Origin of the sequence: Pseudomonas sp. 6D_7.1_Bac1, assembly GCF_025465945.1 — a bacterium.
In the GTDB taxonomy this organism is placed as follows: Bacteria; Pseudomonadota; Gammaproteobacteria; order Pseudomonadales; family Pseudomonadaceae; genus Aquipseudomonas.
In genome coordinates this window covers 1-115,343 of sequence record NZ_JANLNW010000080.1, presented here as the reverse complement: position 1 = coordinate 115,343, position 115,343 = coordinate 1, and the positions used below count along the sequence as shown (strand labels likewise).

Annotated in this window: 104 protein-coding genes, 1 tRNA gene and 1 pseudogene (1 of these 106 running past the window's edge); 44 read left to right on the top strand and 62 right to left on the bottom strand. The window is 58.6% G+C overall.

Annotated elements, in window-relative coordinates; genetic code table 11:
• From NTD87_RS25220 to NTD87_RS25210, 3 genes are all read right to left on the bottom strand, one after another.
• Positions 1-331, bottom strand: the beginning of a protein-coding gene (locus NTD87_RS25220; RefSeq protein WP_262116901.1) for a 3-keto-5-aminohexanoate cleavage protein. The gene continues 722 nt to the left of window position 1, outside the view; the window shows 331 of its 1,053 coding nt (coding positions 1-331); it begins with the start codon at positions 329-331; the stop codon falls past the left edge of the window.
• Positions 332-409: 78 nt separating this feature from the next.
• Positions 410-1,258: a TauD/TfdA dioxygenase family protein gene (locus NTD87_RS25215; protein ID WP_262116900.1), complete on the bottom strand. Its 849-nt coding sequence runs from the start codon at positions 1,256-1,258 to the stop codon at positions 410-412.
• Between the two features lie 14 nt (positions 1,259-1,272).
• The gene (locus tag NTD87_RS25210) at positions 1,273-2,253 is read right to left on the bottom strand and encodes a quinone oxidoreductase family protein (protein ID WP_262116899.1); all 981 of its coding nucleotides are present in this window, start codon (positions 2,251-2,253) and stop codon (positions 1,273-1,275) included.
• A gap of 74 nt (positions 2,254-2,327) precedes the next feature.
• On the opposite strand from NTD87_RS25210, the gene NTD87_RS25205 reads away from it, so the two are divergent.
• Positions 2,328-2,597, top strand: a complete 270-nt coding sequence (locus tag NTD87_RS25205) for a hypothetical protein (RefSeq protein ID WP_262116898.1) — start codon at positions 2,328-2,330, stop codon at positions 2,595-2,597.
• 191 nt (positions 2,598-2,788) lie between these two features.
• Here the strand turns inward: NTD87_RS25205 and NTD87_RS25200 are convergent, their stop codons facing one another.
• Positions 2,789-3,097, bottom strand: a complete 309-nt coding sequence (locus tag NTD87_RS25200) for a hypothetical protein (protein WP_410017521.1) — start codon at positions 3,095-3,097, stop codon at positions 2,789-2,791.
• 144 nt (positions 3,098-3,241) lie between these two features.
• Positions 3,242-3,634, bottom strand: coding sequence for a DUF1801 domain-containing protein (locus NTD87_RS25195; protein ID WP_262116897.1), 393 nt, complete (start codon positions 3,632-3,634; stop codon positions 3,242-3,244).
• A gap of 321 nt (positions 3,635-3,955) precedes the next feature.
• Here NTD87_RS25195 and NTD87_RS25190 point away from each other — a divergent pair, with 321 nt between their 5' ends.
• Complete coding sequence (locus NTD87_RS25190; protein ID WP_262116896.1) at positions 3,956-4,993, top strand: AraC family transcriptional regulator; 1,038 nt, start codon at positions 3,956-3,958, stop codon at positions 4,991-4,993.
• 427 nt (positions 4,994-5,420) lie between these two features.
• Here NTD87_RS25190 and NTD87_RS25185 read toward each other — a convergent pair whose 3' ends face one another.
• Positions 5,421-6,902 carry an MFS transporter gene (locus NTD87_RS25185; RefSeq protein ID WP_262116895.1) on the bottom strand — a complete coding sequence of 494 codons (1,482 nt, stop codon included), beginning with the start codon at positions 6,900-6,902 and terminating at the stop codon, positions 5,421-5,423.
• Positions 6,903-7,042: 140 nt separating this feature from the next.
• On the opposite strand from NTD87_RS25185, the gene NTD87_RS25180 reads away from it, so the two are divergent.
• Entirely contained in the window at positions 7,043-7,966 is a 924-nt protein-coding gene (locus NTD87_RS25180) for a LysR family transcriptional regulator (RefSeq protein WP_262116894.1), read from the top strand.
• Positions 7,967-8,028: 62 nt separating this feature from the next.
• Here the strand turns inward: NTD87_RS25180 and NTD87_RS25175 are convergent.
• The 5 genes from NTD87_RS25175 to NTD87_RS25155 form a co-directional block, all read right to left on the bottom strand.
• Positions 8,029-8,103, bottom strand: a tRNA-Gln gene (locus NTD87_RS25175).
• A 311-nt stretch (positions 8,104-8,414) separates the two neighbouring features.
• Positions 8,415-9,518 (bottom strand): alpha/beta hydrolase, encoded by a 1,104-nt coding sequence (locus NTD87_RS25170; protein WP_262116893.1) that lies wholly within the window; start codon positions 9,516-9,518, stop codon positions 8,415-8,417.
• Between the two features lie 64 nt (positions 9,519-9,582).
• Positions 9,583-10,038: a cupin domain-containing protein gene (locus tag NTD87_RS25165; RefSeq protein WP_410017520.1), complete on the bottom strand. Its 456-nt coding sequence runs from the start codon at positions 10,036-10,038 to the stop codon at positions 9,583-9,585.
• A gap of 22 nt (positions 10,039-10,060) precedes the next feature.
• Positions 10,061-10,810 carry a carboxymuconolactone decarboxylase family protein gene (locus NTD87_RS25160; protein WP_410017519.1) on the bottom strand — a complete coding sequence of 250 codons (750 nt, stop codon included), beginning with the start codon at positions 10,808-10,810 and terminating at the stop codon, positions 10,061-10,063.
• A 45-nt stretch (positions 10,811-10,855) separates the two neighbouring features.
• A complete protein-coding gene (locus NTD87_RS25155) occupies positions 10,856-11,602 on the bottom strand; it encodes an SDR family oxidoreductase (RefSeq protein WP_262116891.1) in 747 nt (248 codons plus the stop codon).
• A gap of 117 nt (positions 11,603-11,719) precedes the next feature.
• Between NTD87_RS25155 and NTD87_RS25150 the strand changes: the two genes are divergently transcribed.
• Positions 11,720-12,664, top strand: a complete 945-nt coding sequence (locus tag NTD87_RS25150; protein ID WP_262116890.1) for a LysR family transcriptional regulator — start codon at positions 11,720-11,722, stop codon at positions 12,662-12,664.
• Here NTD87_RS25150 and NTD87_RS25145 read toward each other — a convergent pair.
• The 4 genes from NTD87_RS25145 to NTD87_RS25130 all read right to left on the bottom strand — a co-directional run bounded on the left by NTD87_RS25145 (position 12,661) and on the right by NTD87_RS25130 (position 17,160).
• Positions 12,661-13,785, bottom strand: a complete 1,125-nt coding sequence (locus NTD87_RS25145) for an agmatine/peptidylarginine deiminase (RefSeq protein WP_262116889.1) — start codon at positions 13,783-13,785, stop codon at positions 12,661-12,663. The two genes, NTD87_RS25150 and NTD87_RS25145, sit on opposite strands and share 4 nt — an antisense overlap.
• A gap of 304 nt (positions 13,786-14,089) precedes the next feature.
• Positions 14,090-15,193 carry an extracellular solute-binding protein gene (locus tag NTD87_RS25140; protein ID WP_262116888.1) on the bottom strand — a complete coding sequence of 368 codons (1,104 nt, stop codon included), beginning with the start codon at positions 15,191-15,193 and terminating at the stop codon, positions 14,090-14,092.
• Between the two features lies 1 nt (position 15,194).
• Complete coding sequence (aguB, locus tag NTD87_RS25135; protein WP_262116887.1) at positions 15,195-16,103, bottom strand: N-carbamoylputrescine amidase; 909 nt, start codon at positions 16,101-16,103, stop codon at positions 15,195-15,197.
• A 4-nt stretch (positions 16,104-16,107) separates the two neighbouring features.
• Entirely contained in the window at positions 16,108-17,160 is a 1,053-nt protein-coding gene (locus NTD87_RS25130; protein WP_262116886.1) for an agmatine/peptidylarginine deiminase, read from the bottom strand.
• A gap of 134 nt (positions 17,161-17,294) precedes the next feature.
• On the opposite strand from NTD87_RS25130, the gene NTD87_RS25125 reads away from it, so the two are divergent.
• Positions 17,295-18,167 (top strand): LysR substrate-binding domain-containing protein, encoded by an 873-nt coding sequence (locus NTD87_RS25125; protein WP_262116885.1) that lies wholly within the window; start codon positions 17,295-17,297, stop codon positions 18,165-18,167.
• 159 nt (positions 18,168-18,326) lie between these two features.
• Positions 18,327-19,358, top strand: a complete 1,032-nt coding sequence (locus tag NTD87_RS25120; protein WP_262116884.1) for an NAD(P)-dependent alcohol dehydrogenase — start codon at positions 18,327-18,329, stop codon at positions 19,356-19,358.
• Positions 19,359-19,602: 244 nt separating this feature from the next.
• On the opposite strand, the gene NTD87_RS25115 is transcribed toward NTD87_RS25120, so the two are convergent.
• The 7 genes from NTD87_RS25115 to NTD87_RS25085 form a co-directional block, all read right to left on the bottom strand.
• Positions 19,603-21,015: a purine-cytosine permease family protein gene (locus tag NTD87_RS25115; protein ID WP_262116883.1), complete on the bottom strand. Its 1,413-nt coding sequence runs from the start codon at positions 21,013-21,015 to the stop codon at positions 19,603-19,605.
• 60 nt (positions 21,016-21,075) lie between these two features.
• The gene (locus tag NTD87_RS25110) at positions 21,076-21,816 is read right to left on the bottom strand and encodes a TorF family putative porin (RefSeq protein WP_262116882.1); all 741 of its coding nucleotides are present in this window, start codon (positions 21,814-21,816) and stop codon (positions 21,076-21,078) included.
• Positions 21,817-21,924: 108 nt separating this feature from the next.
• Complete coding sequence (locus NTD87_RS25105) at positions 21,925-23,667, bottom strand: amidohydrolase (RefSeq protein WP_262116881.1); 1,743 nt, start codon at positions 23,665-23,667, stop codon at positions 21,925-21,927.
• 18 nt (positions 23,668-23,685) lie between these two features.
• Entirely contained in the window at positions 23,686-25,554 is a 1,869-nt protein-coding gene (locus NTD87_RS25100) for an amidohydrolase (RefSeq protein WP_262116880.1), read from the bottom strand.
• 158 nt (positions 25,555-25,712) lie between these two features.
• Entirely contained in the window at positions 25,713-26,735 is a 1,023-nt protein-coding gene (locus NTD87_RS25095) for a helix-turn-helix transcriptional regulator (protein ID WP_262116879.1), read from the bottom strand.
• 128 nt (positions 26,736-26,863) lie between these two features.
• Positions 26,864-28,822 (bottom strand): methyl-accepting chemotaxis protein, encoded by a 1,959-nt coding sequence (locus tag NTD87_RS25090; RefSeq protein WP_262116878.1) that lies wholly within the window; start codon positions 28,820-28,822, stop codon positions 26,864-26,866.
• A 323-nt stretch (positions 28,823-29,145) separates the two neighbouring features.
• Positions 29,146-30,072, bottom strand: a complete 927-nt coding sequence (locus tag NTD87_RS25085; RefSeq protein WP_262116877.1) for a LysR family transcriptional regulator — start codon at positions 30,070-30,072, stop codon at positions 29,146-29,148.
• A gap of 143 nt (positions 30,073-30,215) precedes the next feature.
• Here NTD87_RS25085 and NTD87_RS25080 point away from each other — a divergent pair, with 143 nt between their 5' ends.
• From NTD87_RS25080 to NTD87_RS25070, 3 genes are all read left to right on the top strand, one after another.
• Positions 30,216-30,824, top strand: coding sequence for an NADPH-dependent FMN reductase (locus tag NTD87_RS25080; protein WP_262116876.1), 609 nt, complete (start codon positions 30,216-30,218; stop codon positions 30,822-30,824).
• Positions 30,825-30,843: 19 nt separating this feature from the next.
• Positions 30,844-31,227, top strand: coding sequence for a VOC family protein (locus tag NTD87_RS25075; RefSeq protein ID WP_262116875.1), 384 nt, complete (start codon positions 30,844-30,846; stop codon positions 31,225-31,227).
• 378 nt (positions 31,228-31,605) lie between these two features.
• Positions 31,606-32,274, top strand: coding sequence for a dihydrofolate reductase family protein (locus NTD87_RS25070; RefSeq protein WP_262116874.1), 669 nt, complete (start codon positions 31,606-31,608; stop codon positions 32,272-32,274).
• Positions 32,275-32,436: 162 nt separating this feature from the next.
• On the opposite strand, the gene katG is transcribed toward NTD87_RS25070, so the two are convergent.
• Positions 32,437-34,671: a catalase/peroxidase HPI gene (gene katG / locus NTD87_RS25065; protein WP_262116873.1), complete on the bottom strand. Its 2,235-nt coding sequence runs from the start codon at positions 34,669-34,671 to the stop codon at positions 32,437-32,439.
• Positions 34,672-35,012: 341 nt separating this feature from the next.
• Here katG and NTD87_RS25060 point away from each other — a divergent pair, with 341 nt between their 5' ends.
• Both NTD87_RS25060 and NTD87_RS25055 read left to right on the top strand, forming a co-directional pair.
• Positions 35,013-35,705 carry a hypothetical protein gene (locus NTD87_RS25060; protein ID WP_262116872.1) on the top strand — a complete coding sequence of 231 codons (693 nt, stop codon included), beginning with the start codon at positions 35,013-35,015 and terminating at the stop codon, positions 35,703-35,705.
• Between the two features lie 140 nt (positions 35,706-35,845).
• Positions 35,846-36,226 carry a RidA family protein gene (locus tag NTD87_RS25055; RefSeq protein ID WP_262116871.1) on the top strand — a complete coding sequence of 127 codons (381 nt, stop codon included), beginning with the start codon at positions 35,846-35,848 and terminating at the stop codon, positions 36,224-36,226.
• 61 nt (positions 36,227-36,287) lie between these two features.
• Here NTD87_RS25055 and NTD87_RS25050 read toward each other — a convergent pair whose 3' ends face one another.
• Genes NTD87_RS25050 through NTD87_RS25035 form a run of 4 tightly spaced genes read right to left on the bottom strand, consistent with a single transcriptional unit; the run spans position 36,288 to position 40,869 of the window.
• A complete protein-coding gene (locus NTD87_RS25050; protein WP_262116870.1) occupies positions 36,288-38,945 on the bottom strand; it encodes an ABC transporter permease in 2,658 nt (885 codons plus the stop codon).
• Positions 38,942-39,619, bottom strand: a complete 678-nt coding sequence (locus tag NTD87_RS25045) for an ABC transporter ATP-binding protein (protein ID WP_262116869.1) — start codon at positions 39,617-39,619, stop codon at positions 38,942-38,944. Before NTD87_RS25045 ends, NTD87_RS25050 begins: the two co-directional genes overlap by 4 nt.
• A complete protein-coding gene (locus NTD87_RS25040; protein ID WP_262116868.1) occupies positions 39,600-40,289 on the bottom strand; it encodes an ABC transporter ATP-binding protein in 690 nt (229 codons plus the stop codon). Before NTD87_RS25040 ends, NTD87_RS25045 begins: the two co-directional genes overlap by 20 nt.
• Before the next feature lies 1 nt (position 40,290).
• Positions 40,291-40,869 (bottom strand): hypothetical protein, encoded by a 579-nt coding sequence (locus NTD87_RS25035; RefSeq protein WP_262116867.1) that lies wholly within the window; start codon positions 40,867-40,869, stop codon positions 40,291-40,293.
• 272 nt (positions 40,870-41,141) lie between these two features.
• Between NTD87_RS25035 and ppnN the strand changes: the two genes are divergently transcribed.
• Positions 41,142-42,515, top strand: a complete 1,374-nt coding sequence (ppnN, locus tag NTD87_RS25030; protein WP_262116866.1) for a nucleotide 5'-monophosphate nucleosidase PpnN — start codon at positions 41,142-41,144, stop codon at positions 42,513-42,515.
• Positions 42,516-42,569: 54 nt separating this feature from the next.
• Here the strand turns inward: ppnN and NTD87_RS25025 are convergent, their stop codons facing one another.
• Complete coding sequence (locus NTD87_RS25025) at positions 42,570-43,481, bottom strand: pyridoxal-phosphate dependent enzyme (RefSeq protein WP_262116865.1); 912 nt, start codon at positions 43,479-43,481, stop codon at positions 42,570-42,572.
• Between the two features lie 142 nt (positions 43,482-43,623).
• A complete protein-coding gene (locus tag NTD87_RS25020) occupies positions 43,624-43,965 on the bottom strand; it encodes a DUF190 domain-containing protein (protein WP_262116864.1) in 342 nt (113 codons plus the stop codon).
• A gap of 238 nt (positions 43,966-44,203) precedes the next feature.
• On the opposite strand from NTD87_RS25020, the gene NTD87_RS25015 reads away from it, so the two are divergent.
• Positions 44,204-44,482: a DUF3303 domain-containing protein gene (locus NTD87_RS25015; protein ID WP_123425555.1), complete on the top strand. Its 279-nt coding sequence runs from the start codon at positions 44,204-44,206 to the stop codon at positions 44,480-44,482.
• Positions 44,483-45,120: 638 nt separating this feature from the next.
• Here NTD87_RS25015 and NTD87_RS25010 read toward each other — a convergent pair.
• Both NTD87_RS25010 and NTD87_RS25005 read right to left on the bottom strand, forming a co-directional pair.
• Positions 45,121-45,909, bottom strand: a complete 789-nt coding sequence (locus NTD87_RS25010; protein ID WP_262116863.1) for an ABC transporter substrate-binding protein — start codon at positions 45,907-45,909, stop codon at positions 45,121-45,123.
• Between the two features lie 94 nt (positions 45,910-46,003).
• Positions 46,004-47,173 (bottom strand): M20 aminoacylase family protein, encoded by a 1,170-nt coding sequence (locus tag NTD87_RS25005; RefSeq protein ID WP_262116862.1) that lies wholly within the window; start codon positions 47,171-47,173, stop codon positions 46,004-46,006.
• 115 nt (positions 47,174-47,288) lie between these two features.
• On the opposite strand from NTD87_RS25005, the gene NTD87_RS25000 reads away from it, so the two are divergent.
• Positions 47,289-48,278: a LysR substrate-binding domain-containing protein gene (locus NTD87_RS25000; RefSeq protein ID WP_262116861.1), complete on the top strand. Its 990-nt coding sequence runs from the start codon at positions 47,289-47,291 to the stop codon at positions 48,276-48,278.
• Between the two features lie 36 nt (positions 48,279-48,314).
• On the opposite strand, the gene NTD87_RS24995 is transcribed toward NTD87_RS25000, so the two are convergent.
• Positions 48,315-49,025, bottom strand: coding sequence for a FadR/GntR family transcriptional regulator (locus NTD87_RS24995; RefSeq protein ID WP_262116860.1), 711 nt, complete (start codon positions 49,023-49,025; stop codon positions 48,315-48,317).
• Between the two features lie 542 nt (positions 49,026-49,567).
• Here NTD87_RS24995 and NTD87_RS24990 point away from each other — a divergent pair.
• The 3 genes from NTD87_RS24990 to NTD87_RS24980 all read left to right on the top strand — a co-directional run bounded on the left by NTD87_RS24990 (position 49,568) and on the right by NTD87_RS24980 (position 53,395).
• Positions 49,568-50,926, top strand: a complete 1,359-nt coding sequence (locus NTD87_RS24990; protein WP_315975343.1) for an MFS transporter — start codon at positions 49,568-49,570, stop codon at positions 50,924-50,926.
• 38 nt (positions 50,927-50,964) lie between these two features.
• Positions 50,965-52,314, top strand: coding sequence for a glucarate dehydratase (gene gudD, locus NTD87_RS24985; RefSeq protein WP_262116859.1), 1,350 nt, complete (start codon positions 50,965-50,967; stop codon positions 52,312-52,314).
• A gap of 226 nt (positions 52,315-52,540) precedes the next feature.
• Entirely contained in the window at positions 52,541-53,395 is an 855-nt protein-coding gene (locus NTD87_RS24980) for a glycosyltransferase (protein ID WP_262116858.1), read from the top strand.
• 456 nt (positions 53,396-53,851) lie between these two features.
• Here the strand turns inward: NTD87_RS24980 and NTD87_RS24975 are convergent, their stop codons facing one another.
• From NTD87_RS24975 to NTD87_RS24965, 3 genes are all read right to left on the bottom strand, one after another.
• Positions 53,852-54,175 carry a DUF2388 domain-containing protein gene (locus NTD87_RS24975; protein ID WP_262116857.1) on the bottom strand — a complete coding sequence of 108 codons (324 nt, stop codon included), beginning with the start codon at positions 54,173-54,175 and terminating at the stop codon, positions 53,852-53,854.
• A gap of 461 nt (positions 54,176-54,636) precedes the next feature.
• Positions 54,637-55,182 carry an RNA 2',3'-cyclic phosphodiesterase gene (gene thpR, locus NTD87_RS24970; protein WP_262116856.1) on the bottom strand — a complete coding sequence of 182 codons (546 nt, stop codon included), beginning with the start codon at positions 55,180-55,182 and terminating at the stop codon, positions 54,637-54,639.
• A 34-nt stretch (positions 55,183-55,216) separates the two neighbouring features.
• Complete coding sequence (locus NTD87_RS24965; RefSeq protein WP_262116855.1) at positions 55,217-56,788, bottom strand: murein L,D-transpeptidase; 1,572 nt, start codon at positions 56,786-56,788, stop codon at positions 55,217-55,219.
• A 145-nt stretch (positions 56,789-56,933) separates the two neighbouring features.
• Here NTD87_RS24965 and NTD87_RS24960 point away from each other — a divergent pair, with 145 nt between their 5' ends.
• The gene (locus NTD87_RS24960) at positions 56,934-57,647 is read left to right on the top strand and encodes a murein L,D-transpeptidase catalytic domain family protein (protein ID WP_262116854.1); all 714 of its coding nucleotides are present in this window, start codon (positions 56,934-56,936) and stop codon (positions 57,645-57,647) included.
• Positions 57,648-57,660: 13 nt separating this feature from the next.
• Here NTD87_RS24960 and NTD87_RS24955 read toward each other — a convergent pair whose 3' ends face one another.
• Entirely contained in the window at positions 57,661-58,578 is a 918-nt protein-coding gene (locus tag NTD87_RS24955) for a LysR substrate-binding domain-containing protein (RefSeq protein ID WP_262116853.1), read from the bottom strand.
• A 176-nt stretch (positions 58,579-58,754) separates the two neighbouring features.
• On the opposite strand from NTD87_RS24955, the gene NTD87_RS24950 reads away from it, so the two are divergent.
• From NTD87_RS24950 to NTD87_RS24935, 4 genes are all read left to right on the top strand, one after another.
• On the top strand, positions 58,755-60,083 hold the full coding sequence (locus NTD87_RS24950) for an MFS transporter (RefSeq protein WP_262116852.1): 1,329 nt from the start codon (positions 58,755-58,757) through the stop codon (positions 60,081-60,083).
• A gap of 31 nt (positions 60,084-60,114) precedes the next feature.
• The gene (locus NTD87_RS24945) at positions 60,115-61,371 is read left to right on the top strand and encodes a CaiB/BaiF CoA transferase family protein (RefSeq protein ID WP_262116851.1); all 1,257 of its coding nucleotides are present in this window, start codon (positions 60,115-60,117) and stop codon (positions 61,369-61,371) included.
• Positions 61,368-62,168 (top strand): methylmalonyl-CoA decarboxylase, encoded by an 801-nt coding sequence (gene scpB, locus NTD87_RS24940; protein WP_262116850.1) that lies wholly within the window; start codon positions 61,368-61,370, stop codon positions 62,166-62,168. The genes NTD87_RS24945 and scpB overlap by 4 nt, the downstream gene beginning before the upstream one ends.
• 372 nt (positions 62,169-62,540) lie before the next feature.
• Entirely contained in the window at positions 62,541-63,623 is a 1,083-nt protein-coding gene (locus NTD87_RS24935; protein ID WP_262116849.1) for a YncE family protein, read from the top strand.
• 89 nt (positions 63,624-63,712) lie between these two features.
• Here NTD87_RS24935 and NTD87_RS24930 read toward each other — a convergent pair whose 3' ends face one another.
• Positions 63,713-64,285 (bottom strand): YceI family protein, encoded by a 573-nt coding sequence (locus NTD87_RS24930; protein WP_262116848.1) that lies wholly within the window; start codon positions 64,283-64,285, stop codon positions 63,713-63,715.
• Positions 64,286-64,310: 25 nt separating this feature from the next.
• Positions 64,311-64,871 (bottom strand): cytochrome b, encoded by a 561-nt coding sequence (locus NTD87_RS24925; protein ID WP_262116847.1) that lies wholly within the window; start codon positions 64,869-64,871, stop codon positions 64,311-64,313.
• 366 nt (positions 64,872-65,237) lie between these two features.
• Between NTD87_RS24925 and NTD87_RS24920 the strand changes: the two genes are divergently transcribed.
• Positions 65,238-66,191 (top strand): class I SAM-dependent methyltransferase, encoded by a 954-nt coding sequence (locus tag NTD87_RS24920; protein ID WP_262116846.1) that lies wholly within the window; start codon positions 65,238-65,240, stop codon positions 66,189-66,191.
• Between the two features lie 9 nt (positions 66,192-66,200).
• Here the strand turns inward: NTD87_RS24920 and NTD87_RS24915 are convergent, their stop codons facing one another.
• Together NTD87_RS24915 and NTD87_RS24910 are read right to left on the bottom strand one after the other, a co-directional pair.
• Positions 66,201-67,289: a polyamine ABC transporter substrate-binding protein gene (locus tag NTD87_RS24915; protein WP_262116845.1), complete on the bottom strand. Its 1,089-nt coding sequence runs from the start codon at positions 67,287-67,289 to the stop codon at positions 66,201-66,203.
• Between the two features lie 46 nt (positions 67,290-67,335).
• On the bottom strand, positions 67,336-68,640 hold the full coding sequence (locus tag NTD87_RS24910; RefSeq protein ID WP_262116844.1) for an NAD(P)/FAD-dependent oxidoreductase: 1,305 nt from the start codon (positions 68,638-68,640) through the stop codon (positions 67,336-67,338).
• A 154-nt stretch (positions 68,641-68,794) separates the two neighbouring features.
• Here NTD87_RS24910 and NTD87_RS24905 point away from each other — a divergent pair, with 154 nt between their 5' ends.
• Positions 68,795-69,682, top strand: coding sequence for a LysR substrate-binding domain-containing protein (locus tag NTD87_RS24905; protein WP_262116843.1), 888 nt, complete (start codon positions 68,795-68,797; stop codon positions 69,680-69,682).
• A gap of 164 nt (positions 69,683-69,846) precedes the next feature.
• Here NTD87_RS24905 and NTD87_RS24900 read toward each other — a convergent pair whose 3' ends face one another.
• Both NTD87_RS24900 and NTD87_RS24895 read right to left on the bottom strand, forming a co-directional pair.
• Positions 69,847-70,527, bottom strand: a complete 681-nt coding sequence (locus NTD87_RS24900) for a GNAT family N-acetyltransferase (RefSeq protein ID WP_262116842.1) — start codon at positions 70,525-70,527, stop codon at positions 69,847-69,849.
• A 5-nt stretch (positions 70,528-70,532) separates the two neighbouring features.
• Positions 70,533-71,060 carry a DUF3087 domain-containing protein gene (locus NTD87_RS24895; RefSeq protein ID WP_262116841.1) on the bottom strand — a complete coding sequence of 176 codons (528 nt, stop codon included), beginning with the start codon at positions 71,058-71,060 and terminating at the stop codon, positions 70,533-70,535.
• A 97-nt stretch (positions 71,061-71,157) separates the two neighbouring features.
• On the opposite strand from NTD87_RS24895, the gene NTD87_RS24890 reads away from it, so the two are divergent.
• The 3 genes from NTD87_RS24890 (at position 71,158) to NTD87_RS24880 (ending at position 74,100) form a co-directional block, all read left to right on the top strand.
• Positions 71,158-71,502 carry a hypothetical protein gene (locus NTD87_RS24890; protein WP_262116840.1) on the top strand — a complete coding sequence of 115 codons (345 nt, stop codon included), beginning with the start codon at positions 71,158-71,160 and terminating at the stop codon, positions 71,500-71,502.
• 114 nt (positions 71,503-71,616) lie between these two features.
• Positions 71,617-73,323 (top strand): amidase, encoded by a 1,707-nt coding sequence (locus NTD87_RS24885; RefSeq protein ID WP_262116839.1) that lies wholly within the window; start codon positions 71,617-71,619, stop codon positions 73,321-73,323.
• A gap of 483 nt (positions 73,324-73,806) precedes the next feature.
• The gene (locus NTD87_RS24880; RefSeq protein ID WP_262116838.1) at positions 73,807-74,100 is read left to right on the top strand and encodes a fructose-bisphosphate aldolase; all 294 of its coding nucleotides are present in this window, start codon (positions 73,807-73,809) and stop codon (positions 74,098-74,100) included.
• Between the two features lie 170 nt (positions 74,101-74,270).
• On the opposite strand, the gene NTD87_RS24875 is transcribed toward NTD87_RS24880, so the two are convergent.
• From NTD87_RS24875 to NTD87_RS24850, 7 genes and pseudogenes are all read right to left on the bottom strand, one after another.
• Complete coding sequence (locus NTD87_RS24875) at positions 74,271-74,507, bottom strand: hypothetical protein (RefSeq protein ID WP_262116837.1); 237 nt, start codon at positions 74,505-74,507, stop codon at positions 74,271-74,273.
• Between the two features lie 177 nt (positions 74,508-74,684).
• Positions 74,685-75,071: a DUF4279 domain-containing protein gene (locus NTD87_RS24870; protein ID WP_262116836.1), complete on the bottom strand. Its 387-nt coding sequence runs from the start codon at positions 75,069-75,071 to the stop codon at positions 74,685-74,687.
• Positions 75,072-75,079: 8 nt separating this feature from the next.
• Positions 75,080-75,259 (bottom strand): polymorphic toxin type 33 domain-containing protein, encoded by a 180-nt coding sequence (locus NTD87_RS28185; protein WP_410017525.1) that lies wholly within the window; start codon positions 75,257-75,259, stop codon positions 75,080-75,082.
• Between the two features lie 310 nt (positions 75,260-75,569).
• Positions 75,570-75,836, bottom strand: a complete 267-nt coding sequence (locus NTD87_RS24865) for a hypothetical protein (RefSeq protein WP_262116835.1) — start codon at positions 75,834-75,836, stop codon at positions 75,570-75,572.
• 8 nt (positions 75,837-75,844) lie between these two features.
• Positions 75,845-78,595 carry an RHS repeat-associated core domain-containing protein gene (locus NTD87_RS24860; RefSeq protein ID WP_262116834.1) on the bottom strand — a complete coding sequence of 917 codons (2,751 nt, stop codon included), beginning with the start codon at positions 78,593-78,595 and terminating at the stop codon, positions 75,845-75,847.
• Positions 78,596-78,612: 17 nt separating this feature from the next.
• A complete protein-coding gene (locus NTD87_RS24855; RefSeq protein ID WP_262116833.1) occupies positions 78,613-80,100 on the bottom strand; it encodes a DUF6531 domain-containing protein in 1,488 nt (495 codons plus the stop codon).
• Between the two features lie 149 nt (positions 80,101-80,249).
• Positions 80,250-80,456, bottom strand: a pseudogene (locus tag NTD87_RS24850) (XRE family transcriptional regulator); the annotation flags it as partial.
• Positions 80,457-80,654: 198 nt separating this feature from the next.
• Between NTD87_RS24850 and NTD87_RS24845 the strand changes: the two are divergent.
• Positions 80,655-81,563, top strand: a complete 909-nt coding sequence (locus NTD87_RS24845) for an alpha/beta fold hydrolase (RefSeq protein WP_262116832.1) — start codon at positions 80,655-80,657, stop codon at positions 81,561-81,563.
• Positions 81,564-81,724: 161 nt separating this feature from the next.
• Here the strand turns inward: NTD87_RS24845 and NTD87_RS28180 are convergent, their stop codons facing one another.
• A complete protein-coding gene (locus NTD87_RS28180; protein ID WP_410017524.1) occupies positions 81,725-82,375 on the bottom strand; it encodes a methyl-accepting chemotaxis protein in 651 nt (216 codons plus the stop codon).
• A gap of 2,042 nt (positions 82,376-84,417) precedes the next feature.
• Between NTD87_RS28180 and NTD87_RS24835 the strand changes: the two genes are divergently transcribed.
• A complete protein-coding gene (locus NTD87_RS24835; RefSeq protein WP_262116830.1) occupies positions 84,418-85,326 on the top strand; it encodes an alpha/beta fold hydrolase in 909 nt (302 codons plus the stop codon).
• A gap of 333 nt (positions 85,327-85,659) precedes the next feature.
• Here NTD87_RS24835 and NTD87_RS24830 read toward each other — a convergent pair whose 3' ends face one another.
• Complete coding sequence (locus tag NTD87_RS24830; protein ID WP_262116829.1) at positions 85,660-86,553, bottom strand: tetratricopeptide repeat protein; 894 nt, start codon at positions 86,551-86,553, stop codon at positions 85,660-85,662.
• Between the two features lie 227 nt (positions 86,554-86,780).
• Between NTD87_RS24830 and dapF the strand changes: the two genes are divergently transcribed.
• Together dapF and NTD87_RS24820 are read left to right on the top strand one after the other, a co-directional pair.
• Positions 86,781-87,599, top strand: coding sequence for a diaminopimelate epimerase (dapF, locus tag NTD87_RS24825; protein ID WP_262116828.1), 819 nt, complete (start codon positions 86,781-86,783; stop codon positions 87,597-87,599).
• 163 nt (positions 87,600-87,762) lie between these two features.
• Positions 87,763-88,389: a hypothetical protein gene (locus NTD87_RS24820; RefSeq protein ID WP_262116827.1), complete on the top strand. Its 627-nt coding sequence runs from the start codon at positions 87,763-87,765 to the stop codon at positions 88,387-88,389.
• A 568-nt stretch (positions 88,390-88,957) separates the two neighbouring features.
• Here NTD87_RS24820 and NTD87_RS24815 read toward each other — a convergent pair.
• From NTD87_RS24815 to NTD87_RS24780, 8 genes are all read right to left on the bottom strand, one after another.
• A complete protein-coding gene (locus NTD87_RS24815) occupies positions 88,958-90,718 on the bottom strand; it encodes an isocyanide synthase family protein (protein WP_262116826.1) in 1,761 nt (586 codons plus the stop codon).
• A gap of 27 nt (positions 90,719-90,745) precedes the next feature.
• Positions 90,746-91,462: an HAD family hydrolase gene (locus tag NTD87_RS24810; protein ID WP_262117026.1), complete on the bottom strand. Its 717-nt coding sequence runs from the start codon at positions 91,460-91,462 to the stop codon at positions 90,746-90,748.
• Positions 91,462-92,457, bottom strand: a complete 996-nt coding sequence (locus NTD87_RS24805; protein WP_262116825.1) for an isocyanide synthase family protein — start codon at positions 92,455-92,457, stop codon at positions 91,462-91,464. Before NTD87_RS24805 ends, NTD87_RS24810 begins: the two co-directional genes overlap by 1 nt.
• Before the next feature lie 187 nt (positions 92,458-92,644).
• Positions 92,645-93,112, bottom strand: a complete 468-nt coding sequence (locus tag NTD87_RS24800) for a GNAT family N-acetyltransferase (RefSeq protein WP_262116824.1) — start codon at positions 93,110-93,112, stop codon at positions 92,645-92,647.
• A gap of 201 nt (positions 93,113-93,313) precedes the next feature.
• Complete coding sequence (locus NTD87_RS24795) at positions 93,314-93,862, bottom strand: cupin domain-containing protein (protein WP_262116823.1); 549 nt, start codon at positions 93,860-93,862, stop codon at positions 93,314-93,316.
• Positions 93,863-94,405: 543 nt separating this feature from the next.
• Complete coding sequence (locus tag NTD87_RS24790; protein ID WP_315975345.1) at positions 94,406-95,689, bottom strand: FAD-binding oxidoreductase; 1,284 nt, start codon at positions 95,687-95,689, stop codon at positions 94,406-94,408.
• Positions 95,690-95,741: 52 nt separating this feature from the next.
• Positions 95,742-97,232, bottom strand: coding sequence for an aldehyde dehydrogenase (locus tag NTD87_RS24785; RefSeq protein WP_262116821.1), 1,491 nt, complete (start codon positions 97,230-97,232; stop codon positions 95,742-95,744).
• A 248-nt stretch (positions 97,233-97,480) separates the two neighbouring features.
• Entirely contained in the window at positions 97,481-98,857 is a 1,377-nt protein-coding gene (locus NTD87_RS24780; RefSeq protein ID WP_262116820.1) for a glutamine synthetase family protein, read from the bottom strand.
• Between the two features lie 280 nt (positions 98,858-99,137).
• Here NTD87_RS24780 and NTD87_RS24775 point away from each other — a divergent pair, with 280 nt between their 5' ends.
• From NTD87_RS24775 to NTD87_RS24755, 5 genes are all read left to right on the top strand, one after another.
• On the top strand, positions 99,138-99,899 hold the full coding sequence (locus NTD87_RS24775; protein ID WP_262116819.1) for a gamma-glutamyl-gamma-aminobutyrate hydrolase family protein: 762 nt from the start codon (positions 99,138-99,140) through the stop codon (positions 99,897-99,899).
• 223 nt (positions 99,900-100,122) lie between these two features.
• Positions 100,123-101,265, top strand: coding sequence for a polyamine ABC transporter ATP-binding protein (gene potA / locus NTD87_RS24770; RefSeq protein WP_262116818.1), 1,143 nt, complete (start codon positions 100,123-100,125; stop codon positions 101,263-101,265).
• A gap of 29 nt (positions 101,266-101,294) precedes the next feature.
• Positions 101,295-102,176 carry an ABC transporter permease subunit gene (locus NTD87_RS24765; RefSeq protein ID WP_262117025.1) on the top strand — a complete coding sequence of 294 codons (882 nt, stop codon included), beginning with the start codon at positions 101,295-101,297 and terminating at the stop codon, positions 102,174-102,176.
• Positions 102,173-103,072, top strand: coding sequence for an ABC transporter permease subunit (locus NTD87_RS24760; RefSeq protein ID WP_262116817.1), 900 nt, complete (start codon positions 102,173-102,175; stop codon positions 103,070-103,072). Before NTD87_RS24765 ends, NTD87_RS24760 begins: the two co-directional genes overlap by 4 nt.
• 248 nt (positions 103,073-103,320) lie before the next feature.
• On the top strand, positions 103,321-104,442 hold the full coding sequence (locus tag NTD87_RS24755) for an AI-2E family transporter (RefSeq protein ID WP_262116816.1): 1,122 nt from the start codon (positions 103,321-103,323) through the stop codon (positions 104,440-104,442).
• A gap of 312 nt (positions 104,443-104,754) precedes the next feature.
• On the opposite strand, the gene NTD87_RS24750 is transcribed toward NTD87_RS24755, so the two are convergent.
• Positions 104,755-104,970, bottom strand: a complete 216-nt coding sequence (locus NTD87_RS24750) for a molybdopterin-binding protein (RefSeq protein WP_054598130.1) — start codon at positions 104,968-104,970, stop codon at positions 104,755-104,757.
• A 206-nt stretch (positions 104,971-105,176) separates the two neighbouring features.
• Here NTD87_RS24750 and NTD87_RS24745 point away from each other — a divergent pair, with 206 nt between their 5' ends.
• Positions 105,177-105,998 (top strand): aldo/keto reductase, encoded by an 822-nt coding sequence (locus tag NTD87_RS24745; RefSeq protein ID WP_262116815.1) that lies wholly within the window; start codon positions 105,177-105,179, stop codon positions 105,996-105,998.
• 3 nt (positions 105,999-106,001) lie between these two features.
• On the opposite strand, the gene NTD87_RS24740 is transcribed toward NTD87_RS24745, so the two are convergent.
• A complete protein-coding gene (locus NTD87_RS24740) occupies positions 106,002-108,365 on the bottom strand; it encodes a DNA polymerase II (protein WP_262116814.1) in 2,364 nt (787 codons plus the stop codon).
• Between the two features lie 603 nt (positions 108,366-108,968).
• Here NTD87_RS24740 and NTD87_RS24735 point away from each other — a divergent pair.
• From NTD87_RS24735 to NTD87_RS24710, 6 genes are all read left to right on the top strand, one after another.
• Positions 108,969-109,298, top strand: a complete 330-nt coding sequence (locus NTD87_RS24735) for a hypothetical protein (protein WP_262116813.1) — start codon at positions 108,969-108,971, stop codon at positions 109,296-109,298.
• A 234-nt stretch (positions 109,299-109,532) separates the two neighbouring features.
• Complete coding sequence (locus tag NTD87_RS24730; RefSeq protein ID WP_262116812.1) at positions 109,533-109,973, top strand: CBS domain-containing protein; 441 nt, start codon at positions 109,533-109,535, stop codon at positions 109,971-109,973.
• A gap of 205 nt (positions 109,974-110,178) precedes the next feature.
• Positions 110,179-110,775, top strand: coding sequence for a paraquat-inducible protein A (locus NTD87_RS24725; protein WP_262116811.1), 597 nt, complete (start codon positions 110,179-110,181; stop codon positions 110,773-110,775).
• Positions 110,772-111,416: a paraquat-inducible protein A gene (locus NTD87_RS24720; RefSeq protein WP_262116810.1), complete on the top strand. Its 645-nt coding sequence runs from the start codon at positions 110,772-110,774 to the stop codon at positions 111,414-111,416. Before NTD87_RS24725 ends, NTD87_RS24720 begins: the two co-directional genes overlap by 4 nt.
• The gene (locus NTD87_RS24715) at positions 111,397-113,052 is read left to right on the top strand and encodes an intermembrane transport protein PqiB (RefSeq protein ID WP_262116809.1); all 1,656 of its coding nucleotides are present in this window, start codon (positions 111,397-111,399) and stop codon (positions 113,050-113,052) included. Before NTD87_RS24720 ends, NTD87_RS24715 begins: the two co-directional genes overlap by 20 nt.
• 15 nt (positions 113,053-113,067) lie before the next feature.
• The gene (locus NTD87_RS24710; protein ID WP_262116808.1) at positions 113,068-113,628 is read left to right on the top strand and encodes a PqiC family protein; all 561 of its coding nucleotides are present in this window, start codon (positions 113,068-113,070) and stop codon (positions 113,626-113,628) included.
• Between the two features lie 22 nt (positions 113,629-113,650).
• Here the strand turns inward: NTD87_RS24710 and NTD87_RS24705 are convergent, their stop codons facing one another.
• Positions 113,651-114,700, bottom strand: coding sequence for a hypothetical protein (locus NTD87_RS24705; RefSeq protein WP_262116807.1), 1,050 nt, complete (start codon positions 114,698-114,700; stop codon positions 113,651-113,653).
• A gap of 217 nt (positions 114,701-114,917) precedes the next feature.
• Here NTD87_RS24705 and NTD87_RS24700 point away from each other — a divergent pair, with 217 nt between their 5' ends.
• A complete protein-coding gene (locus NTD87_RS24700) occupies positions 114,918-115,292 on the top strand; it encodes a DUF2784 domain-containing protein (RefSeq protein ID WP_262116806.1) in 375 nt (124 codons plus the stop codon).
• Positions 115,293-115,343: the final 51 nt, after the last annotated feature.

Below are 115,343 nucleotides of genomic sequence, written 5' to 3'. Positions count from 1 at the left end.
ACTTGGCCGCTTCGCCATCGCTTTCAGGGGCGAAGGAAATCGAGCCGCCCACCTGGATGATCATGTCCGGCACGGCTTCACGCACACCGGCGATCAGCTCGTTGAACTTGGACAGGCGCTTGGAGCCTTTGCCGTCCAGTTCACGCACGTGCAGGTGCAATACGGTCGCACCGGCTTCGTAGCAGTCGACAGCCTTCTGTACCTGTTCGTCCATGGTCAGTGGAATGTCTTCGGGGAAGTCTTCCGGCATCCATTCAGGGCCGTACGGGGCGACGGTGATCACCACCTTTTCCATGTTTTCCGGGTGCAGGGAATCGTCGAAGAATTGCATGAGTGGCTCCTGTTATTTTTGTTACCCACTCGGCGGGCTATGCCGGGCGGACACATGTGAGAGTTCACAAGCGGTGGATCAGTAAGTCTTGTCGCCCATGATGCCGGCGCGTTCCATCTTGCGATGGCAGGGCGGGTAATCCATGACGGCGTAGTGCTGGGTACTGCGGTTGTCCCAGATGGCGATGCTGTTGGGCTTCCAACGCCAGCGCACTTGATACTCGGGGATGTACGCCTGGCTGATCAGGTAGCGCAGCAGCTCCGATGCACCAGGGTTTGCGTCCTGGCCGAAACGCACCCGTTCGGGGGTATGGAAATTACTGAAATGTGTGGTGAAGGCATTGACGAACAGCACCTTTTCAGCGGTTTCCGGGTGGGTGCGCACCACCGGATGCTCGGCATCCGGAAACTGCGCCTTGAGCGCCAGGCGTTTTTCTATCGGCATGGCCGCGCCGAAGCTCGCCTCGATGCTATGACGAGCGCGCAGGTCGGCGATCTTCACCTTCACGTCAGCGGGCAGCTGCGCGTAGGCCTCCACCATGTTCGCCCACATGGTATCGCCGCCCACCGGCGGGCACTCCACGCAGCGCAGTACACAGCCCATCGGCGGGGCCTCGCGCCAGGTGGCGTCGGTGTGCCAGGCGTTCTCGTAACGGTCCGCCGGCTGGTCCGGACGCTTGTAGATCTGCACCAGCCCCGGATGATCCGGATCACTGCCGGCCACCGGATGACCCTCCAGCTCGCCGAATCGGCGGGCGAAGGCCACGTGCTCGGCGCGAGTGATGTTCTGGTCACGCAGGAACACCACCCGATGCTTGAGCAGCTGGACACGAATCTCGGCAAACAGACCATCGTCATGGATGGCGTCGGCGAGATTGACGCCGATCAGTTCCGCGCCGATGTTGCAGGTCAGTTGTTCGACTTTCACGGCAGGTGGCTCCCTTAAATGACGAAAATCGACGAGCCGGTGGTCTTGCGTGACTCCAGGTCACGATGAGCCTGTACGGCATCCTGCAATGCATAGTGCTGGTTGATCTCGATCTTGATTCGACCGCTGCCGACGTGATCGAACAACTCGCCGGCCAGGGCCGCTTTCTCCGTAGGTTCGGCGATGTAGTCGGCCAGCGCCGGACGGGTCAGGAACAACGAGCCTTTCATCGCCAACATGACCGGGTCGAAAGCCGGGATCGGGCCGGATGCGGTCCCCACGCAAACCATCAGGCCGCGGCGCTTGAGCGAATCCAGAGAGCCCGTGAAAGTATTCTTCCCGACACTGTCGAACACCACATTGACACCGACTCCGTCCGTCAGGTCGCGAACGCGCTTGGCGACGTCTTCGTGGCTGTAGTTGATAACGTGGTCGCAGCCATGGTCCCGGGCGATTTCACCCTTAGCCTCGGTGGACACAGTGCCGATGACCGTCAGGCCCAGCAGCTTGGCCCACTGCGAAACGATCAGGCCGACACCACCGGCGGCGGCATGCAGCAGAATGCTGTCGCCAGCCTTGAAATTGTAGATACGGCGCATCAGGTACGATGAAGTCAAGCCGCGCATGGTCATGGCCGCGGCGGTCTCGAAACTGATGGTTTCCGGCAGTTTGATCAGAGGCTCGGCCGAGATCAGTCGCTCGGTGCTGTAGGCACCCAGGGTATTGAGAAAGCCGGTGTAGGTGACGCGATCACCGACCACAACGTTAGTCACGCCCTCGCCGACCGCCTGCACCATACCGGAGGCTTCGACCCCCATGCCGTTAGCCAGCGGGATCGGATAGGTACCATTGCGAAAGTAGGTGTCGGCATAGTTCAGGCCGACCGCCACATGACGAAGGCGAACCTGACCCGGGCCGGGCTCACCGACCTCGACGTCTTCATAGCGAAGGACTTCGGGACCACCGGGTTCATAGAAGCGTACGGCTTTGGCCATGCCTGTTTTACTCCAATCTGTAATGTTGGCGTGCTGCGTCAAATTGCGCTGATTGGACTGTAGGACGCAGGTCGATGAGACGCTTCTCATCAGACGACAATGGCTTTTCATTTCGTGACAGCCGATACGCCTGCGTGCGGTGCAGCGAGAACGAGAGATTGTTACTCAGCATCCAGTGTTTGAAATCACGGGTGCGTGTGAACGAGCGCGACGCAAACGAGGGAGGGTTGTGGTCGTCGTTGCACGCCATTGAAATGGCCAAAGGGCTGGTGGATGCGGTGCTGGACGGAGTTGAAAACGATGGGTTGGATCTTTGGCAAAAGCTGCAGCCGATTCGCCTTTGAAGTCGATTTGGCACGGCTGTTGGTAGCTGCCGCAGCCATGATCTGAAAAATGGAGGTGCGGCAAGCACCTCTATTTTTCAACGACCTGGCCGAACCGAGAATGAACTCACTGATGCAGTACGAAAGTCGCCAGGGTCAGGGTAGAACTGATTGGTTCGGTCATCCCGTGCCAACGCATCCATGGCGTAGCATCATTTACGCGCCAACTTATACCTGACGCACTCCTCGTAGAAGCTCTGCCGGACGGCAGCGGGCTTGAACCGCGATTTACTGTCGTAGGTTTGCTCGGTAATGCCCAGGGCCATCATGCGCATCCACCCCTTGCTAAACTTGTAAGCCTGTATCTTCTGGCGAGCGGCATACAGTGAGACCCCCGACAGCTTGAGCTCCTGGGCTTTCGCTGCGGTTCCCGCCCCCCAGCTGCACATAAACCGATCATTCGACATCAGCTCTTTGGCCTGGACAGAGACTGCAACGCTCGCCAGGGCAAACGAGATCATCGTGACACATACAGTGCGCAATTGTATTTCACCTAACCACCTGAAAATAAAGTGATTCTGGCGATATTTTTCAGGCTTCGGGGCCAGCAAAATGCCTTATCTGCGGCTTAGCGAATTTGCTTGGCGATACTCGACTGCGATCAGTCACGTGTTGAGCGCCACGGCGGCGCGAATGAGCGCCTTCAACGCTTCTTCATCAATCCTCTCGCCCTCATGGAGATCAATGGCACGCCTGGTGTTGCCTTCGAGGCTTGAGTTGAAGAGACCTGAAGGGTCCTCCAACGAGGCGCCCTTGGCGAAAGTCATCTTCACGACATTCTTGTAGGTCTCGCCAGTGCAGATGATTCCGGCGTGCGACCACACCGGAACCCCCCTCCACTTCCACTCCTCGACCACTTCGGGGTCGGTCTGCCTGATGAGCGTTCGGAGCCAAGCAAGCGTCTCGCCCCGCCAGTCACTCAGCTCCTTGATTCTCGCATCGATCAGTTGAGAGGCAGAGCCTCCCTCCTCTCCTTCCTTTGAGCCGATCTTCTTCATGATGGTTGTCGCCTTCGTCATGGTGGTTATCGCTTGCCCGCCACTTGAGTATTGCTGACTGTCGGCTGCGAGCAAATGCTGCCGCCGAACGCAGGGCTTGCCTGGCTGACCGAAGGCAGTGAGTGGCGGCGTCGATTTCAGATCAAACCCGGGTTCGGGCATAGCGCACCTCTTTTTTATTTTGGGTATGGGCAGGCGTGGCGGTCGAGACAGCAAACCGTGTGCGGCCCATCATGATGCCAACCCCTCAATAGCCCCATGACGTAAAAGGACAATTACTTTAGTATTTGGGCCAATTCCTTTCTCTGATGAGTAGAAAGCATGAGCCTGCGGGAATTGATACGGGGGCCGGCAAGTGCGCTGTTGCTGGTGGAGTTTGGTCGCGAGAAAGGACTGTCGCCTGCGCAACTGCTGGCCGGCTCAGGACTGTCGCTGACAAAGCTGTCAGATCCCAATTTCGAGCTGTCGTGTGCCCAGGAATTGCGCCTGATCAATAACCTGCTCAACCTGCTGGGACACCCGCGTGGGCTGGGTTATGAAGTGGGCGCCCGCTATCATTTCTCGATCTACGGACTGTTTGGCTATGGCTTGATCAGCAGCGCGACCGCGGGTGATGCACTGAAGCTGGCCCTGCGCTTTTTACCGCTGACCTATGCGTTTACCCGCATCGCCTACCATGAGGAACACACGCTCGGCGTCTTGACGTTCGCCGAGCCGGAGTTGGCAGATGAGTCGATCAGACACTTTGTGATTGAGCGCGACATGAGTGCCGCAGCGGTGCTGCTCAAAGAAATCGCTGGCAGTGAGTTCTCGGTGGCGCGCTTTACCCTCAAGAAAAAACACCCCGTCGATCAATCGGCTTCAAGTGCTGGCAACATTCTTGGCGTCAGGCCCGACTACCTGGCCAGCAGCAACAGCCTGGCCTTTGATCGTTCGCTTCTGAGCCGCCCATTACCTCAGGCAAACACCGTCACCGTATCGATGTGCGAGCAAATGTGCGCGCAATTGATGGAGCGCCGAATCCCCCATACAGGAACCGCCACCCTGGTCCGGCAGTACCTGAACATTACCCCGCTGGGCACACCGCCAGACCTGCCCGCGATGGCCAACCTGATCAATATCAGTGAGCGGACGTTGAAACGTCGCTTGCACGATGAGGGGACGTCTTACCGACACTTGCTGGCGCAGTCTCGCAGCTCTGCGGCTTTGGCGTTACTCAACGACCCGGGGATCAAACTGACGGACATTGCCGAAAAACTGGGCTACAGCGATCTGTCCAGTTTTTCACAGACCTTCAAACGCTGGTACGGCGTATCCCCCAGAACGTATCGCAACGACTCCAGGGCCAAGATCCCGTAGAGACGAAAAAGCCCGCACAAGGCGGGCTTTGAAAATCAAGTAGGTGGCCGGCGCTGGTCTCCGGCTTACAAGGTTTATCAGGACTCTCACAGAACAGTTTTGTGCTCTTCTGCTTCACACGGCATAAGGGCTGGATCCCAGCGCGGAGATCTTTCTAACCGTGTACCCTTCGGAACGCGCCCCACGTTTCCTTGCTATCCTCTTGCGCATCAGTCTGCGTCTTCACCTACACCTTCAGAGTAGCAAAAAGTCCGGAGCACAGGCCGGACTTTTTAGAACGATTTTGTTCCGAAGGGAGAGCGGCAGTATGGAAATATACTATCGCCAGACAGACACTCCTGGTGCCGTTCGAGTGTCGTACCGCGATCACCATTGCGCAGTGAGTCGTGCCTTCGTACTCCGACCTTTTCGCTGATGCGCGCAGATCTTATTCAAGGCCACACCCCTCCCCCTGCTCATGATTTGAAGAAACGGCACGCCGCGAACGAGCATGGCTTGCAAACGCGAGGGCAAGGGCTGCGACGATTAGAATGCCGGCGACAGCAAACGTAATCCGCATACCGGTGGCGATGGCTTCGGGGGGCACCGTCGTGAAGTCGGTCGCCGCCGAGGCGAGCGCAAACACAGCGCCTATCACGGATGCACCGGTGATGAGTCCAAGATTGCGCGACAGGCTGAGCATGCCGGAAATGGCGCCCCGCTGATCCGAGTGGACATCCATCATGACAGCAGTGTTGTTAGCGGCCTGGAACAGCTGATAACCGGGGGTCAAGACGACGATGGCAGCAATGTAGCCCGCAATGCCGAACATCGCCGGAAGCACGGATAGGGCAAATGAGCCCGCCACCATTACGATGAGCCCAGCGATGACCATGATTGGCGCGCCAAAACGGTCGACCATACGACCCGCCGGGACACCGCTCAGTGCGGAGATGATTGGGCCAATCGACATGACGATTCCAACAAGAGCCAAGTTGAGCCCCAGTGCACCAGAGAGGTAGAACGGCCCGACCACCAGTGTCGCCATCATCACTGTCGAGACGAGCAGGTTCATGGCGAGGCTGCCACTCAACACGGGATCGCGGAACATCGCCAATCGGATCAAAGGTGACGTGGCTCTCGCCTCGGCGAACACAAAGAGACCTGCTCCGAAGACAGCAGCCAGCAGCAGAGCCATGTTGAGCGCACCGAAACTGCCGCGCCCCATCGTCATGGCAAGTGCATAGGCCGCGAGCGTCAGAGCAAGCAGCAGCGTACCCACAAGGTCAAAACCGGCACTCCCCGTCTTCGGCCCCCGGCGATCAAAGGGCAGATAACGATACGCGAGAATAAAAGTCAGGATACCCAGCGGTACGTTGATGAGGAAGATGCCCCGCCAACTGAGTCCGGCGATCAGAACGCCGCCAAGCGATGGACCGAGCGCGGTGCCAATGGCGGACATCGTCCCGAGTAGCCCCATGGCGCTACCGATCTTTGCCTTCGCAACCGTCTCGCCGACAAAGGCCATGGTGAGGGCCATCATGATGGCCGCACCGAGACCTTGTGCCGTCCGGGCGGCAATCAACAGCCAGAGCGTAGACGCAAAGCCACACAAGGCTGAGGCCACCGTGAACACAAAGATGCCGGCCAGTAGCAGCCGGCGGTGACCGGTGATGTCGCCAAGCCGTCCGACGCTGACGATCAAGGTGGTGATGGCGAGCAAATAAGCAAGGACGATCCACTGGACTTCCTGAAAGGAGGCGTTGAACGCCTGTGACAACGTAGGCAAGCCCACATTGGCGATGCTGGTGCCAAGCGAGGACAACAACATGGATAGCGACAGGCTGGCGAGCACCCACCGAACTGAAGGTGTCCGTTGCGCACTTTCAGCGACTGTCTCATCTCGGCTTGCAATGATTGGCTTCAACATGAACTCCTTTTTCTGGCAGCTGCGGAAACGAAACTGTCAGAAGCGTATTCCTTTGCCTGAGATGGCGGAAGACGCACCGTTTGCACTTTACTCGTGCGTTTGACGCCACATCCCGATCAGACATGTGCTACGGTCGATGCATGTCGACACCTGATCTCAACTTGCTTGTCACCCTCAATGTGCTGCTCGCGGAAGGCAGCGTTGCGCGCGCAGCCCAAAGGTTGCGGCTTAGTCCGTCGGCGATGAGCCGGGCGCTGGCGCGATTGCGTGAAACGACAGGCGATCCGCTGTTGGTCAGGGCCGGACGCGGTCTGGTTCCCACACCCCGAGCGCTGGAACTGCGCGAACGGGTCAGTCAGCTCGTCCAGGACGCAGAAGCGGTTCTACGCCCTGCTGAGAAACTCAACCTCAAACAGTTAGTCCGAACGTTCACTCTGCGCACCAGTGACGGCTTTGTGGAGAACTTCGGACCGGACCTCATTGCTCGCGTCGGCGGGGAAGCTCCCGGCGTACGGCTGCATTTTGTACAGAAGCCAAACAAAGACAGCGCGCCACTGCGCGACGGGACCGTCGATCTGGAAACTGGCGTTGTAGGGAAGACGACGGCTCCGGAGGTGCGAGCGCAGGCATTGTTCCGAGACCGTTTCATTGGCGTCGTGCGAATGGGGCACTCGCTGAGCCAGGGCGAAATCACTCCCGTCCGTTATGCGGCCGGCAGGCACATCAGCGTCTCGCGACGGGGCCTCGACAGGGGACCGATTGATATTGATGAAGCCCTGAATTCAGTCGGGCTGGAAAGGGAGATCGTCACGATCGTCGGTGGCTTTTCAACCGCATTGGCGCTCGCTCGGGCCAGCGACCTGATCGCCAGTGTTCCCGAACGACATACCGGAAACCTGCGTGCCGGAATGCATAGCTTTCCCCTTCCGGTCTCCCTGACGACGTTCACGGTGTCATTGCTCTGGCACCCACGGCTGGATGCCGATCCCGCGCATCGCTGGTTGCGCGGATGCATTCGGGACGTTTGTGCGGAGCAACTCGGCAATGCTTCAGTGTCGAGGTAAATGCTGCTCCTGGACTCGGGCAATACCTGCCGACTGAGTTATGCCTGGATGAGCATGGAAAATGGCAGGGGCGGCTGGATTCGAACCAACGCATGGCAGGATCAAAACCTGCTGCCTTACCGCTTGGCGACGCCCCTGTATCTGTTGCGACGAGTGCCCGGCACTCTCTTCCTGATTGTGCAGCTTGCGAGCAACATCGAGAGGTTGCTTCCCTTCGCTACAAGCCCAGTCAGGGCCTTTGCAAGAATGCGCGGAAATTTATCAACTTTCGCTTCGTCTGGGAAGACCCAAACAACACAAATTGGTTTTAAAACAGCTACTTACTATTGATCGGGGTTGAGCGCAATCCTCTCGGGGGGCCTTTGAGCTTTCCAGTGGGTGCTGCCGACGTTGGGCCGGCGTCAGCTACTGACCGTAGATTTCGACACCTTTGTCGTCGAGCATGAAGCTAGGCCAGATGACGGGTGAAGAAGGCATTCAGCTTTTCAATAGATTGTTGCGTGTAGGCAGGTCGGTCATATAAATCGACATGCGTTGCGCCGGGAACAACGAATAACTCCTTGGGTTCGACAGCCTTGCTAAACGCATCCTGGCTGAAATAGGCCGACTCCGCGTTCTCGCCGACAATCATGAGCAGCGGCCGTGGCGAGATGGTTTCGATTTGCGCAAAGGGGAAGAAATTCATCATGGGCGCCAGGCTGGTGAACGCATAAAGATTATTGGCGTGGGGGTGCTGCCCTCTCGGCGTCAAGTAATAGTCATAAAACTCACGAACGATCTTTGGGGTATTGGCATCGATTTCAGTAGGGATGGGGCTGATATCCCGTCGTGGTTCTCCCCTGGCCTCCTTGGTTCGCTGCTGCGCTACATCGTCGAGGATCTTCATGCGCTGTTCATAGGTCAGTGTGTCACCCAACCCCTGCCGACGCGCGCGCCCCATGTCGTACATGCTCACCGTGGCGATGGCCTTGATTCTGTGATCAATCTGCGCCGCGCTGACCGCGTACCCCCCACCACCACAAATACCCAGCACGCCAATGCGCTGGGCGTCCACCTGCGGGTGGTTGCTCAGGAAATCAATACACGCGCTGTAATCGCCTACGCGGGTGGACGGAACTTCGGTGTTGCGCGGTTCACCACGGCTATCGCCCCAGTGGGAGGCATCAAATGCGAGGGCCACATAGCCCAGTTCGGCCAGCTTTTGCGCATGCAGGCCAGAGGTCTGCTCTTTTACCCCGCCGAAAGGATGCCCTACGACAATCGCTGCGTAACGCTTGCTGGAATCCATGCCCGCAGGTTTGAAAAGATTGCCGGCCACCAGGGTGTTGGCGGCGGTGTTGGGAAACGTCACGCGCTCCAGGTGAACGCCCTTTCTGTCCGGGTAACCGATCACGGTAGGTTGCGACGCTGCTGTGGGCTGAACCGAAGCCGCTGCCGGCAAGGCCAGGCCCGCACCACCGACCGCAACACCCGACAAAACCACTGCCGAGGCGCCGAGGAAAGTTCGTCTGTACGGGTCAACGATATCGACTGTGGCTTTATCAGTTTGCATATCCCGCTCCTTCATACTTATAAGTGTCAGTTCGAAGCATTAGGGCGGCCCGGCGGTGAAATACCTAGTCGCCAACCTGCTCCAACCAGTCGACCGTTTTGTTGTCCAAGGCCTCGGTAATTGCGATATGGGTCATCCCGGTGGTGGCCGTTGCACCGTGCCAATGCTTTACGTTGGGTGCGATCCTGACGGTGTCGCCAGCCTTGATGAGCTGGGCCGGTTTGCCGGCTTCCTGTACCAGCCCCGTGCCTTCGGTAACGATCAGCGTCTGGCCCAGTGGGTGCGTATGCCACGCCGTTCGCGCGCCTGGCGCGAAGGTCACTGTGGCGCCCCTGATCCTGGAGGGAGGCGAGCCAGCGAAGGGGGCATCGACACGCACCGAGCCGGTGAAGTGTTCCGGCGCCCCCTCGGTTGACGCCTGGGTTGAGTTCGCCACAACCGTCACCCCTGGGGTATCGCTGGCGTTCAGGTTCATGGCCCACAATGAGAGCCCGATAGCGGTTGCCGCGAACATTTTCATGGCCGTCACTCCGTGTTTTGGGTTATCCCCGAGACGCAAAAACCTGCTTGAAGATGGGTACCGCCGACATCGCCTTGGGCCAGCCGACGTAGAAGGCCAGATGGGTCACCACCTCGGCCGCTTCGCTCTGGCTGAGCCCATTGTCCATGGCCAGGTTCAGGTAAGGCAGCAACTGAGCCGACTGCCCCTGGGCAATCAGCGCAGCGATGGTGATCAGGCTGCGGTCACGAAGCCCGAGATCCGTTTGCCGCCACAGCCCGCCGAATACCACGGTGTCGGTGTAATGGGCCAATTGTGGGGTAACATCCGCCAGCGACGGCTGCTGCCCGACCGCCCCGACCACTGCGCTGATTGCAGACGCGTTCGGCTCTAGGGTTATCCCGCGCTCGGCAAAGATTGTTTTTGTGACAGGAACCGCAGACATTGCATTTGGCCACCCGGCATAGAAGGCAAGATGCGTAATCATCGCGCTGATCTCGCTGGGTTTCAGGCCATTGTCCAAGCCCAGTTTCAGGTGCCCGACCATCTGTGCCGTTTGCGCGGCGCTGATCAATGCGGCCAGGGTGATCAGGCTTCGATCGCGCGCTGCAAGTTCATGACGTTTCCAGACCTCGCCGAACAACAGCTCAGTTGTATAGCGATACAACTGGGGCGTGATTTGCAACACATCGGGCGATGGTTTGGGGTCTGGCCTGACCTGCGCCGCAATAGCGTCGCCCGCTGAAACGACACACAGCAACGCCAGTGCGGCCCCTACGTTTGATCGCTTCATCGTTCGCTCTTCATTGGGTTGCCGGCAAGTTAGCCGCCGCTGAACTCAGCCTTCCTGGCGTGTGGGCCGGAACAGGATTTCGTTGATATCGACCTCGGCCGGCTGGCTGATGGCAAATGCAACGGCCCTGGCGAAGGAGTCGGCCGGGATGGCGAACTCCTGATAGAACTTCTGAATCTGCCCCGCGACGTCTGCTTCAGTGATGCTGTTGGGCAATTCGGTGTCCAGCGCACCGGGGGAAACCACCGTGGTGCGAATGTCATAAGGCTTCACTTCCTGGCGCAGCCCTTCGGACAGCGCCAGCACGGCGCTCTTGGTGGCCGCATAAACCGTGCTGCCTGGGCGCACCTTGTGCCCGGCCACGGAGGAAACGTTGATGATATGCCCGCTTTTCTGCTGGATCATGTGCGGCAAGGCAGCGGCAATGCCATACAGAACGCCTTTGATGTTGACGTCGATGGTCTGATCCCAATCCTCGATTTTCAGGCGCTCGAGTGGGGAATGCGGCATCAGGCCGGCGTTGTTGATCATCACGTCGATACGGCCGAACGTGCTGACCGCCTGGTCGACCAACGCCTTGACCTCTTCAGCGCGGGTCACGTCGGTGGCTACCGCGAGTGCGCGGCCCCCGCCCCGGCTCAGTGATTCAGCAAGCGCCGTGATGCGTTCCAGGCGTCGCGCCCCCAGCACTACGTAGGCACCCTGAGCCGACAAGTGACGCGCCGTGGCTTCACCCAGGCCACTGCTGGCACCGGTGATGACGACGACTTTTCCGGCAATGTTGTTTCCCATGTCTGATCCCCTTGCGTTATCGACGTGTTGACTTGATGTAGGGGAGTCAGCATATTTTGATGGCGATATTTCAACAATTAGCAAAGCATCGAACGATATAGTGAGGAAAATTCAACTATGCAGCGCGCCGGATTACCTGAACTCACCGCCTTTGCCGCCATTGCCGAACTCAAAAGCTTTCGAGGCGCGGCGGCCAAGCTGGGTGTTTCGCCCTCTGCGCTGAGCCACACGATGCGCAACCTGGAAGCCCGACTGGGCCTGCGGTTACTCAATCGCACTACCCGTTCGGTGGCGCTCACGGAGGTGGGCGAGCAGTTGCTTCGCCGGGTGATCCCCGCCCTCGCCGAACTGGAAAGCGCGGTCACTGAAATCGTCTCGGCCAGCCACCGCCCCTCGGGGTCGGTGAGAATCAGCGCTGCCGAGGCCGGGGCGCGCCCGCTGATCCGCGAAGTGCTGCCCGACTTTCTCGCGACCTACCCTGACATCCACGTCGAGTTCGTCGTCGATACCCGCTTCGTCGATATCGTCGCCGATGGTTTTGATGCCGGCATTCGCATCTTCGACGATGTGCCCCGGGATATGATTGCCGTGCCCTTTGGGCCTGATATGCAGTTTGCCGCCGTGGCATCTCCCGCCTACCTGGCGAAGTATGGAACACCGACAACACCCCACGAGTTGCGACGCCACCGCTGTATCCGCTATCGCTTCGCCAGTGGCGCGCTCTATCACTGGAGCCTGGAGCGCGCTGGCGAAAGCGCGGTGATGGACGTCGATGGCCCCATGACGCTGGGCAATACCAATTTGATGGTCGACGCCGCCCTGGCCGGCATTGGTATCGCGTGGATACCGGAATATCACGTGGCCGAGCACGTGCGCGCGGGTCGACTGGTGCACCTGCTTCCCGAGTGGAGTCCGTCACTACCGGGGGTCTGCGTCTATTACCCCGCGAATCGCCATCCACCGCTTGCACTCAAGTTATTCATGCAAGCGGTGCGCGAATGGGAGAACCGGCGCAGGGAAAAAAACCAAGCCCGCAGACAGCAATCGGGCGATCCCGCCTAAGCCAAAGGTTGGTGACTGGTCACACAGTGGATGCCGCCACCCCCTGCGGCGATTGCGTCGATATTGAGCTGCACCACCTCACGGCCCGGGTAGAGCTCAGACAACAGATCAAAGGCTTTCGTATCTGCCGCCTTGTCACCGAACTCGGGCGCAATGACCGCACCATTGATCACGAAGTAGTTGATATAGCCCGCGGCGAAGTCCGGATTGTTTTGGCTGAACATACTCTTTCGTGGATTGAGTGGAGGCGATACGGTGTGTACTTGCAGCCTGTGGCCATCGGCATCAGTGGCATTCTTGAGAATGTCCAAATGGGCAAGCGTCACTGTGTGGTCATATGACTCAGGGTCGTTGTCGAGGTTAGCGATCACGACGCCTGGCTTGACGAAGCGGGCGTAGAAATCGACATGGGAGTCGGTGATGTCCTTGCCTTTGATTCCGGGCAACCAGATGACTTTGCGCAAACCCAGTCTGGCTTTCAGCTCTTCCTCTACGTCAGCCTTGCTCCAGCCGGGATTGCGGTTGCTATTGATCCAGCTGCTTTCGGTCATGATCCCCGTGCCGTGGCCATCCACTTCGATACCACCGCCCTCGCCAACCAACTGGCTGCGGATATAGCGGGCGTCAGCGCTGCGGGCGACCAAAGTGGCCAACTGCGCATCTTCGGCATGCTGCTGTTTATTGCCCCAGCCATTGAAGTTGAAATCCACGGCGCCGAGCCCACCCTCCCCGTCGATGACGAAGTTGGCCCCGATATCACGCATCCAGATATCGTCCAGCTCCGTGACCACAAAGGTGATGTTGCCCGTACCGCATTTTTCTTCAGCCAGATCCCGCTCGCTTTTGCGACAAAACACGGTGACCGGCTCATAGGTGGCGATGGTGCGGGCGATCCGGCCCAAGGCATCTTGCACGTAAGGCGTGAAGTCCTCATGGATGGCCTCCTGTGCACCGAAGGCGATAAAGGCCCGCCGGTGTTTGTCGCCCTCATCCGGCATATGCCAGCTGCCCTTGATGGCTGCCTGCACCCGGGAAGCATTCAGGCCCAGTCCCATGGACGCGGCTGCGCCCAGACTGGCAACGACCGATACCTGCTTGATGAACTCACGACGTGTCGACATCTTTACCTCTCTGCTCTTGTCGTGCCTTGTCTTGGCGGACTGCGCCTGCAGCCGCCCATTTTGCCGTTAAGCCGCTACACGATCCGTAGCAGCTGGCGAAGCCTGCGTTCGGCTGCGAAGCGGCCGTAAATCCGGCCTCCACGGTTAACCTGAAAAACGCGGTGTCTGATTTTACGACTGCTGCGCAGCCGAACGCAGGCTTCGCCAGCTGCTACGGAGAATGTGCCGAGCCTGAAACCCTTTAACTTATCGGTATTAGGGCAAGACTACTGTTGAGGCCGACCCTCCGGAGGTCGGCTTGCCATCATTTAGCGGAGGCGGTCTTGAACTTGGTCCACGCACGCATGCGCGCACGCATATCAGCCTGGGGAATGTCTTTGCCCGGGATCAGTCGTTCGTAAGTGGCGTCATCGAGGTAGATATCCGGGTTGTTACGCATCACTGAATCGACGCTCGGACGCGCCTTGGCGTTGGAGGTGGGGTAACCGGTGAAGTTACTGATGGCTGCCATGTTCTCCGGGCGCATGACGAAGTTGATGAACGCGTAGGCGTATTCTGGATGTTTGGCGTCGACGGGGATCGCCATGGTGTCCATCCACACCGTAGTGCCTTCGCGCGGAATGTGATACTGGAACGTAGTTTTCTTGCCGGCAGCATCTGCAGCCCGTTGCGCCTGAGTCATATCCCCGCTGTAACCGAGCGACAGGCACAAGTTGCCGTTAACCAGATCGGTCACCGGTTGCGACTGGAACTTACGGATGTACGGCCGTAGTTTGAGCAACAGTTCACTGGCCGCTGCCAAGTCCTCCGGCTTGGCGCTGCGCGGCTCACGGCCGAGGTAGTTGAGCGCTACCGCCAGCACTTCATCCGGCGAATCGATCAGGGAGATACCGCAGTCCGCAAATTTGGCCGCCAGTTCCGGCTTGAACAGCATGTCCAGGCTATTCACCGGCGCATCCGGCATGCGCTTGTTAATCTGCTCGGCGTTGTAGGTCAGGCCGATGGTGCCCCACGTGTAGGGTACGGTGGCCTTGCTCGAGTAGAGATAATGCGTACGTAACTTCTGCAGACCTGGCTCGATGTCATCCAGGGCGGTGAGCTTTGACTTGTCCAGCGGCTGCAGGCTGCCGGCGCGCATTAGACGTTCGCCAACGGTGTCGCCCGGGAAGATCAGGTCATAACCACTGCCGCCGGCCATCATCTTGGCTTCCAACGTCTCACTGCCATCCATGACGTCGTAGATCACCTTGATCCCGGTTTCGGCAGTGAACCTGGACAGGGTGTCCTCGGCGAAGTAATCGGCCCAGTTGTACAACTTCAGGGTCTTCTCCTGCGCCTGTACCGACGACAAGGCACCGCTTAAAGCCAGTCCCAAGGAGCAGAGCAAAAGCTTGTTGGTAATGTTCATGTCAAACCCCTTGAGTATTCCAGCGAGCATTAATGTGACGACCATCCAGGCTTAACAGCGCCCCGTACATTTCCGGACGGCGGTCGCGGTAGATGCCCCAGGTCAGGCGCTCTTCGCGCATGGCGGACAAGTCCAGGCTGTGTACCAGCACACCAACGCTGTCGCGGTCAGCCTCGGCGAGAAGCTTGCCCTTGTGGTTGCAGATAAAAGACGAGCCGTAGAAGTTCATCTGCAGGGTCGGATCGGTGGTCGCCACTTCTCGACCGATGCGGTTGGCTGCCACCACCGGCAGGAGGTTTGCAGCGGCATGGCCGCGCATGGTCATCTGCCAGTGGTCACGTGAATCCAGTGCTGCGCAGCCGGGTTCAGAACCAATGGCGGTGGGAAACAGCAAGACTTCGGCGCCCATCAATGCCAGGCAGCGTGCAGTCTCGGGGAACCACTGATCCCAACAGATGCCCACACCTATGCGCCCAAAAGCAGTGTCCCAGACCCGAAAGCCGGTATCGCCAGGGCTAAAGTATTCCTTCTCCTGATAACCGATGGCGTTGGGTATATGCGTCTTGCGATACACCCCCAGCAACTGCCCATCCGCATCGGCCACACTCAACGAGTTGAAGTAGGCATTGCCTGCCTTTTCGAACCAACTCAGCGGCAGCACCACACCCAACTCCCTGGCCAGCGCGGCAAAGCGTTTGAGTACACGGCTGGCTTGATATTCTTCGGCCAGCGCCAAGTGTTTATGACTTTGCTCGATACAGAAATACGGTGTGGCAAACAGCTCCTGCAACAGGATGACCTGGGCGCCCTTGGCGGCCGCGTCACGCACCAACTGCTCGGCCTGATCGAGGTTTTGTTTCAGATCCCAGGTGCAGGGCATCTGAGTTGTGGCAACAGTCAAAATGGTCATGGCATCAACCCTCCACTGGCCAGGCGGGTTGTTGCTGGGTGATGCAATGCACACCGCCACCACCATGGGCCAGATGATTGATCCGCACCGGCACCACCTCACGCCCGGGGAACGCCTGACCCAACACTTGCGCAGCCACCTTGTCGGCGTCAATGCCATAGGCCGGCATGATGATGGCGTTGTTGGCGATGTAGAAGTTGGTGTAGGAGGCACAGAACACTTCAGCCTCGGTGTCCACTGCATCGGTGGCTTCATACAGCTCGATCAGCTCGAACGGTCGACCGTGGGCATCGGTTGCCAGCTCCAAAGCGCGACGGTTTTCTCGTACAACTTCGGCATACACCGAGTTCTTGTCGTGAGTGGCGTCCACCAGCAGCACGCCAGGGCGGGCGAAAGCGCACACGCCATCGACATGGCCATCGGTCATGTCGCCGGTCACATAGTCTGGATCGCCCGGCAGCCAGACGGTTTTCTTCACGCCTAGCAGCTGAGTGAAGATCTCCTCCATCTCAGCCTTGCTCATGCCCGGGTTGCGATTGGGGTTGAGCAATACCGACTCGGTGGTGATCAGCGTACCTTCGCCGTCGACATGAATGGCGCCGCCTTCGTTACTCAGCGTGGGAGCAAAGCACTTCACCCCCAGGTGATTGAGTGCGCGGCGAGCCAGGCTTTCGTCCAGGTCAAAGGCCGACTTCCCGCCCCACGCGTTGAAGCGCCAGCTCACACCGGCCAGACCCTGTTGTGGGTGGCAGATGAAGCTCGGGCCGGAGTCCCGGCACCAGCTGTCGTTCACCGCCAGCTCGATCAGTTCGATGTTTGGCCCACACAGCGCTTTGGCACTCGCTACAGCAGCAGGGTCGACGACCATTTTCACCGGTTCAAAACGGGCAATGGCGTTTGCCACACGAGCAAAGTCCTCTTGCACCAGCGGCAAGGTGACGCCCCAACCCGACTCCCAGAGTGCCTTGTTGTGTGGCCAGACCATCCAGGTCGCTGTGTGCTTGACCCATTCGGCCGGCATCAACCAACCACTGTTTCGAATTTCATTCTGCTGCATGACAAGCACCTTTAAGTTAAGTCATTGTGTTCAATGAAAACTGCCTATGCGGTCTTGGCATGCATGCTACGGCTGCAAAAACAGCTAAACAAACGATGGATTTTGCAGATAAATGATTAGAGGAACTTATCAATATGCTCAAGCACTGGCCGCCTCTCGGCACCCTTCGCGGCTTTGAAGCCGCCGCCCGGCTGGGCAGTTTCCACAAGGCAGCCGCAGAGTTGCACCTCACCCAGTCGGCGATCAGCCAGCAGATTCGCAGCCTTGAGGCGTACCTTGAACAACCCTTGTTTTTTCGCAATGGACGCAGCGTCAGCCTGACCGATGCGGGTTGCGACTTGCTCAGCACCACCCAGGCGCTGCTCCAGCAACTCGCCGTCGGCATTCGCCGCCTTGGGCAGTACCACAAACCCAACCAACTGGTCCTCAACACCACCCCAACGTTCGCCCGTCACTGGCTACTGCCACGCCTGGAAGATTTCCGCCGCCAGCATCCAGAAGTTGATCTCTGGATATTCAGTACCGATGAAGTCCCGGACATGACCAGCCAGACCATCGACCTCGCTGTGCGAGATGACATCAGCTCCCAGGCCGAATGCAGCTTTAAGGTGCTGCACGCTGACCGCCTGTACCCGGCTTGCCACCCAAGCCTGTTGGCGGTGCCCGGCGAACAGCGCACAACCCTCCACGGTGAGCGGGAAATGGACTGGAGTCACTGGGCGGTGGAGGCTGGCATCGATGTAGGCCAGAAGGATCAGGGGCTGAACTTTTCCGACCCCGGCCTGCTGCTGGACGCCGCGTGTGCAGGGCTCGGTATCGCCCTGGTCAGCCAATTATTGAGTCGGCAAGCGCGCGCCAATGGGCTGTTGCAACCCTTGGTTGAGGAGACCATTCGCGGCCCCAACTGGGCCTTGCTGACCCATCGTGATAGTGAGAACAACCCGCTGGCGCGCAGCTTCAGTGAGTGGTTACTCAGCAACCTGGCAGCAGAAAGCCAGGTAACGTAACGGTTCTGGATCAGGCTTGAAGGGTGCCGCCCCCTTGGTTCAGCGGCGGTTGATCAAGGCATGGGCAATAGAGACGACTACACGCTACGCTACACTTCCCTGGCTCCGCCGCGGCACCTGCGCTGCCAAAGCCCCTGTCTCCTGATCTGGAGGTATCCAATGAGCGATAGCACCGAACTCACTTCTTTCACCGGCTGGGCCGCAACGGCGGCCGGCGCTCCACTGGAGCGCTATAGCTACGATCCCGGTCCTTTGGGGGAAGAGGAGGTGGAAGTCGCAGTGGAGTATTGCGGCGTCTGCCACTCCGACCAGTCGATGATCGATAACGAATGGGGACTCAGCCATTACCCCTTCATCCCCGGCCACGAAGTGGTCGGCAGTATCGTGCGAGTGGGCGCACAGGTACGCGGTCTCGAAGTGGGACAACGGGTGGGCATTGGTTGGTACAAGGGCAGTTGCATGCATTGCTCCTCGTGTATCGGAGGCTCCCACCAGCTATGCGGCACAGCTCAACCCACCATCATCGGCAGCAACGGAGGCTTCGCCAACCGCCTGCGTTCGCACTGGGCCTGGGCTCTTGCGATACCGAACGGTCTCGACCCGGCCATGGCAGGACCTCTGTTCTGCGCCGGCTCGACGGTGTTCAACCCACTTGTGGAATTCGACGTCAAACCCACCGACCGGGTCGGTGTGGTGGGAATCGGCGGCCTCGGTCATCTGGCACTACGCTTCCTCAACGCCTGGGGCTGCGAAGTCACGGCCTTTACCTCGTCGTTGAGCAAGCAGGACGAAGCCAGGAAACTGGGCGCACACAACGTAGTCGCCTCTACCGACAGTAACGCACTCAAGTCCATTGCCGGCACCCTGGATTTTCTCTTGGTCACCGCCAACGCCGACCTCGACTGGCCGGCCATGCTCGGAACCCTGCGCGGCAAGGGCCGCCTGCATTTTGTTGGCGTAGTGCCTGGCGCTATTCCAGTGCACGTGTTCGATCTGCTCCCCCAACAGAAGACCTTGTCCGCCTCGCCGGTGGGTTCGCCCAGCACCACGGCGACCATGCTGGAGTTCTGCGCTCGTCATCAGATTCTGCCGCAGGTCGAGCACTTTCCCATGAGCCGGGTCAACGAAGCCATCGATCACCTACGCAGTGGCAAGGCGCGCTACCGCGTCGTGCTGGACGCCAGCAAATGACGGGCTAGCGCGTGGGGTTTTGCCTCGCCTTCCCGGCGATCTCGGCAATTGCCGACGGCTACAACAGCGATGCAGTGATCGATGCTTCAAGCGCCCCGGGCACGCGGGGCGCTCTTTTATGTCCACTTTGGGCCCAGGCTGTGTGAGAACACGCTGGACACGTTAAACGCTGAAGCTTGCGCGTTTCACCTGGGGAATCGGCTAAATCGGTAATCGAGTAACACCCTCCAGCCTTGACCTCAGTTCAGGCCTTTGAGCTCCGTTCAGGCGACACCACAAGGGCTGATGTCCTGGCTAGCAGGTAATACAGGATGCCCGGCACCACCAGACCAATGATCCAGGAAATATCGATACCGCCGAGCTGCGCGACCATCGGCCCGGAGTAGAAATGGGTGTCGACAAAAGGCAGCTGGATCAATACACCCATGACATACACGCCGATCCCCTGCACGTTCCAGCGGCCATAACGACCTGCCGGGTCGGACAGTGCCGCAATGTCATAGCGCTCCTTGTTGATGAAGTAATAATCCACCAGGTTGATCGCGCTCCAGGGTGTGAAGAAGGTCAGCAGAAACAGGATGAAGTACTTGAACGTGTTTAGAAACGAGTACTGACCCAACAGCGCTAGCGTGGTGGACGCCGCGACAATCGCCAGCACAAACAGCATGCGCTGCGCGGCGGTGATCTCTAAACGACGACGAAAGCCACTGATGATGGTGGCAATGCACATGAAACTGCCATAGGCGTTGAGGGTGGAAACCGTGACCTTGCCGAACACCACACTCAAGTACAGCAAAGCGGCCATCACACCGGTACTGCCTAGCCCGACGATGGTAGCGACTTCGTGACCACGGAAATTCGGCCCCGCCAAGGCAGCGGCGAACACCCCGAGCACCATGGACGCCTGAGCGCCCAGTACCGTGCCCAGACCGACGGCCGCGAAGGTCTTCCAGGACGAGGTGTTGCTCGGCAGGTAACGCGAGTAGTCGGCCACGTAGGGACCAAAGGCGATCTGCCAGGAAGCGGAAAGGGACACCGCCAACAGGAAGGAGCTCCAACCGAAATGGCGGTTTTCCAGCAACAGGCCGATATCATTGAGCGTCATCAGCCGGGTAAACAGATACACGAAGGCAATGATGCCCAGCACGCTGGCGATCCTCCCGACCAGGTGGATGACCCGATAACCGAATATCGTCAGAAACGCGATACAGGAGGCGAAAATCAGGATACCGGCGCTGTCGCTGACATTGATCAACTGGGCAATGGCCTGCCCCGACAATACCGCGCCGGTGGCGCTGAAGCCGAGATACATCAGACACACCAGCACAATCGGGATGGCCGCGCCATAGACGCCGAACTGCACGCGGCTGGAGATCATCTGCGGCAGCCCAAGCCTGGGCCCTTGCGCAGCGTGCAGGGCAACCACTGTACCGCCGAGCAGTTGGCCGATCAGCAAGCCAATGAGTGACCAGAACACATCGCCGCCCAGCACCACGGCCAGAGCACCGGTGACAATCGCCGTGATCTGCAGGTTGGCGCCGAGCCAAAGGGTGAATTGACTGTAGAGGCTGCCATGACGCTCGGCCTCGGGAATGTAATCGATCGAACGGGTCTCGATCAGGGGACTTCGCTGCTGACTATCGCTGACCTTGGTCATGACTGTGTGCTCCTTTGAGGGACAGACCGGTGCTTTTGTTTTTGTTGTTTGGGGTTGAACTTAGAAGGTCTTGCTGGCGCTGACCACGACGGTGGCCGTGCACAGATCGCCATAGCCGTACCAGCCCGTGCATTCGCTTTTCGACAGGTCGGTATCAATGTAGCTGAGGCCCCAGGTCACGCCCACGAAATCACGGGTCAGCTTGGCCTCCCACTCGTGGTAGGACTCGCGGCTATTGCCGTTGGGCGACACGAACGCCGGATCTTTGACATCGTTGCGCCCATAGCGCAGTTTCAAGCCAACCTCGGCCGGCAGTGTGGTGTTGTACCCAAGGTAGGTGTAAAGGGTCGCCTGGTTTTCGCCGAAGACGTTCGGCGTATCGTTTGAGTAGTAGGCGCCGAGCTGCACGCCATAGGCGTCAAGGATGGCGTAGGTCTCGCTCAGGTTGAACTGGCTCTCCTTTGGATAGCTGTACTTGATGTACCCGAGATCAAGACTGACCGCGTCGGTCGCCTGCCAGTTGTAGCCCGCGTAGTAGTCGAGTTCCTGACGGGTCTTGAAGTCGCCGCCAAAATCGACACTCGAGGTCCAGGCCCCGACATACAGACCGCTGCTGTGTATCAGCGTGGCGCCGGCCTGGGCCGCCGGATCGCCCAAGGTTTGCGAGATGCCGCGGGTGCGATAGTCGCTGACCGCGGCCAGACTGATCTGCAGGCTGAAGTCGTCATTGAGTGTCAGCGCTTGTGTGGTCAGTGGCACCAATACAAGACTGGCGAGGGTGAAGACGGAGAGTGCTTTCATACAAATCTCTTATTTTTATAAGTATGCGAGTCACTTCGGACAAGGCTGTGCCGAGCCCCTCGCAGTGCGAGAGGCTGGGCTATTCAGGCGTAGTCGGCGGGGTGATCGTCAGGACGCGGGGGCGTAGACCTGCTTGCCGGCGAAATAGGTCTTCAGAACCTTGGTGTCGAACAGTTCGTCGTCGCTGACCTTGAATACATCGCGGTCGAGGATGATCAGATCGGCCTGTTTGCCGGGTGCCAGCGAGCCAATCTGCTGCTCCAGACGCAGGGCTTTGGCGGCATTGATGGTGTAGGCGTAGAACATGGTCTGACGATCAATGCTTTCCTTGGCGTTAAGCACACCCAACGGGCCTTTCCGAGTGCTGGCCTGAGCGATAGCGTTCCACGGATTGGGGCTGGACACCGGCCAATCGCTGGCACCGGCAATCATGGCGCCAGCTTTATGCAGGGACTGCGCGGGATACTGGTAACGGTAGGCAAAAGCACTGACATAGGGTTTGACCAACTTCACCGTGTAGTCCTCACCGGTGGCCCAAAGTAGCTGCATGGAGGCGATCACCCCAAGCTGCTTGAAGCGCGGAAATTCCTTTGGGTTGACCAGTTGCAGGTGGCTGATGCTGTGGGCCATCGGTGTCGGGTTGAGCTTGCGTGCATATTCAAAGCCATTGAGTGACTCACGTACGGCACGGTCGCCGACAGCATGCATGTGCACGATCCAGTCGCGCTTTTCTGCCGCCACCACCAGCTCACCAAAGTGCGCCGGGTCGATTAGCAATTGGCCATTTTTAAGACTGTTTTTGAACGGGTCGATAACCGCGGCGGTTTGCCCTGGAAACTCCATGATGCCGTCTGCAAAGACCTTGATGCCCGGGAAGGTCAGATTGGGCACACCCTCGAATTTTTTCATCACCTTGGCCAGTACTTCCAGGTCAGCCGGCTTGCTTTTCGGATTGGTGATCAGCAAAGCGGCGACGTGCGCGCTGAGCTCGCCCTTCTCTGCCAGTTCGCGGTAGAGCGGCAGTACGCCGTAGCTCTGCTCCGTTGCAGTGAAATCGAACAGCGAATCGCCATGACCGGCATTCGCTGCTGCGTCCATCCAGGCGGTGACACCGTACTGGTTGTTGACTTTCACAGCCTCACGGGCGGCCTTCAGCATGACCTCTGCGCTGGGCGCGGGGATCTGACTGCGTACAAGGTCCCAACGCGATTCGGCAAAGTAACCATTGGGAGTGAAGTCCGCTTCGTGGCCCACATAGCTGCGTTCTTTTTCCGGCAGGCTTTTTACCAGCGCGGCGTCGATCTTCAGACGTTTGAGCATGGCGTTGTTGGCCCAGCCGGTGTGACCGTCAATCCCGTTCAGCACCACGGGTTGCTCGGCCCAGCGCCCCTGATTGAAGCGCTTGCCCAGCTCACGGCTTTGTGCCCAATAAGCCGAGCTCACCCCGGCAATGCTGATCACGTCACCGGCACGCGCACTGCCCGCCTGATCCTGCTCGATGATCCATTGCTCAAGCGCGGGCAACGGTTTTACTTCGTCCAGCAAGTTGGCACCCACGCTGTCGAAGGCGGCAACCACCGGGTGGCTATGGCTATCTATCATTCCAGGCATCAGCACCTTGCCCGCCAGATCGATCCGTTGTGTATGGTCGTCGGCCAGGGCCGTGATCTCGGCATCGCTGCCAACTTCAAGAATCTTGCCGTCTTGCACCGCCACTGCCTGAACCAATCCTTGACCGGATTCAGCGGTGAATACCTTGCCGTTGAACAACACAAGATCAGCGGCGGCCATGGCTTGCACCGAAGAAAAAGCCAGCGCGGCAGCTAACAGGTTTGGAATAAATCGTTGCATCGGAACTCTCTCTTGTTGTTATTGGGCGGGCCGGGAGATGGATGCCTGGGACAACACCTTGGGATCAAGACCCGCGAACGCCTCCTTGGCCCATACGACCTTGCCGCCCACCACCGTCAGCAGCACATCATTTCGAGCCAGCTCATCCTCAGGCACCTGCATGAAGTTCCTGTCCAATACGATCAAGTCGGCGAACTTGCCCACTTCGACCGAGCCGAGGACAGCCTCCAGTCGCAGCTGCTCGGCGGCGTTCAGGGTGATGGCGCGCAGCACTTCAGTACGCGACAGTGCCGGGTCGGCATTCAGCCTTCCCGCAAACTTGGGTCCATAACTGTGTGGATTCAGCGGATCGCCTGAACGGGTGACACCGACCTTGAGCGCAAGGAATTCGTCGAGCGGGTCGACGGGCCAGTCGCTGCCAAAAGCAACGCGGCCACCGGCGCGGCTGATGCTGCCCGACGGCTCCATGCGTGCAAAACGGGCCGGGCCGAGGTGATCGCTGGTGCCGTCGACAGTGGAAGGCTCCTGCTGGGCCCACTGGAAGGACATGGTGGCGGTCACATCAAGCGCCTTGAAGCGCGCATAGTCGGCAGGGTCCACCGTCTCGGCATGAGCGATGGCTGGACGGAACCCATTGCCGGGCAGTTGCTGACGCACGTATTCGATGCTGTTCAGCGCATCACGCACCGCGCGCTCCCCGGTGGCGTGAAGGTGCGGGTCGAAGCCGGCCTGGACCGCTTGCAGCAGCAGCGGGTTGAGTACTTGTGGGGGGAAATAAAGCTCACCGAGGTTCTTGCCAGGCGTCCACTTGGGCGCCGTAGCGGTTCCGGTATTGTGCAAGTACGGCGTTAACATCGCACCGGTATCAGCCGGAGCGTTGATGATGCCATCCATGAACAATTTGACGTGGCGCATGCTCACGCCCGGCGCGGCTTTGGTTTCGCCCTGGTCGTAGGTGCTGGCCAGTTCCCTGGCCTGGGCGATGGTCTTGGCCGGGTCTGCAGCAGCGGCGGCAGGATCAAGCTTGATCGCCAACAAGGCCCGGGCGGTCAGCTCGCCTGACCGCTGCAAGGTGCTAAAGGCTTTGCCATTCTCAGGCCCCGACAAGGCATCGAAGAAACTGGTGATACCTTGCTGACGCATGGCGTCGAGCGCCGCACGGGTCTGGTTCAGTTTCTCGGCGTCGGTGGCTGCCGGCACCACGGCGGCCATGGCATCGGCTGCACCGTCTTCGCAGATGCCGGTCGGGTTGCCGGCGCTGTCGCGCACGTACTTGCCATCACCCGGGTTGATCGTGTGCTTGTTGATGCCGGCAAGCGCCAGCCCGCGAGAGTTGGTCAGTACGGTATGGAAGTCGGTGGAACGGACCTGAATCGGACGATGGGTCTTGAGCGCGTCCAGCGTCGACTTGTCGGGGTCGCCATCGAGTCCGGTCATGCCGATGCGGTCCCAACTGCCCACTTCGAGCCAGACATCGGGACCCTTGTCCTTGCTGGCATCCAGGCACGCCTGAATGGTCGCCTGGAAGACCGCGCGGGTCATCGTCTGGTATTTCAGGTCGCACAAGGTCATGGCGCGACCTCCATCCCCCGGATGCATGTGGGCATCAATGAAGCCCGGCATCAACATGCGTCCCGCCAGATCGATCAGCTGTGTCTGTGTGCCGATGTACGAGGCGACCCCTTCATCGCTACCGACATAAACGATCTTGCCGCCAGCAACGGCAATCGCCTGCTGCACGGAATTCTTGCCATCGACGGTGTAGACATAGCCGTTGCGCATCACCATGTCAGCAGGAGTCGAGCCGGTTGTCTGACACCCCACCAGCGCCATGCAAGAAAGTGCCGTTGTCGTGGCAACGGCGATAAACAGCCTGGAAAGTTTCAAATGCCTCACCTCTATTTTTATAGTTGTGGAAATGGCCCGCACAGACTGCCGTGCAACCCCGTGATATGCAGGGCATACCCTATAGAGCGCAGCAGTCGTTTGGACCTCTACAAATGAGGAGGGGTAAGGCAATTAGTTGGAAACACGGGTACGTGGACTTAAGTGCGGCGCGTAGCATCCGCAAGTGGGGTCGACGAGCGCAGGACAGAACCTAATTCCACCTTGCTTTTGACGCCGAGCTGCACGTAGCAGTTGCGCAGGTAGGTGCGTACTGTCGCAGGACTCAATACCAGGATTTTGGCAATCTCTTTGTAGGAATGGCCAGCGGCGAAGAGCATGGCTGCCGTCCGCTCGCGTGGTGCAAGCGCCGCCCCGCGTGACTGCGCCTCGAGTGACAGGATGACATGCCCTGCGCTGGGACTCAGTGTCAGTGCACAGCGGCCCAGGCGCATTACGCAGGGCGCCTTTTGCAGTTGCACGATCACTTCTGCTGGAAGCATCGAACCATTCCACCCGGGCAACTCGCGCGCAATGGCTGCGCACAGCTGTGCCCCCACGTAAAGCAGACTGCCGTCCATGCGCGCGACGCCGAAGTCTGTCGCGCCGTTGTCCGTGTCAAACCGGATCATGTCTTGCACCTGAAATCGCCACAACTGCAACAGGTGGTCGCAGAAGGCCGAAAACAAACTGTCCTCAGTCTCGTTGAACGCCGGTGCATCAATGCCACGGTAGAGACAGACAAAGAACATCAGGCCACTTTCGGGCAACTCGAAGGTGATGCACATCAAGTGATAGAGGTCGTGACGCCGGGCGAACGCGTTCACCTCCTCGTTGGGATCGGTGAAACCACTGTCACGTACAACCTCACCGGGTTGATTCAACGTGTCATGAGCGAAACTGTCGCTGCCCGCCGTCTTGCTCCATTCGGCGGCAAACGATTCAGGTAGATTGATGCGCCCGTGCATCCAACTTTGCGGTGCAACCTTTGCGTCTGAGTTGGACATCTCGCCCCACCATGCCGAAGCGAAAGGCACCAGTTGGCGAAATGTCTGCAGACCGTCTGCAATGAATTGGGATGCGCCACGCTCTCGAGCAAGACGACCCAGGTGTAACACGCAAAGATTGAACGCTTTGAGCGTTGCCATCGACGCCTTGGCGCCGAACTCATCACCCTCCTCCATCGTTCCGATCCCTACTGCTGCATGGCCTGTCGTTTCGACCCTGCCATAGGCCGAGCAATCGCGTCCAGCCCGCGCTGGAAGCTTATGTGGCTGCGGTATAGCGAGGGGCATTCCCGGCCCGCCGGCGGCTATAAGCGAAAGCGCAGCACCAGGGCTTGCTGGTTGTTGGCCACTTGCTGCAAGTGCTCGCCGCTGCTGCGGGTATGCGCCGCATTCCGTCGGTTGTCACGGGTCATGTCGTGCAGGCGGTGCATGTGCTGATTCACTTCCTGCGTGGTTCCGGCCTGTTCGTTCGCGGCAACGGCGATCTGCACAGCAAGGGCGTGCACGCCTTGCAGGGAGTTGTCTAACTGGCTGAGCGAGGACAGCACGACCTGGGTTTCACGTTCCAGCGTCTGTGCTTGTTCGGCCGAAGCCTGCATCGCCTGCAGGGCTTCGGTGGAAGAGCCTTGCAAGGTGTTGGTGATGGCGACGATTTCTTCGGTGGCGCTGCTGGTGCGTTGGGCAAGGTTGCGCACCTCGTCGGCGACCACAGCAAAGCCACGGCCCTGTTCACCGGCGCGCGCGGCTTCGATAGCGGCGTTGAGTGCCAACAGATTGGTTTGCTCGGCAATGCCGCGGATCACCGCAAGCACGCTGCCGATTTTCAGGGCGTCGCTGGTCAGGGTATCGACCACTCTGCCGGCCCGGCCGATGTCATTGAGCAAGCGTCCCTGCTGGCCGATCATCTGTTGCAAGGTACCTTGCATCTCGCCAAAGGCACCCCGCGCGGCGGTGCTGCCGTGTGCACTGTCGGCGGCGTTGCGGGCGATCTCTTGCACGGTGCAGGACATTTGCTCGACGGCGCTGACGACCATTTCCAGCGACTCTTGCTGCAGGTCGAGGCGTTCGCTGGTTTGCCCGGCGGCGCTCAGAATGTCGCTGCTGGCCTGACCGACGTCCTGGCTGGATTGGCGCAGACGTTCAATCACATCGCGCCAGGCCTGGGCCATTTCATGCAGGGCCAGCATCAAGCCGGCCTGTTGTCGTTGCTCGCTCGGCAGGTTCAGCTCGCCTGCGGCCAAGCGCCGGGCCAGTACGGTCATATTGCTCGGTTCACCGCCCAGCGGGCGCATCACACTGCGGCTGACCAGCCAGGTGGCGATGGCAACGGCGGCGACAGTCAGCAAACCAAGCAGCAAGACTTGCCACATCAGTTGACGCACCGGGGCAAACGCCTGGGCCTGATCCATTTCGGCAATCAAGGCCCAGTGGTTGTCATCGAAGGCGACGGGGACAAACACTTTCAGCGCACTATTGCCGTCCAGCCCCGGTTCGGCGATGCGCCCCTGTTGGCCCGCCAGTGCGTTACTGACAGCACTGCCAGTGAGGCCGACTTGCGCATTGAGGCCGCGGTTGACCTGGCGTTCAGGGAAACGTGCCGAGTCCGAACGCAGGCCGGCATCGCTGCCGACCAGGTAGGTTTCACCTTTTTCACCCAGGCCCTGGCGGGTTTGCATCACGTTGTTGAGCGGGGCAATGGGTAACTCCAGCACCAGGGTCATTTCCAGCGTACCGTTCGACATGACGGGGGCGGCCAGATACTGGGTCGGCTCCTTGCTCAGCGGGTTGTACTGCAGGTCGCTGATCAACAGTTTGCCGCTATCGCGGCTTTGCTTGACCAGACGCGCCAGCGAGGTATCGCGCAGGCTGTCTTCGCTGAGATTGTGCTGGTCGTCACTGCCGCCCTGCAGACTGAGCATGACGGTGCCATCGGGCATGATCAGTTTCAGCTCGCGGTAACCAAAGGTGCTGATGAAGTTTTGAAAGACCGGGCGGTCGTAGTGGGCGGTGCTGATCAGCGCACTGTCGTCCAGCCCCTGATAGCTGTTGCTCAGGTTACTGGCCAGGGTGCTGATCTGGTTGCGCCGCTCCTGCCAGTTATCCAGCAATTGCTGCTGTTTGATATGGGCAACCGCCTCGAGGGCGTTCAGCGTCTGCTCGCGCAGCGCGGTACTGGCTTGTTGATAGACCGTAAAGGCCATGCCCAGAACCGGGATCAAGCCGATCAGCAGGTAGCTTAGGGCTAACTTCAAGCGTAACGGCATGTTCAACGACTCCGCGGGTAGAAGGGTTACAGATTAAGGTGCTTGTAAATTATTCTGCAAGGATCGTGCAAATTATTGAACGCGATGAGTTGGCTTGGGCTTTTCAAGCGCTGTTCTGGCTTGCAGAGCGGGCTGCGGACGGTGAAGGAGGAAAATTGCTGCTGGTTTTGCAGACACATCTGAAGGGCTTCTTCAGTGTCGAAAGGAGCGCGCGCAGGAGTCGGCTGGTACCAGCCAGGTAACGTTGGGTGATCTACCCACGAAGGTGCGCCGGTCGTCTGCGAGTAGTGGTGATGCAGGCGTAGAGGCCCAGCCGCCACTCGCTATCGATGCCGCACAGCTCGATGCTCTTCCGGCGCGTCTACCGCATTCATCTTCTGGATCACTAACCCGATGAACGCCGATACCGCGAGCGGCAGGTGTCGGCGGCTCGGATACAGCACGCTCATGCCGTAGCCGGTGGGCTGGTATTGAGGCAGCACCGGGACGAGCACACCGGCCTGAACGTCGAGCTTTGCCATCACGGGCGGCAGCAGCGCGATGCCGAGTCCGGCCAGGGTGGCCTTGCGCAGTGCCTGCGCGGTATTGCCGCTGAAGCGCCCGGCGACTTGCACTTCTTCCTCACCATTCGGGCCGACCAAACGCCATGTGGCGTGACCACTGGGATGCGCGGAGATCACACAGTCGTGGCTCACCAGGTCCTGCAGCGTGCGGGGTGAGCCGCGCGCGGCGATGTAGGAAGGGCTTGCCACCATCCCGGCGCTGCGGGGGTCGAGGATCTGACGGCCGACATAGCCTGAGTCGCGCAAGGCCCCACCGCGAAAGGCGACGTCGATCTGTTCCGCGATCAAGTCGGCCTTTGCATCGCTGAGCACGAAGTCGAGCCGCACGCGCGGATGCGCGGCCAGAAACTCGGTCACCCACTCCATCGAAAAGAAGTCGAAGAAGTCGGCTGGCGCCGCCACGCGCACCAGGCCACTGGGCTCGCTGCTGCCCGTCATCAACTCCTGCCCCGCTTCGAGCAGGCCGTCGACCGCTCCCGCGCAACGCTCATGAAAGCCTTGGCCAGCACTTGTGAGCGTGAGCTTGCGGGTAGAACGTTGCAGCAGCCGCGTGCCGAGATGCGCTTCGAGTTGCTGGACGCGGCGACTCACGGTATTGGGCGGCAAGCCCAGCCGCCGCGCCGCTTCTGCAAAGCTGCCGCTGCGCACCACCTGCACAAACATGGCGATATCATTGAGGTCGAGCATGGCCGGCCATTCCTAGTGTGGGTGGACGAGTGCAATCCAATTGTACCGGCTAGTCAATCAATCGGCCCAACCCTATTGTTCAGCTATCGAGCCGCGAGGCTCCCAACTCCGAACAGCGGGCTTTGCAAGGAGATCGACTTGCCATGACCAACTCTTCCTCAATCACCATGCCCCCACAGCAACAACCTCGGATCGGCATCGTCATCGGCTCGACACGCGAAGGCCGCTTCGGCGAAAAGCCCGCGCTCTGGATCCACGAGATCGCCAGGCAACGCGCCGATCTCGCCTTCGAACTGATCGACTTGCGCGATCACCCGCTGCCCTTCTTCAACGAGCCGATGTCGCCGGCCTGGGGGGCGGCGAAGAACGAGGCCGCGCAGCGCTGGGCCGACAAGCTTGCTACGCTGGATGGCCTGATCGTGGTCACGCCCGAGTACAACCACGGACCGAGCGCGGTGCTGAAGAACGCGTTCGACTATGCGTACAAGGAATTCATCCGCAAGCCGATCGGCTTCGTCGGCTACGGCGGAGTCGGCGCGGCACGCGCGGTCGAGCAGCTTCGGCTGACCACCATCGAGTTGCAGATGGCGCCCGTGCGCCATGCCGTTCACATCGGCATGGTGGAGTTCCTGGGCATTTGGCAACAGGGCAAGAGTTTCGATGATTTTCCGCACCTGGCGCGGGCCGCCAACGAGTTGCTCGACGACATCGCGTGGTGGACCAAGGCGCTCAAGAGCGCGAGGGAACATTAGGCTAAGAAGGAGGCGCAACGTGAGCGTGCAGCTAAACCATACTATCGTCTGGTGCCGCGACAAGCAGAAATCAGCAACATTCTTCACGGACGTTCTGGGCCTGCCATCCGCCATCCGATTCGGACCCATGCTGGTCGTTCAACTCAACAACAACGTTTCACTCGACTTCTACGAGAACGAAGGCAACATTTCCTCCCAGCATTATGCCTTCTTGATAGGCGAAGACGACTTCGATCAAACCTTCGCCCGCATCAACGATCGAGGGCTGCCGTATTGGGCAGACCCTGGCAAGCACCGGACGGGAGAAATCAACCGGAACGACGGTGGCCGCGGGGTGTATTTCGAGGACCCCGACGGTCATCTCCTTGAGGTCATTACTCGACCTTATGGGAGCGGCGGGTAGATGGGACGCAGGGTAAGGTGGACGTGAGTATTGAATGTCGGCTTCTTGGTGATGCGACCGGCAGCAATGGGTCCAGAGTGTATAAAAAGGGTTCGCGGAGGCGTTTTTTTTACACACTCTGAACCCATGATCGGACGGTCGCGCCCGCGTGCTCTACTGCCATCCAGGCCCTTCTCAACTATGCTTATGCCCTATTGCGGGGGCCAGCTGCTTTTCATCCCAATTCAGTAGGGTGAAAAATGGCATGAGACTCATGCAAAACCAAGCTGGGAGCCGTTCTCCGTGAATTTTTCTGCGGACTGCTATACAGAAGCGGCCGGAGTCATACAGCAGAATTGCTGTCGAAATAGATAGTCAGGCGTCAATCGAAAGGAAGGCATGAAAATGACACGCGTCCGAGTTGAGGGCTTTACTATCTCGCTTGACGGATACGGAGCTGGTCCGAATCAGGACATGAGTAATCCGCTCGGCGTGGGCGGGACAGATTTGCACCCGTGGTTAGTCCCAACACGCACGTTCCAACGGGCCCTATTTGGCACCGACGGTGGTACAACGGGGATCGATGACGACTTCGCTGCGCGGGGCTTCAACAATGTTGGCGCCTGGATTCTCGGAAGAAACATGTTCGGACCGATTCGCGGTTCCTGGCCCGACATGAACTGGAAAGGCTGGTGGGGGGACAACCCACCCTATCACGTTCCAACTTTCATCTTGACTCATCACGCGCGCGCGCCCATCCAGATGGAAGGCGGAACGACATTCTACTTCGTCACCGGCGGTATTCACGAGGCGCTTGAGCAGGCGCGCGATGCAGCCAACGGAATGGATGTGCGCATTGGCGGCGGACCTGACACTATCCAGCAATATCTTCGTTCGGGCCTCATCGATGAGCTGCACGTCGCTATCTCGCCGGTCCTGCTGGGCGTGGGGGAGCGACTGTTCGAGGGGATTGACATGCGCGCTCTAGGATACGAATGCGTTCAGTTCGTTGCGTCGCAGAAAGCCACCCATGTTGTACTCCGGCGCCAAGGGCACAATGACGCCTGACAACCGGTTGCAGTGGATGGCGCTGCCGCTGAACCGGAACGTTGAACGATACTCCACGTAATGGAATAGGACGCATCTACTCTTGGCAACCTCCCTGGAGCCTCCCCAACCTGAGCGATCAGGTCGAGGTGGCCCACTTCAGGACCAGGTCCAACGTTCGCCTCACCTTAGATCGAAGCGGTCAAGGTTCATCACTTTTGTCCAGGCCGCTACGAAGTCTTTCACGAACTTCTCCTGCGCGTCGCTGCTTGCATAGACCTCAGCCAACGCCCTCAACTGCGCATTCGAGCCGAAGACGAGATCAACACGAGTGCCTGTCCATTTGAGGTCGCCGGTTTTGCGATCGTGTCCTTCAAACTCTTCATTGGCGTCCGAGACCGGCTTCCATTCCACGCCCATGTCGAGCAGGTTGGTGAAGAAGTCGTTGGTCAACGCTTCAGGTCGCTTGGTGAAGACCCCGTGCCGGGTTTGTCCGACGTTGGTATTGAGCACGCGCAGGCCGCCAATGAGCACCGTCATTTCTGGCGCAGTCAGTGTCAGTAGTTGCGCCTTGTCGATCAGTAATGCCTCGGCCGGTACGCGGTAACGGGTCTTGAGGTAGTTACGGAAGCCATCGGCGATGGGTTCGAGAAACCCGAAAGACTCGACATCCGTCTGTTCCTGGCTCGCGTCCATGCGTCCTGGCGTGAAAGGCACCGTTATGGTGTGACCGGCATTTTTCGCCGCCTGTTCGACGCCAGCGCTACCGGCCAGCACGATCAGGTCCGCCAGCGAGATCTTCTTGCCGCCAGTCTGCGCGCTGTTGAACTCGCTCTGAATCTTCTCGAGGGTCGCCAGCACGCTCGCCAGTTGCCCAGGCTGGTTGGCCGGCCAGTCCTTCTGCGGGGCCAGGCGCAGGCGCCCGCCGTTGGCGCCACCACGCTTGTCGGAGCCACGGAAGGTGGAAGCCGCCGCCCAGGCAGTTGATACAAGCTGCGAGACTGTCAGGCCACAGGACTGAAGCTTGCTCTTGAGTGAGGCCATGTCACTGTCGTTGACCAGGGCATGGTCGACCGCCGGGATGGGGTCTTGCCACAGGAGTTTTTCGTTGGGCATTTCCGGTCCGAGGTAGCGCGAGAGCGGCCCCATGTCGCGGTGGATCAGCTTGAACCAGGCGCGGGCGAACGCGTCGGCCAACTGATCGGGATTCGCCAGGAAGCGCCGCGAAATCTTTTCATAGATCGGGTCGAATCGCAGGGACAGGTCCGTGGTCAGCATGGTTGGATTACGCCGCCTGGACGGGTCGTGAGCATCCGGAATGATGCCCGCGCCGGCACCGCTTTTCGCCGTCCACTGGTTCGCACCCGCCGGGCTCTTGGTCAGTTCCCACTCGAAGCCGAACAAGTTCTCCAGGTAATTGTTGCTCCACTTCGTGGGTGTCGTGGTCCAGGTCACTTCCAGGCCGCTGGCGATCGTGTCGCCACCTTTGCCCGTGCCGAAGCTGCTCTTCCAGCCCAGGCCCTGCTCTTCGAGGCCGGCGGCTTCGGGCTCGGCGCCCACATTGGACACAGGCCCGGCGCCGTGGGTCTTGCCGAAGGCGTGGCCGCCGGCGATCAATGCCACGGTTTCTTCGTCATTCATCGCCATCCGAGCGAACGTTTCGCGGATATCCACCGCAGCAGCGACCGGGTCCGGGTTGCCCTCCGGGCCTTCCGGATTCACGTAGATCAGGCCCATTTGCACCGCGGCGAGCGGTTTCTCCAGGTTGCGATCCTGGACGGCATGGCTCTCCTCTTTACCGTAGCGCACATCGCCCCCCAGCCACGTGCTTTCGGAGCCCCAGTAGACGTCCTCATCCGGCCCCCAGACGTCCGGGCGACCTCCGGAAAAACCAAAGGTCTTGAAGCCCATGGACTCCAGCGCGACGTTGCCGGTGAGGACGATCAGATCGGCCCAGGAGATGTTACGACCATACTTTTGCTTGATCGGCCAAAGCAGTCGACGCGCCTTGTCGAGGCTGACGTTATCCGGCCAACTGTTGAGCGGCGCGAAGCGTTGCTGACCGGAGCCGGCACCACCACGCCCGTCACCGGTGCGGTACGTGCCGGCGGCGTGCCAGGCCATGCGAATAAAGAACGGCCCATAGTGACCGAAGTCCGCAGGCCACCAGTCTTGCGAATCGGTCATCAGCGCATGCAGGTCTTTCTTGAGCGCCGCAAAGTCCAGTTTTTTGAACGCTTCAGCGTAGTTGAAGCCCTCGTCCATGGGATCGGACAGGGACGAGTGCTGGTGCAGGATCTTCAGATTGAGTTGGTTTGGCCACCAGTCGCGGTTCGACGGGCCACCGCCCGCGGCGGCGTGATTGAACGGGCATTTCGATTCAGTTGCCATGTGTGAGCTACCTTTGGTCGTGTTCATCCGGCTATCCGGCCCGGCGTGGGCGCGCAATAGCGACGAGCGAAATCAATGACATAAGCTGCAGGGCCAACAGTTCGATCAATTGATCGTCGTGGTCACATGGGCAATCCGGATAGCGGCAATCGAGTTGCCTGCACGGTAGCCCACGGCAAGCCTAGTACGCTTCTGACTTATTCGTATCTCTTATCAGGTCTCAACCGGCCAGTTTTCACCAGCGCTCCGTTTAGGTTAGACCCCTATAAAGCAGTCAGCTAATAGGTGGCGTATCGGGTCCTGATAGGCCTAGTCTTTTAAGGATGGAGTAGACCTGATAGGTGACATACACAGGAGAGGGCCAGACCATGAATAAGCGCCCGCGCCGCACGGCCATCCACGAAGCTGGCCACGCCCTGGCCTTTTGGTGGAATGATCAGCATATAGAGCGCGTCACTGTGCGCACCTGGACAGAAGCCTTCACCGGCCCAATGATTGATCTGCGCGGCAACCCGCAAAACGTAGAGGGGTTGGTAGAGGCTGATTACTTTGTGCAGCACCCGTCCTTCGACGCCCCCGGGATTGCTGAATACCTGCCCTCTATGGTCGAGTCTATCGAACGCGACCTTCTCCATTGCTTCGCCGGCCCCGTGGCCGAAGCAGTCTACAGGCACACCAAATCCGACAAATTCATCAGCGGCAGCGGCTGGGGTGACCGGCGCCGGGGTTACGAATTGATAAGTTTGCTGCCTGCACGAAAGCTACTCGACGCCGAATCCCAGGCAATCGCCCGCTCCAGCTGTCTGGTGCGTCGTTACTGGCCCGCTGTCACTGCTGTGGCGGATCTTCTGCAAGAGCACGGCACGGTTAACGGGGACGCTATAACAGCGCTACTGTGCGAGGTCACCGGGGAGTCGCCTACGCGGCTCACTAATGACCTGACAACCCTCGACACGCGACGCAATAGGCGGTGGACTGCCGCCCACGCAAAGCGACTTTTCAGCAAGGCCCAGCAATCGTCTGACCGAACTGACAGTGACGGTCCATCAGCTCAAACCTGAAAAAATAAAGGGCGCCTCCAAGCGCCCCCATGCCATTGTCAGTCATCAAACGGTATCTTCGCTGACCGAGCCCGCTGACAATGTCGGGCCGGCCGCCCCCTATACGACCGCCCCTTTACCACCTCAAACACGAGATACCCATGGCAAACCACGACCTCACCTTCCTCCCCGACCCCGACCCGGAATCCATTTCCTCCGACGTCGCCGGTTTTGGCGGCCTACTGGTCTCCACTCAGATCCCCACCCGCGCCGACGGCAGCCTGGAGCTGGGCGACATCACCCTGCAGAGCGAGTGCACCCTGCAGGCGCTCAAGGTAGCGTTGGAGCGCGCCGGCAGTTCCATGGACCGGGTCCTGCATCTGACCATCTACCTCACCGACATGGCCGACCGCGCCGCCTTCAACGAGGTCTACCAGCGTTTCTTCGCCAAGCCCTGGCCGGTTCGCGCCGCCGTTGGCGTGGCCGCCCTGGCGGTGGAAGGCATGCGTGTGGAAGTCACCGCGATGGCGGCGCGGGGCTGAACCCGCGGGCTTATTCCGTGAGCTTATCCGGCGGCCCCGCTCAGCGAGCGGCCGCCAACAGCTACAGTTCCCGCATTCGCTGTACCGCAGGCACTCGCGTATCGCGCAAGGCTCCCAGGACAGCGAGGACGATTGACAGCAGCGCGACGAAAATCAGTGCAACCAGATAGCGCCACGGGATCTCAAGGCTCTCGGGGGGTGGATCAAACACGCCAGTCAGCAATGTGACGAGCATCCAGGCCAGACCGAACCCCGTCAGCGCCCCCAGGCTGGCACCGGCAACAAACTGCAGCAACGCCTCACTCCAGATGAAAGCGCCGAGCTGGCGAGGCTTGGCGCCCAATGCCGAGAGAATGGCGAACGTCCGGTGCCGTTCAGCCAGACCGAGGGCCAGCATCAACCCACTGGCGCCGGTCACCATCAGCACGGCAAAACTCAACTCCAGCAGTGCGAGCCCCCGCAGGTCGACCGCTGTCAGGCCGGAGGCAATCAATCGACGCGCCTCAGAGAGGTCACTGACCTTGCTGCCCGGCAGGTCAGCGACCACCTTTCGAACAGCCTTGGCCAATCCTTCAAGATCCGCCGCATCGCTGCGCAGCAGGACGATTTCAGCTCCCGGCGCACCGGTCTGCTGACTGACATAAGCGGCATTGGCGACCAGGAAGGAGTCATGGGGAGCCGTCGGAAACTCGCGCACCAAGCCAATAAAGTGGAACGGTACGCTGTGGTACTGCTGGTCGATGCTGCTCTGCAATCGCAAGTCCAGTGCGTCACCGAGCTGCAACTGGAAATCCTGCGCGGTTTCTTCCGAGACCAGCACACCGTCCGGCGTCGTCGCCAACAGGCCAAGCAGCGCCTCAGCGCTTGCACCTTGAAAGTAAGCATCGACCAGCCGCGTCGCCTCGCCGATGTGCAGGGGGTCAATGCCATACAGATCCTGCAGATCGTTGCCCACATACGCATAGCGATGCTGTAACGGCTGGGCCGCCTTCACGCCTGGCAATCGAGCCAGTTCGGACAGGCGACTGGAGGCCGGCACCGACGCTGTTCCAGTGACAGTCACGTCGGAGCCGTTGGTCAACTCGGCATCCACCCGCGACTGGGCGTTGTAAGTCGTGTTGAAGATCGCTGTCGACGTGGCGAAGGCAAAGCCCAGCGCAACCAGGGCAATGCCCTGCGTGACACGCCGGCGCTGCTGGCAGATGGAGGCCGCCACCAGGTCCGCCAGTGGCCCGGCCAGCGGCTGCAACAGGTCTGCTAACCGTCGGCGGCCATGCTTGAGCGCAACTTCGCAGAGCCGCAGGATCAGCAAGCCCATGCCCAACCAGAACAGCAACGGCGCGAGGAAGGCCTGGTAATCGACCTGGGCGGTCGGCACCCCCTCCGGCGCCAACACCAATTGGTAGCCACTGCTTGAGGTACGCCAGAGCGTCACCGCCGCCAGCACCAGGCAGATAAAGTCCAGCCCGATGCGCTGCCAGATCCGTGGACGCCCCGGCTCGCCAACCCCGCGTGCCTGCTGGACAGTCACCTGCCGCAGGTCGTGCCAGGCAGGCAGCAGGATGGCCACCTGCGCCAACAGCAGGCCAACCAGCATGGCGATGCCCAGCCAGGAAACACTCGCCATCTGCAACACCGCACCGGTCAACAGCAGCGGCGCCCACACTATGGCCAATGCCACGCCGACGACCACACCGCCGATGCCCACCATGGCGGCCTCGGCAGCGGCCAACCAGAGAATATCGGCAACCACTGCACCCCGAATGCGCAGCAGCGCCTGCTCGCACCGACGTCGCTCACTGCCAGAGGCGGCGACGGCCAGTGTGAGAAACATCGCCAGCACACAGCCCGGCACGCCCAGAAACAGAAACAGGACCCGCGCATACAGGGCATCGCCGCGCACTGCATCGAGCCGCGCGGCCAGATTGTCGGCGAGTACCCCACGCCCGGCGATACGGGCTTGCAGATTGTGGGCGGCACGCTGGCTGAAGATGAAGGCCGCTTCAGGGGAATCCGGCAGTTGGCTGCGTTCGAGTGCGAGATGGAGTTGCAGCCGAACCGAATCCGGCCTGATGTACGCTTGCGGATCAAACAGCGCATGCCAGAGCGGCAGCGCGAGCAACAGCACATTGTCGGGCGGCGCCTGGGGGGCGGCACCGGGCGGCACGCCGATGGCCTGGAACAGGGAATCGGCGGTGGGCAGATCGACCACGCCGCTGATCCGCACTTGCGCGGTGGTCAGTCCTGGCCTTTGGATCGTCACCCTGTCACCTGGCGCCACGTGCAGGTTGGCGGCGGTTTGCTGAGCGATCAGCACACCGTCATCGGTACCTGTCAGCAGACGAATCTGACCCGGAAAGTCACGGCCATAGCCGTCGCCCAAACCGAGGACTTTACCCGCTCCCGTGGTCTGTACCGTTGCGCCCGTTTGCGCCTGAAAGCCCTCCACGCTGGCATACCCGACCGTTTGTTGACGGTTGATGCGAGCCGCTTTGGCCGCAGCGCCGGAGATCTGCGCAACCGCCTCCCCCGGCACCAGTTGAAGCTGCCAATCCACGGGAATTTCCCTGATCGCCCGCGCGGTCATGCTGGTACCGCTCTGCGTGAGAAACGCCCCCAACAAGGCCAGCAGCGCAACCGTGAGACCGACGCCGGCCACGCTGCCAGCGAGTCGCGCCTTGCGCGCACGAAGCAGGCCGCCGAGCCAGAGCCAGATCATCGCGAACCTCCAGATCGCTCGCAGCCGCTCAGCCGGCCATGCTCCATCTGCCACTGAGTTTCCATCCGCCAGGCGATCACCGGGTCGTGAGTGGCAATCAGCAAGGCGCATTCACGACCGGCCAGATACCGGAGCAAGGCGTCAATCAGCGCGTGACCACTGACCTGGTCCAGTTGCCCGGTCGGTTCGTCGGCAAGGATCAGTTGCGGTTCACAGACGATAGCCCGGGCCATGGCGACGCACTGCATCTGTCCGCCGGACAACGTCTGCGGCAACTTGTCGGCCAGCGACAGCAGGCCAAAGGTGTTCAACGCAAAGGTCACGCGGGCGGCGCAATCCTGACTGCGGCCAGCCATCAACAGCGGCAAGGCAACGTTCTCGGCCACGCTGAGTGAGTCCAGCAGGCTCGGCGCCTGAAATACCAGGGCAATCTTTTCCGGAAGCAACGACTCGACCGGCCCCAGCGTCGGCCACGTGAGACTGCCGTCGCTGGGCTCATCAAGCCCGGCGAGCAGATGCAGCAGCGTCGATTTACCGCTGCCGGAACGCCCGACCAGTGCGATCCGCTGGCCGGGCCAGATGCGCAGCGTCGCTGAACTCAGCGCTACCACGGCCTCCCCTGCCTGCTGGTAACGACGTCCCAGGCCGTTTGCCTCAACCAGTGGCGAGGTCATTGATCAATCCATTTTCAAGCAATCGTCCATCATCGAGTCGCAGCAGGCGATCAGCCTTGCTCGCGAGTGCCGGGCTGTGGGTCGCGATCAACATCGAGCCCCCTTCACGGCAACGTCCTTTCAGGTAGTCAAGGATGCCCGACTCAGTCGCCTCATCGACTTCAGCGGTCGGCTCGTCCGCCAGCAGCAACGCAGGTCGAGTGCACAGCGCCAGCGCCAGTCCGGCGCGCGCCACCTCCCCGCCGGAAAGCTGCGACGGGCGAGCCTGCAAGCGCTGAACAAGCCCCAGGGCCTGCAGCATGGCGTCGATCCCGGTCCGCTCGCGCATGCCTGAAAGCTTCAGTTGCAAGCGTAGATTGCGCTCCAGGGTGAGGTGTTCGAAGAGATTGCCTGACTGCATCAATATGCCGATATGCCGCGCACGCAAACCTGCGCGCTCACGCTCGGTGCACCGGGAAATGCGCTGCCCCATCACTTCGACAATGCCACCGTCCGGGTCGTCCAGCCCGGCCAGGCACGCCAGCAACGTGGACTTGCCGCTGCCGGAAGGTCCCATGACCGCGACGAACTCGCCTGCGGCAATCTGCAGGGACACGCCCTTGAGCGCCGCCGTCTCCACATCACCGTTGTGGTAGAAACGATAGAGCCCACGGGCCGAGAGCGGCAGCATGTCAGTTCCAGCGAAGCGAATTGGCCATCAGCTGCCATTGATCGACGTTGTCAGCACCCACCGGGGCCGACAGATCGAGAGCAGCCTGCCGGCCATCGCGATAGAACAGATAGCGTTCGTGTTCCTGACGCAACTGACGATGGGTCATGGGGTTAGGTTCCGAGTCAGCTTTGTAGCGAATGCGGATGGCCGGCCCGCCTTTTAGTGTGACGCTATCCACTTTGCCCGGTTCGACGTTGTTTCCGGCCTTGACCAGTGCCGGCAACTCGACAGACTTGGCCGACGCCTCGCTGGGCGCGACTGCTACCGCAGTCACACTCACGTCTACCACGTTGTACTTGTCGGCGAAACGCGCGCCGTCTGCACGCTCGGTTCGCGCCCAGCCTTCCGGAACCTTCAGTGAAAGCCCTAGCGGTGATGGGTAGCTGACAAAAACCTGGGAGTCTGGAATATCGCCGGGGGGATTCTTTTCCTGCTGGGCAGCAAAAACACCCGGAACGGAGAGCCAAATGGCCACCATCCAGGCGGTGAGACGCTGGCTAAAGGCGCAGCGTGGGAAGTCTCGATGAGTACCGTTCATGCTGGCCTCGGTGCGCAATCTACTAGGCAGGTGACCGCACGTGTCCCCTTGACTCAGCGTAGGTGACTTTCGATTGCCCGCCCGCCAGGAATCCTGTTTCATGGCCGTCCGGTGCATCATGAAACGATGGATCTGGCTCGCACCGGCCCGCGATGTTTGCATTCTCGCCCGGTCGCCGGAGAAGATGGCCGCAGCACGATCGCTCTGGCACTGACTATCCTGATGTAACCGAGCCTGTGGGGCTCGATAACATCGTTCTCAGGGAATATCGAATGACCGCAAGACAAGTAATCAATGCTTCGGTGAGCCCAAAGGGCAGCCTGGAGACGCTGTCCCAACGCGAAGTACAGCAATTGAGCGCCGCCGGATCGGGCAGCATCTACTCACTCTTCCGCCAGTGCGCCCTGGCCATCCTCAACACCGGCGCCCATGTCGACAATGCCAAGACCATCCTCGAAGCCTACCGGGACTTCGAGATTCGCATTCATCAGCAAGATCGCGGTGTGCGCCTTGAGCTGCTCAACGCACCCGCCGACGCCTTCGTCGACGGCGAAATGATCGCCAGCACCCGTGAGATGCTGTTCAGCGCCTTGCGCGACATCGTTTATACCGAAAACGAACTGGACAGCCAGCGCATCGACCTGAGCTCCTCGCAAGGTATCAGCGACTACGTCTTTCACCTGCTGCGCAATGCCCGCACCCTGCGTGCCGGCGTGGAGCCGAAGATCGTGGTGTGCTGGGGCGGTCACTCGATCAGCTCCGGGGAATACCAGTACACCAAGAAAGTCGGTCACGAACTGGGCCTGCGCAGCCTGGATGTCTGCACCGGCTGCGGGCCTGGGGTGATGAAAGGCCCGATGAAGGGCGCCACCATTTCCCACGCCAAACAACGGATCACTCACGGCCGCTACCTGGGGCTGACGGAGCCAGGAATCATCGCAGCCGAGGCGCCGAACCCGATCGTCAATGAACTGGTGATCCTGCCCGACATCGAGAAGCGCCTCGAAGCCTTCGTGCGCGTCGGCCACGGCATCATCATTTTCCCAGGGGGCGCCGGCACTGCCGAAGAGTTCCTCTACCTGCTCGGGATCCTGATGCACCCGGACAACCGCGACCTGCCCTTCCCGGTGATTCTGACCGGACCGAGGAGCGCGGAGCCATACTTGCAGCAGCTGCACGCGTTCGTCGGCGCCACACTGGGCGAAGAAGCGCAAAGTCACTACGAGATCATCATCGACGACCCGGCCCAGGTGGCCCGGCAAATGACTGCGGGGCTCAAGGCCGTCAAGCAGTTCCGCCGCGAGCGCAACGATGCGTTCCATTTCAACTGGCTGCTGAAGATCGACGAAGGCTTCCAGCGCCCGTTCGACCCCACCCACGAAAACATGGCCAGCCTGCAACTGCGCCACGACCTGCCGCCTCACGAACTGGCAGCGAACCTGCGCCGCGCGTTTTCCGGCATCGTTGCCGGTAACGTCAAGGACAAGGGCATCCGCCTGATCGAGCAACATGGGCCTTACAAGATCCACGGCGATGCGGCGGTGATGCAACCCCTGGACAAACTGCTGCAAGCGTTTGTCGCGCAACACCGCATGAAACTGCCAGGTGGCGCGGAATATGTGCCCTGCTATCAGGTCATCAGCTAAGCATTTAACAGGCTCGGGACCCTGCGGTTCCGGGCCTTTCCCCCAGACGTCACGTCAAGACTTCGCCCACTCGGCAACCTTGTGCGCACTGATACTGATCCCGCCACACACAACAATCACCACATCATGGGCACCGGCAATTGCCGGGTGATCCAGATACGCGACGGCCAGCGATACACCGCACGCCGGCTCCACCAATTGGCGCAGGTCATCGGCATACCGCACGACCCCCATGATGGCCTCGGCATCTGTCAGCACGACACACGCGTGCTGGAAGCGCTGGATGTGCTCAACCGGCCACTGCGCGACTTGCAGCGCACCGAGTGAGCTGGCAACCGTGTTGATTTCGGGAAGTTTGACCGGATGTCCGGCCTTGACCGCAGCGGCGAATGAGGCTGCACCCTCGGTTTCACAGGCGATGATCCGGCAATCGAGCCGGGCATGGCGCTCCAGGCCAGTGAGGACCCCGGCCAGCAATCCACCACCGCCCACCGACGCCACAATCGTGTCGACCTGGGGGCAGTCCTGCAGGATTTCATCGATCATCGTGCTGTGCCCTTCCCACAGCGTCGGGTGGTCGAACGCGGGTACATATTCGGTATCCGGCTCCTTGGCGAGCTCCAGCGCCAACTGGTTGGCCTCGTCCCACACCTGACCCTGCACAATCACTTGCGCCCCGGTTTTAGCGATTCGCGCCCGAGTGCTCTCAGGGGTGGTGTGCGGAACGATGATGCTCGCTTCCAGGCCCAGCGCCGCGGCGGCCACTGCCGTCGCAAAACCGGCATTGCCACCGGAAGGACAGACCACTTTCTTCATGCCCTGCTCGGCTGCTCGGGTGCAGAGCAGGCCCATGCCGCGCAACTTGAATGAGCCACTGGGTTGCAGGTTTTCCAGCTTGAGCCAGACGCGCCGGCTCGGTGTCGAGAGCCCCGGATGGAGTACCAAGGGTGTTCTGATATGCAGCATCACGGACATCCTGATCAAAAAAACGGATGAATGGGAACCCGGTTCAGGTGTTGATTCGAACAGGCAAAGACACATTCGAGGAATGCCCCTTGGACCGGGCTGTACACCTGAGTCTAGACCTGGGTGCCCTCCCCCCTGAATATCAAGGCTGGTGACTGGTCTGCTCGGCCCTTTTGCCAAGGGTTCCGAATTCAACCGGAGCCTTGATGTAGAACAAGGCGATGTCTTCGGCTTCGAGTCGCGCAAACAGGCGAGTGCACTCCTCTTCGGTAATCGCCAGGTGGATCTCGGCGGGCTGATCGGCCATCTCGAAAAAATGCGCGGAATGCAGTTTTCTGGAATGCCCGAAACCTTCGATCCCGGTAGCGAGGGTAGCCCCGTGCAGGCCCATGTCTTTCGCCAGATCGATGAGCCAGTCACCGAGCATTTTCCCGCGATGACGCCGGTTCTGCTGGGTAAAGAAAATCACCAGAAAACCTTGCATGGCTGATCTCCTCTTCAATGGCTTCAATCACTCAACATAAACCGGGGATTTGCTCCAGCGGTGGGAAAGAAGATCAGCGGTCATACGCAGCGTTCGGGGGGCTGCTATGCCTTCTCATGGGAGTTTTCGATCAAGCCAGCCAAGGGACAAGCTGCAAACCGATGCGTGGCCATGGTCGCGGCGCCAACCTCGTGCGCGCAGAGAAAAACCGGTGCCAATCCCTGACAGGAGGTGGCAGATGCTCTACATCGTCAGTTGGTCAATCACGCCGGAACGTCGTAATAGCGCAATCGAACGTTTTCTCAAGACAGGTGGGGCTCCACCCGCAGGCGTCACCATGCTGGGACGCTGGCATGCCGTAGGACGCATGACCGGTTTTGGTGTTGCAGAAGCCAGCGATGTCACACTGATACAGAAATGGGTGCTCGAATGGAGTGACCTCCTGGCCATGGAGATTCTCCCCGCATTGACGGATGAGCAGGCGGCTCCGCTGCTGGCAGCGGCGCTGGGCAAGTGATATAGATCGTTCCCACGCTCCCGCGTGGGAACGATCAAATGAACATCAAGCTAGTACGCAATCCGTAGCAGCTGCCGAGCCCGCGAGGCTGCGTTCGGCTCGGTCCGCGCTCGGGCGTAGCAGTCGTAAAGTCGGGCAACGCGTTCTTCCAGACAAACCGTATGCACAGGATTTGCGAGGACTTCGTCCTCGAACGCAGCCTCGCGGGCTCGGCAGCTGCTACAGATGTAAAACGATCAAAGCTGTTGGTCTGACCCGGAACAAACCTACAAACAATCTGCCTGTTTCAGGCCTTTAGTCGTTGCTGCGTGATGGCTGTGATGTGATGGATGTGTTGGGCCGGCAGATTCGGGCGAATCATTGACACGTGACAGGTGAAGGGGATGCTGAAAGAGAGCAGCCAAGGCGACTGATGCCTGTCAGTTCAGCGAACACAAGCTTCGAAACAGCAAAGATCGAATGTGGGAGCGAGCCTGCTCGCGATAGCGGTGTGACAGTCAACATTGATGCCGAATGTAAAACCGTCATCGCGAGCAGGCTCGCTCCCACACCGGACTTGCTTCGTCTGACTGAATATACTTCCTTAACTGACTGGCATTAGTCCAGGCGACTGCTCTGCTGAAGGTGTCGAACGGGGGTTACTTCGCGCCGTAGACGTCGAAATCGAAGTACTTGTTGTTGATCTTCGCGTACGTGCCGTTGGCAAGAATCGTCGCCAGGGCTTTGTTCAGGTCTTCACGCAGTTCAACATCATTCTTGCGCACGCCGATGCCGTCACCGACGCCAAAGAATTCCGGGCTATCCAGCGTGCCGCCGGCAAACGTGTAGTCCTTGCCCACCGGTTTATTCAGAAACCCGTAACTGGCTTGGATCGAGCCTTGCAACGCGGCATCGAGCCGGCCCACCACGAGGTCGGCGTAGACCTGATCCTGATTCTGATAAGAGAGAATTTCCACGCCCTGCTTGCCCCAGACGGCTTTTGCAAAAGCCTCCTGGGTCGAACCCTGCTCCACGCCTATACGCTTGCCTTTGAGCGACTCGACGGTCGGCTGCAGATCCACTCCGCGCTTGACGACCAAACGTGCTGGTGCATTGGAGACCTTGTCGCTAAACGCAATCTGCTCCTGACGCTTGGGGGTGACGGTCATCGATGAAGCGATCGCGTCAAACTTGCGTGCCAGCAGCCCTGGAATCATCCCGTCCCAGCTGCTTTCAACCCAAACGCATTTAGCGTGCAACTCCGCACACAGCGCGTCGGCAATGTCGACGCCAAAGCCGGTCAGCGTGCCGTCCTGATTTTTGAATTCCAGTGGCGGATACGTCGGGTCGACCCCCAGTCTCAACACTTTGCCGGACCAGTCGGCCGCGCCGGCCACGCCGGATGCCGTCAAGAAAGCCAGTGAAACCGCCGCGATCATCTTATTCATTGTTATGTTCCTCCAGGGGTTCGCCGAGTCGGGTTACCGACCGTTTTTTACAACCGTGATGCTCGAAAACATTGATGTTCAAAAACAGTGCGCCTCAACGCAGAAAACCCTCGGCCAACTTCACCCAATAGCTTGCGCCCACTGGCAGGCAGGCATCATTGAAGTCGTAACCGGGATTGTGCAGCAAACAGCTGCCATCGCCCTGGCCATTGCCGATCACCAGATAACTGCCGGGGCATTGTTCCAGGATGAACGCGAAGTCCTCGCTGGCGGTGAAAGGCCGCAGGTCTTCGATCAGTTGCCCTTCTCCCAGCCACTCCCGTGCAACCTGACGGGCGAACGCGGTTTGCTCCGGATCGTTGATCAGCACCGGATGGCAATGGTAATAATCGATTTCGGCCTGTGCGCCGAAACTCGCCGCCTGTCCGTTTACCAGTTCGGTAATTCTGAGTTCGAGCAATTGGCGAACCTCAGGCCTCAACGCGCGCACGCTCAGGATCATTTCGGCGGACGCGGGAATCACATTCGAAACGTTCCCGGCATGAATGGAACCCACCGTGATGATCGCCGTTTCTTGCGGGTTGACGTTGCGCGAGACAATGCTTTGCAGGGCGATCACGATCGACGCGCAAACCACCACCGGGTCGACCGCCTTATGCGGCACCGCGCCATGGCCACCGATGCCGATGATTTTGATCGTGACGGTATCGGCAGAGGCCATGAACGGCCCGCTGTAGAACCCCAACTGCCCGGCGGGATAGCCCGGTATGTTGTGCATGGCAAATATCGCATCGCACGGGAAACGCTCGAACAGCCCATCCTCGAGCATCTTCTTCGCACCGCCCAGCCCTTCTTCGGCCGGCTGGAAAACCAGATTCAACGTGCCGTTGAAATCCCGCGTTTGCGCCAGGTATTTGGCCGCCGCCAGCAGGGTTGCCGTATGGCCGTCGTGGCCGCAAGCATGCATCACGCCGTCGATCCGACTGGCATAAGGCAACCCTGTGGCTTCCTGAATCGGCAGCGCATCCATGTCAGCGCGCAGCCCGAGGGACCGGCCTTCGCCATTTTTCAGGGTCCCGACCACACCGGTCTTGCCCACCCCTTTGCTGACTTCATACCCCCACTGCGTCAAACACTGCGCCACCAGTTCACTGGTGGTGAACTCCTCAAACCCCAACTCGGGGTGAGCGTGAATACGCTGACGCAGGGTGATCATTTCATCCTGCAGCGCAGCGATTCCCGGTAGGACATGGCCAGCATTCATGGGGGTACTCCTCGATAAGATCATTCAGCTGCCCGCGACTCAATGACGAGCCCCCAAGGCGCTGCTGGGTCGATCTTAGGGAATGGGCCGTAGGCTGGGGAGGCTCAGTTTGGTTATGATGACAACCCGTAGTTGTCGCCTAGGTGAGCAGATGAAACTGCATCAGTTACAAGCCCTGATTGCCAGCGCCGAGACCGGCAGCATCCGCGCGGCTGCGCGCTCGCTGGACATGTCCCAGGCCGCCGTGACCAAAGCCCTGCGCGAGCTGGAAACCGAACAACAGTTACCGCTGTTCGTCAGAACCCCCAGCGGCCTGAATTTCACCGAATACGGCAAAGTCCTGCTGACCCACGCCAGGCTGGTGCTCAAGCAACTGGAGCATGCGCGGACTGAACTCGATCACCTGCGCGGCAAGGCCCAGGGGCGACTCTGCGTCGGGGTCACACCCTGGGTCGCGTTAACCTTCTTGCCCGAAGTGGTATTGGCCTTTCGAGCACGCATGCCGGACATCCAGCTGGAATTGTTCGAGAGCCTGATGGCGGTTGCCCAGCCGCTGCTGCGCGACGGCAGCATGGATTTCGCCATCGGCCAGCTTCACCCGGCGCAAGCGACCCCGGAATTCGCCTGCGAAACCCTGCTCGATTACCAGACTTCGGTGCTGGTTCGCCAGGGTCATCCTCGACAAAACGCGCGATCACTCCACGAATTGCTCGACCAGGACTGGACCCTGAACTACGCGCCAGACGGCCACGATGCGCTGATGCAGGAGCTGTTCTGGCAGCACAATGTGCAAATAGATGAAAAACGCATCGTCCGCGCCCATTCACTGGCGATTCTGCAATTGATGCTCGAGCGGGCCGACATGTGCACCTGGGGTCCGACCATCCTGAGCACGGCCCCGCCCTTCCTCGGCCGACTGGTTTCCCTGAACCTGGCCGAGCAGTTCGAATCGAGACAACTGAGCATCGTCACACGGCGCAACGGCTCGCTGAGCAATCCGGCGCTGTGTTTTACCGAGTGCCTGCTGCAGGTCATTCGGCGTCATGCCCGTTCGGCCAGGAAGGAAGATCGGCAGCTGTTTGAAACACTGCGGTTGTTGGTTTGAGGCGGTGCGGGGCAATGTCGTCGCGCTCACATTGCTTCATTCAGCCGCCATACGCTCCAGGCTATTGCTCAAATGCAGCAGCATGGCCGCTCTGGCCGCGTCGGGGTCCTGTCGGCGAATCGCGTTCCAGATCGCTTCGTGTTCCAGATTGGCCTGTTGGCCCAGCTTCATCAGATCGGTGTCGCCACGCTCCTGCGCATTGATCCGCGTTCGAGGTATGACCGAATTGCCGAGGTGATAAATGATATCGGTGAAGTACGAATTCCCGGTGGCTTCTGCAATCAGCCGATGAAAACGCACATCGGGCTCAACGCTGCTGTCGTTGTTGGCCAGCGAGCTCTGGTAATCGTCCAGCGCTTGGCGCATCCGGGCAAGTTGATCGTCGGTTCGCCGTTTCGCGGCCAGGGCGGCAGCTTGGGTCTCCAGCCCCATGCGAAGTTCAAGAATGCCTCGCACGCTGATGGCGGTGTCGCTGCTCAGGCGAAAGCCCTGATGCGGGTCACGCTCCAGAGCAAACGTTCCCACACCATGCCGGGTTTCAACCAGACCGGACGCCTGCAACTTGGAGATGGCCTCGCGAACCACGGTGCGACTGACGCCGTGCTCACGAACAATCGTCGACTCCGAGGGCAGTTTTTCACCGGGCGCAATCTGCCCAAGCAGGATGCGTTGAGTCAGCTCGGCGACAATATCGTGCGCCAGACCGGGCGCGCGCTTGCGACCTGAACCATTGGATTCGTTTTGCATGTGATCCGACCCGTTCAAATGACGCTCCAGAATACTACTACCGTCCCGTAGCAGCTGGCGAAGCCTGCGTTCGGCCGCGCAGCGGACGTAAATCCTGCCTCCACGGTTAACCTGAAAAAACGTGGTGTCTGATTTTACGACTGCTTCGCCCGAGCGCGGACCGAGCCGAACGCAGGCTTCGCCAGCTGCTACGGATCGTGTGACGGCTTAACTTACCGGCATTAGCCCTTGTGGTGATTTTGCACCTCAACACGTCAGACAACACAGCTATTTCAGCAGTTTTATTCGACACCACCGCCTGCATCAAGACCAAAACCCCCACCTGAAGAACTGAAAAACCAAGTCAAAATCGAGCTTAAACCGCTGAAAACGCGTCAAAAACACACATTTAAATCTTACACACCCGGTTTTTATAGCCATTTTCTCGCAAGACTCGTATTGCGAGTCAAAAATCTCACTTGTATGATGACTGGCAACTTAAGTCGCAAAACAACACAGCAGCACCACACCCGCATAACAATAATCAGTGGGAGTCATGAATCGTGAGCCATTCAAGCGCTGTACCTGCCGCCTCGCCCGATAATCCTGTCCTGGCACGCGCCATTTCGAAAGTGAAGAGCCGTGTGCTCCCGCTCTTCATCATCATGTTCATCGTCAACTACATCGACCGCGTCAACATCGGCTTCGTCCGTACACACATGGAGCACGACCTGGGCATTGGTGCCGCAGCGTATGGGCTCGGTGCAGGTTTGTTCTTCATTGGTTATGCACTGTTCGAAGTGCCCTCGAACATGCTGCTGCAAAAAGTCGGGGCGCGCATCTGGCTGACCCGGATCATGTTCACCTGGGGCATTACCGCCACGCTGATGGCCTTCATCCAGAACGAAACCCACTTCTATATCTTGCGGTTTCTGCTGGGCGTGGCCGAGGCCGGCTTCTTCCCGGGCGTCATCTACTACTTCACTCGGTGGCTGCCCGGCGTTGAGCGCGGCAAAGCGATTGCCATCTTCCTCAGTGGCTCGGCGCTGGCCTCGCTGATCTCTGGCCCGTTGTCCGGGGCACTGCTGCAAATCAACGGTCTGGGCATGCATGGCTGGCAGTGGATGTACATCATTGAAGGCATGGCGTCGGTGCTTCTGTGCGTCTTCGTCTGGTTCTGGCTGGACTCCAAACCGCATGACGCCAAGTGGCTGAGCCGTGAAGAGCAGGATGCACTCGTTGGCGAAATCGATCACGAACAACGTGAGCGCGACGCCGTCCACACGGTCAAACCGACCTTGGGAAAATTGCTCAAGGACCGCCAGATCATGCTGTTTTGCGCCCTCTACTTCTGCATTCAGCTGACGATCTATGCCGCCACCTTCTGGCTACCCAGCATCATCAAAAAGATGGGCGACCTGAGCGACATTCAGGTGGGTTTCTACAACTCGATTCCCTGGCTGATTTCGATTGTGGCCATGTATGCCTTCGCCGCACTGTCGGGCAAGTTCAAGTTCCAGCAGGCCTGGATCGCCGCAGCGCTGCTGATCGCCGCCACGGGCATGTTCCTGTCCACCACCGGCGGGCCGATCTTCGCCTTTGTCGCCATCTGCTTTGCAGCGATCGGGTTCAAGTCCGCCTCTTCGTTGTTCTGGCCGATTCCCCAGGGCTACCTCGACGCCCGGATCGCCGCCGCCGTCATTGCCTTGATCAACTCCATCGGCAACCTCGGCGGGTTCGTCGCCCCGACGACCTTCGGTTTTCTGGAACAAACCACCGGTTCTATTCAAGGCGGGCTTTACGGCTTGGCGGGCACCTCGATCATCGCCGCACTGCTGGTGTTTTTCGCCAAGACAACACCCAGGGTGACGGGCACCGCCGATGCGGACATTCACCAACCCGTGCTGGGTAAATCGCATTGATCAGCGCTTGGGTCGAACCGACAAAACAGGAAATGAACATGAATACCGAACACCTGCACCACACCGGCAAAGCCCCGCTGATCACCAGTCTTCAGGTCATTCCTGTTGCCGGCCATGACAGCATGCTGATGAACCTCAGCGGCGCCCACGGCCCCTTCTTTACCCGCAACATCGTCATTCTCAAGGACAGTTCCGGCCGCATCGGCGTCGGTGAAGTCCCCGGTGGCGAGCGCATTCGTGAAACGCTGGAAGACGCTCGCAGCCTGGTGGTCGGGCAGCCGATCGGGAAATACCAAAGCATCCTGAACGCCATGCGCAGCGCTTTCGCTGCCCGTGACGCGGCCGGCCGTGGCCTGCAAACCTTTGATCTGCGCATCACCATTCACGCTGTGACCGCCATCGAAGCGGCGCTGCTGGACTTGCTCGGCCAGTTCCTCGAAGTCCCGGTGGCGGCATTGCTCGGCGAAGGCCAGCAACGCGATGCGGTGAAGATGCTCGGCTATCTGTTCTACATTGGTGACCGCAACCAGACCGATCTGGCCTACCGCAGCGAACCCGACGCGGATGACTGGTTCCGCTTGCGTCACGAGCAGGCGATGACGCCAGAAGCCATCGTGCGTCTGGCCGAAGCAGCAAAGGCCAAATACGGTTTCAACGACTTCAAGCTCAAGGGCGGTGTGCTGCGCGGCGAGGAAGAAATCCAGGCGGTTACCGCTTTGGCCGAGCGCTTCCCCGACGCGCGCATCACCCTTGACCCGAACGGCGCCTGGTCCTTGAAAGAAGCCGTTGCGCTGTGCCGCGACCAACATCATGTGCTGGCCTATGCCGAAGATCCGTGCGGCGCTGAAAACGGTTACTCCGGCCGCGAAGTGATGGCCGAATTTCGTCGCGCCACCGGCCTGCCCACCGCGACCAATATGATCGCCACCGACTGGCGCGAAATGGGCCACGCCATCCAGCTACAGTCGGTGGACATTCCCTTGGCCGATCCACACTTCTGGACCCTGCAAGGCTCGGTGCGCGTGGCGCAGATGTGCCATGAGTGGGGGCTGACCTGGGGTTCTCACTCCAACAACCACTTCGACATTTCACTGGCGATGTTCACCCAGGTAGCGGCGGCTGCACCGGGAGCGATCACCGCAATCGACACCCACTGGATCTGGCAGGACGGGCAACGCCTGACCAAGGAGCCACTGCAAATCGTCGACGGTCACGTCAAGGTTCCAACCAAGTCCGGGCTGGGTGTCGATATCGATATGGACGCCGTCGCCAAGGCCCACGAACTCTACAAAGGCATGGGCCTGGGCGCGCGCGACGACAGCGTGGCCATGCAGTTCATGATTCCCGGCTGGACATTCGATAACAAAAAGCCCTGCCTGGTGCGCTGAGCGTCAGCAGCTACGCACAGTGGTGCCTTGAAGCAAACGAGGACAGGTTCATTGCCACGCAAGAACCTGTCCTCGTCCTGTCTTGAATACATCCATCCCCATCGCTCGTGACAATCAGAAACAACCCTGTCAGAAAATTTATTCACCCGGGAACGGGCCGAAAGGTTGACCTCTCTAGGATGAGCGCAAGCCTGAAGTTCAGGCAGCAATCGAGGCTCACCTACTGATGACGCATTCACTTTCGACCCAGGCAAACTACAGCATTGTGCTGGTGAACTATAAATCGCTTGAACTGACCAGGACCTGCCTGGAGCTGCTGCGCGAGGGTGCGCAGGAAGCTGGCGTGCCGGTGTTTGTGGTGGACAACTATTCGAACGATGCGAGCAGCGAATACCTGCGCACGCTCGACTGGATCAACCTGATCGAGCGTAAAAGTAACGCCCCGGAAGCCGGGAACATGGCTCACGGCCGGGCCCTGGATCTGGCCCTGGAGCAGGTTGAAACCGAGTACCTGTTTTTGTTGCACACCGATACGTTCGTCTACGACCCGGCTGTTTTCAGCCTGATGATCAGCCAGTGCACAGGCCCGCAAGAAGTGGCGGCTGTCGGGTGCCTGGAACAGCAAAATCGAGGGCTGGCCCGATCGGCCTGGCGCCTGACCTCACGTTTTTTCAAGCACTACACACGGCGCAGCTTGCTGGCCCTGGGGTTTAATTCAAGGGCGCCGAAGCCGTTCAAGGAAGTTCACTTGAAGAGCTTTTGTACGCTGTGGAATGTGCGATTGATTAAAAAACACGGGCTGCACTTTCAAATGGATGGGCGTAATCCCGGCTACGAGCTGCAAGATCGAATGGCGGCGTTGAACTACAAGATCGGCTTTATTTCGCCACGAACAATATTCCGTTATCTGGACCACATTCAAAGCGGGACGGTTTCAGCGATGGGCGGTTATGCGAATAACCATCGCAGGGTCAAGATGTACAACCTACTGACCGGCGAGAGAGCCTTCAAGGCTGATGTACGGGATACAAACAGCTACGTGGGGTCCTTTAAACAAGCGCGGTCTCCCGCGATTGTCTAATGCCCAAAAGATCGCACACGCGCCAAAACACCTAAGGAAACTTATATGGACGCCTCCCGGAGCTCAATAGGTAGGCGTCCATATAAGTTACCCTAGGTTCAAGGATGTCGGGGGGAGGGAGAATTCGGTGGGCATTGCTTCGACTTCGTTCGAGGAGTCGAAGGCATAGACCGTCGGGACATGCACGGCGCCGGCAAGCAAAGGCAGCGCAGCCATCAGGACAGTTGTGAGACACGCTCGGACTGGTGAATGGCAGGACATAAATCAAGGTCCTTGGTGTTGAAGAGCTGGGCTGCTTAGGTGTGACCGAGTTCGAACAACGTGCCTAACAAATCGAGCAGCTCGTACATGTTGCCGGCCTTCCATTTCTTGCAGCGGCTCAACACCCAGCCGTGATGGAAAACCGCGAGCGCCTGAGGGATTGGGAAGGCAATGGTGACTACAAGGTTCGCGTGGTCAGATTGTCAGGATGGCTTCTGCCAGTTGCGCGTCGGTTGCCTGTTTCATCTCAGGGGCCTCCTGGCGAATGTATTCAAATGCACTCTCTAATCTTACGCCGCGGATGGCACCTTCGCTTGCCACAAAACTGGCAGCATCATCCTGGGCTTCACGAACAATTTTGTTGTCACGCAACGACGACGAAAGCTTGGAGGTGGCGTTGGAGGTGGCCTTGAGTGCACGACTGATAGAGTCTGTGGTGGTACTCACTGTGGCAGAGGCGTGTACATTGGCAGCCATTGCCAAGAGGACAGCAGCACTGATCAGACGAAAACGGGACATGGAGCAACTCCTGTGGATCAACTATAAAAATGGTTGTTGCGAACAGATGGTGGCGTAACGGAGGTTCAGTTGCGCTGTACGGACTTCGTCTTCAACGGCGAGTACCGCCGGGGCTGACGCTCGTCGCCGACGGCGTTGTCCAGGTCCATTTGGCTGACCGCGCTCTGAGGCGATCCGAAGTTTCAGGTGGGGTTTTGTCAGCCAAAGAGCTGTCCACCATGGGGTTTCTGGCCCGCTCACGCGCAAATTGACATGCACACTAACAAAGCGGCAAAAGACTTCATGTAGGAAAATTCCCAAGACTCATCCGAATTTGCAATGGTTCAGAATTATTGAGTTCACCAGCTTGGAATGAGCGGGCTCGGGCTAATCATGCACCATGATCGACTGCTCGCCGTGAGTGAAGCGTGGGTGTGGCTGGCCGAGGTGCGCCGACTCACGACATGTTTTGTCTACACCCTCTAAGGAACCAGAGGCCATTCGGCCAGCGCCCGATAGCGACCTTTATGCGATTCGAACAGGGCGAAGTGCCTGGCACTCAGGTGAAAGTCGGGGGGCGTTTCAGATTCCGGGACAGGCTCTCGAAAGTCCCGCATCAAGGTCAAGTGAGGACGATATTCCCGGGGTGCGTCCACAAACCCAAGCGGCAGCATCGCCTGTTGCAAGGCATAAACCAACTGACGCAAAGGCAGCGGCGTCTGCTTTGGCGCGAGTAACAAAATGCCGGCTCGACGCCATGCATCCAGGTGGTCGAGTGATACCGTTAACAGCTCGCCTGACGTTTGTACTTGCGCGGCAGCAGCGCAGATACCCGGAATCTGCGCCACCGCCACAGATCCCAGAAACATCAGCGTCAAATGAAAATTTTCCGCTGGCACCGGGCGTCCGCTACCGAGCCCAAGAGCGCTTCGCCATTGGGCGATGGCTCGTCGTTGCGCAGGGGCGCAGGGCAGCGTGAAGAACAGCCGCTTGAACGGCTCGCTCTGCTCACGCGGTTCATTGTTCATGGCGTGTATCTCCAGGCAGAGGTGAAAGTAGCGCTCAGGACTTGCTGCCCAGCGCGACCGACAAGGCTGCATCACGCCCATAAATATCCGGGGCATAGAGCAACTGGCCATGGCTGTCGGCTTGCACCGTCCAGTAACTGAGCAGGATCGACACCGGCGTCGCCAGCCTGAATTCGTGAGTAAGCCCTGTCGCCAGCAACTCATTGGTACGCGCACGCTCAGCCGGACTCAACAACAGGTCGCGCAGTTGCATGGCTTGCTCGACTCGCACACAGCCTGAACTGAACGCGCGCGGCGCTTTTTGGAAAAGCGCCTGGCTGGGAGTGTCGTGCAGGTACACGGAGAACGGGTTGGGAAAGCGGATCGCCATCTGTCCCAGCGGGTTGTTCGGTCCGGCGTCCTGGCGCAAAAGGATGTTGCCGGGATTATCCCAGTCGATAGCGGCCGCCGCCAACGGATGGCCGTCGCGATCCAGCACTTGCAGGCTTTGCTTACTCAGGAACGTCGGATCCCGACGAATTTCCGGCAGCTTGTCTTCACGCATGATAGTCGGCGGCACCGTCCAGGTCGGGTTCAGGGTCAGGCGCGTGACCGACGATTTCAGCAGCGGAGTCGGCCGCTCGGCACGCCCTACCTGGATGCGTGTCTGCCATACCGGCACACCGCTCTGATAGACCGTCAACTGCGCCGCGGCCACATTGATCAGCAGGCTATTGGGTTCCAGATCCTGCGCCAGCCAGCGAAAGCGTTCGAGGTTGATGCGCAGTTGATCGCGCCGTACTGCCGGGCTGACATTCAGCTCAATCACAGTGCCCGGCCCTACCACGCCGTCCGATTGCAGCGAATGGTTTAGCTGGAAGTTTTTCACCGCGTTCACCAGCTCCGTGGTGTAAGCCGTGCCGCCCCTGGCGGAGACGCTGGCCAGATAGCCTTCGCTGAACAGCCGCTGCGCCAACTCGGGTACTCGCGCATCATGCGCGCCAGGGCGCAATAAGGGCCCGTCCGCGAGAGCCTGCCAATGGGGCAACGCTTGCTGACGCAGGTGAGCATAAACGCGGCGCAAGCTCTGGTATTGCTCAAGGCTTGGACGGGCCTGCTGAAAAGCCGTCGCAATGTCCTGCAGACCCGGCCCGGCAATGGCGAGCACCTCGGCGTGTCGATCGCGCTGCAACGCCTGCGCATGCCACAGCGGTTCGAAACGCGACTGCAGCAAGCGGCCGTAGCGCAGGTCCTGCAAGGCTTGCAGGTAATGCGCAGTGATGCCGATGTCGGTACACAGCGCATCACCCTCGGCATTGCCCGAGGGCAGGCTATAGCGGGCGGGGTCCAACCCGTCATCGGCCAACTGCTGCAACTGTGCCTGCAATGCCGACAAGCGTCCGCTGGCAGTCCAGACCAGGACGTCGTTCTGCTGCTGATAAAAAGCCTGCAACAGCGTTTGCGCTGACGTGTCCAGGTGTACCGCCAGGCGTGGGCAATCGACCGGCAATTGACGGAGCGCCAATGGCAGCGGGCTATCGTGGTCGGCCAGTTCGTTCTGGGCAGTCGCGACCAATGGCGCAGCGAGCAGGCAAAGGCTCAAGTAACATGCGTGCTTTTTGATCAATTGCTTTACTCCACTCCATGGCCGTCTTGTAGACGGTCAACCTCTGCAGCAGGTTCGGCAAACAATAAGACCTGCGTACAAACAGGCCCGCCGGGGGAGCGACAAGAAGTCGGGAGCCAACAATGACACTGGGGACTCTCCACGCATGCTGACCTTTTTGCGCCGACTCTGTCTGGCAGCGGCGACCCTGGGCGCGATTTGCAGTCCGGTGCTCGCCGCCAACACCCACAACCAAGCGTTGTATAACAGCCTCGCGCAGGCCGCTCCGGAACTCAATCCCCAAGCCCTGAAAAGTGCCCTGAGCGCCATGCAATGCGCCGTCAACAGTGGCGCCAAACAGGCCGAGCGCCTGGCCGTGATCGACTATTCGCAACCTTCCACGGCACGTCGCCTGTGGATCTTCGATCTGCGTAAAAAGTCCCTGGTGCTGCGCGATCTGGTCGCCCACGGGCAAAAGTCCGGGGAAAATTTCGCCACGCAGTTTTCCAATCGCGTCGGCAGCTATCAGTCCAGCCTGGGCCTGTTCCGCACCCAGGAAAGCTATCAGGGCAGCCACGGTTACTCGCTGCGCATGGACGGTCTGGAACCGGGTTTCAATGACCGCGCACGTGACCGTGACATCGTGATTCACGCGGCCGACTACGTGAACCCGTTATGGAGCGAACGCCAGGGTCGCATCGGCCGCAGCCTGGGCTGCCCGGCAGTGCGGCCACAAGTGGCGCGCCAGGTGATCGACAAACTCAAGGATGGCCAATTCATGTTTTCCTGGTACCCCGACCGGCGCTGGCTGAAATCCTCGGCCTACCTCAACTGCCAACCGCACCAGGTGGCCAGTATCCTCACCGCCAACGACAGCTAGCTCATCAGTGTCGTCAGTGTCCGTCCGCCCACCCCGGGTGCCGTCCAAACGCCTCGAAAAGCTCAAAAATGGTCGCCTTGACCTTTTGCACCGCGTTGCTCTGCACGGCCGTGTCAGGCCAGCACAGAGACAGCTCACGCGTGAAGAGCCGATGATCGATCCTGGCCAGCTTGAGCTTATGCTGATCAAGTTCGGTATGGGCCGCCGCCCAAGGCAGGATCGTGACACCCAGCTTTGCCAGAACGGCTGCGAACAACATATCCGTGGAGTTGGCTTCGAACTCAACCTCACAGTGCAGACCGGCCTCCTGCAGTGCCGACTCGACGCGACTGCGAATGGTGTTCGGTGCACAGGGCAGAACCAGCGGCATCTTCGCCAGGGCGTCGATCGTCACGGGCTCATCCGGTAGCGAAAACTCCGGCCACGCCACCAGGTACAGGGTTTCGGTCAGCAGCCGCTGCGAGGCCACGCCACGGGTTTCGACCGCATCGACAATCACCGCGAGCGCAACCCGCCCAACCGTAATCAGGCCGCCCAGGTCGGCGCTGGGTGCATCGATCAATTCCAGCTTGATACCCGGATAGCGATTGCGGATCGTGCGCGCGAGCGGAATCGCCAACATCCGCGCCGTACTCGACGGCATGCCGACCGAGACCTTGCCCTGCGGGAATTCGGCGTCCTGACGCAACAGTTCCCGGGTGCTGTCGGCCTGGCGCAGCAGCTCGATGGCATGCCGGTACAGCGTCTGGCCAGCTGCAGTGGGCACCACGCCCTGCACGCTGCGCTCGAGCAATTGCATGTCCATATCCCGTTCCAGATTGCGCATCTGCTGGCTGATCGCGGGCTGCGCGATATGCAGCGCTTCACTGGCGCGGGTGATATTGCCGCACTCGACCACCTTGATGAAATACCGCAACTGGCGCAGGTCCATGGGGGGCCTCCAAAGCCTCTGACTCTATATAAAAATCCGATGGGACCAAAGGAATTTCATATTTGTGGCTTATGAGGAGCGGTGCCTAGACTGATTTCACAATAAAACGAAGCGCCGACGGCTGCCACAGCCCGACAGCGCTTCCATAGGCCCGAGCAGGGCCATGGGAGATCTTAATGTTTAGAGCATTAACCGCATCGCCAGCCAGTGTGAAACCGATCAAAACGCCCCTGACCCGCGAGCAGATCCGCGGCTTCTGGACGGTCTACCTTGGATGGGTGCTCGATGGCGTGGACTCGGTCATCTTCGCCCTGGTTCTGATTCCCGCCCTGACCGAGTTGCTGCCCAACTCGGGCATTACCCCGACACCCGCCAACATCGCCATGTACGGTTCTCTCCTGTTCGGGCTGTTCCTGATCGGCTGGGGCCTGTCCTTCATCTGGGGGCCGCTCGCCGACCGCTTTGGCCGGGTCAAGATGCTCGCTGCGAGCATTCTGGTCTACTCGCTGTTTACCGGGGCGGCGGCGTTCTCGGAGAACATCTGGCAATTGGCGGCGTTTCGCCTGATCGCCGGGATCGGCGTCGGCGGCGAGTGGGCACTGGCCGGCACCTACGTGGCCGAGAGCTGGCCGGAAGACCGGCGCAAGATGGGCGCGGGCTACCTGCAAACCGGCTACTACTTCGGCTTCTTCATTGCCGCGTTGCTGAACTACACCATCGGCGCCACGTATGGCTGGCGCGTGATGTTCCTGTGCGGCCTCGCACCGGCGGCGGTGGCGATCTACACCGCATTGAAGGTCAAAGAGCCTGCCCAGACGCACAAGGCTGCTCACCACGCCGGACGTCCCCACACCCCAACCGCCTCCACTCGCACGTCGTGGTGGGAAATCTTCGCGCCGGCCTTTCGCCGTCGCACGCTGACCAGTTCGGCCCTGGTCGGGGTCGCCATCGTCGGTCTGTGGGCCGGTTCGGTCTACGAAGCGACCGCCGTGGTGACCCTGGCGACCCGCGCCGGCATCGACCACGTCGGCGCCGTGCACCTGGCCTCCATTGGCGCGGCAGTGCTGTCGCTCAGCACCATCCTCGGTTGCCTCGTGGCACCCTGGCTGGCCGAACGACTGGGGCGACGGCTAGCGCTGGGCATCTACTTTGCCGGCATGGCGGCGTCGATCGTGGTCGCCTTCGGCTGGGTGTTCTACATGGACGACGGCCTGCATCTGTTCATGGTGTCGCTGATATTCCTTGGCTTCTTCGGCGGCAATTTCGCGATCTTCTCGCTGTGGCTGCCCGAGCAGTATCCGACCCGGATCCGCGCCACGGCCTTCGCCTTCAATGCCTCGGTCGGGCGCTTCATCGGCGCCGGCGTCAACTTCCTGCTGGCCGCTGCGATCCACTGGCACGGCTCGCTGGGCGCACCCATCGCCTGGACCGCCGCAGCGTTCGTCGCCGGCATGCTGATCCTGCCGTTTGCCGTCGAAACCCGTGATCAGACCTTGCCGCAATAGCGCACCCCTCAACCCTTAACTGGAGAACTCTATGCAAGCTTTGCAAGGCGTGAAAATCGTCGACCTGAGCCGTGCGCTGTCGGGGCCGTTCTGCACCATGGTGCTGGCGGACCTCGGCGCCGATGTGATCAAGATCGAGCCCGGCCCGACCGGCGACATGAGCCGGACCTGGGGCCCGTTCGACCGGGGCGTGAGCACCTACTACCTGTCGTGCAATCGCAACAAACGCGGCCTGTGCATCGACTTCCGCCATCCCCAGGGGTTGGCCACGATCCAGCGGCTGATCGAGGATGCCGACGTGGTGATCGAGAACTTCAAACCCGGCACCCTCGACAGCATGGGGCTCAGCTATAACGTGCTCAGCGCACGCAATCCGCGGCTGATCATGGGCAGCATCAACGCCTTTGGCAGCGACGGGCCGATGAGCAGCTGGCCGGGGTTCGACCAGATTGCCCAGGGCTATTCGGGGCTGATGAGCCTGACGGGCTTCGTCGATGGCGACCCGACCCGCACCGGCACCGCCATCGGCGACCTGACGTCGGGCATGTGGCTGGTGACGGCGGTCATGGCCGCCCTGCTGGAGCGCGAACGCACCGGGCACGGCCAGCACGTCAGCACCTCGTTGCTGGCCAGCCTCGTCGGGTTGTTAAGTGTGCACGGGCAACGCTACCTCAGCCTGGGTGATGTCCCGCGCCGCACGGGCAACGCCCATTCGGTCATTGCGCCTTACGGCGTGTTCCAGACGCAGGACGGCCCGCTCAATCTGGCGCCGATCACCTCGGCCATGTGGGGACGTTTATGCACGCTGCTCGATTTGCCCGAACTGCCGGACGACCCGCGCTTCGCAACCAATGAAGCCCGAGTCGCACGACGTGATGAATTGAAAGCCATTCTGGAAAGCCGTTTGAAAACCCGCAGCAAACGCGCGTGGACCGAACTGTTCATCGAGGCAGGCTTGCCCGCAGGTCCCATCAACACACTCGACGAAGTGTTCGACGACCCGCAGGTGCTGCATAGCCAACTGACCAGAACACTCATGCACCCGACACTCGGCGCATTGCGTCAGGTGGTGACCCCGGTGTTCAGCGCAACCGACGCAGCACAACCTGCGCCAGGCACCAGCCAGCGACCACCCCCCCTGCTGGGCGAACACACTCTCGAAGTACTGCGCGAGGCCGGTTTCGACGCCGCGTCGATCAACGCACTGCTGGCCGCGAAAGCCGTGTACCAGGACACAACCGATTCGCCGCCAATGGCCTGCGAACAATCAACAGGAGCAGCACAATGACCCCAACGCAAACCTCTTCCGCCACCGTGACGGTCAACATGGTCGATGAACGAATCGGCCGGCTGGTCTTCAGTAATCCGACACACCGCAACGCACTCAGCGCGCAACTGCTGACGGCCCTCGACGAAAGCCTCGTCGCACTGGCGTCACAACGCATACCGGTGGTTATTCTGGGCAGCGACGTGGGCCAGGCAGTCTGGAGCGCCGGTCACGACATTCGCGAACTGCAACATGACCACGACCCGATCACCTACGGCAAGCCACTCGAAAAAGTGCTGCGCCGCATCCGCGCCTACCCCGGCGTGGTGATTGCCCTGGTATCCGGCTCGGTGTGGGGCGGTGCGGTCGACCTGGTGATGAGTTGCGACCTGGTCGTCGCGGATCGCAGCGCGAGCTTTTCGATGACCCCGGCAAACATCGGCTTGCCTTACACCACCAGCGGGCTGCTGCGCTTCTTCAATAACCTGCCGATTCACGTGCTGAAAGAAATGTTTTTCTGCGCGCAGAAGCTCGATGCAGAACGCGCTGAACGCTTTGGCGTGGTGAACCGGCTGGTCGACAGCGACGCGCTGGAGGCGACGGCGCTTGAACTGGCACGCACGATTGCCGGCAAAGCGCCGCTGGCCAATGCGGCGGTCAAGGAGCAGTTGCGCATCCTCGAAGACCTGCAACCGATGCCCGTTCAGGCAATGGAACAGATCGCAGAGCTGCGTCGACAGGCGTGTGAGAGCCGCGATTTTGATGAGGGGCTAGCGGCCTTTGCAGAGCGTAGGCCAGCGGTGTTTGGCGGTCAGTAAGACACGCTGAAGTAGACGATTAAGTCTGGTGAACTACGCACATCACACTGTTGAATCAACATTCGAGCCCCATAAAAAACGCTGACCGTTACCGGTTCAGCGTTTTCTATGGCAGCAGCTGCGCCAGCCCCCAACCAATGAATCTGTCCCTTCTTCTACAAAACATGTCCCCTTTCTATTCTAAATATTGACATTGCGTACACCGCAACTGAAATTGACTCGGCGGTTGAGGGAGTGCAGGAGGTCATCTGGCGGGCCAGCGACGGCCAAGACAGTGTATTTCTGAATGGATGCGAAGAAGTCAGGCGTCCCGGTTGGTGGGGGCCAGAAGCGAACAAATACAAAATATCCGAAGACCTCAGGAGAAAACCTATGGTGCAGCGAAATTTGTTGGGTTGCGCGACTGCGATATTGGCTTTGAGTCTCGCCACTTCAGTCAGCGCCGCTGAACTGAAACAGATCGGCACATTGGAGGTTCCGGGTGAACCTCTCAACGGCTTCGACATCAGCTACGTCGATCAGGCGACCAACCGTTACTATTTGGCCGATAGAAGCAACAAGGCTGTCGACGTGTTCGATGGCGCTAGCGGCAAGATGGTCGACCGCTTGCCCGGCGGATTCGCTGGGCAATTAAAGAGCAACGACGAGTCCGGCCCGAACGGCGTCGTTGTCGTTGGCGGCGAAGTGTGGGCCGGCGACGGCGACAGCACGCTGAAGATCATCGACCTCAAGACGAAAAAAGTCATCGATACCATTTCAACCGGCGGAAAAGCCCGGGTTGACGAGATGGCCTACGATCCGAAGGCGCACGTTGTGATTGCCGCCAACAATGCCGACGAGCCGCCGTTCCTGACGCTGATCTCGACCAAGCCGGGCCACAAAGTCGTGGCCAAGATTGCCTTCGAGGACGCCACGGACGGGATCGAGCAGGCCGTCTACGACGTAGCGACGAAAAGGTTCTATGTTTCGATTCCGGAATTGAAGAAGGATAAGGCCAAGGGTGCCGTCGCCGTCATCAACCCGGACAGCGGCAAGGTCGAGAAACTATTGCCAGTGAATGACTGCCATCCCAACGGACTGGTGCAAGGACCTGGCGCAAACCTGCTGTTAGGTTGCAACGCCGGCGTTAAGGGTAGCGGCCTGCCGCCGGTATTCGTCGTCATGAAAACTGACGGCTCGGTGGTCAAGGTCATTCCTGGCCTCGGTGCCGCCGACATGGTCACCTACAATCCGAAGCTCAAACAATATTACACCGCTTCGCGCGGTATGCCGGACGGCCCGGAACTCGGTGTCATCGACGCGAAATCCAACACGCTCGTCCAACGTATAAAGCTGCCCGGCGGCAACCCGCATTCGGTTGCAGTCAGCGAGAAAAATAATCACGTCTTCCTGCCGCTCAACGCCAAGGACGGTGGCTGTAATGGTTGCGTTGCCGTCTTCGCACCGGGCAGCTAACGCCATCGTAATCGTCGAGCCTTGCGCGTCACCAATAAAAGCGGCATGCAAGGCCGTCGGTCGCGAGACGGCCATCTGCCTCAGGAACGTTACTGCTCTGGGGCGACCACTCGAAACTTGATGTTGATCTCGTTGGAAATGACACCGTAATCGGCCCATTCGCCTTCACCGATCTTGAAGTCGCCGCGCTTGAGAATGAACTCGCCATCGAATACGCCGATGGCGCTCTGCGGTTTCAAAGTGATTTGCGCACCGACCTCGCGGGTAACGCCCTTGAGCGTGAGCTTGCCCTTGACCTCGTAGCGGTTGTTGCCGAGCGCCGTCACGCTGCTCGATACAAACTTCGCCTCTGGATAGGCTGCCGTGTTGAACCAGGCGGGCTTTTGCAACTCGCTGTTGGCGTCGCGGCTACCGGCGTCGATGCTGTTTAGCTGGATGGTGAGCGCGGCATGGGCCGCTGCCGGGTTCGCCGAGTCAAAATCGATGGTGGCCTCGAACTTGCCGAACGTGCCGTACACCCTCGCCCCCATCTGGTTATAGGTGAAGCTGATCTGGCTGGCGGTTGCGTTCACTTGCTTGTATTCAACGGCTTGGGCGCCGGCCAAGGTGCCGAATGTGAGCACGGCAGCCAATGCAATGGAATGCGGGTATCGATAGCTCATAGGATTATCCGGTCAGGGGCCCGCTTCATGGATTGAGGTGCCTTGGGTCAGGTCTGCGCTTTGACGGCAGTATGCGCGTCAGCACGTCGTCGCGATCAATGAAGTGGTGCTTCAGCGCCGCGCACGTATGAACGATCACCAGCGCCAGCAAGATGAAGTTAAGCACCTCGTGCAGATCCTTGAGACGGTCGCCCAATGCGGCGTCCTTGGGCAGCAGATCCGGCAGCGGCAAGACACCAAACCATGACGTCTGAAAACCCAGTGCCGAACTCATCAGCCAGCCGCTGAGCGGAATGACGATCATCAGTGTGTACATCAACCCATGCGAGACATGGGACGCGAATCGCGACATGGCCGATATCGTCATCGGCAAGGGCGGTGCGGGATGAGCCAGGCGCCAGCCGAGTCGCAGCAGTACCAGGAAAAACAGGGTCACCCCGGCCCACTTGTGCCATGAGTACAGCTTCAGCTTGGTCGGCGAAAGCACAAGCTCAGGCATGTAGAAGCCGAGCGCGAAGGTGCCGATCAGCCCGAGGGCGATCAGCCAGTGCAGGTAAATCGCCGTGCGGGTGTAACGATCATTCATGAGCGCTCCGTGTCGACCTGCGACGTGACCGGGTGAAAACCTCGCTGCCCGACTGCCGGTACATTGTTGATCTGCACTTGTGCTTGTGCAAACGCTTTGACGGGGGCTTGCCATAATGCCGATCAGTTAAGCCGAATACTGAACCTGTGGCGAGGGAGCTTGCTCCCGCTGAACTGCGTAGCAATCCCATTTTTAGGGCCGCTTCGCGCCCCAGCGGGAGCAAGCTCCCTCGCCACAGGGAAGCGTCCATCCTTAACTGACTGGCATTAGGGCTTGCTGGCGATCAATCGGCCTTTTGCACAGCAAAGCCCCTATCGCTGCAATTGTGGTTAAAATGCCGCCCCTTCAAATTGCCGGCCCTGCCCGATGAACCCTGACGCCCTCTCCACCCTGCACCTCCATTTGCTGACGGCCCTGGCAGCTGCACCCGACGAAACCCGCCGGCTGTTCCACGGCCGTGGCCGATGCTGGCCGGGGCTGGAACAACTGACCGTCGACTGGATGCAGGGCGTGGTGCTGGTTTCGCTGTTCAAGGAACCTGACCCGGCGCAACTGGAAGCCTTGAAGCAACTGCTGATGGCGATCACGCAGTCACCTGAGTGGGAAAAATCCGGCGCTCATACGTTGCTGCTGCAGCACCGTTACCTACCGCAAAGCACCACCGAATGGCTGCTGGGGGAAACGATCGAGGAATTGACGATTACCGAGGGCGGCCTGCGTTATCGCGTGGACCTGGGCCAGAAACAGAACAGCGGTCTGTTTCTCGACATGCGCTACGGTCGCAACTGGGTGCGGGACAACGCTCGCGGCAAACGCGTCTTGAACCTGTTCGCCTACACCTGCGGGTTTTCGGTGGCCGCCATCGAGGGTGGCGCGGAGCACGTGGTCAACCTGGACATGTCCCGTGCGGCCCTGAGCCGTGGCCGCGACAATCACCGGCTGAACGGACATGACCTGAGCAAGGTGAGCTTTCTCGGCCACGACCTGTTCAAGTCCTGGGGCAAGGTGATCAACGGCGGGCCTTACGATCTGGTGATCATCGACCCGCCGTCCTTTCAGAAAGGCAGTTTTCTGCTGACCAAGGACTACCAGCGCGTGTTACGCCGCCTGCCGGAACTGCTCAGCCGCCAGGGCGTGGTACTGGCCTGCATGAACGACCCGGCCTTTGGCTCGGACTTCCTCATCGACGGTGTCACCCGCGAAGCCCCGAGCCTGCGCTTCGAACAACGCCTGGAAAACCCGCCGGAATTTCCCGATACCGACGCTGAAAGCGGCTTGAAGGCGCTGGTGTTCAGGCAACACGCCGAGACGATTGCCTGAACCTGCGACTCAGAGCCCGCTGATGACTTTTGTCCATAAACGGGTGACCTGGCGCATCACCTTGGGTTGCATGGCCTTCAAGGGGAACAAGGTGCTCATGGTTTGCGCTGTCGGATAAATCGCCGGATCGTTGCGCAAGGCGGGTTCAATCAATGGCGTTGCGGCACTGTTGCCGTTCGGATAGTGAATCGCATTGCTGATGTCGGCGATGACGTTGGGCTCCATCAGGTAATTCATGTAGGCATAACCGTTATCCTGATTGGGCGCATTCTTCGGCATGACCACCATGTCGACGGCCAGGGTCGAGCCTTCCTTCGGAATCGTGTACCCCAGCTCGATGCCGTTCTTCGCCTCATGCGCGGTGGAGGTCGCCTGCGCGATGTCGCCACTGAAACCGATAGCCACGCAAATGTTGCCGTTGGCCAGGTCACTGACGTACTTGGACTGATGGAAATACTGAACGTACGGTTTGATCTTCAGCAGCGCCGTTTCGGCTTTCAGGTAATCCGCCGGGTCCTCGCTGTCGTGCTTCAACCCCAGGTAGTTGAGGGTGATCGGCAACATCTGCGTCGAGTTATCGAGGAACGCTACGCCGCATTGGCTGAGTTTCTCGATGTTTTTCGGATCGAACAACAGGCTCCAGCTTTTGGTGACATCGGTGCTGCCGAAGATCGCCTTGATTTTCTCGACGTTGTAGCCGATCCCGACCGTGACCCACATATAGGGAAACGCGTATTGGTTGCCGGGGTCGTTGACCTCCAGGGTTTTCATCAATTGCGGATCGAGGTTCTTCCAGTTCGGTAACTTGCTCTTGTCCAGTTTCTGCAGCGCGCCCGCCTTGATCAATTGAGCGAGGAAGTGGTTCGAGGGGCTGACCACGTCGTACCCGCTGCTACCGGTGATCAACTTGGCCTCCAGCATCTCGTTGCTGTCGATCAAGTCGTAGGTTGTCTGGATGCCCGTCTGTTTGGTGAAGTTACTCAAAGTGTCGTTGGCAATGTAGCTGCTCCAGTTGGAGATACGCACGGTATCTGCCGCAGCCGCCACCCCGCTTGAAGCCGCGCAGAGTGCAAGGACGAAGTTTTTCAGAGTGTTCATTATTGTTATTCCAAGTGAGAAAACGACGTTAACAAGGCCTTACGGGTCAGGATTCCGATTGAGCGCGACAGGCCTCGTACCGCAGGCGCACCGAGGCACCGATATCGAAAAAGGGTGTTGGCGGCAGCCAACCCGGATCAGCCTGACTGAGCACGCTGCTGAGCAATGGCGACTCACTGCCGGAGGCCATCTCCGCCAGTAGACGTCCCCACAAGGTGCCGCGTGCAACGCCCGAGCCGTTGCAGCCGGCCACGGTGTAAATGCCCCGCTCGACCCTGGCGAAGCGCGGTTCACCAGAGCGGGTTGCGCTCAGATGCCCGGTCCAGGTGAACTGAAGATGGTGCTCGGTGATCCACGCAAATCGACGTTGCAAGCCACGCAAGTGGGTTAGCCGACGCGCACTGAGCGCTGAACCGGCAAGGTCGCGATGCCGGTACTCCACGGTATTACGAATCAGCAGCCTGCGATCGGCGGTCAGTCGTAACGTCGCACCGGCCGGCCGGGTCGACAGCACACCCCATTGCGCCGGGCTGCCCATCTGGCGGTACTCGTCGTCGGTCAGCGGGCGGCTCAGCGACGCACTGAGCTCAAGGGGGAACACGGCCCGGTCAGGCAAACCGACACGTGGCAAAAACGGCCCGACGCAGATCAGTACCTGGCTGGCTTCAACACTGCCGTGGGTCGATAACGCGCGGACATTGCCATTGGCCAAACGCTCCAGCCCGGTGATGTCGGTGTACTCGTACAACGAGACGTTATCGGCCAGGGTGTCACGCAAGCCCTTGGCATATTTCGCCGGCTGCAGCAGGGCGTTACCACCGCGACACCAAATCCCCGCACGATAAAAATCCGTTCCCAGGCAGCGACTCAAGTCTTGCCCCTGCAGAAACTGCGCATCGGCCCCCACGTCACGCAAGGTCTGCACTTTCAGCGCCGCGTCTTCGAGCTTGTCCGGATCGTGTACCGCGAAGAAATAACCCTGGTCATGCAGGTCACACTCAATACCCAGACTGCTCACACGCTGGCGCACTTCTTCGTTGGCTGCGCGACTGATCTGCGTACTGTGCCGGTAATAGGCATTGTCCGGCCGACCGAGCAGTTCGTCACCCGCCGGATTTTCATGGGCGACCACGAACCCGGAGTTTCTCGCCGACGCGCCCTGTGCGGCACGTTGACGATCGACAATGACGATCCGTGCTTGAGGATGCAGTTCGGCCAGGGTGTGCGCGGCCGACAGCCCGGTGAATCCACCACCGATGATCAGCCAGTCGGCTTTCTGCGAGCCCCGCAAGCAGGGTTGTGCCGCAGACTCTCCCGCCTGGACGATCCAGCCACACCTATTTTCAGTCATCTACTCACCTCACACCGCACGGATCTGTTGAACGCTGTCGTCATGAACAAATAGCATGCTTAAATGCTTTCAATCCGACCGCCATGACCAGAATCTAGGGTGATCTCGATGCGCAATCCAACGCTATTAACGCATTCATCCATTCGGTTTTCGCATGGATAAGGTCTTTCGCGTGCCCTCATTGCAGGCCCTTCAAGCGTTTACCGAAGTAGCTGAGTCCTGCAACTTCACCGAAGCGGCAGCGAAGTTGTGCCTGACCCAGAGCGCGGTCAGCCGAAAGATTCAACAACTGGAGAGTCACTACGGCGTACCGCTGCTGGTTCGCAGCAGTCGAAGCGTCACGCTGACCGTCGAGGGCAAAGAAGTCCTGGAAACCGCGCTCAGAATGATCGGCGAATTGCAGGCCCTGGAAAAACGCCTGGCGCCCAGGGACACGCCCTTTCGCATCCGCATTCACGTGTCGCTCGCCGTGCGCTGGTTGCTGCCTCGGCTGACCGACTTTTATGCGCGCAACCCCGATCTGTCCCTGTCGATAGAAACCGTGGCAACCGAACGGGTCGACCCCTCAGGTGATTGCGACGCCTGCATCCTCTACTTGCTGCAACCGCCAGCCGATCAGGCGTATCACGTTTTGTTCGAAGAGTTCCTGGTCCCGGTCTGCGCGCCTGCCTCAGTCAATGGAAAACCACCCCCTGCCTCAGTCGACGAGCTCAACAAGTATCCGCTGATCCATGGCTCAACGGGTCAACAGGAGTGGGCGGCCTGGTTGAAAGCCTATGACGGGGGGCTGCCCAAAGACTGCAAACACATCACCTTCAACCTGGACGAACTGGCCCTCGATGCCGCCGCCCGCGGCCTGGGCATTGCCATGACTGACCGCACGCTCGCGCAAGAATTGATAAACCGCGGCGACTTGATCATTCCATTCGGCCCCGCCCTGAAAACCTCGGGCGCCTATACCTTGTGGCTACAACCCACCAGCGCCTTGCACCCGGCTCGACAAGCTGTGTTGGAATGGTTTGCTGAGCAATCGGCGTCCTGAAAAATGAAATTCAGGCAATGAGCGCATGCCCCTGACCGTGCGAATGACGCCCCAAGCTGCACAGGCTCCAGAAACGCAAAAGCCCAGCACGAACTGGGCTTTTCTGTTTCTGGCCAGGTCAGCGAATCAACGAATGCCCGCGCAACGTAGCTTGCACCGCAGCCCTACCCAAGACGCTCCCGCACAAAAGCCTTGGCTTTGGCCGTCATCTGGTCGAGATGCCGGTCGCGCTGTTTTTCTGCATCGACCATCGCCCGCTTCCCGTGCTTTTGCAGCAGATACGTATGAATCTGCCGCACTTCGACAGAGCTGTAGATCGGCGCGGTGTCCAGCACGCCCATCAAGCCACCCGTGCTGTGGTCACGGGTATTCATCAGCACCTGCGGACCCCGCGCACCCAGCACCTGAAACCCCATCGATTCGAAACAGGCAACCTTGCCAACGGCGCACGTCAGCTCGGCATGTGGGTAGCGGCTGACCATCTCTTGCACCATCGCCCGTGCGACGCCCTGGCGCCGATGACTGGCGTGCACCGCCATATAGGCCAGGCCGCACGCCTCGGGATCATCCTTGACCGGCAGATACAGCAAAAAGCCGATGACCTTCGAAGGCTCTTCATCATCCATTGCGACGATCAATTCGACAGCAACCCCTTTCGAGCCGCCGAGCGCCTCCAGGTAGAGATGAACCTCGTAACCGATAGCGTATTGATACACGCTGTACAGGGGGTTGCTCGGCGCAATCGCCACCGTGCTGATATCGGTCAGATAGTCGACGACCATCTGCAGGATCTGGTCATTCATGTGCTCGGCGCACGGGGTTTCAAAGTGGCTGATCGTGAACATCGAACTCATGCCTCCTTCGCCTTCACCGCCGCCAGCCATTCAGGATTCAACTGATTCTGCTCAGTCTCGATCCCCAGCGCTTCCATGCTCGCCTTGTGCTGATCGATCTCGCGAGTCATTTGGCTGAGGCTGCTGGAGTTGCCGTCCAGTTGGTGCATCTGTGTGAGACCCAGGTGGTAAAAGCGCAGCAGTTTCATGGCGCTCGGGTTACCGGCCTGCACGGCATCGGTGACTCGATGCATGACGTTGGTGATGCGCATCAGGCTACGCTTGAGTTGCCAACCGTAAACCGCCGCCGCCATCCACGGCTGCGACCAGCCTTTGATTTTCATCAGCGCCGCGCTAACGATTACCGCAGCAATGACACCGCCCAGGTTGAAGCGGAAGTTGTCGCCACCGGGCTCGCCGAACAGCATGACCGCCAGGCCGGACAGCATCATCGCCAGCAGGACGAAGGTCACGGCGATAATCACTGTGCTGCGGCGCGTCTGCTGTCGATAGGTTTCGGGGTTCCACGGCTTGATCTCGAACATCACGGCAGGGCTCTTTAGCTAAGTTGATACAGGATTGCGCGGCATTATCGCCCGTACAGCCCGATACAGACACGCTTAATGAACAGGATGCTTCACCATGCGCGCACTGATGACGAAGTTCGGCCGTTTACTGGATCAGGGACTCAACAAGGAAGTCTTCGACAACCTCAGAAACCTGCTCATGTGCACCCTGCTGCTGGCAGCTGGCACCGACGCGCTTCGCTCGCCGTCTTCGCCGATTTTCCACTTGTTCGGCTACTGGATCGCGGGTTGGGGCCTGATTGCACTGGCGGTGGCGCTTATGCTGCTGAACATGTGCGACGGCCTGAGGAAACTCGCCAAAACCCGCTACCACCTGAGCCTGCAAATAGTACTTTGCCTGCTCTATGTGGTGCTGGCGTTCAGGATTGTAGAGATTGTCTGGAGCTTCAGAGCGAGCTGAGTCAATAGAAACGCAGACACGTGTTAAATAGAATGCTCAGGTTGAAAGCCCGGATACTGTCGCGTAATACAGCGCCACGAGAACCGATATGAACACCCATTTTGAGAGAACAGCATGATCGAGGTCACCGAGGTTTCCATTGCCCAACTGCGTGCTGCGCTCGAATCGGGCCAGACCACGGCGGTTGAACTGGTGCAGGCCTATCTCGCCCGAATCGATGCCTACGACGGCCCCGACACGCCCACCGCCCTCAACGCGGTGGTGGTTCGAAACCCTGAGGCGCTGGACGAGGCGCAGGCGTCCGATGCCCGTCGGGCCAAAGGCGAGACGTTAGGGCCGCTCGATGGCATTCCCTACACCGCCAAGGACAGTTATCTGGTGAAGGGGCTGACCGCCGCTTCCGGCAGTCCCGCCTTCGCCAACCTGATTGCCTATCGCGATGCGTTCACCATCGAACGGCTGCGCGCCGCCGGCGCCATCTGCCTGGGCAAGACCAACATGCCGCCCATGGCCAACGGCGGCATGCAGCGCGGGGTCTACGGCCGTGCAGAAAGCCCCTACAACGCTGACTACCTCACCGCCCCCTTCGCCTCGGGCTCATCGAACGGCGCCGGTACCGCCACCGCCGCCAGTTTCGCGGCCTTCGGCCTGGCCGAAGAAACCTGGTCGAGCGGACGCGGCCCTGCCTCGAACAATGGCCTGTGCGCCTACACGCCGTCGCGCGGGGTGATCTCGGTGCGCGGCAACTGGCCGTTGACGCCGACCATGGACGTCGTCGTGCCGTTTGCCAGAACCATGGCCGACCTGCTCGAAGTGCTCGACGTGGTAGTGGCCGAAGACCCCGACACACGCGGCGATCTATGGCGGATGCAACCCTGGGTGCCGATCCCGAGCGTCGCCTCGGTGCGTCCCGCCTCCTATGCAGAGCTTGCCGCCAATCCCGATGCCCTCGCCGGAAAGCGCTTCGGCATTCCCCGGATGTACATCAACGCCGACACCGAAGCCGGCACCTCTGAAGCGCCGGGGATCGGTGGCCCGACCGGGCAGCGAATCAACACCCGTGCCTCGGTGATCGGGCTCTGGGAACAGGCTCGCCAGGCACTCGAAGCCGCTGGCGCCGAAGTGATCGACGTCGACTTCCCGCTGGTCTCCAACTGCGAAGGTGATCGCCCCGGTGCGCCGACCGTGTTCAATCGTGGCATCGTCTCCAAAGAGTTCCTCCACCATGAGCTGTGGGACCTGACGGCATGGGCGTTCGATGACTTTTTGCAGGCCAACGGCGATCCGAAATTGAATCGTCTGGTCGATGTGAACGGACCGCTGATCTTCCCGCACGATCCAGGAACCCTGCCTAACCGCGAAGGCGACCTCGCCGCTGGCATGGACGAGTACGTACGAATGGCCGAGCGCGGCATTACGCCGTGGGACCAGATCGCCACCGTGCCCGACGGACTGCGGGGGCTTGAACAGACCCGTAAAATCGACCTTGAAGACTGGATGGATCGGCTCGGCCTCGATGCCGTGCTATTCCCGACCGTCGCCGACGTCGGCCCGGCGAATGCCGATGTCGACCCGACGTCTGCGGACATCGCCTGGAGCAACGGCATCTGGGTCGCCAACGGCAACCTCGCTATCCGGCATTTGGGTGTGCCGACGGTCACTGTACCGATGGGTGTGATGCCGGACATCGGCATGCCGGTCGGGCTGACCTTTGCCGGTCGCGCGTATGACGATTCGACGTTGCTGCGGCTGGCTTCGGCGTTTGAATCGACCGGGACGAAGCGGATGATTCCGCCGCGGACTCCGGCGTTGCGGACGTAACGTCGCTGGATACGACTTTGTGTCCGCCTAACATTCAAGCAGCCGCCCAGGCTGCTTGAACGCCAGGAACGTTACCGGACACTGATCCCACGTAGGAGCTGCCGAAGGCTGCGATCTCTTGATCTTCAGCTCCGAAATCCTCGTAGGAAACCACCCACCGTGGCGAGGGAGCTTGCTCCCGCTGGGCTGCGAAGCGGCCCCAAACCCTCCCCCGCAATTTCCTCAGACACTCCACAACGCCCGGTTTACGGCAAATGCACCGCCGAACATGGACAAACCACATCGCAACAATGACCGCGCAGCGTCCTACCCCCCGGTTGCGGCGCCAGAAGCCGACACCTATATTTGAGTCGTCGCTGACATTGTTGGCGACAGGGTTTCGCAGCCCTAAGAAGAGCACCAACAGCGTCAGGCAAGACACAGCCGATTTCCGTCTGTGAATTGGTTCTGACGGTTGTGATTTATCTTTTTAGGATTAAAACCATGACTACTCAACACCCGCCCCACCGCTTCACCCCAATGTCCCAATTCGCCACCGACCACCCCATCCTGCACATCGACAGCGACGCCCCGCTACGCGAACTCCACAACTGCGTCAGCGAGCGCCTCAACGCCGTCCTCAAATACCTCAACCTCATGGCCTGCACCAGCCTCCCCGATTACGCTGAGAACGACATCAACACCGTCACCAACATCGCCCGGATCATGGTGCAGGATGTTGCGGATGTGTTTAGGGTGATTGAACAGCGTGGGTTTGATATGCCAAAGGGGCAGTGACCCGCATTTAGCCGCAAAAAAACCGCATTACTGCGGTTTTTTTGATCCGGCGGTTGCAGAAACTGAGTGCAACACCGCTATTGAATTAAAGCGATAACAGCATGATGCATTCCCATCACCTCTGTAATCCCTTCAATTGGGCATTTAGACCTTGCCTAGAGTGGCTTCAATTATTCATGACCTTCGCCCGGGGTATAGGTGAAAAAGCCTTCCGTCCAATGATCTTTCCCCAACTGATACCCTTCAATAAAAAAGCCTTCTTTAGTCTCAGCGAACCCAGCTTTAACACTTGCTCTTTCTACCGCTTTTTCAGCCGACTCCTTAGAGCCATAGACACCTATAAATTTAATATCTTCTTGCCCGCCGGGTAACTCATGCGTGTGTGTAACTATATAAACAATATCCATATGGCCATCTCCGTTATTTTTGGGTCACTCGAACGAACGATCACCCCACCTTCTTATTTCTTATGTTCGGAGGTTGTCCTTTGTCGTAGCCACCCTTACCATATTTATTGCCAAAAAAGTCGATCTACAAGGTCTTTTTCAAACTCACCTTTAGACGACCCGCCCCCTTCAGCCTAGTTATATTCTATAAATATCAATATCCAGCGATGCGCCTAAACGCCCAACCCACTCAACGATGGCCTTACTAAAACTAAGCGGCGGAGCACCACTACCATAAATTGCGCATGAAATTTGAACTTCGCACCCCGGAATTTCCGAAAACTTTTTAAAGTCGCTCTCCAGACCACTAACCAGCCCCATAATACTTTTAATATGCACATCTACGCCTAGACTTTTCCCTGCAGTCGAGCTAATTACCCAGCCGCTTTCAGATTCTAGTATCGCAGTGTTACCTCGCCTATCTCCGGCATCCCAAACTCTCTCCCCGCGAATATTTAAAGAGCGGACAATTTGCTCCGACGACAAGCAATTACTCGTAGCAACCAACCTGACATAATTCTCCATAACCACCCCTAAAGTTTATTTATATTGATCCCAGTGGGTTCGCCTGGGCCGCTCCCAGATTTTGGTTTGATTTTTATATTTCCATTTTTATCTTTAAACAAATCGTACCTAGATCCATTTTTCGCCGGCTTTAATTCGTGAGGATCAATTCCCGCCCCTTTAAGCTTATCTATCTCTCCGGGAGACAATGCTTTATCGCTTGGAGATTCTTTATCGTCCGACGACTCATTGAATAGCTTGTCCCCCGAGATATCACTCAGCTCGACGCCCAAATCTACACCAAGGCTACGCGGGACATTACGTCAATAGCGCAGGCGTTGGAATAGATTAGTGGAGGGGCATCAGGACATGTCCACTTTTCTACTCAAAGCCCATATATCCCGCGCCTACACGACTCCAGATTTCAAAGAAGTGAATCACAGCTCCCTCCCCAGTCCACTTTCGCGCACTTTGACTGGAGCGGGGCCGATTTCGAACTGAGCCGAGGTATATTCATTCTCAAGAAAAATTTAGATCGTGATCCTGGAGAGCTTCTGCAAGCTCATCGAACCAATCACATCGTTCTGAAGGGTCGACATCAACAAAAAGCTCTATTGCATTTACGTCCGCCTCAAATATTCTTTCTTTACTTATGGGCAAATAGAAAAACTCCGCGTTTTGCACGGCATACTTTTTACTGGAAAGATCATAGAAACATAAATATCTAATAGCATGAGTTTCATCAACTCTCTTCCATACAAGATGCGAGCTGTAATATTTATTCATATCCCCCCCTACCTAGGTATCCACTTCCCGGAATTTACTCGGGAGTTAGTGTTAGCTCGTGTATTCTTAAACTGGGTAACAGGCCTTCCTTGGTTATCTATGATGACAACCCGATCCCTGTCTACATGCACGGTATGTCCAGTATCAGAATCGTCATAGACCTTGCCATTTTCTATGACTTTATTTTTGTCTCCAACTTGTCGACCCGCATCGCTTTTCGCATCATCTTTTCTACCAGCTGCATGGTCGGCTCGTCCTTCATCTGTGGACTCATTGAAAAGCCTGTCCCCGAGATACCAACCCAGTCCAGCTCCAACGCCTGCACCAATAACACCGCCAACAACAGTCCCCACACCAGGGCATACAAACGTGCCCGCAGCAGCGCCCGCTTCGGCACCCGGGATCAAAAGTGCGCTTTGCCCTGTGGGGTCAACGTACTTAAGTGGATTGCCCTCCACATAGGCGTAGGTGTTGAGGCCGCCACTCAGCCCAATCGGATCACTTTGGACATAGCGCCCCGTTTCCGGATCGTAATCCCGGAAATAGTTATAGTACAGCCCACTCTCAGCATCGTAATACTGGCCAGGAAAACGGAGGTTCAAGGTCAGACTGCCGCTGGCTTCTCCGGCGCCAAAGGCATCGGATTTCCATTGCCATACCGTGTGCTGACTGGCGTTGGTGGCGATGCGCGGTGTGTTGAGATGGTCGCTGTGGATATAAAACGGGGTGCTGCTTGCGAGTGCACCTGTCGCGTCGTAGTTAACGCTTACTCCACCTAATGGCAGGCCATCGAGCCAGACATAGTATTGACTCGTCAGCTTTTTGCCGTCGATGTCGAACAGGGTTTCGCCGAGCAGTTGACCACTGGGCCCGTAAAGGAATGCAGTAACACCTTGTGGGGTGACTTTCTGGGTGCGTTGGCCCAAAGCGTTGTAGCGAAACTCGGCCAGGGTCAGGTCGCCGCTTTTCACGCTACTCAGGCGATTTTGTTCGTCGTAGATCAATTGACGATCAGCGCGGTCCTGGATCAGATTACCCGCCGCATCAGAACTTACCGATTGCCCATCGATTTGGATCAGACGATTGTTGCTGGCGCCATACTGGTACGTCGTGACGGCACTGCCCTGCACCTGACCTTCAATTAGAGGCGTGAGGGTTTTGTCGGTGCGATTGCCCACAGCGTCATAGCTGAAGGTTTGCTGCTGACTGGCATTTGCATCTTCTGTCAGACGATCCAGCGCGTCGTAGCTGTAGTTCAGTTCGCCGAGCAGGCTACTTTGTATTTGGGTGATGTTGCCGTTGGCATCGTAGTCATACAGGTTGCTCCAGCCGACGACGGTTTGCGCGGTCAACCGATAGTCCTGGTCATAGCTACGTTCAAGCGTGGCGCCGTTGGTCCAGGTCAGGCTTTTAAGCGGTCCGAAGGGGAGATAAGCAAGGTTGCTGGCGAAGCCGATCGGCTCATCTGCGCCAACCCGCATGTGCACCTGACTGACCTGCCCGGCGGAGTCGCGCAGGTAGTCGATGCTGAAGCCGGTCGGGTAGTCGATACGGATCAGTCGATTGGCGCCGTCGTACCGATAGCCGAGGTAATCGGACCGAGCGACTTCGTTCGTTGTCAGGAGATGCCGTTGCCCTGTGAGGTTGCCTTGCTCATCGTAGGTGTAACTCAGCACACCATTGCTGTCTTCTACCCCAGTTAATCGGCCGATGCCTTTGTTGCCCTCGGCCATGGCGTCGTAGTGGAACTGGGTATCAAGTTGCGGCTTGGCCGGATAACGGCGAGCGGTCAAACGATTGAGAGCATCGTAAGTGAATAGCGTGACTACGCCGCCGGCATCAGTCTTCTGTGTGATGTTGCCAGCGGCGTCATGCTTGTAGGTGTTGGTGCCGCTGTCGGGGCTGACCAGATGAGTCAGATTACCGAGGCCGTCGTATTGATATCGAGTGTTCACTCCACGCGGGTCGTTGACGTGCGTGAGGTTGTCTTGAGCGTCGTATTCAAAACGAGTGGTGCCGTTTAGCGGGTCAGTGTTCTTCACCAACCGGTCGAGTGGATCATAGGCGCTGCTACTGCTGTCATTGCGAGGATTGGTAGAGGTGGTGGGATTATCGTTCAGGTCGTATTGCAGGCGACGGGTCTGACCAGCAGCACCCACTGAGTGCAGCAATCGGCCCAGTTCGTCATACACCCATCGATGCTGTTTCGTCAGATTACCCGCACTGTCTTTCAGGCGTGTTGCGGTGCGATTACCCATTGGATCAACATCGAATTCGACTCGCTCTTCCAGGCTATTGGTGATACGAGTGAGCCGCCTGGCGTCGTCCCAGGTGTAGGTCAACCAACTTCCATCACCACGAATCAGCTTCGTAATGTCACCGACAGCGTTGTGTTCGAACCGCGTGGAAGCGTTCGCAGTACTGACTGAGGTCAGCCAGCCTTGTGGCGCATAGGTCAGGGTTGTAGAGACGCCATTGGGATCGACAAGGGTTTGTGGATTACCCATAAAGTCGAAATTCGAAAGCTCAGTGATGTGCCCAAGCGGGTTAATGACGCGTATCAGATGCCCCTTTGCGTCGTATTCGTAACGAGTGATGTCATTTACATCAGTTCGCGGTCCATCAGAGAACTCGATCAGGCCTTCAGCGTTGTAGGTAAATGACCAGCCGCGCTCTGGTGCTTGCCAAAAGGGTACGGTAACAAGAGTGCCCCCCAGCGCTAGCGCTAACAACCCAACCCTAAATATAAGTGTGTTCATGATCAGATCCTTCTGAATCAACGTGAGATTACAGTGTTACTAAGTTGTCGTCCCTGAAGGTCATAGGTGTATTGAATCAACCGATCCGGTTCGGTGATGCGCACGGGAGAAAATAAAGTCGGGTGCCATTCGGTGACAATAGTTCTGGAGTCGGGCGTTCCACTGGCTTCTGTGCGGGAAGTTTCCAGGCCACGATCATTGTGGGTATAGGTTGTTACGTTGCCGTTGTTGTCTGTTTTTGTTTCGAGGTGGCCACGGTCGTCATAAGTAAAGGTCGAATTGCTATCAGGGCAGTTAGCGGTGGGTATACCGTCGATAGACTTGATACGCTTGACGCCCTTCACTAACTCAAATGTATATCGGGTCTTTCTGCCCAATTCATTAGTGACCGTTGACGAGCCGTCCGCGTTATAGCTGACTGAGATTTTTTCTGCGCCACCGGAGTGTTCACTTGAAATAGCGCGACCTCGTTCATCGTAAGCCCAAGAGGCATAACGCACCCCACGCTCATCAGTAATTCCAGTCAGGAGCCTGCTGTCTTTGGGGTCTTGATAAACATATTGCTTCTTCTCCGTGCGATCCGGATAAGTCTTGACCATTGAAGTTAATTGTTTATATTCATTGTAATGATAGCGAATTTTAATATTGTCCGCCGTTACGCTGAGTGGTTGCTTTTTTGTGTCCTCAGTGAATTCCACTGTGGCACCAAATGCATCAGTAACGGTTACAAACTTATCGGCGTAGGTAATGTTCAGGGCATTGCCTGACTTTAGAAGCTTGATCAGTCTTCCATCCTCATCAAATTCTAGCAGGCGGTTATTGGGCGATTGATAGCTCCAGCGATTTGACTGGTTAACGAGCTTCCCTGTCTCTGGTGATTTAGGTTCGTAGGACGCCCCTTGTTTTTCAAAAAAAGACCGACTTCCATCGTTATGGATCAGGGCAACCAAATTTTCTTCAACGCTGAGTCTGGATGAATAACTATGAGTCCATAGTCCTTCGACACTCCTATAAAACCTTGAGAACTCAAGAGGATTTGCATTGGAATTTATAGTCAAGACGGAAAAGTCTTTTTCGGCTTGCAGCTTATAACCGGTTACAAAGTTTATTGGATTTCCCGCAATGCTGGAGGGACAGCTGTTATCAATACCTTGATGCTCGCACTGCCCAGATGACTTGTTGAATATTCGATCATCCGTGCAAGCCTTTCCAAGGCGGACAATCGAGACGGTTCCGTAAGAATCATCTATTGGGTCGCGACCAAATATCATATGGCAGTTCCAAGTGCTTTCGTACTCGGTTGCTACCGGTGAGGTGTAGTTCCATGCTTTGTCATTGTCTTGATATAGCCATCTGCAAGCCAATTCGGGAGAGGGTTGCTTTTCTTGAAGGTGGTAAGGAACATCACCCTCGTAAATTTTCCAATAGTACTCTTCCGCTAATGACTCACGATTTGCAATCAGCGTCAAAAATAAAAACAGGGTGCAGTGTCTTGTGATTAACATATAGACCTTCCTTGGTCATTGTTGATGTTGCTGGGTACTCATTACTTTTATAGCAGGCTGAAAGGCTGTCTGTGTCGTTTAGAAATATAATGTCAATGTTAATTTTTTCTGAAATCTGCCGTCCGCTCAACGCCCATAACGGGTAAAAAACGCCCCAAGTATGGCTGTTCATTGGCACGAAACACGTATTGATGTTCCCGAGGCGGCTGGTCGAAGGTGAAGAAGTCCGCCAAAGACATAGAAATGCCTTCAAGCAATTTCTTGAGGGAACCAACGAAAGGACCCACGCGATTCTGTTCGATCAGGGAGAGGGCGGCATCAGTGACGCCGCTACGCCGGGTCAGGATGACGACCATCAATCACAGCCAAACGGTCTAAGCTCATCCGATCGAGACCTTATCGTGCTTCAGAAGACTCGCCATTTTGGTCGTATCGGCTTGCTGCTGGATGGGGCATGTCGATTATGTGCATCTCGTTGCGCGGCTAACTCTCGCCGTCAAGCGACACGCACATTGGCTCGGGGCCCTTCCACGCGCACCTCCGGAGACACCACCATGATCCGCGTCCTGTTGACCGCTTTTATGCTGCTTGCTCTAAGCAACCCGGCACAGGCTCAGGTGACGCCATTTCCTGCCTCCTTTCGTACTCAGGACATCCCTGTAGAAGGCGTCACCCTGCATGTACGCGTCGGCGGCAAGGGGCCGGCCGTGGTGCTTTTGCATGGCTTCGGCGATACCGGCGATATGTGGGCACCACTGGCCGCCGATCTGGCCCGGGATCACACCGTCGTGGTGCCGGACCTACGCGGCATGGGCTTGTCGTCGATCCCGGACAGCGGCTACGACAAGAAGACCCAGGCGGGCGACATCCGTGCGGTGTTGGCAGCCCTGGGTATCGAACACTCGGTGGTCATCGGCCACGACATCGGCACCATGGTCGCCTTCGCCTACGCCACGCGTTATCCGCAGCGTACCGATCGCCTGGTAGTGATGGACGCGCCCGTGCCGGGCATTCCGCCCTGGAACGAGATTGTCCGCTCACCGATGCTTTGGCACTTCGACTTCGGCGGGCCGGATGCGGAATGCTTGGTGGCCGGTCGTGAGCGCATCTACCTGGACCGGTTCTGGAACGAGTTCGCGGGCGATCCCGCCAAAGTGGATGAAGCAACCCGCCAGCATTACGCCAAACTCTATGCCCGTCCCGGCGCTATGCGGGCAGCCTTCGCCCAGTTCCGCAGCATTCGTCAGGATGAAGTGGACAACAAAGCGTCGATGGCGACACGACTGACGATGCCGGTGCTGGCCATTGGGGGTGAAAAATCCTTCGGGGGCAATGAAGCGATTGTGATGCGCAATACAGCGGACAAGGTCACGGAAGTGGTGGTGCCGGGGGCAGGACATTGGCTGATGGAAGAGGCGCCGACGCAGACCATTGCAGCGATTCGCGGCTTCATCGCACAGTGACGGGTCGAGGTCTCGGAAGGCTTTTTTGGAGGGCCCTGGACTCAGGGCCTGCCCTGAGGTTATTTAAGGGGCTAGACATCCGTGGCATCTTTCAGCCGATCCTGTTGAAAAAATCGGATTTACAGTTCGCCTAAACTTTGCCGGACGTACCCAGGACGGACTCAAGCCGCCGCTCCTCGTCGATTGTTATTACTCACCTCAAACTGTCCCACTAACTTTTGCAGTTTGTTGGCATTGAGCCTCACTGTTTCCGCACTGCTTTGCAGCACTACCACGGTCTGGCGCATCTCGGAGGAGGACTGGTCGACCTGCTTGATCGTCTTGCCGTAGTCGAGGCTGCGCTTGTTGAGTTGCTGGATGATCGCGAACATGCTTTCCACGGCTTGATGCAGTTGCACGTTTTCCGAGGATGCTTCTTCGGCCAGACGCAGACTGTTATCGACTTCCTTGACCCCGTCCTCCATGAAGCTGACGGCTTTTTGCGTTTCGTTCTGCAAGCCTTCGACCATTTGCCGAATGTCGTCGGCAGCGCGTGACGTCCGCGAGGCGAGGCTACGTACCTCGTCGGCGACCACCGCAAAACCACGACCATGTTCGCCCGCGCGTGCGGCCTCGATGGCCGCATTGAGTGCCAGCAGATTGGTCTGGTTGGTGATGTCGCTGATCAGGCCGGTGATATTCCCGATCTGCGTCATCCGACTGTCGAGCAGCTGTACGCTCGATGACGATCGCTTGACCACGTCCCGAATCGACTGCGTCCCCTCCTGCACAGCGAGAAATTGCGCGCGCGCGCGCGTGACCACTTCGTCCATCGCCTGCTTCATTTGTTCGGCACTGGCGGATGCCTGCTGGATCTCACCCAATTGATCTTCAACGATGATCATCATGCGGTGCACCGCTTCGGCAACCTCACCTGAAGTGAGACTGGCTTCCTGGCTGCGGCCGAGCATCATTTGATTGGTGGTGCCGACGTTGCGACTGGCCTTCACCACCTGCCCTACAACCGAGTCCAGATGGTCGATAAAACTATTGATCCAGCGCCCCATGTCACCGGTCTCATCGTTGGCCATTCGCGTCGTGTCCAGGCGCTGGCGAAGGTTGCCCTCGCCCTCGGCGATGGTCCTGATCACACCCGTCATCTCGCTCAACCTCACCGCAAGACGCTTGGGCCCCAGCAGGCTGAACAGGACAGTGGCGCACACCATGCTGAGGACCTCGATGGTATCGATCAGGCTCTGTGCCAGACCACTGTAATGCTGGACCGTGAAATTACAGGCAAAGAGGCCCGTCATGGTCGCGAGATAAGGTTTCATCAAGCCGTAACTGAGCGAGCGCCGGCGGTATACCTCCTCCAGATCGGCCTCGCACATCATGCCCCAGCGGTCCGGTGATCCTGGCAACTGGAAGGTGACGCCCTTGCCGACCACTGGAATATGCCGGTAGTCCGAGTAACCGGGATAAGTGACGAACAGGTTGGAGCCCGTGCGGATGGTTTCGCGTACTCCCGGGTGCAACTGCTGGGTCGCCGGGTCGGTAAAGCGCAGTTCAAGTTCTGTGTGTCGCTGGATCTGCACGGTCTTCCAGGCCGTGTGTACGCCACTTTTGAGATTCTCGCCGTGGGTGAACGTACCGTCCTCGAAGCGTGAGCGCGACAACGCGGTTCCCGGCTGGATAGCAAGATCAAAGCGTGACTGGGCCATGAACAGATAGTTGTCTCCCGATTCGGCAAAAATGTGCCCGGCTTCACGCTGGATAAGATCGCCCAGGACATCGTTTGGCACGCGACCGCACAAGCAGCCCAGGATTCTTCCGTCGGCCTTCAGCGGCTGGTAGAACATCAATGTGACTTCATCGTGGAAGCGCGAAGAAGATGGACCGATTTGCAAGGTCAGTGGATCGCTGTAGGGACCATGGAGAAACGGCGCCTTCAATCCTTCTGCCAACGCACGAGAGTGCTCTGGCTGACTTTTACCGCGCCCCTCCCAAGTCGAGACGATGACGGTGCCGCTGGCATCGACGACAAACAACTCCGAAAAGTCTTCAGCCTGGCTGAGTTTATCCACCAGCGTAGTGCTGTCGAGATGGGCGAAATCACGACCGAGATTTTCCGCCAGTTCAGTCAGGTGCTCCCATTGCTCGCGTGTCCAGTTGTGCAGCAACTGCACGCGAGTTTCAGCAATGGCTTCGAACGTTTGTTCTATCACCGGGTAAGCCGACTGATTGAGCCAACAAGCCCGGCGCATCGCGATTTTTCCAGTCTTGCCGAACCACGGTAACCAGTGTTTTTCGCTAGAGGATAGCTGCATCATATAGCTTGATAGCGACATTCACTTCTCCAACCGCGACATTCATGTGCGACTTTGAAAGCAAATACCAAGCCAATTCGCAAGCTTGCTAACAACTGCAAGTATCGACGATGCCCAGGCACAACCTCGATAGGTCTTCAATTGAAGATCTTTCTGGTTACGGCATCTGGTGAATGAGGGCATGAAACATTCATGCTTTAACTCAGTGCGCCAATCGCGACACGCCCTATAAGAGAGCCTGTCAGCGCTATGGCTCTAGATCAAGGTGTCGACCTTGGTTACCGATGCGATTCCTCGTAGCAGGACTGGAGATTGGTGACGCCGCTACGCCGGGTCAGGATGACAACCAGCATTCACAGCCAAACGGTCTAAGCTCATCCGAACGGGACCTTATCGTGCTTCAGAAAACTCGCCATTTTGGTCGTATCGGCTTGCTGCTGGATGGGGCATGTCGATTATGTGCATCTCGTTGCGCGGTCAACGCTCGCCACCAAGTGACATACACATAGGCTCGACCCCCTTCCACGCGCACGTCTGGAGACACCATCATGATCCGTGTCCTGTTGACCGTTTTTATGCTGCTTGCTCTAAGCATCCCGGCACAGGCTCAGGTGACGCCATTTCCTGCCTCCTTTCGTACTCAGGACATCCCTGTAGAAGGCGTCACACTCCATGTACGCGTCGGCGGCAAGGGGCCGGCCGTGGTGCTTTTGCATGGCTTCGGTGACACCGGTGACATGTGGGCACCACTGGCCGCCGATCTGGCCCGGGATCACACCGTCGTGGTGCCGGACCTTCGCGGCATGGGCTTGTCGTCGATCCCGGACAGCGGCTACGACAAGAAGACCCAGGCAGGCGACATCCGTGGGGTGTTGGAAGCCTTGGGTATCGAACACTCGGTGGTCATCGGCCACGACATCGGCACCATGGTCGCTTACGCCTACGCCGCGCGTTATCCGCAGCGTACCGATCGCCTGGTAGTGATGGACGCGCCCGTGCCGGGCATTCCGCCCTGGAACGAGATTGTCCGCTCACCGATGCTTTGGCACTTCGACTTCGGCGGGCCGGATGCCGAACGCCTGGTCGCCGGTCGCGAGCGAATCTACCTGGACCGGTTCTGGAACGAGTTCGCGGGCAATCCCGCCAAGGTGGATGAAGCAACCCGTCAGCATTACGCCACACTCTATGCCCGTCACGGCGCCATGCACGCAGCCTTCGCCCAGTTCCGCAGCATTCGTCAGGATGAGACGGACAACAAAGCCTCGATGGCGACGCGACTGACCATGCCGGTACTGGCCATTGGTGGAGAAAAGTCTTTTGGAAGTAATGAAGCGATCGTGATGCGCAACGCAGCGGACAAGGTCACGGAAGTGGTGGTGCCGGGGGCAGGACATTGGCTGATGGAAGAGGCGCCGACGCAGACTATTCGGGCTGTTCGCGACTTTATTGCGCAGTGATGGGTCAAGGTCTCGGAAGGGATTTTTGGAGGACCCTGCACTCAGGGCCTGCCCTGAGGTTATTTAAGGGGTTAGACGATAGCTGTAAATAAATTCTCCTTTTTTTCCATTTGCAGTGATCGAGCAGCGTGGGTTTGATACGCCCAAGGGGTAGTGACCTGCATTTAGTCGCAAAAAAACCGCATTGCTGCGGTTTTTTGTTGCCTGCTTACATTCTGTTTTTATCCTGCGGGAAGCAGTTAGTCGATTACGACTGACCGCTTCCAAAAGCGGAATCCAGGTCGCGAAACTTCCTACTCGCTGTGGGTTGCACGCACAGGACGCTGGGGCGTGTCACTCTGAGCCTAGGTTGACGATGGCGATCACCTTCCAGGTCTTCTCGCCCTCGTGCAGTATCGGCTCGTCGGGAAACCGGTAGTTGCTCATGGCCTGCAACACCGCTTGGTCGATGGCGCTATCGCCCGAACTTTCCAGCGGCGATATCAGGGGTATAACGGAACCAGGGGCGTATTCCAACTGGAGCTTTACCGGCTTGATAGCCGGGGCTGGCTTGAACTCCTTCGACAATTTTATTTGCGCATCCGTTATCTTTCTACTGAGCCTGTCCCTTACGCTACTGGCCCAGATTTCGTTGTAGCGCTTTTCCTGTTCGGCATTCAGAGCCAGGCCTTTGGCGCGCAGCCGTTGAACGCCCTTCCAGGCGTCATCCCCGATGTACTTGATAGCGTTGAAGTAAAGCGCCAACGCTCCCTCAAGATCCTGAGGGCCACCTTTGCCGTCCTCCATGAGTCCGGCCAACTGTATCTTACTGCGGGTACTCTCGGATTTGGCGGCGGCACGTTGGTAAAACTGCCTGGCCTTCACGTAGTTAGATGGCCCGCCGATGCCTTCTTCCTCCATGCGACCGAGCTGGTAATTGGCCGACACTTCCACGTCGGCCACAGACTGATAGAGGGTCTTGGCCTTCGGTATGTCTTGCGGCACGCCATGGCCATGCTCATACAAATCTCCGAGCACGATCTTGCAAAGGAGGTCACCGTTCTCGCTGCGCTTGCGGATGTATTCGATCTGCTCCCAAGTGATGGGATCCTGATCCCCGTAATACACGCAGCGGAAGTTGGCGAACCGATCGTCCTGAGTGCCGGAGCCGATGCTTTGGCACCCGGAAAGAATCAAGGCAAATCCAAGTAATGACAATAAGCTGAAACGGTGAAATGAGGCATCCATGCAGGCGTACTTCGTCAACGGAGAGTGATGGCACTTTAACATTTATCGTTAGCTTGTACCGCATGAATGGGTGCACCTTGGGATAATTAGCCAAGAGCCAGCTGATGGGCGCATCGTCAAACACACCTGCCTCTCAAGCTTTCACACAGCTTGCATAAACTGTACGGACGGGGCTAGATCGCCTTTAAACGTCAATTCACCATATGTCTCGTCGCGAGGGTCTATCAATGCCGCTGAGCTTTCATAAAATGCACGCCAATGGCGATGACTTCGTTATCGTGGACTCGCGAAACTCGTCAAATCCAATGACAAGTAACATGGCTCGGCGAATGGGTGATCGGAACCGAGGCGTCGGATTCAATCAACTCGCAGTGGTGCTCGATTGCGATGATGCAGATGCGCGCTTGATGTTTTGGAATGCCGATGGCTCCACGCTCGACGCTTGTGGCAGCGCAACTCGGGGTGCCGCGGATATGCTGATGCGCGAATCAAATATTACTTCCATAGCGCTCCGAACCAATCGCGGTTTACTAGCTTGCGAACGAACCTCAACCAGCGCAATTTCTGTCGACATGGGAGAGCCGCTTTTCAGCTGGTCGGACATTCCTCTGGCTCTGGAAATGGACACTGCTGTTTTGCCGCTTGCTGGTGACCCAGCAGCTTGCAGCATGGGAAATCCGCACTGCACCTATTTTGTGGATGACCTAACAGCCGTTGATATAGCGACAATTGGACCGACAATTGAAACCAACCCCCTATTTCCCCTCAGGACGAACGTACATTTCGTCCAGATCATTGACCGAAAGCACATTCGATTGCGCATTTGGGAGCGTTGGGGGGGTATTCCGCTTGGTTCAGGTTCCTGCTCTTGCGGCGCTGCTGTTAACGGAATTCGTCGTGGTTTGTTAGACAACTCCGTTGAGGTTGAATGTGATGGCGGAACTGTAACGGTTCAATGGGATGGCGTGGGGCCTGTCTTTCTCATCGGACCGGTAGAGACGATTTTTTCGGGAGTAATCACGGATAGCCTGTTACAAGTTTTGTAGTTTCTAGAAAACAAAAAGGTGACCGATCTATTTACTCAAATAGATCGGTCACCTTTTTCCCAAGCAGATTTCCGGCCCGCTGATTAACCAAACGCTGGCAGATTTTACGTAGCAACGCAGACTTCAAAACGGCGCATGCGTTTTCACCCAGCCTGGGGCGAAAATGGACGCTCGCATCACCTGTGCTAACGTACAGCGAAATTTTCAGGCTCGTTCGACCGACATGAATACTTCATACCTCGACCCACTGCGTCAGACTATCGGCCAGCTTCCCATCTCCTCACCACCGTCCCCTTGGGAAATCGCCGCTCAGTTTGCCGTGGGAAGCCTTCTGGAAGTTGGTTTCGACCGCGACTCCGAACTGTTACTGGTGACCTCCAGCTCAGGACGTAGCGTTATCGATTGCCTGACAGGTCAGAAGATCGCAAGAGACTATACGGAGGATGTCGAAAGTAATCAGTACCTGGAGGCTGAAGGTATCGGTCCACTGACAGGCAAGACCATCCCCATGGCCGGTATCAATGGAGGCAGCCTGCCTGTGGGTGCTTTCGACGGTTGGGTGATCGAGAACGTTCCCTTGAATTGGCCGTGCCATCATTTACTTCTGGTCGAGCCGGGCTCATGGCTGTATGGCGCCCAATATAAAAAGGCCAGTGCCTTTCACAAACTGGCGATCGAGATCGGACTGAGAGCTTTCGGGTTCTCCTATACTGGCCAAACCTTAATTATCGCTACATCGAGCAGCCTGATCGTTTATAGGCGTAGCACAACACCAAACGCAGCTCTGTGAGTTCAATGTCCGTATGAACAAAGGGGACAGGTTTATTTTTTGGCCAAGATGTGTGCCTAGGAGCGGAGCCCGCCAAGGCAGTAAATAAATCCACACCTTCCTGTTTTTGTATAAAAGGTAGACATCACTGTGGAGAGATTCTCAATTTATAGCGGAGAGGTTTTGGTAGGGCACTCGACACTCGAACAAGGGGATCCACCCATGGGCGTAGTTTTTGGTCAGTTCGAACCAGCCGATGGGTATGCTGTAATCCAGAACGAGTGTTGCACAAACCATCATGATCAGTCCGCACTAAATATTTCTGTTCAGACCGAAGCAGGTATGGTTATTCCATGCGCTGGCGTGAGCATCCTGGATTATTCGAAAGAGCTTCTGCCTCATTGTATCGAGATAAATATACTCGGCGTTCCATATCACTTATATGAGAAATTATTTACTCAACACGTTGCTTCGTACGAACACCAGTTTAGCTAAACGAATGTGAAGGCAGCCCAATGACGTCAAACGGACTACCTATAAGGGAATTTCTTGCAAGGCCCTGTCTCCAGGGCCTGCCAGACGATAGCGGTTAGTAAACCTGCACCCGCCACAGCTCCCGCGAGGAGGAAGCCGCCGACATCGGCAGTCGGCCGTGCAGCGTCCGATAGTTGTCGACCAGCACCAGATCACCTTCGCTCCATTGATGGGCGATCAGGCAGTCCGGGTCATAAACCAGCGCGTTGACCTGTTCAAGCAGCGCCTGCTGGGCCTCCTCGTCATGGTCCTGCACAGACTGGCTCAGGGTCTGCAATGCCGAGTCGGTGCCCTCTTGGTAACGCAGGATGAGTTCGCCGCTACGGGGGTTATGATCCACCAGGCTGTACATGCGCGGCGAACCACCGAAGTAGGTCATCTTGGTGTAATAGGTGATGTTCACCGCCTGCCATTGTCGGGCGACTTGCTGCCCGACTTTTCGCAGCACGTTTCGGCTGTCGACGATGGTCGTCTGACCCTCGCCCGGCTGCGGCGCTATCTTGCAATACAGCATGAATTTGCTGGCGCAGAATTTCGGATTGCGCTGAACCTGTGCGTCGCTGTCGGGCAGCATGTTCAGGTCCCAGTGCAAAGGCGTTTTCTCCAGCGAGTGCACCACGCCTTGGGGTTTGTCCGCGGGCTTGACCACATGCACGGCACCGAAGGCCCACTCGTACAGCGTGCCAAAGCGTTCACAGCTGCGAGCAAAACTGTCCTGGTCGTCGAAGCGACAGCCCTTGAGACAGACGAAACCAAAGGTTTCCACCAGTGCCTCCAGCAGGCCGGTGGACAGTCGCTCGAAACCCAGCCCCAGCGGGTCTCGCACCACCAGGCCAAATAGCGGAAGCTTTTGCAGTTCGTATTCGAAGCCTTGGGCCTGCGGGCTTTCTGTTTGGTGGTAGAGCCATGGCCGCCCCTGCCAGGTGACCAGCACATGGTGGTCGAGGTCGACCTGGGCCCGTGCGCGAAGACGCTGGCCACCATCGATGTTGCACACCGGCACGGCATGCCAGGGGCTGTCGACACGGGTCAGCCCTTCAGCCAACCCAAAGGTAAATTTTGGCCCGGCATTGCTGTACTGATGGACCGATAATCGAATGTCATCGCCGAAGAAACGATCCACTGCCGCATTCAATGCCTGCCCGCGAAACATCATCTGGTAGGCTTTGAAGTTGATTTGCTGCAGGTACTCGTCCTCGCTCTGCCCACCCTCACGGCACAGGCGCAGGTCGTTGTACAAATGACTACAGAGGTTGTCATGGGCCTGGCTGAGGGATTCATCGTGCCGGCTCTGCTCGATCAGTTCTCCAAGGTTTTTCCAGGGTAGACGGGCCTGCTTGACCAGGCTGGCGCGAACCGCCTCGGCACTACGGGCCTGCGGGAACAGGTCTTCCATGCTGACCCACTGAATCGTATGGGTGGTGCACAGTTCACGCAAAGCCCGGTTGTAGGCCGCGCGAATATCGTCGGCCACCCCTACAATGTCATTGAACGTCGTCCCGTCGCTGAGGATCGACACCACACAGCCCGGTGTGTGCAACGCGGCAATGGCTTGGCCGAGCTGGTCGAGGCGCTCGATGGCCATCACCTCACCATAATCCGGCAGCACGCCGAATGTCTGGTCACTGGCGTTTGGCGACTTGCAGGGAAAACCTGGCAGTACCAGACGCACTGGCAGGTTCTGATCAAAGCACTGCCCCAGGCTGCGCGCCAGATGCGCTCTGCCTTGTGTTTCGAAACAATCATCCGTGCCTTTGAGCAGATAACCAGCCAGCAAATCGCTGACGACAGCGATCCAGGCGTCTCTATGTTCCATAGAACAACTTCCTTGAGGGTTTGTGTATCAATAGGATTTGGCGGTATCGCCATGCTCGGTGAACGCATGCGCTGTCCCGCAGACTTGCTGCAGAATGCGCAACAACCCGGCCGGTTGCTCACAGCAGAAGTTCGGAGCTTGGGCCTGCAAAGTATGAGTCAGGCCATACCCCCAGGTGACTGCTGCCGAGTACATACCTGCAGCACGGGCGGTTTTCAGGTCGATCTCTGTGTCACCGACGAACAAACAGCGTTGCGAATCAACCGACAACCGGCGGGCGGCTTCCCATGCCACATCCGGCTGAGGTTTGAGTGACCTGCCCGTGCAATGCCCCAGAATCGGCCCGAAAGCATTCTGCGGCAGCAATGTTCTGGAAACCTGCAAGGCCATTTCCTCGGCCTTGTTGGTCACGATAGCCAGCGGCAGCTGTAACTGGCGGCAGCCTTCGAGCAATTCCAATACACCGCTGAATGGGCGGGAAAATTGAACCAGGTTGTGCTGATATAGCGTCACATAGCGCTGGTGCAGGGCGATCGTATCAGCGATACCAAACTGCGTGGCAACCCGCTCAATCATCGCAGTGGTCCCGCCACCGATATACCCCCGCATTGTTTGCGCAGTCAGCGCCGGGCAACCGTGTTCGAGTAACACCTGGTTCAGACACCAGGTGATGTCAGGCAAGGTGTCCACCAAGGTTCCATCCAAATCGAAGAGTACGGCTTCGACCCGCAACCGAGACGCCATCATTGAGCACTGGCGTAGTGACAAGGACGCCCCTTGCGGAACACCAGACGGTGGTAGCGCTCATCGACATTACTGCGTTTTTCGAGGGTGACCACACCCCGTCGCTTGATTGCTACCGAATGCCAGGGAGTACGCCACAGGTCACTGGTTGGCACCAGCCGGATACCGATCTTCGTCGACACCGCCAGTTGCGGGTGAATCGACAGGCGCAGGCAATGCGGGTAGCGCGCCAGTAACAGGGCGCTCCAGGCTTCACTGCGCTGAATCACCCGCTGGGAGGCCGGCTTGGCGACCTTCTTCACCGCATTCAAGCTCATGCCGGCGAATACCTTGAGCCCCGAGTAATCCTCGGAAAGAAAGCGATGGATACCGCAGTACATCAACATCATGTGCGGTTCATCCTTGAAGCGCTGCTGCAACAGGATCAATGACTGGCCGTGCTCGATCATCATCTCCTCACGCATGGCGTCCAGACAATCAAGCTGAGGATAGGCATCCCTGAGGTCAAAATGGGCGAACGTACCGGGATAAAGCTGTTCGGCGTAGTCCTGAATAGCGTCGGTGTAAGCCTTGACGTCAGAATCGGGAACATGCACCAAGTCAGAGAACACATAGCCATCGGAGCAGATATGAATCAGCGCGCCCGGCGCATAGATCTCCTGGATCTCCTCACACAGGCGGTGTAACTCGTCGATTGCATGGTGTTCAGCAAGATCAGGGAGATGGCTCAGGGTTTTCTTGCGGCTGGGCGATTTGCCGGGAAAGGCTGGCAAGACCATTTCGACCTTGCAACCGCTCTCGACCGCCTGCATTACCTTCGCCAGATGGGGTTCCAGCACCTGTAACGAAAGCTCATGATCCTGTTCCGGGGCAAGACTACGACGCCGAAACAGACATTCGAGGATTTGCTGGGCAATGTTCATGTGCGTGGTGTTCTGATGCGCATGCACCAGCTGACCGCCCGCCTGTTGAGCAACGGTATTTGAACCTTGCATAGACAATCCCTTGTGTGGTGAATAACGGCCGTTTTTTGGCCATCAGCAGATATGCCTTACCTGCGGGCGGCTAAACTCCTACAAGTCGTGAGAGTTTGTCAATCGTAGCCATCAGGAATATTACGTCCTGCACGAGCCCCCGCCCCCCGGGGTCTGCCGCCAGTTAAGCAACTAACCCCTGCCGAGCCTACAAAAGCCCTTTCACCATCGGTACACAAGCCAGCTGAAGCCCGGGGGGTGAGTAGTAAATAGCAGGTTCGTCACCCACGAAACCGCACCGCCGGTAGAAGTCAGCCGCGTTCAACGTAGCGTCCAGATTGACTTCTTTCAGCCCCAGATCCCGTGCCAGGCATTCCAGGTGGTTCAGGATTCTCAAGCCGATGCCTTGTTGCATAAAACCCGGGAGCACGAAGATCGCGCCGATTTCGCTGTTCTCCAGATCAAGCATTCCCGTTGCCACCGGCTCCCCCTGAATACAGCCCAGATAAAAGTGTTTTTCCATCAGGTCGCTGTACCCGTCCTTGGCTGATCCTGCCGTCCAGGCCAGCATTTGCTCCAAGGTATAGGCGCCGATGCATTGGTGCCTTATCGCTTGAAGGCGAATGTCGAATGCTGTTTGGGAATCGCTTGGCGTGGCTCGTCTGATCTCGAACATTTCATTCTCCGTTAACCATCGGTGGGCGGAGAACTAAAAAGCCCCGTCCATTTCTGGCGGGGCCTTGAGTAATTACGTCAAATCCTACGAACGCATGACCTCACGGCCCGCCAGAGGCGGTCATGGAGGAGCACATCATGTTCAGGTGACGTGTGTAGGTCATGGGTCGATAGTGTTTGGGATGACCCAGGTTGTCAAATATCAGAAGTTAGCCGGGGTGTTGGCACTAATAATCTCCGCCTCATCCGCCCCAATATTCCGAAACCGATGCGGCAGCGTCGTCGGGAAGTAATACCCATCCCCGGCATTCAACACACTGATCTGCCCGTCCACGGTCAACTCAACCGTGCCCCGGGTAACGAGCCCGCACTCCTCCCCTTCCGCATGCACAATCGGCTCATCGCCAGAGCTGGCACCCGGCGCGTATTGCTCGCGCAACAGCCGCATCTGCCGGCTCGGCACCGAAGCGCCAATCAGCAACAACCGCAACCCATGACGTCCGAGATCTGGCTGTTCATTGGCACGAAACACGTATTGATGCTCGCGAGGCGGTTGATCGAAGGTAAAGAAGTCCGCCAAAGACATGGGAATGCCTTCGAGCAGTTTTTTCAGGGAACTGACGGAGGGACTGACACGATTCTGTTCGATCAGGGAGATGGTGGCATTGGTGACGCCGCTACGTCGGGCCAGCTCGCGCTGGGACATTTTGTAGCTTTCGCGTACTAATTTGAGTCGTGAGCCCGTGTCCATGACAGCCTTATGCGAGAAATACTTAAGGGTTATGGGGGTGGATGGCGGGCGACTTTTGGCCGCGAAAAACACCGCTTCCCTGTCCCAGAAACGTGAAAGGCGGCTATTAAATCACGTTTGTTCGTGTCGCTCAGCAGCTTCGATAAACGGCAGAAAAATAGAGCCTGCTGACGGTAATTGTCCGTCAAGGCGCGAAACCTAATGTGGGAGCGAGCCTGCTCGCGATAGCGGTGTGTCAGGCAGCATCGATGGTGGCTTACATGGCCTCATCGCGAGCAGGCTCGCTCCCACCGTTTGGTCCCGGTAGTCCACAGATTTTGTGCCCGCCATGAATCTGCTCGCGAAAGCGGTGTGTCAGACAGCATCAAGGGTGACTGACACGCCCTCATCGCGAGCAGGCTCGCTCCCACAGTTTGGTCCCGGTGGTCCACAGATTTTGTGCCTTCCATGAATCTACTGTGGGAGCCGAGCTTGCTCGCGATGGCGGTGTGTCAGGCGACATCAATATTGACTGTACCGCCGCTCCCACATGAATTGCGCCGCTTAGATACCGAAACGGTCACGCATGGCGTAATACACCGCGCCCATAGCGGTCAGTGGGGCCTGGAAGGTGCGGCCGCCGAACATGGGCATGTGCGGCAACGAGGCGAAGGCATCGAAGCGTTCGGCGTCGCCACGGATCATTTCCGAGATCAGCTTGCCGGCCAGGTGCGAACAGGTCACACCGTGGCCGCTGTAGCCCTGCATGTAATAGGCGTTTTTCTCGATACGGCCGAATTGCGGCATGCGCGACATGGTCAGCAGGAAGTTGCCGGTCCAGCGGTAGTCGATCTTCACGCCCTTGAGCTGCGGGAAGGTCTTGAGGATTTTCGGCTTGATCAGTTGCTCGATGTCATCCGGCTCGCGCGCGCCGTAGACCACGCCACCACCGTACAGCAGGCGGTTGTCGGCGGTCAGGCGGTAGTAGTCGAGCAGGTAGTTGCAGTCTTCGACGCAGTAGTTGTTAGTGATCAGGCTCTTGGCGACTTTGGCCGACAATGGCTCGGTGACCACGATTTGCGAACCGCAGGGCATGCTCTTGCGGGTGACGCGGTTGTCGAGGTCCTGAGGCAAATAGGCGTTGCCGGCGATCAGCAGGTACTTGGCCCGCACCACGCCTTTGGCGGTGCGTACGGTGATCGGCTCGCCGTAGGTGATTTCCACCGCTGCCGATTGCTCGTAGATCTTGCCGCCCAGGCCAATGATGGCCGAGGCTTCACCCAGCGCCAGGTTCAGCGGGTGGATGTGGCCGCCCTGCATGTCCAGCAGGCCGCCGACGTAGTTGTCCGAGCCGACTTCTTTGGCGATGTCCTTGGCGTCGAGCATTTTCAGGTTCTTGTTGCCGTAACGCTCCCAGCTGCTTTTCTGCTCAGCCAGGCCTTTGAGCTGCTTCTTGTTCAGCGCCGCGAAAATACCGCCGGGCTTGTAGTCGCACTTGATGTCGTACTGCTTGATGCGCGAACGGATGATGTCCGCGCCCTCGAAGATCATGCTGCCCAGTACTTCGGCAGTCTTGTCGCCATAACGCTGTTCGATGACATCGACGTCGCGGCTGTAGGAGTTGACCAGTTGACCGCCGTTGCGACCGCTGGCGCCGTAGCCGACTTTGGCGGCTTCCAGCACGGTGACGCTGTAGCCCGCCTCACTGAGGAACAGGGCCGAGGACAAACCGGTGTAGCCCGCGCCGATGACGCAGACATCGCACTCGACCAGCCCTTCGAGCACCGGAAAATCGATGGTCTCGTTGCGGGTCGCGGCGTAGTAGCTGTTTACATGTTTTTGCATGATTGAATTCCCGAGCGGTCGCACGCGGAAGACTGCGACCGCTGCTGTGAAAATGTTAGAGCTTGATCCAGGTCGCCTTGAGCTCGGTGTACTTGTCGAACGCATGAAGCGACTTGTCGCGACCGTTACCCGACTGTTTGAACCCGCCAAACGGCGCAGTCATGTCGCCGCCGTCGTACTGGTTGACCCAGACGCTGCCGGCACGCAAGCCGCGAGCAAAGGTGTGGGCCTTGCTCAGGTTGCTGGTCCAGACACCGGCGGCCAGACCGAAGATGCTGTCGTTGGCAATCGCCAACGCTTCTTCAGCGGTGTCGAAGGTGATCAGCGACAGCACCGGGCCGAAGATTTCTTCCCGGGCGATGGTCATGGCATTGGTCACGCCGTCGAAAATCGCCGGTTCCACGTACAGGCCACCGGTGTCTTCAAGGGTGCGGTTGCCGCCCGCAATCAGTTCGGCGCCCTGCTCTTTGCCGATGCTGATGTAGCGCAGCACCGACTCCAGTTGACGCTGATCGACCACTGCGCCGACCGTCGTTGCCGGATCAAGGGCATGCCCCGGTTTCCAGGCTTGCAGTGCTTCCACCAGCAGCGGAATGAACTGCTCGCGAATCGAACGCTCGACCAGCAAACGCGAACCGGCGGTGCAGACTTCGCCCTGGTTGAAAGCGATCCCGCTGGCGGCTGCCTGTGCTGCCGCGCGCAAATCCGGCGCGTCGGCAAACACCACGTTCGGGCTCTTCCCCCCAGCCTCAAGCCAAACGCGTTTCATGTTGCTTTGCCCGGCGTAGATCAGCAGTTGCTTGGCAATCGCCGTCGAGCCGGTGAAGGCCAGCACGTCGACGTCCATGTGCAACGCCAGCGCCTTGCCGACGGTGTGGCCGAAGCCCGGCAGCACGTTGAACACGCCTTTCGGGATGCCCGCGTCCAGCGCCAGTTGAGCGATGCGGATCGCCGTCAGCGGCGATTTTTCCGAGGGCTTGAGGATGAACGAGTTACCCGCCGCCAGGGCCGGTGCGAACTTCCAGCTGGCCATGATCAACGGGAAGTTCCACGGCACGATGGCCGCGACCACGCCTGCCGGTTCGCGAGTGATGAGGCCCAACTGATCGTGCGGTGTTGGCGCGACTTCGTCGTAGATCTTGTCGATGGCTTCGGCGTTCCAGCGGATCGCGTTGGCGGTCGCTGGAATGTCGATGGCCATGGAGTCGCTGATGGGCTTGCCCATGTCCAGGGTTTCCAGCAGCGCCAGTTCTTCCTGGTTCGCCAGAATCAAATCGGCGAAACGAATCAGGATGCGCTTGCGCTCGGCCGGGGCCAGTTTGGCCCAGACACCGGATTCGAACGCTCGGCGTGCAACCTGCACCGCCACATTCGCATCAGCTTCGTCGGTGCTGGCAACGGCCGCCAGAAAGCGGCCGTCCACCGGGCTCATGCATTCAAAGGTGTCGCGGCTGAGTGCCGAGCAGTATTGGCCGTCAATGAATGCCCGACCTTCGAGTGTTAGGGACTGAAAGCGTTGCTCCCAGTCGCTGCGAGTGTTTGTCATTGTTGTGACTCGACGCAGAGAAATAAGTAGTCGTTGGACCAAGGCCCGTCAGTTAAGAATCAGAAAACCGCAGCCCCCTGTGGGAGCGAGCCTGCTCGCGATGGGGCCATCACATTCAACATTGATGGCGACTGATCCACCGCTATCGCGAGCAGGCTCGCTCCCACAGGGGGTTGGTGGTGGACACATGCGCTGTGTACATCACCAATCCCACAGGTTCTCTGCCTTAAATGACCGACATCAGGCCGTCAGACCGTGTGCAAGTACCAGTTGTACTCAAGGTCCGAGATGGAGTTCTCGAACTCGGCCAGCTCGCTTTCCTTGCACGCCACGAACACGTCGATGTACAGCGGGTCGATGTATTTGGCCATGACTTCGCTGTCGTCCAGCTCGCGCAGTGCATCGCGCAGGTTGTTCGGCAGGCTCTGCTCGTTCTGTTCGTAGCTGTTGCCTTCCACCGGTGGGCCTGGCTCGATCTCGTTGGTCAGACCATGGTGAATACCGGCCAGAACCGACGCCATCAGCAGGTACGGGTTGGCATCGGCGCCGGCAACGCGGTGTTCGATGCGTACGGAGTCAGCGGAACCGGTGGGCACGCGGACCGCAACAGTGCGGTTGTCGATGCCCCAGCTTGGCGAGTTCGGCACGTAGAACTGTGCGCCGAAACGACGGTAGGAGTTGACGTTCGGGCAGAGGAAGGCCATCTGCGCCGGCAGGGTCTCGAGCACACCGCCGATCGCGTGACGCAGTGCGGCGTTCTGCTCGGGATCCTCGCTGGCAAAGATGTTGTTGCCTTCTTTATCAAGGATCGAAATATGTACGTGCAGACCGTTGCCCGCCTGGCCCGGATACGGCTTGGCCATGAAGGTGGTGTCCATTTCATGGTCGTAGGCGATGTTCTTCACCAGACGCTTGAGCAGGACCGCGTAGTCGCAGGCTTTGATCGGGTCGGAGACGTGGTGCAGGTTGACTTCGAACTGCGCCGGGGCACTTTCCTTGACGATCGCGTCGGCAGGAATGCCCTGCTCTTTCGCGCCTTCCAGAATGTCTTGCAGGCAGTCGACGTATTCGTCCAGATCGTCGATCAGGTACACCTGGGTCGACATCGGACGCTTGCCGGACACCGGCGAGCGTGGCGACTGCGGACGACCGTTCACGTTGTCCTGGTCGATCAGGTAGAACTCCAGCTCGAACGCGGCGCAGATGGTCAGGCCCATGTCGTCGAACTTGCGCACCACATTGGCCAGCACTTCACGCGGGTCGGCGAAGAACGGCTGGCCTTCGAGTTCGTGCATGGTCATCAACAGTTGCGCGGTGGGGCGCTTCTGCCAAGGCTCGATGCTCAGGGTGCCGGGAATCGGGTAGCAGATTCGGTCGGAGTCGCCGATGTCCAGACCCAGGCCGGTGCTTTCCACTGTTGAGCCGTTGATATCCAGGGCAAACAGCGAGGCCGGGAGGTTAATGCCTTTTTCGTAAACCTTATGAAGACTGGTGCGCTCGATGCGCTTGCCGCGCACCACACCGTTCATATCCGCAATCAGAAGGTCGACGTACAAAACCTCAGGATATTTCTTAAGGAATGCGTTTGCTTCGTTGAGTTGAACGGTACGCAGAGGGACCGACATGATGCACCTATTAGCTGTTAATTATTATGTTCACTGCACTTTCACGAGCCCAGTCAATCCGAAAGGCAAAGTGAAGTCAATAGCGAACACTCGACCTTTCAGCGTTATTTTTCGGGCCTTTTCAGGGCACGCGAGTACCAACACAGCCTTTGAGCGAGCAAAAATCCTGAACATCGGACGTACGGCGTTTAGAATTTTTTACATGAGAGTTGTTAATTAAAATCAACAAGGCTAAGCTCCGGAAAAGCTCGTTCAAGTGTGAAACTTCGAGGTGATAAAAATGGCACTCAAGCCATTGATCGGCGTTACTGCGTGCGTCAAACAGATTGGCCTGCACCCCTACCACGTCAGCGGCGACAAGTACTTGCGTGCTGTCAGCGTCGCGGCTCTGGGGCTGCCTGTGGTCATTCCTTCCTTAGGCGATCTGACCGAAATAGATGAGCTACTCGCCCATCTGGACGGTTTGCTGCTGACCGGTTCGCCCTCCAATGTGGAACCCTTCCACTATCAGGGCCCCGACAGCGCACCCGGTACGGATCACGATCCGCAACGGGATGCCACCACCCTTCCTTTATTACGTGCAGCCATTGCGGCGGGCGTTCCGGTACTCGGCATCTGCCGGGGCTTCCAGGAAATGAACGTGGCGTTCGGTGGCAGCCTGCATCAGAAGGTCCACGAACTCCCCGGCTACCTGGATCACCGCGAAGCGGACCATCCGGACCTGGCCATGCAATACGCGCCGGCCCATGCCGTCGCAGTGCAACCGGGCGGGGTGTTCGAGGCGCTGGAGTTACCCCTGGCGTTCCAGGTCAATTCGATCCATGCCCAGGGCATTGACCGATTGGCACCTGGCCTGCGGGCGGAAGCCATCGCGCCGGACGGCCTGATCGAGGCGATCTCTGTCGAGCACAGCAAGGCCTTCGCCCTCGGCGTGCAATGGCACCCGGAATGGCAGGTCCTGGCCAACCCTCCCTACTTGAGTATTTTCCAGGCGTTTGGCAATGCGTGCCGACAACGGGCAGCGCTGCGTAATACGCGCTGACTGACGACCTCAAACAGCACTCAACGATTTAACTGCCCCCGTGAGCCCGGCGGGTGCGCCCTTGCGCGCCAGCCATTCACGAATACAACAAAACGCTAGAACAAAAAGCACCACCCGGCAGCCAGGAAGGCGTCGCCGAATAGGCCTGCTCAGTGCGGGTTCGCAATCAACTATTACGTCAGGCCGCATTGGCCCGACGACTGACACCTGTTGGGAGTTTCACATGGCAAACGCCTCCAGCATTTACAGGAAGACTCTAGAAGGTAACCAGCAACCCAAGAAGGTTCTGGTGAGAGTCGACCGCGTAACCAAGAAGTTTGACGAAACCGTTGCCGTAGACGATGTATCCCTGGACATCTACCAAGGCGAAATCTTCGCCATGCTGGGCGGTTCGGGTTCCGGCAAATCGACACTCCTGCGCATGCTGGCAGGCTTTGAGCGACCGACCGAAGGGCGAATCTACCTCGACGGCGTGGACATCACCGATATGCCGCCCTATGAGCGGCCGATCAATATGATGTTCCAGTCCTACGCCCTGTTCCCGCACATGACCGTGGCGCAGAACATCGCCTTCGGCCTGAAGCAGGACCGTCTGCCCGCCAGTGAAATCGAAGCCCGCGTCGAAGAAATGCTCAAACTGGTTCACATGACCCAGTACGCCAAGCGCAAGCCGCATCAACTCTCCGGTGGTCAGCGTCAGCGTGTTGCACTGGCCCGTTCGCTGGCCAAGCGGCCGAAACTGCTGCTGCTCGACGAGCCGATGGGTGCACTGGATAAAAAGCTGCGCTCGCAGATGCAACTCGAACTGGTGCAAATCATCGAGCGCGTCGGGGTGACCTGCGTCATGGTGACCCACGACCAGGAAGAGGCCATGACCATGGCCGAACGCATCGCGATCATGCACCTGGGCTGGATCGCCCAGATCGGTAGCCCGGTCGACATCTATGAAGCGCCGGTCAGCCGCATGGTCTGCGAGTTCATCGGCAACGTGAACGCCTTCGACGGCACCGTTGTAGAAGATCTGGAAGGTCACGCGATCATTCACAGCCCGGACCTGGAGCAAAAGATCTACGTCGGTCACGGCGTGAGTACGTCGGTGCAAGACAAGTCGATCACCTACGCCATCCGCCCGGAAAAACTGCTGGTCAGCACCCTCAAACCCGAGACCCGTTACAACTGGTCCCAGGGCAAAGTGCATGACATCGCTTACCTCGGCGGGCACTCGGTGTTTTACGTGGAGCTGCCTGGCGGCAAGATCGTCCAGTCGTTCATGGCCAACGCCGAACGCCGTGGCACCCGCCCAACCTGGGACGATCAGGTCTACGTCTGGTGGGAAGACGACAGCGGCGTGGTACTGCGCGCATGAACACTCTCACTCAGCAGATCCAACGGTTTTTGCCGAGCGGCCGTAAAGTTGTCATCGGTATTCCATTCCTGTGGCTGTTCATGTTCTTCATGCTGCCGTTTTTCCTGGTAATGAAGATCAGTTTCTCCGAAGCAGCCTTGGCCATTCCACCCTACTCCGAGATCTACAGCTTCGCTGAGCAGAAATTTCAGCTGCTGTTGAACCTCGGCAACTACGCCATGCTGGGCGACGATGAGCTGTACATCTCGGCTTATCTGGGCTCCTTGAAAATGGCCGCCCTCAGCACGGCCATGTGCCTGGTGATCGGTTTTCCGATGGCCTACGCGATTTCCAAGGCCAGCAAGGAAGCGCAGAACGTCTTGCTGCTGCTGATCATGATGCCGACCTGGACGGCGATCCTGATCCGCGTGTATGCGTGGATGGGCATCCTCAGCAATAACGGCTTGCTCAACGCCTTCCTGCTGTGGACCGGTTTGATTTCAGAACCTATCGAAATCCTCAACACCAACACCGCGGTCTATATCGGTGTGGTGTATGCCTACCTGCCGTTCATGGTGCTGCCGCTGTACGCCAACCTGGTCAAGCATGACCAGAGTCTGCTGGAAGCCGCATCGGACCTGGGTTCAAGCAACTTCAACAACTTCTGGAAAATCACCGTACCGCTGGCCAAGAACGGCATCATCGCCGGTTGCATGCTGGTGTTCATTCCGGTGGTGGGTGAGTTCGTGATCCCGGAACTGCTCGGTGGCCCCGAAACCCTGATGATCGGTCGCGTGCTGTGGCAGGAGTTCTTCAACAACCGCGATTGGCCGGTGGCGTCCGCGTTGGCGGTGGTGATGCTGGCGATCCTGATTGTGCCGATCATCCTGTTCAACCGCAGCCAAGCCAAAGAGATGGAGGGACGGGCATGAACCGTTTCGGATTTTCAAGAATGATGCTGGTGTTCGGCCTGTTGTTCATCTACATGCCGATGCTGATTCTGGTGATCTACTCGTTCAACGCCTCGAAACTGGTGACGGTTTGGGGCGGCTGGTCGGTAAAGTGGTACGTCGGCCTGCTGGACAACACCCAACTGATGGGCTCGGTGGTACGCTCACTGGAAATCGCCTGCTACACCTCGATTGCTGCGGTAGCGCTGGGCACACTCGCCGCCTTCGTGCTGACCCGCGTCACCCGTTTCAAGGGTCGCACACTGTTTGGCGGCCTGGTCACCGCGCCGTTGGTGATGCCGGAAGTGATCACCGGTCTGTCGCTGTTGCTGCTGTTCGTGGCCATGGCGCAGATGATCGGCTGGCCGCAGGAACGTGGCATCTTCACTATCTGGATCGCCCACACCACCTTCTGTGCTGCCTATGTGGCGGTGGTAGTGTCGGCGCGCTTGCGTGAGCTGGACCTGTCGATCGAAGAGGCGGCCATGGACCTCGGTGCACGGCCATTGAAGGTGTTCTTCCTGATCACCATTCCAATGATCGCGCCATCGCTGGCCGCGGGCGGCATGATGTCGTTTGCCCTGTCGCTGGACGATCTGGTGCTGGCGAGCTTCGTGTCGGGCCCGGGCTCCACCACCCTGCCGATGGAAGTGTTCTCGGCCGTGCGTCTGGGCGTGAAGCCCGAGATCAACGCTGTGGCCAGCCTGATCCTGTTGTCCGTTTCGATCGTGACCTTCATGGTCTGGTACTTCGGTCGCAAGGCTGAAGCCAATCGCAAACGTGCGATCCAGGAAGCCATGGAGCACACCGCGAACGAATCCTGGAAGCAACCTGACTCACAACGACCGGTTACCCAACCGATCGGTGCGACGGCTTAACGCCGTCGCGTTTCACCGCTACTGCACTAAATAGACAACGGCGCGCCCTTGGGCGCGCCACGCAATACCGTTCACGCAGCGCCTTACCACCGCTGCAGCGACACGAACGGCCTCACCTGGCTCCTCGGTCAAGGTGATTTTGGGCGCCCTCGGGCGCCCTTTTTGCTTTTCAGGCCCCACCATGATTGGCCCGACGCACGGAGCAAAGCTGTCTAGACTTCACGCAGCCAGCCACGGAGTGCATGCAGATGAGCAACAACCGAATCATGGGTTTGAACAACGCTCGCGAACTACTCGACGTGCTGATCCGCGCCGGGATGATTGCAGTACTGGTGATGGTCTGCTTTCAGATATTCCGTCCCTTCATGAATATCGTGCTGTGGTCGGTGATTCTGGCGATCACGCTTTACCCGCTGAATCAAAAACTGGCGGCTGCTTTAGGTGGCCGGACCGGTTGGGCAGCGATCATTCTGGTGATACTGGGACTCGCCTGCCTCATCGCACCGCTGAGCCTGCTGGGCGAATCGATCGCCGAATCGGTCAAGGCCGGCATGCATACCGTACAGGGCCGCGATATCGAAATCCCCCCGCCGCCCGCGGTCGTACAGAGTTGGCCACTGATCGGTGATCCACTGTTCAAACTCTGGACTCACGCCTCCGAGGACCTGAGCTGGGCTATTTCCCAGGTTGCTCCGCACCTGAAGGACTTGAGCAAAACCGTGTTGACCCAACTGGCTGGCGTAGGCGCGGGGATCATGGTGTTTGTGCTGGCGCTGTTCATTGCCGGCCTGATCATGGCCAATGGCGATAACGGACAACGCACGGCAGTGGCCATCGCTTCGCGGATTTCCGGCCCGGAGCGCGGCCCCGAACTGGCCTCGCTGTGTACCGCGACCATTCGCACCGTAGCCCAGGGCGTAGTCGGCATCGCGTTTATCCAGATGGTTCTGGTGGGCCTCGGCCTGGTGGTCATGGGGGTTCCGGGCTCGGGCATTCTGGCGTTGATGGTGTTGCTGCTGGGGATCATGCAGTTGCCCACGCTGTTGATTACGGCGCCAGTGGCCATCTACGTATTTGCCCAGGACGGTGTCGGCGTGACAACGGTCATCTTCGCGATCTGGATCATACTCGCCGGCCTTTCCGACAATGTACTCAAACCGATGCTGTTGGGCCGTGGCGTAGCGGTGCCCATGCCGGTGATCCTGATCGGCGCCCTGGGCGGTATGCTGACCAGCGGGATTATCGGGCTGTTCACCGGGCCGGTGATGCTCGCGGTGGGTTACCAGTTGTTCATGTCATGGGTCGATCAGCCGCTACCGGTTGCCACTACCGAAGCGAGCACCGCAGCGCCCGTCAAGCCGCTGGACTGACGGTTGGCCACCACCACAAAAAACCCTGCTGCTGCAGTAATGCCAGTCGGCTAACGAAAATCTATCGCCTGGTGATCAATTGTGGCGAGGGAGCTTGCTCCCGCTCGGCCGCGAAACGGTTGTAATCCGGCATTCGCATTCCATCTGAATACTCGCGGTGGCTGATTTTGGGGTCGCTTCGCGACCCAGCGGGAGCAAGCTCCCTCGCCACAGGTTTGGCATTCAGCGCGCCTTCCTCTTAACCGACTGGCATTACTGCAACAGGGCTTTTTAGTGTTCAAACGTAAAGCATGACGCCCGGTGCTGAACGCATCAGAGCTTGGCGATCGACACCTCGGTGGATTTGACGAAGGCAATGACCTCGCTGCCCACCACCAATTCGAGATCACGAATCGAGCGCGTGGTAATCACCGAAGTGACAATGCCGGAGGCGGTTTGCACATCGACTTCAGAGACCACCGGTCCTTCCAGGATTTCCTTGACGATGCCTTTGAACTGATTGCGGACGTTGATCGCTTTGATGGTCATGACTACGCTTCCTGTCGAATTGAGCTACGTGAGCACTGCTGTGCGAGCCCCTAAAATGCACCTGATCGAAAAACAAACAAAGGAATAAATAACTAGATATTTATTCCTTTTAAATATATGAAATGGATTGCGTCGAGTGTGCGATAGAACCTCCTGGTTTCGCTGCGGCCCAATTTCTATTCATCAAGTCTCGTCTGGAGGTTGTCATGCGAACACTCGAACTGGCCGGCGTCCCCGTCCCTGTGATTGGTCAGGGAACCTGGCGCATGGGTGAAGACCCACAACAACGAACCCGTGAAATCGCCGCATTGCGCACCGGCATCGAGTTGGGAATGACGCTGATCGACACCGCAGAGATGTATGCCGAGGGTGGCGCAGAGGAAGTGGTTGGCGAAGCCATTGCCGGTGTTCGTGATCAGGTGTTTCTAGTCAGCAAGGTCTATCCGCACAACGCCAGCCATCGCGGTATTCCCCAAGCCTGCGAACGCAGTTTGCGCCGTTTGGGCACCGACTACATCGATCTGTATTTACTGCACTGGCGTGGCCAGTTTCCCCTCGAAGAAACCGTCGAAGCCTTCGAACGCCTGCGCGAGGACGGCAAGATTGGCCGTTGGGGCGTGTCCAATTTCGATGTAGCGGACCTGCACGAATTGGCCTCTGACGCCTGCGCGACCAATCAGGTGCTCTACAACCTCGAGGAGCGCGGCATCGAATTCGACCTGCTGCCCTGGTGCCAGCAACAGCGCATGCCGTTAATGGCTTATTGTCCGATTGCCCAGGCCGGGGGCCTTCTGGTCGAGCCGACACTCAAGCAGATCGCCGCACGCCATAACGTCACTGCGGCTCAGGTGTCATTGGCCTGGCTGCTGCGTCAGGACGGCGTGATTGCCATCCCCAAAGCCGTACATCCTGAGCACGTGCGGTTGAACGCCGCCGCTGGCGAATTGAAGCTCGATGCTGAAGATCTTCAGGCGCTTGATCGAGCGTTTCGCGCCCCCACCCGCAAGCATCGACTGGCGATGGTCTGAGACCTAGAACAACCCCAGCTGTCCACCGATCAGTGTGCTGAAATCGTCGTCGACAAACGGCAGGATTGCGTCGGCCACCGGTTGCAGCTGGCGACTGACGTAATGATCGTAGTCAATCGGCGCGCTGCGGGTTTCCAGCGGTTCGGGCCCCGCCACCGTGATCACATAACTGATCCAGCCGCCGCTCTGATACTGGAGTGGCCGTCCCTGTCGATCGTTGTATTCGTCGGCCAGGCGTGCGGCGCGCACATGGGGTGGTACGTTGCGTTGATAGTCGTCCAATGGACGACGCAGGCGCTTGCGATAGATCAACAGCTCATCGTGCTCACCGGCCAGCGTCGCGCGCACAAACTCGCGAACATAATCCTGATAAGGCCGACGGTGAAAGATCCGCAGGTAGAGCTCCTGTTGAAACTGCCGGGCCAGCGGCGACCAGTCGGTGCGCACGGTTTCCAGGCCTTTGTAGACCATTTCGTCAGTACCGTCGGCGCGCGTCACCAGTCCGGCGTAACGCTTCTTGCTGCCCTCCTCTGCACCGCGAATGGTCGGCATCAGGAAGCGCCGAAAGTGCGTTTCGAATTGCAGTTCGAGCACGCTGTGCAAACCGAATTCGCGCAGTAGATGGTCGCGCCACCACTGGTTGACGTGCGCCACCAGCGCCCGGCCGATCTGGGCCGCCTCCTCCTGACCGTGAGCACGCCGCAGCCAGACGAAGGTGGAGTCGGTGTCGCCATAAATCACCGCGTGCCCTTGCGCCTCGATCAGTTGGCGAGTCCTGAGCATGATTTCGTGCCCACGCAAGGTGATCGACGACGCCAGGCGCGTATCGAAAAACCGGCAGCCGCTGGAGCCGAGCACGCCATAAAACGCATTCATGATGATTTTCAAGGCCTGGGAAAGCGGCGCATTGTGCTCGCGCTTGGCAACTTCCCGGCCTTCCGATACACGGGCGACGATCGCTGGCAGACAGTGCCGTGTCCGCGAGAAGCGCGCACCACGGAAACCGGGTACCGACTCACTGTCGTCGGGGTGACGCAAACCTTCTACCAGTCCCACCGGGTCGATCAGAAAGGTGCGGATGATCGACGGGTACAGACTCTTGTAGTCGAGCACCAGCACCGACTCATACAAGCCGGGTTGCGAGTCCATGACAAAACCGCCGGGGCTGGCCTGCGGCGGCCGTTCGCCAAGGTTCGGCGCAACAAAGCCCTGACGGTGCATCAGCGGCATGTATAGGTGAGTGAATGCCGCCACCGAACCACCGCTGCGGTCGGCCGGCAAGCCGGTGACGCTGGCGCGTTCCAGCAAGAAGGTCAGCAGCTCGGTCTTGTGGAAGATCCGCGTCACCAGCTCGCAGTCCTTGAGGTTGTAGCGCGCCAGTGCGGGCTTGTCCTCGGCGAACATGCGGTTGATTTCGTCCATGCGCTGGTAGGGGTTATCGATTGATTTGCCCTCGCCCAGCAGCGTCTGCGCGACGTTTTCCAGGCTGAACGAAGGAAAGCTCCAGGTCGCCGAACGCAGCGACTCGATGCCATCAATGATCAGTCGGCCAGCCGCTGCGGCAAAGAAGTGATTGTTGCCCGAGCCGTGTTCGCGCCACTGCATCTCCTCGCCACCACGCCCCAGACGCAACGGCACCGCCAGGCGCCGGGCATGCTCGTGCAGCACACGCAGATCGAACTGCACCAGGTTCCAGCCGATGATTGCGTCGGGGTCATGGCGCACAAACCACTCGTTGAGTTTTTTCAGCAACAGGGTTCGGGAATCGCAGTACTCAAGCGCAAAATCCACCCGCGAGTCGTCGCCATTCGGTGCCCCGAGCATGTAGACCTGGCGCTGACCGCAGCCTTCCAGCGCAATCGAATACAGCTCGCCCTGCTCGGTGGTTTCGATGTCCAGCGAAACCAGCTTCAGTTGTGGACGATAGTCCGGCGCAGGCTTGAGATGGGCGTCGAGCAATAGGCCGGTGTCGTCTGCCGTCCCACTGAATGATACAGGTGCAGTGATGAAGCGCTCCATCAGGTAGCGCTCCGGCGGGCGTATGTCTGCTTCGAAGACATCGACACCGGCCCTGCGCAACAGCGTGTCGAGGTGCATCAACTGGCGGTGTTGCTGGCAATACAGCCCGAACACGGGTCGATGCTGAAAATCCTGTAACCCCAGCGGGCGGAGCTCGACACCTTGTTCGCCGCGCAACAGCAGCTCGACCTGCTCGCGCTGCTGCTCGGGGATGAACGCCACCGACGACTGAACCGGCAGCCGGACAAGTCTTGGACCTTGATCGGTCGCCAACCAGAACTCGACTTGCGTGCCGGCCGGGGTATCGCGCCAATGCCGGGTCAAGACGAAGCCCTGCTGTAAATCCACCACTGCAACCTCGAAGACTATTTCACGGGATGATTCTACGCGTCATCGATGCTCACGGCTGCCTTTGTGTTTGCCCTGCAAGTGATTGTAGGACAAGGCTCTAGGCCAACCCTGAAGGCGTCAAAGCGTTTTATGTAGTGATTGAAAATTTTCACTACAAAACCGTTGACGAGTTGTTTTTCCCCTTGCATGATGCGGACGTCTCCCCGATCGGGAGCACTGGCAAAAGTGTTGTGAAAAAGCTCGACTGACCGCCGAGCTGTTCCCGGATGTGTACTGCCCACAAGGCAGATTGATGAAGCTGACCCGGCATGAGCGTCCAGTACAAGGACGAGAAGCGCTGGCGATCAACCCTCAAGATGCTTGTGGCCGAACTGAATAATGTCGGTAGCAACATCCAGGTAATCGCTGTTTCTCCCCGCTGTGTCGCACGTGCGTAGCAGTTTCTCGGCAAGACTACATGCATCCTGCTCAAGGCCCTGCCGATATTCGGCAGACACCCACTGTCGCCCTGGTTTCGGTACCAGATATCAACTTACCGACGTAGAGAAGTGAATCAGCGAACCAACTAGACAGATCAAACACTGGTCAAGGGGCTTACACATGAATCTGAACAATCAACCGACTATTGATGAACTGGCTCGGATGTTCGCAGCGCACAAAGACAGCCATGACAGCCATATCCTGTGGATTGCCGAGTCGGGCCAGGTGCATATCGACTGCCTGTCGCCCCACGCCCATGAAGATGAGTTCGAAAAGAACAAACGTGACTTGCGGGCCCGACTGAAGATGTACCGTCGCGGCCAGGGTTACGTTGGCAAGAAAGCCGCCGCCGACAAGGATTTTGTCGGGCGTGTTCTTGAGACACTGAATCAGGCGTGGAAGAGCGCACAGAATCAGTCCGACGTGTACGTCGTCGACCGCTACTGCTAAGCGCGTGTCAGGCCGCTGATAGCCCGCCCGGGTTATCAGCGACTGCCAAGAGCACAGTCACTCTTGCCCCAAGAGCGAAACAGCACCGACGATAGCTGAAACACCCTTCCATGACGCTTTTAGCCCCCCTGAATGCCGCTTTGCCCTCTTGCTCTGTTGGCGTGCGTCTATGATTCTGTATAAGCGTCAGCGCGCTTGGCGACGCCTAATAAATACAACACCGGAGAGGCCCTCATGAAGACCGTCGCGCAGCTGCTCAAGTTAAAGGCCGAACAGAACCAGCAGGTTCACACCATCAACTCGCATCAGATGGTGCTCGAAGCCCTGATGGTCATGGCCGCAAAAAACGTCGGTGCATTGCCGGTGCTCGAAGAGGGTCGGATCGTTGGTGTGATCAGTGAACGCGACTATGCGCGCAAACTGGTGCTCAAGGGTCGCTCCTCGGTGGGAACCCCTGTCAGCGACATCATGAACTCGCCGGTGATTACGGTGGACTCTCATCAAACCGTTCAAACCTGCATGAACATCATGACCGACAAACACCTGCGCCACCTGCCCGTGGTGGAGGACGGCCAACTGCTGGGCCTGCTGTCCATCGGCGACCTGGTCAAGGAAGCCATCGCCGAACAGGCCGAGCTGATCCGGCAGCTGGAGCAGTACATTCGCGGCGAATAGCTCCCCTCGCCCATCAATCCGAACCCGTGACTGCGTGCTCTTGATCATCAAGAACGCGCAGTTTTTGGTTGTGGAGTGCGTCAGCTACTACCGCTTGCCGTCCCGCCTTGTCTCAAACCCCCGCACTTTAAATTTGCTCTATCGCGAGGCACTTCTATATTGATTTAACTACCTGCAGCTTTCGACTTCTCCTTGAGCGCGAACCATGACCAGGACTGATCATCTGATCATCTGTGAACATTGCGATTGCGTGTATGAAAAAGTCGCGCTCGCCAAACATCAAACTGCCCTGTGCCCGCGTTGTGGTGGGGTGCTGCAGCGCTACAACGGATTGTCGATGGAGCAGCGCCTGGCCTTGAGCCTGACGGCCGCCGTGCTGTGGATGTTCGCCAACTTCTATCCGGTGATGAGTATCAGCATGCAGGGCCTGAAAAACAGCGCCACCTTATGGGACTCGGTGCTGGCGCTCAGCCAGGGGCCGATTACCTTTATTGCCATGGTTGCGGCTATCGCCATCATCATCGCGCCAATCTTTCAGTTGCTGTTACTGATCTGGGTCTTGAGTTTCGCCCTTGCAGCAAAACGTTCGCCGGCGTTCAAGTTGTGTATGCGCTGGCTGGAAACCCTCAGGCCCTGGAGCATGCTAGAGGTCTGCCTGCTGGGGGCAATGGTCGCGGTGTTCAAACTCGCGGGCCTGCTCGACGTGCTGCCGGGCATCGGCCTGTTCGCCCTCGCGGCACTGAGCCTGCTGCTGATCCGCATTGCCGGCCGTGATATTCGCGAGCTGTGGGACACGCTATGAGCACCGCACCTGAGGCTCACGACCTCAACCTTTGCCTGTGCCACAGCTGCGGCAACGCCTGCGACATGACCGACCACCCCCACGAGTGCGAACGCTGTGGCGCCCCCTTGCATGCCCGCAAAGCCAACTCACTGACCCGAACCTGGGCCTACCTGCTGGCTGCACTGGTGTTCTATGTTCCGGCCAACGTGTTGCCGGTGATGAACACCAGCCTGTTTGGAAGTGGCTCCGACAGCACCATCATCAGCGGCGTGCTGGAGTTCTGGGAGCATGGTGCCTGGGACATTGCGCTGATCATTTTCATCGCCAGTATCGCGGTGCCGGGCATCAAGTTCTTTGCCCTCTCCTTGCTGCTGATCACGGCACAACGCGGCAGCCTCTGGGCCCGTAAAGAGCGTTCAAAACTCTACCGTTTCGTCGAGTTGATCGGCTACTGGTCGATGCTCGACGTGATTGTCGTCGCGCTGGTAGCGGCGCTGGTGAAGTTCCAGGCGTTGGGCGATATCGAGCCCCGGCCGGGAATTCTATTCTTTGGTCTGGTGGTGGTGTTCACCATGCTGTCGGCAATGAGTTTTGACCCGCGCCTGATCTGGGAAAACCGAAAATCCGAGGAGGTCATGGATGGAGTCGCAAGCCACTGAGGGGCAACCGCAGCCCGGCCAAGCTAACATCAAGACCCGTCGCTGGAGTGTTTCGCTGGTCTGGATCGTGCCGATCGTGGCGGTGCTGGTCGGGGTTTCCCTGGTGGTGCACAACTGGCTGCAACAAGGGCCGACCATCACCCTCAACTTCAAGACCGGCGAAGGTCTGACAGCCAACAAGACCGAGGTGAAATACCGCAACGTGGTGATCGGCCATGTCACCGACGTCGAATTGAGCGACGACCAGAAGAGCGTCGATGCCACGGTAAAACTCGTCAAGCAGGCTGAATCTTTCACCCGCGAGGACTCGAAGTTCTGGGTCGTACGGCCACGCATTGGTGCTGGCGGCGTGTCTGGAATTGATACCTTGCTCTCGGGTGCCTTTGTCGGTGCCGACACCGGTCACGCCGACGCCCGAGCCAAAACCTTCATTGGCCTGGAGGCTCCGCCGCCCATCACCTATAGCGAACCTGGCAAGCGCTTCATGCTGCACACCTCGGACCTCGGTTCGCTGGATATCGGCTCACCCGTCTATTTTCGCAAGATTCCGGTCGGCGAGGTGGTCGCTTATACCCTGGACTCAGAAGGCAAGGGTGTAGACATCGAAGTCTTCGTCAAGGCGCCGAACGATGTCCACGTCACCGAAAACACTCGTTTCTGGAATGTCAGCGGTATCGCCATCGATGTCAGCGCTAATGGCTTTGCAGTCAAAACCGAGTCACTGTCAGCCATGCTGGTGGGCGGCATTACCTTCCGTGCTCCGGACTACAGCCCGAACGATCAACCAGCTGCCGAAAACAAGAACTTCGAGCTGTTCGACAATCAACAGACTGCTCTCGCCCCGCCCAACGGCAAGGCGCAATTCCTGTCGCTGCGTTTCGATCAGGAGTTGCGCGGGTTGAAGGTGGATGCCCCCGTGGAATTCCGGGGACTGGAAATCGGCAAGGTGGTCTCGATCAACCTGGATTTCGACGAGAAGACCCGCAGTTTCCCCATCAACGTGGGCATAGTGTTCTACCCGCAACGCTTGGGGCAGGCCCATATCAAGATGCTCAAGGCCTTGGACCACAACCCCGACGACGAACAAGCTGGCATCCGGCTCATGGGCTCGTTTGTCGAGCATGGTTTGCGCGCTCAGGCCCGCAGCGGCAACTTGTTGACCGGGCAGTTGTACATTGCGCTGGACTTCTTCCCCAAAGCCGAAAAGGTTACCTTCGATCCCAACGCCCGGCCGGTCAGGATACCCACCGTTCCCGCGAGCCTCGAACAACTGCAAGAGCAGCTCCAGGCGATGGTCGACAAGATCAACAAACTGCCGATCGAGCGCATCGCCAACAACCTGGATAGCAATCTGACGGAACTGCGCAGTGGCCTCAAGCAGTTCAACAGCAAGACACTGCCCGGCGTACAGAATACCTTGCAGGACATGAGCAAAACCCTGCAGTCGGCCACCTCGACCCTCGCCGAAGATTCGCCACAACGTGAGCAACTGAGCGAAACCCTGGACGAGCTCGGACGCGCGTCACGCTCGCTGCGTGAATTGTCGGACTACCTGACCCGGCATCCGGAATCCTTGCTGCGCGGCCGACCCAAAGGTGCAGCGGCGCAAGACCTGCAACCGTCTTCGAGCAACTGACCCAGGAGCACGCCCATGTCTTCATCGCTTAAAGTTTCGTTGCTCAGTCTGATGGTGTTGCTCGCTGCGTGCCGCAGTGATCCGATTCATTACCACACCCTGACTCCGGCCCAGCCGGCTACAGGCTCGCGTGGCGGTGCCGATATCCAGATTGAGCGGGTCACCGTGCCACCCCAGGTCGATCGTCCGCAAATCGTCATTCGCCAGGGCAATAGTGGCCTGGCAATTCTGGAAACCGAATGGTGGGGGGCCAGCCTGTCCGATGAATTGAAAAGCGCCTTGATCGATCAGTTGTCCGGTACGGCGTCGCAGCGCAAAGTATCGCTGCGGGTCGATGTGCAGCGTTTTGATTCTGTTCCAGGTCAATACGCACTCGTCGATGTGAAATGGAACCTGAAAACTGCGGGAATGGACGCAGGCAGTGCACCGCTGACCTGCCACACAACACTGAAAACGCCGGCCGGCGCGACCATCGATGACCTGGTGGCGGCTCATCAGAACAACGTTAAACGCCTGGCCAGCCTGATCAGTAAAATGGCCAGCGCGCCCCTCGGCGGATGTCCCGCTGCTCAGTAGCAGGCGCGCGGGGTATTTTATCTTACTGAAGCGTCTGGGCACCTTGCAGGGGAGACTCCAGCGGCTCAGGTTCGGGCACGACCGGCAAGCTTTTGGCGAGACTGCCTTCGATTTGCCCCGAAATGTAGTAGACCCCCGCCATCACCCCGTTGGCCTCGTTCTCCATCAGCCCAAGCCACGCTTTGTCGAATGCGTCACCCAGGCTTTTGCGTAGCTGCACTTCCGTCTCCGGTCGATCATTCTCGTTCGAGAAGGCGCTGATACCCGCCGACACAACGGAAATCACTGCGCCTGCCACTCGACCCACTGCCGCGGCAACAGCACTGGCCGCACTACGGGTGGCAATCTGGCCCTCGAGTTTTTCACCGGCTCGCTTGGCCACCGACGATATACCGGCGTCCGATAACCCTGCCCCCGCACCGCTGTTAGCGGTGCGGACCCGTTCGATCAATGCCTGATAGGCTGGCAGTTTGGTAACCGGTTCGGCGTGAGCAATCTGATAGAGCGAAGCGTTGCGTGCAGGGGGGGGTGCCAGTGCAATTGCTGGAATGTCGTTGAGTCGACGGTCAAATTGATCTTGAGGTGCGCTGTAATGCTCCTGGATCTCCACAAGATGCGCGTCGAGGGTCTGTAAATAGAGGGTAATTGCGTCGGCCATGATCACGTTGGGATCGGTGACCTTGGCGACAGGGTCCAGCACGCGCTCATGGTATTGCTCCTCCAGGTAGACCGTTAACCGGTTTACCACCGGATCGACCTCTCCCCCGCTGTTCATCTTGTACCAGCCCACCTTCATGGAGAGCCATTGCTGGGTCCAATAGCCCGTAAACCAAGGGATAAAGTCTGTTTCGGTGCGCTGGTAGACCATCTCTCTCCAGCGCTCCATGGCGCTGCGTGTGTAACGCTTGACTATCCCTTTGGAGGCCAATGAAGCGGCGTCTATGTCTTTATCAATCTGCTGCCAAGTCGCTTCCGAGATCACAACCGGCGCAGTCGGCTCGGAGGCGCGATGTGCTGTGGCACATCCTGCCAACACCACTAGCAAGACAACGAGCAGGAAACGCAGATTCAAGATCGCAGTCCCCTAGAAGTGACACGACAGCGCTAGCCTGCCCGCGGCCCAAACGGAACGGCCAGCATTTCCGACCCTGGTATTTTGAGTATAGGTGGCGAAGGGATGGACATAGAATCACGATGAGGAAGTGAGGTTTTGGTGAAGTCGAACAGTCTCATTTCGACAAAACCGCATACTCGGTTGCCATGGACATAAATCAGAGGATGGAGTCGTCATGTTTTACCGAATAGCCGCCGACGGGCTGGTGCTGTTTCATCTGTTGTTCATTCTGTTCGCGCTCTTCGGCGGCCTGCTGGCGCTCAAATGGCGGTACTTGATCTGGTGGCACCTGCCCGCAGCTGTGTGGGCCGTGGTAGTCGAAGTCTTCCAGTTGACCTGCCCGCTGACCCGCTGGGAAAACCTCTTGCGCCAAAATGCCGGACAGGACGGTTACGCTGACAGCTTCATCGAGCACTATGTGTGGCCATTGATATACCCAGCCGGACTAACTCCTGCGATACAGCTAGGGCTGGGCAGCCTGGTATTGCTGATCAACGTGATTGTCTATGTCCGCCTGACCAGACAGTGGAAGCTGGCGCGGGAAAGCTAGCCAAATTGAAGGTCACTTTTTCGCAGGCAAAACAAAACCCCTACCTGCATA

Bases quoted from the DNA above. Each gene is read 5' to 3' on its own strand.
- NTD87_RS25210 (WP_262116899.1), bottom strand. From the start codon at position 2,253: ATGGCCAAAGCCGTACGCTTCTATGAACCCGGTGGTCCCGAAGTCCTT.
- NTD87_RS25205 (WP_262116898.1), top strand. From the start codon at position 2,328: ATGAGACGCTTCTCATCAGACGACAATGGCTTTTCATTTCGTGACAGC.
- NTD87_RS25200 (WP_410017521.1), bottom strand. From the start codon at position 3,097: ATGATCTCGTTTGCCCTGGCGAGCGTTGCAGTCTCTGTCCAGGCCAAA.
- NTD87_RS25195 (WP_262116897.1), bottom strand. From the start codon at position 3,634: ATGAAGAAGATCGGCTCAAAGGAAGGAGAGGAGGGAGGCTCTGCCTCT.
- NTD87_RS25190 (WP_262116896.1), top strand. From the start codon at position 3,956: ATGAGCCTGCGGGAATTGATACGGGGGCCGGCAAGTGCGCTGTTGCTG.
- NTD87_RS25185 (WP_262116895.1), bottom strand. From the start codon at position 6,902: ATGTTGAAGCCAATCATTGCAAGCCGAGATGAGACAGTCGCTGAAAGT.
- NTD87_RS25180 (WP_262116894.1), top strand. From the start codon at position 7,043: ATGTCGACACCTGATCTCAACTTGCTTGTCACCCTCAATGTGCTGCTC.
- NTD87_RS25170 (WP_262116893.1), bottom strand. From the start codon at position 9,518: ATGCAAACTGATAAAGCCACAGTCGATATCGTTGACCCGTACAGACGA.
- NTD87_RS25165 (WP_410017520.1), bottom strand. From the start codon at position 10,038: ATGAAAATGTTCGCGGCAACCGCTATCGGGCTCTCATTGTGGGCCATG.
- NTD87_RS25160 (WP_410017519.1), bottom strand. From the start codon at position 10,810: ATGAAGCGATCAAACGTAGGGGCCGCACTGGCGTTGCTGTGTGTCGTT.
- NTD87_RS25155 (WP_262116891.1), bottom strand. From the start codon at position 11,602: ATGGGAAACAACATTGCCGGAAAAGTCGTCGTCATCACCGGTGCCAGC.
- NTD87_RS25150 (WP_262116890.1), top strand. From the start codon at position 11,720: ATGCAGCGCGCCGGATTACCTGAACTCACCGCCTTTGCCGCCATTGCC.
- NTD87_RS25145 (WP_262116889.1), bottom strand. From the start codon at position 13,785: ATGTCGACACGTCGTGAGTTCATCAAGCAGGTATCGGTCGTTGCCAGT.
- NTD87_RS25140 (WP_262116888.1), bottom strand. From the start codon at position 15,193: ATGAACATTACCAACAAGCTTTTGCTCTGCTCCTTGGGACTGGCTTTA.
- aguB (WP_262116887.1), bottom strand. From the start codon at position 16,103: ATGACCATTTTGACTGTTGCCACAACTCAGATGCCCTGCACCTGGGAT.
- NTD87_RS25130 (WP_262116886.1), bottom strand. From the start codon at position 17,160: ATGCAGCAGAATGAAATTCGAAACAGTGGTTGGTTGATGCCGGCCGAA.
- NTD87_RS25125 (WP_262116885.1), top strand. From the start codon at position 17,295: ATGCTCAAGCACTGGCCGCCTCTCGGCACCCTTCGCGGCTTTGAAGCC.
- NTD87_RS25120 (WP_262116884.1), top strand. From the start codon at position 18,327: ATGAGCGATAGCACCGAACTCACTTCTTTCACCGGCTGGGCCGCAACG.
- NTD87_RS25115 (WP_262116883.1), bottom strand. From the start codon at position 21,015: ATGACCAAGGTCAGCGATAGTCAGCAGCGAAGTCCCCTGATCGAGACC.
- NTD87_RS25110 (WP_262116882.1), bottom strand. From the start codon at position 21,816: ATGAAAGCACTCTCCGTCTTCACCCTCGCCAGTCTTGTATTGGTGCCA.
- NTD87_RS25105 (WP_262116881.1), bottom strand. From the start codon at position 23,667: ATGCAACGATTTATTCCAAACCTGTTAGCTGCCGCGCTGGCTTTTTCT.
- NTD87_RS25095 (WP_262116879.1), bottom strand. From the start codon at position 26,735: ATGGAGGAGGGTGATGAGTTCGGCGCCAAGGCGTCGATGGCAACGCTC.
- NTD87_RS25090 (WP_262116878.1), bottom strand. From the start codon at position 28,822: ATGCCGTTACGCTTGAAGTTAGCCCTAAGCTACCTGCTGATCGGCTTG.
- NTD87_RS25085 (WP_262116877.1), bottom strand. From the start codon at position 30,072: ATGCTCGACCTCAATGATATCGCCATGTTTGTGCAGGTGGTGCGCAGC.
- NTD87_RS25080 (WP_262116876.1), top strand. From the start codon at position 30,216: ATGACCAACTCTTCCTCAATCACCATGCCCCCACAGCAACAACCTCGG.
- NTD87_RS25070 (WP_262116874.1), top strand. From the start codon at position 31,606: ATGAAAATGACACGCGTCCGAGTTGAGGGCTTTACTATCTCGCTTGAC.
- katG (WP_262116873.1), bottom strand. From the start codon at position 34,671: ATGAACACGACCAAAGGTAGCTCACACATGGCAACTGAATCGAAATGC.
- NTD87_RS25060 (WP_262116872.1), top strand. From the start codon at position 35,013: ATGAATAAGCGCCCGCGCCGCACGGCCATCCACGAAGCTGGCCACGCC.
- NTD87_RS25055 (WP_262116871.1), top strand. From the start codon at position 35,846: ATGGCAAACCACGACCTCACCTTCCTCCCCGACCCCGACCCGGAATCC.
- NTD87_RS25050 (WP_262116870.1), bottom strand. From the start codon at position 38,945: ATGATCTGGCTCTGGCTCGGCGGCCTGCTTCGTGCGCGCAAGGCGCGA.
- NTD87_RS25045 (WP_262116869.1), bottom strand. From the start codon at position 39,619: ATGACCTCGCCACTGGTTGAGGCAAACGGCCTGGGACGTCGTTACCAG.
- NTD87_RS25040 (WP_262116868.1), bottom strand. From the start codon at position 40,289: ATGCTGCCGCTCTCGGCCCGTGGGCTCTATCGTTTCTACCACAACGGT.
- NTD87_RS25035 (WP_262116867.1), bottom strand. From the start codon at position 40,869: ATGAACGGTACTCATCGAGACTTCCCACGCTGCGCCTTTAGCCAGCGT.
- ppnN (WP_262116866.1), top strand. From the start codon at position 41,142: ATGACCGCAAGACAAGTAATCAATGCTTCGGTGAGCCCAAAGGGCAGC.
- NTD87_RS25025 (WP_262116865.1), bottom strand. From the start codon at position 43,481: ATGCTGCATATCAGAACACCCTTGGTACTCCATCCGGGGCTCTCGACA.
- NTD87_RS25020 (WP_262116864.1), bottom strand. From the start codon at position 43,965: ATGCAAGGTTTTCTGGTGATTTTCTTTACCCAGCAGAACCGGCGTCAT.
- NTD87_RS25015 (WP_123425555.1), top strand. From the start codon at position 44,204: ATGCTCTACATCGTCAGTTGGTCAATCACGCCGGAACGTCGTAATAGC.
- NTD87_RS25010 (WP_262116863.1), bottom strand. From the start codon at position 45,909: ATGAATAAGATGATCGCGGCGGTTTCACTGGCTTTCTTGACGGCATCC.
- NTD87_RS25005 (WP_262116862.1), bottom strand. From the start codon at position 47,173: ATGAATGCTGGCCATGTCCTACCGGGAATCGCTGCGCTGCAGGATGAA.
- NTD87_RS25000 (WP_262116861.1), top strand. From the start codon at position 47,289: ATGATGACAACCCGTAGTTGTCGCCTAGGTGAGCAGATGAAACTGCAT.
- NTD87_RS24995 (WP_262116860.1), bottom strand. From the start codon at position 49,025: ATGCAAAACGAATCCAATGGTTCAGGTCGCAAGCGCGCGCCCGGTCTG.
- gudD (WP_262116859.1), top strand. From the start codon at position 50,965: ATGAATACCGAACACCTGCACCACACCGGCAAAGCCCCGCTGATCACC.
- NTD87_RS24980 (WP_262116858.1), top strand. From the start codon at position 52,541: ATGACGCATTCACTTTCGACCCAGGCAAACTACAGCATTGTGCTGGTG.
- NTD87_RS24975 (WP_262116857.1), bottom strand. From the start codon at position 54,175: ATGTCCCGTTTTCGTCTGATCAGTGCTGCTGTCCTCTTGGCAATGGCT.
- thpR (WP_262116856.1), bottom strand. From the start codon at position 55,182: ATGAACAATGAACCGCGTGAGCAGAGCGAGCCGTTCAAGCGGCTGTTC.
- NTD87_RS24960 (WP_262116854.1), top strand. From the start codon at position 56,934: ATGCTGACCTTTTTGCGCCGACTCTGTCTGGCAGCGGCGACCCTGGGC.
- NTD87_RS24955 (WP_262116853.1), bottom strand. From the start codon at position 58,578: ATGGACCTGCGCCAGTTGCGGTATTTCATCAAGGTGGTCGAGTGCGGC.
- NTD87_RS24950 (WP_262116852.1), top strand. From the start codon at position 58,755: ATGTTTAGAGCATTAACCGCATCGCCAGCCAGTGTGAAACCGATCAAA.
- NTD87_RS24945 (WP_262116851.1), top strand. From the start codon at position 60,115: ATGCAAGCTTTGCAAGGCGTGAAAATCGTCGACCTGAGCCGTGCGCTG.
- scpB (WP_262116850.1), top strand. From the start codon at position 61,368: ATGACCCCAACGCAAACCTCTTCCGCCACCGTGACGGTCAACATGGTC.
- NTD87_RS24935 (WP_262116849.1), top strand. From the start codon at position 62,541: ATGGTGCAGCGAAATTTGTTGGGTTGCGCGACTGCGATATTGGCTTTG.
- NTD87_RS24930 (WP_262116848.1), bottom strand. From the start codon at position 64,285: ATGAGCTATCGATACCCGCATTCCATTGCATTGGCTGCCGTGCTCACA.
- NTD87_RS24925 (WP_262116847.1), bottom strand. From the start codon at position 64,871: ATGAATGATCGTTACACCCGCACGGCGATTTACCTGCACTGGCTGATC.
- NTD87_RS24920 (WP_262116846.1), top strand. From the start codon at position 65,238: ATGAACCCTGACGCCCTCTCCACCCTGCACCTCCATTTGCTGACGGCC.
- NTD87_RS24915 (WP_262116845.1), bottom strand. From the start codon at position 67,289: ATGAACACTCTGAAAAACTTCGTCCTTGCACTCTGCGCGGCTTCAAGC.
- NTD87_RS24910 (WP_262116844.1), bottom strand. From the start codon at position 68,640: ATGACTGAAAATAGGTGTGGCTGGATCGTCCAGGCGGGAGAGTCTGCG.
- NTD87_RS24905 (WP_262116843.1), top strand. From the start codon at position 68,795: ATGGATAAGGTCTTTCGCGTGCCCTCATTGCAGGCCCTTCAAGCGTTT.
- NTD87_RS24900 (WP_262116842.1), bottom strand. From the start codon at position 70,527: ATGTTCACGATCAGCCACTTTGAAACCCCGTGCGCCGAGCACATGAAT.
- NTD87_RS24895 (WP_262116841.1), bottom strand. From the start codon at position 71,060: ATGTTCGAGATCAAGCCGTGGAACCCCGAAACCTATCGACAGCAGACG.
- NTD87_RS24890 (WP_262116840.1), top strand. From the start codon at position 71,158: ATGCGCGCACTGATGACGAAGTTCGGCCGTTTACTGGATCAGGGACTC.
- NTD87_RS24885 (WP_262116839.1), top strand. From the start codon at position 71,617: ATGATCGAGGTCACCGAGGTTTCCATTGCCCAACTGCGTGCTGCGCTC.
- NTD87_RS24880 (WP_262116838.1), top strand. From the start codon at position 73,807: ATGACTACTCAACACCCGCCCCACCGCTTCACCCCAATGTCCCAATTC.
- NTD87_RS24875 (WP_262116837.1), bottom strand. From the start codon at position 74,507: ATGGATATTGTTTATATAGTTACACACACGCATGAGTTACCCGGCGGG.
- NTD87_RS24870 (WP_262116836.1), bottom strand. From the start codon at position 75,071: ATGGAGAATTATGTCAGGTTGGTTGCTACGAGTAATTGCTTGTCGTCG.
- NTD87_RS24865 (WP_262116835.1), bottom strand. From the start codon at position 75,836: ATGAATAAATATTACAGCTCGCATCTTGTATGGAAGAGAGTTGATGAA.
- NTD87_RS24860 (WP_262116834.1), bottom strand. From the start codon at position 78,595: ATGAACACACTTATATTTAGGGTTGGGTTGTTAGCGCTAGCGCTGGGG.
- NTD87_RS24855 (WP_262116833.1), bottom strand. From the start codon at position 80,100: ATGTTAATCACAAGACACTGCACCCTGTTTTTATTTTTGACGCTGATT.
- NTD87_RS24845 (WP_262116832.1), top strand. From the start codon at position 80,655: ATGATCCGCGTCCTGTTGACCGCTTTTATGCTGCTTGCTCTAAGCAAC.
- NTD87_RS28180 (WP_410017524.1), bottom strand. From the start codon at position 82,375: ATGGACGAAGTGGTCACGCGCGCGCGCGCGCAATTTCTCGCTGTGCAG.
- NTD87_RS24835 (WP_262116830.1), top strand. From the start codon at position 84,418: ATGATCCGTGTCCTGTTGACCGTTTTTATGCTGCTTGCTCTAAGCATC.
- NTD87_RS24830 (WP_262116829.1), bottom strand. From the start codon at position 86,553: ATGGATGCCTCATTTCACCGTTTCAGCTTATTGTCATTACTTGGATTT.
- dapF (WP_262116828.1), top strand. From the start codon at position 86,781: ATGCCGCTGAGCTTTCATAAAATGCACGCCAATGGCGATGACTTCGTT.
- NTD87_RS24820 (WP_262116827.1), top strand. From the start codon at position 87,763: ATGGACGCTCGCATCACCTGTGCTAACGTACAGCGAAATTTTCAGGCT.
- NTD87_RS24815 (WP_262116826.1), bottom strand. From the start codon at position 90,718: ATGGAACATAGAGACGCCTGGATCGCTGTCGTCAGCGATTTGCTGGCT.
- NTD87_RS24810 (WP_262117026.1), bottom strand. From the start codon at position 91,462: ATGGCGTCTCGGTTGCGGGTCGAAGCCGTACTCTTCGATTTGGATGGA.
- NTD87_RS24805 (WP_262116825.1), bottom strand. From the start codon at position 92,457: ATGCAAGGTTCAAATACCGTTGCTCAACAGGCGGGCGGTCAGCTGGTG.
- NTD87_RS24800 (WP_262116824.1), bottom strand. From the start codon at position 93,112: ATGTTCGAGATCAGACGAGCCACGCCAAGCGATTCCCAAACAGCATTC.
- NTD87_RS24795 (WP_262116823.1), bottom strand. From the start codon at position 93,862: ATGGACACGGGCTCACGACTCAAATTAGTACGCGAAAGCTACAAAATG.
- NTD87_RS24785 (WP_262116821.1), bottom strand. From the start codon at position 97,232: ATGACAAACACTCGCAGCGACTGGGAGCAACGCTTTCAGTCCCTAACA.
- NTD87_RS24780 (WP_262116820.1), bottom strand. From the start codon at position 98,857: ATGTCGGTCCCTCTGCGTACCGTTCAACTCAACGAAGCAAACGCATTC.
- NTD87_RS24775 (WP_262116819.1), top strand. From the start codon at position 99,138: ATGGCACTCAAGCCATTGATCGGCGTTACTGCGTGCGTCAAACAGATT.
- potA (WP_262116818.1), top strand. From the start codon at position 100,123: ATGGCAAACGCCTCCAGCATTTACAGGAAGACTCTAGAAGGTAACCAG.
- NTD87_RS24760 (WP_262116817.1), top strand. From the start codon at position 102,173: ATGAACCGTTTCGGATTTTCAAGAATGATGCTGGTGTTCGGCCTGTTG.
- NTD87_RS24755 (WP_262116816.1), top strand. From the start codon at position 103,321: ATGAGCAACAACCGAATCATGGGTTTGAACAACGCTCGCGAACTACTC.
- NTD87_RS24750 (WP_054598130.1), bottom strand. From the start codon at position 104,970: ATGACCATCAAAGCGATCAACGTCCGCAATCAGTTCAAAGGCATCGTC.
- NTD87_RS24745 (WP_262116815.1), top strand. From the start codon at position 105,177: ATGCGAACACTCGAACTGGCCGGCGTCCCCGTCCCTGTGATTGGTCAG.
- NTD87_RS24735 (WP_262116813.1), top strand. From the start codon at position 108,969: ATGAATCTGAACAATCAACCGACTATTGATGAACTGGCTCGGATGTTC.
- NTD87_RS24730 (WP_262116812.1), top strand. From the start codon at position 109,533: ATGAAGACCGTCGCGCAGCTGCTCAAGTTAAAGGCCGAACAGAACCAG.
- NTD87_RS24725 (WP_262116811.1), top strand. From the start codon at position 110,179: ATGACCAGGACTGATCATCTGATCATCTGTGAACATTGCGATTGCGTG.
- NTD87_RS24720 (WP_262116810.1), top strand. From the start codon at position 110,772: ATGAGCACCGCACCTGAGGCTCACGACCTCAACCTTTGCCTGTGCCAC.
- NTD87_RS24715 (WP_262116809.1), top strand. From the start codon at position 111,397: ATGGAGTCGCAAGCCACTGAGGGGCAACCGCAGCCCGGCCAAGCTAAC.
- NTD87_RS24710 (WP_262116808.1), top strand. From the start codon at position 113,068: ATGTCTTCATCGCTTAAAGTTTCGTTGCTCAGTCTGATGGTGTTGCTC.
- NTD87_RS24700 (WP_262116806.1), top strand. From the start codon at position 114,918: ATGTTTTACCGAATAGCCGCCGACGGGCTGGTGCTGTTTCATCTGTTG.